Annotated in this window: 74 protein-coding genes and 1 riboswitch (2 of these 75 running past the window's edge); of the genes, 49 read left to right on the forward strand and 25 right to left on the reverse strand. The window is 43.5% G+C overall.

Going from position 1 to position 115,343, the window contains the following annotated elements:
- Positions 1-1,765, forward strand: partial view of a M16 family metallopeptidase gene (locus AHMF7605_RS18975; RefSeq protein ID WP_106931615.1) — the 3' portion only. The gene continues 302 nt to the left of window position 1, outside the view; only the last 1,765 of its 2,067 coding nucleotides appear in the window; its start codon lies off the left edge, out of view; its stop codon occupies positions 1,763-1,765.
- 133 nt (positions 1,766-1,898) lie between these two features.
- Here the strand turns inward: AHMF7605_RS18975 and AHMF7605_RS18980 are convergent, their stop codons facing one another.
- Complete coding sequence (locus tag AHMF7605_RS18980; protein ID WP_106931616.1) at positions 1,899-2,816, reverse strand: DUF72 domain-containing protein; 918 nt, start codon at positions 2,814-2,816, stop codon at positions 1,899-1,901.
- 313 nt (positions 2,817-3,129) lie between these two features.
- On the opposite strand from AHMF7605_RS18980, the gene AHMF7605_RS18985 reads away from it, so the two are divergent.
- From AHMF7605_RS18985 to metF, 5 genes are all read left to right on the forward strand, one after another.
- Positions 3,130-3,837, forward strand: a complete 708-nt coding sequence (locus tag AHMF7605_RS18985; protein ID WP_158267564.1) for a septal ring lytic transglycosylase RlpA family protein — start codon at positions 3,130-3,132, stop codon at positions 3,835-3,837.
- Positions 3,838-4,415: 578 nt separating this feature from the next.
- Positions 4,416-5,312 (forward strand): cation diffusion facilitator family transporter, encoded by an 897-nt coding sequence (locus AHMF7605_RS18990; protein WP_106931618.1) that lies wholly within the window; start codon positions 4,416-4,418, stop codon positions 5,310-5,312.
- A gap of 496 nt (positions 5,313-5,808) precedes the next feature.
- Complete coding sequence (locus AHMF7605_RS18995; protein ID WP_106931619.1) at positions 5,809-7,236, forward strand: T9SS type A sorting domain-containing protein; 1,428 nt, start codon at positions 5,809-5,811, stop codon at positions 7,234-7,236.
- 203 nt (positions 7,237-7,439) lie between these two features.
- Positions 7,440-7,549, forward strand: a riboswitch (SAM riboswitch).
- A 99-nt stretch (positions 7,550-7,648) separates the two neighbouring features.
- Positions 7,649-11,326 (forward strand): methionine synthase, encoded by a 3,678-nt coding sequence (metH, locus tag AHMF7605_RS19000; protein ID WP_106931620.1) that lies wholly within the window; start codon positions 7,649-7,651, stop codon positions 11,324-11,326.
- A 157-nt stretch (positions 11,327-11,483) separates the two neighbouring features.
- Positions 11,484-12,437, forward strand: a complete 954-nt coding sequence (gene metF, locus AHMF7605_RS19005) for a methylenetetrahydrofolate reductase [NAD(P)H] (protein ID WP_106931621.1) — start codon at positions 11,484-11,486, stop codon at positions 12,435-12,437.
- Between the two features lie 208 nt (positions 12,438-12,645).
- Here metF and AHMF7605_RS19010 read toward each other — a convergent pair whose 3' ends face one another.
- The 3 genes from AHMF7605_RS19010 to AHMF7605_RS19020 form a co-directional block, all read right to left on the reverse strand.
- The gene (locus AHMF7605_RS19010; RefSeq protein WP_106931622.1) at positions 12,646-13,095 is read right to left on the reverse strand and encodes a DMT family transporter; all 450 of its coding nucleotides are present in this window, start codon (positions 13,093-13,095) and stop codon (positions 12,646-12,648) included.
- Positions 13,096-13,168: 73 nt separating this feature from the next.
- Positions 13,169-13,510 (reverse strand): cupin domain-containing protein, encoded by a 342-nt coding sequence (locus tag AHMF7605_RS19015; protein WP_106931623.1) that lies wholly within the window; start codon positions 13,508-13,510, stop codon positions 13,169-13,171.
- Entirely contained in the window at positions 13,507-13,803 is a 297-nt protein-coding gene (locus tag AHMF7605_RS19020; protein ID WP_106931624.1) for an antibiotic biosynthesis monooxygenase family protein, read from the reverse strand. Before AHMF7605_RS19020 ends, AHMF7605_RS19015 begins: the two co-directional genes overlap by 4 nt.
- A 98-nt stretch (positions 13,804-13,901) precedes the next feature.
- Between AHMF7605_RS19020 and AHMF7605_RS19025 the strand changes: the two genes are divergently transcribed.
- On the forward strand, positions 13,902-14,180 hold the full coding sequence (locus AHMF7605_RS19025) for a hypothetical protein (RefSeq protein ID WP_146153622.1): 279 nt from the start codon (positions 13,902-13,904) through the stop codon (positions 14,178-14,180).
- A gap of 461 nt (positions 14,181-14,641) precedes the next feature.
- Here AHMF7605_RS19025 and AHMF7605_RS19030 read toward each other — a convergent pair whose 3' ends face one another.
- Complete coding sequence (locus AHMF7605_RS19030) at positions 14,642-16,360, reverse strand: M61 family metallopeptidase (RefSeq protein ID WP_106931626.1); 1,719 nt, start codon at positions 16,358-16,360, stop codon at positions 14,642-14,644.
- A 239-nt stretch (positions 16,361-16,599) separates the two neighbouring features.
- Between AHMF7605_RS19030 and rpmH the strand changes: the two genes are divergently transcribed.
- Genes rpmH through AHMF7605_RS19045 form a run of 3 tightly spaced genes read left to right on the forward strand, consistent with a single transcriptional unit; the run spans position 16,600 to position 18,919 of the window.
- Entirely contained in the window at positions 16,600-16,758 is a 159-nt protein-coding gene (gene rpmH, locus AHMF7605_RS19035; RefSeq protein WP_007659000.1) for a 50S ribosomal protein L34, read from the forward strand.
- A gap of 39 nt (positions 16,759-16,797) precedes the next feature.
- The gene (gene rnpA / locus AHMF7605_RS19040; protein ID WP_106931627.1) at positions 16,798-17,202 is read left to right on the forward strand and encodes a ribonuclease P protein component; all 405 of its coding nucleotides are present in this window, start codon (positions 16,798-16,800) and stop codon (positions 17,200-17,202) included.
- Between the two features lie 28 nt (positions 17,203-17,230).
- Positions 17,231-18,919, forward strand: coding sequence for a S41 family peptidase (locus AHMF7605_RS19045; RefSeq protein WP_106931628.1), 1,689 nt, complete (start codon positions 17,231-17,233; stop codon positions 18,917-18,919).
- A 193-nt stretch (positions 18,920-19,112) separates the two neighbouring features.
- Here AHMF7605_RS19045 and AHMF7605_RS19050 read toward each other — a convergent pair whose 3' ends face one another.
- Complete coding sequence (locus AHMF7605_RS19050; RefSeq protein WP_106931629.1) at positions 19,113-20,312, reverse strand: hypothetical protein; 1,200 nt, start codon at positions 20,310-20,312, stop codon at positions 19,113-19,115.
- Between the two features lie 211 nt (positions 20,313-20,523).
- Between AHMF7605_RS19050 and AHMF7605_RS19055 the strand changes: the two genes are divergently transcribed.
- The 3 genes from AHMF7605_RS19055 (at position 20,524) to AHMF7605_RS19065 (ending at position 25,188) form a co-directional block, all read left to right on the forward strand.
- Positions 20,524-20,799, forward strand: coding sequence for a hypothetical protein (locus AHMF7605_RS19055; protein WP_106931630.1), 276 nt, complete (start codon positions 20,524-20,526; stop codon positions 20,797-20,799).
- 414 nt (positions 20,800-21,213) lie between these two features.
- On the forward strand, positions 21,214-24,810 hold the full coding sequence (locus AHMF7605_RS19060) for a BamA/TamA family outer membrane protein (protein ID WP_106931631.1): 3,597 nt from the start codon (positions 21,214-21,216) through the stop codon (positions 24,808-24,810).
- A gap of 123 nt (positions 24,811-24,933) precedes the next feature.
- Positions 24,934-25,188, forward strand: a complete 255-nt coding sequence (locus tag AHMF7605_RS19065; RefSeq protein WP_106931632.1) for a hypothetical protein — start codon at positions 24,934-24,936, stop codon at positions 25,186-25,188.
- Positions 25,189-25,360: 172 nt separating this feature from the next.
- Here the strand turns inward: AHMF7605_RS19065 and AHMF7605_RS19070 are convergent, their stop codons facing one another.
- Complete coding sequence (locus tag AHMF7605_RS19070) at positions 25,361-25,621, reverse strand: hypothetical protein (protein WP_106931633.1); 261 nt, start codon at positions 25,619-25,621, stop codon at positions 25,361-25,363.
- A gap of 336 nt (positions 25,622-25,957) precedes the next feature.
- Positions 25,958-26,944 (reverse strand): hypothetical protein, encoded by a 987-nt coding sequence (locus AHMF7605_RS19075; protein WP_106931634.1) that lies wholly within the window; start codon positions 26,942-26,944, stop codon positions 25,958-25,960.
- 254 nt (positions 26,945-27,198) lie between these two features.
- Between AHMF7605_RS19075 and AHMF7605_RS19080 the strand changes: the two genes are divergently transcribed.
- The 12 genes from AHMF7605_RS19080 to AHMF7605_RS19140 all read left to right on the forward strand — a co-directional run bounded on the left by AHMF7605_RS19080 (position 27,199) and on the right by AHMF7605_RS19140 (position 47,633).
- A complete protein-coding gene (locus AHMF7605_RS19080) occupies positions 27,199-27,936 on the forward strand; it encodes an SIMPL domain-containing protein (RefSeq protein ID WP_106931635.1) in 738 nt (245 codons plus the stop codon).
- 254 nt (positions 27,937-28,190) lie between these two features.
- Positions 28,191-28,613, forward strand: coding sequence for a hypothetical protein (locus AHMF7605_RS19085; protein WP_106931636.1), 423 nt, complete (start codon positions 28,191-28,193; stop codon positions 28,611-28,613).
- Between the two features lie 309 nt (positions 28,614-28,922).
- A complete protein-coding gene (locus AHMF7605_RS19095) occupies positions 28,923-29,684 on the forward strand; it encodes an SDR family NAD(P)-dependent oxidoreductase (protein ID WP_106931638.1) in 762 nt (253 codons plus the stop codon).
- A 254-nt stretch (positions 29,685-29,938) separates the two neighbouring features.
- A complete protein-coding gene (locus AHMF7605_RS19100) occupies positions 29,939-30,949 on the forward strand; it encodes a sugar kinase (RefSeq protein ID WP_199200265.1) in 1,011 nt (336 codons plus the stop codon).
- 250 nt (positions 30,950-31,199) lie between these two features.
- Positions 31,200-31,832 carry a bifunctional 4-hydroxy-2-oxoglutarate aldolase/2-dehydro-3-deoxy-phosphogluconate aldolase gene (locus tag AHMF7605_RS19105; protein WP_233219187.1) on the forward strand — a complete coding sequence of 211 codons (633 nt, stop codon included), beginning with the start codon at positions 31,200-31,202 and terminating at the stop codon, positions 31,830-31,832.
- Positions 31,833-31,868: 36 nt separating this feature from the next.
- The gene (locus AHMF7605_RS19110) at positions 31,869-33,185 is read left to right on the forward strand and encodes an MFS transporter (RefSeq protein WP_106931640.1); all 1,317 of its coding nucleotides are present in this window, start codon (positions 31,869-31,871) and stop codon (positions 33,183-33,185) included.
- 576 nt (positions 33,186-33,761) lie between these two features.
- On the forward strand, positions 33,762-36,908 hold the full coding sequence (locus tag AHMF7605_RS19115) for a SusC/RagA family TonB-linked outer membrane protein (RefSeq protein ID WP_106931641.1): 3,147 nt from the start codon (positions 33,762-33,764) through the stop codon (positions 36,906-36,908).
- Positions 36,909-36,972: 64 nt separating this feature from the next.
- On the forward strand, positions 36,973-38,508 hold the full coding sequence (locus tag AHMF7605_RS19120; RefSeq protein ID WP_106931642.1) for a RagB/SusD family nutrient uptake outer membrane protein: 1,536 nt from the start codon (positions 36,973-36,975) through the stop codon (positions 38,506-38,508).
- Positions 38,509-38,622: 114 nt separating this feature from the next.
- On the forward strand, positions 38,623-41,955 hold the full coding sequence (locus tag AHMF7605_RS19125) for a VCBS repeat-containing protein (protein ID WP_106931643.1): 3,333 nt from the start codon (positions 38,623-38,625) through the stop codon (positions 41,953-41,955).
- Complete coding sequence (locus AHMF7605_RS19130; RefSeq protein WP_106931644.1) at positions 41,921-45,361, forward strand: VCBS repeat-containing protein; 3,441 nt, start codon at positions 41,921-41,923, stop codon at positions 45,359-45,361. The genes AHMF7605_RS19125 and AHMF7605_RS19130 overlap by 35 nt, the downstream gene beginning before the upstream one ends.
- Before the next feature lie 270 nt (positions 45,362-45,631).
- Positions 45,632-46,993 carry a vanadium-dependent haloperoxidase gene (locus AHMF7605_RS19135; RefSeq protein ID WP_106931645.1) on the forward strand — a complete coding sequence of 454 codons (1,362 nt, stop codon included), beginning with the start codon at positions 45,632-45,634 and terminating at the stop codon, positions 46,991-46,993.
- Positions 46,994-47,234: 241 nt separating this feature from the next.
- On the forward strand, positions 47,235-47,633 hold the full coding sequence (locus AHMF7605_RS19140; RefSeq protein WP_106931646.1) for a Dabb family protein: 399 nt from the start codon (positions 47,235-47,237) through the stop codon (positions 47,631-47,633).
- A gap of 62 nt (positions 47,634-47,695) precedes the next feature.
- Here the strand turns inward: AHMF7605_RS19140 and AHMF7605_RS19145 are convergent, their stop codons facing one another.
- Complete coding sequence (locus AHMF7605_RS19145; RefSeq protein WP_233219188.1) at positions 47,696-48,880, reverse strand: FG-GAP repeat domain-containing protein; 1,185 nt, start codon at positions 48,878-48,880, stop codon at positions 47,696-47,698.
- Between the two features lie 77 nt (positions 48,881-48,957).
- Positions 48,958-52,062, reverse strand: a complete 3,105-nt coding sequence (locus AHMF7605_RS19150; RefSeq protein ID WP_106931648.1) for a PVC-type heme-binding CxxCH protein — start codon at positions 52,060-52,062, stop codon at positions 48,958-48,960.
- 512 nt (positions 52,063-52,574) lie between these two features.
- Here AHMF7605_RS19150 and AHMF7605_RS19155 point away from each other — a divergent pair.
- A complete protein-coding gene (locus tag AHMF7605_RS19155; RefSeq protein WP_106931649.1) occupies positions 52,575-53,249 on the forward strand; it encodes a hypothetical protein in 675 nt (224 codons plus the stop codon).
- Between the two features lie 5 nt (positions 53,250-53,254).
- A complete protein-coding gene (locus AHMF7605_RS19160; RefSeq protein WP_106931650.1) occupies positions 53,255-53,524 on the forward strand; it encodes a hypothetical protein in 270 nt (89 codons plus the stop codon).
- Between the two features lie 215 nt (positions 53,525-53,739).
- Here the strand turns inward: AHMF7605_RS19160 and AHMF7605_RS19165 are convergent, their stop codons facing one another.
- Positions 53,740-70,080 carry a malectin domain-containing carbohydrate-binding protein gene (locus AHMF7605_RS19165; RefSeq protein WP_106931651.1) on the reverse strand — a complete coding sequence of 5,447 codons (16,341 nt, stop codon included), beginning with the start codon at positions 70,078-70,080 and terminating at the stop codon, positions 53,740-53,742.
- A 942-nt stretch (positions 70,081-71,022) separates the two neighbouring features.
- Between AHMF7605_RS19165 and AHMF7605_RS19170 the strand changes: the two genes are divergently transcribed.
- The 3 genes from AHMF7605_RS19170 (at position 71,023) to AHMF7605_RS19180 (ending at position 74,373) form a co-directional block, all read left to right on the forward strand.
- Positions 71,023-71,352, forward strand: coding sequence for a hypothetical protein (locus AHMF7605_RS19170; RefSeq protein WP_106931652.1), 330 nt, complete (start codon positions 71,023-71,025; stop codon positions 71,350-71,352).
- A gap of 82 nt (positions 71,353-71,434) precedes the next feature.
- The gene (locus AHMF7605_RS19175) at positions 71,435-73,810 is read left to right on the forward strand and encodes a prolyl oligopeptidase family serine peptidase (protein WP_106931653.1); all 2,376 of its coding nucleotides are present in this window, start codon (positions 71,435-71,437) and stop codon (positions 73,808-73,810) included.
- Between the two features lie 101 nt (positions 73,811-73,911).
- Positions 73,912-74,373: a GNAT family N-acetyltransferase gene (locus AHMF7605_RS19180; RefSeq protein WP_106931654.1), complete on the forward strand. Its 462-nt coding sequence runs from the start codon at positions 73,912-73,914 to the stop codon at positions 74,371-74,373.
- A gap of 17 nt (positions 74,374-74,390) precedes the next feature.
- Here the strand turns inward: AHMF7605_RS19180 and AHMF7605_RS19185 are convergent, their stop codons facing one another.
- From AHMF7605_RS19185 to AHMF7605_RS19200, 4 genes are all read right to left on the reverse strand, one after another.
- A complete protein-coding gene (locus AHMF7605_RS19185) occupies positions 74,391-75,200 on the reverse strand; it encodes a phosphatase PAP2 family protein (RefSeq protein ID WP_106931655.1) in 810 nt (269 codons plus the stop codon).
- 191 nt (positions 75,201-75,391) lie between these two features.
- Positions 75,392-76,498: an amidohydrolase family protein gene (locus tag AHMF7605_RS19190; protein WP_106931656.1), complete on the reverse strand. Its 1,107-nt coding sequence runs from the start codon at positions 76,496-76,498 to the stop codon at positions 75,392-75,394.
- A 310-nt stretch (positions 76,499-76,808) separates the two neighbouring features.
- Positions 76,809-77,486 carry a metallophosphoesterase family protein gene (locus AHMF7605_RS19195; RefSeq protein ID WP_106931657.1) on the reverse strand — a complete coding sequence of 226 codons (678 nt, stop codon included), beginning with the start codon at positions 77,484-77,486 and terminating at the stop codon, positions 76,809-76,811.
- 42 nt (positions 77,487-77,528) lie between these two features.
- Complete coding sequence (locus AHMF7605_RS19200; RefSeq protein ID WP_106931658.1) at positions 77,529-78,479, reverse strand: aldo/keto reductase; 951 nt, start codon at positions 78,477-78,479, stop codon at positions 77,529-77,531.
- 507 nt (positions 78,480-78,986) lie between these two features.
- On the opposite strand from AHMF7605_RS19200, the gene AHMF7605_RS19205 reads away from it, so the two are divergent.
- The 6 genes from AHMF7605_RS19205 to feoB all read left to right on the forward strand — a co-directional run bounded on the left by AHMF7605_RS19205 (position 78,987) and on the right by feoB (position 86,031).
- Entirely contained in the window at positions 78,987-80,411 is a 1,425-nt protein-coding gene (locus AHMF7605_RS19205; RefSeq protein ID WP_233219189.1) for an RtcB family protein, read from the forward strand.
- 289 nt (positions 80,412-80,700) lie between these two features.
- The gene (locus AHMF7605_RS19210) at positions 80,701-81,651 is read left to right on the forward strand and encodes a 1-phosphofructokinase family hexose kinase (protein WP_106931659.1); all 951 of its coding nucleotides are present in this window, start codon (positions 80,701-80,703) and stop codon (positions 81,649-81,651) included.
- 511 nt (positions 81,652-82,162) lie between these two features.
- The gene (locus AHMF7605_RS19215; protein WP_106931660.1) at positions 82,163-82,615 is read left to right on the forward strand and encodes a Panacea domain-containing protein; all 453 of its coding nucleotides are present in this window, start codon (positions 82,163-82,165) and stop codon (positions 82,613-82,615) included.
- Between the two features lie 17 nt (positions 82,616-82,632).
- Positions 82,633-82,962 (forward strand): hypothetical protein, encoded by a 330-nt coding sequence (locus AHMF7605_RS19220; RefSeq protein WP_106931661.1) that lies wholly within the window; start codon positions 82,633-82,635, stop codon positions 82,960-82,962.
- A 679-nt stretch (positions 82,963-83,641) separates the two neighbouring features.
- On the forward strand, positions 83,642-83,869 hold the full coding sequence (locus AHMF7605_RS19225; protein ID WP_106931662.1) for a FeoA family protein: 228 nt from the start codon (positions 83,642-83,644) through the stop codon (positions 83,867-83,869).
- An 8-nt stretch (positions 83,870-83,877) separates the two neighbouring features.
- The gene (feoB, locus tag AHMF7605_RS19230) at positions 83,878-86,031 is read left to right on the forward strand and encodes a ferrous iron transport protein B (RefSeq protein WP_106931663.1); all 2,154 of its coding nucleotides are present in this window, start codon (positions 83,878-83,880) and stop codon (positions 86,029-86,031) included.
- Between the two features lie 252 nt (positions 86,032-86,283).
- On the opposite strand, the gene AHMF7605_RS19235 is transcribed toward feoB, so the two are convergent.
- Together AHMF7605_RS19235 and AHMF7605_RS19240 are read right to left on the reverse strand one after the other, a co-directional pair.
- Positions 86,284-87,768 carry a DUF1501 domain-containing protein gene (locus tag AHMF7605_RS19235; RefSeq protein ID WP_106931664.1) on the reverse strand — a complete coding sequence of 495 codons (1,485 nt, stop codon included), beginning with the start codon at positions 87,766-87,768 and terminating at the stop codon, positions 86,284-86,286.
- Positions 87,769-87,773: 5 nt separating this feature from the next.
- Positions 87,774-91,037 carry a DUF1553 domain-containing protein gene (locus AHMF7605_RS19240; RefSeq protein WP_106931665.1) on the reverse strand — a complete coding sequence of 1,088 codons (3,264 nt, stop codon included), beginning with the start codon at positions 91,035-91,037 and terminating at the stop codon, positions 87,774-87,776.
- Positions 91,038-91,479: 442 nt separating this feature from the next.
- Here AHMF7605_RS19240 and AHMF7605_RS19245 point away from each other — a divergent pair, with 442 nt between their 5' ends.
- The 5 genes from AHMF7605_RS19245 to AHMF7605_RS19265 all read left to right on the forward strand — a co-directional run bounded on the left by AHMF7605_RS19245 (position 91,480) and on the right by AHMF7605_RS19265 (position 95,157).
- Complete coding sequence (locus AHMF7605_RS19245) at positions 91,480-92,403, forward strand: helix-turn-helix domain-containing protein (protein WP_233219190.1); 924 nt, start codon at positions 91,480-91,482, stop codon at positions 92,401-92,403.
- A 240-nt stretch (positions 92,404-92,643) separates the two neighbouring features.
- Positions 92,644-92,934, forward strand: a complete 291-nt coding sequence (locus AHMF7605_RS19250) for a YciI family protein (RefSeq protein ID WP_106931666.1) — start codon at positions 92,644-92,646, stop codon at positions 92,932-92,934.
- A gap of 129 nt (positions 92,935-93,063) precedes the next feature.
- Positions 93,064-93,513 carry a hypothetical protein gene (locus AHMF7605_RS19255; protein ID WP_106931667.1) on the forward strand — a complete coding sequence of 150 codons (450 nt, stop codon included), beginning with the start codon at positions 93,064-93,066 and terminating at the stop codon, positions 93,511-93,513.
- 364 nt (positions 93,514-93,877) lie between these two features.
- Positions 93,878-94,213 carry a transmembrane 220 family protein gene (locus AHMF7605_RS19260; protein WP_106931668.1) on the forward strand — a complete coding sequence of 112 codons (336 nt, stop codon included), beginning with the start codon at positions 93,878-93,880 and terminating at the stop codon, positions 94,211-94,213.
- Between the two features lie 137 nt (positions 94,214-94,350).
- Complete coding sequence (locus AHMF7605_RS19265) at positions 94,351-95,157, forward strand: transporter (RefSeq protein ID WP_106931669.1); 807 nt, start codon at positions 94,351-94,353, stop codon at positions 95,155-95,157.
- A gap of 128 nt (positions 95,158-95,285) precedes the next feature.
- On the opposite strand, the gene AHMF7605_RS19270 is transcribed toward AHMF7605_RS19265, so the two are convergent.
- From AHMF7605_RS19270 to AHMF7605_RS19280, 3 genes are all read right to left on the reverse strand, one after another.
- Positions 95,286-96,932 carry a M28 family peptidase gene (locus tag AHMF7605_RS19270; protein ID WP_106931670.1) on the reverse strand — a complete coding sequence of 549 codons (1,647 nt, stop codon included), beginning with the start codon at positions 96,930-96,932 and terminating at the stop codon, positions 95,286-95,288.
- A 315-nt stretch (positions 96,933-97,247) separates the two neighbouring features.
- Positions 97,248-97,727 carry a 2-C-methyl-D-erythritol 2,4-cyclodiphosphate synthase gene (ispF, locus tag AHMF7605_RS19275; protein WP_106931671.1) on the reverse strand — a complete coding sequence of 160 codons (480 nt, stop codon included), beginning with the start codon at positions 97,725-97,727 and terminating at the stop codon, positions 97,248-97,250.
- 206 nt (positions 97,728-97,933) lie between these two features.
- Positions 97,934-99,403 (reverse strand): nicotinate phosphoribosyltransferase, encoded by a 1,470-nt coding sequence (locus AHMF7605_RS19280; RefSeq protein WP_106931672.1) that lies wholly within the window; start codon positions 99,401-99,403, stop codon positions 97,934-97,936.
- Positions 99,404-99,611: 208 nt separating this feature from the next.
- Between AHMF7605_RS19280 and AHMF7605_RS19285 the strand changes: the two genes are divergently transcribed.
- Positions 99,612-100,259, forward strand: coding sequence for a 3-keto-disaccharide hydrolase (locus AHMF7605_RS19285; protein WP_158267565.1), 648 nt, complete (start codon positions 99,612-99,614; stop codon positions 100,257-100,259).
- A 59-nt stretch (positions 100,260-100,318) separates the two neighbouring features.
- On the opposite strand, the gene AHMF7605_RS19290 is transcribed toward AHMF7605_RS19285, so the two are convergent.
- The gene (locus tag AHMF7605_RS19290; protein WP_106931674.1) at positions 100,319-101,380 is read right to left on the reverse strand and encodes an LLM class flavin-dependent oxidoreductase; all 1,062 of its coding nucleotides are present in this window, start codon (positions 101,378-101,380) and stop codon (positions 100,319-100,321) included.
- Positions 101,381-101,992: 612 nt separating this feature from the next.
- On the opposite strand from AHMF7605_RS19290, the gene AHMF7605_RS19300 reads away from it, so the two are divergent.
- The 4 genes from AHMF7605_RS19300 (at position 101,993) to AHMF7605_RS19315 (ending at position 107,322) form a co-directional block, all read left to right on the forward strand.
- Complete coding sequence (locus AHMF7605_RS19300; RefSeq protein WP_106931676.1) at positions 101,993-102,580, forward strand: carboxymuconolactone decarboxylase family protein; 588 nt, start codon at positions 101,993-101,995, stop codon at positions 102,578-102,580.
- Positions 102,581-102,610: 30 nt separating this feature from the next.
- On the forward strand, positions 102,611-103,471 hold the full coding sequence (locus AHMF7605_RS19305) for a hypothetical protein (RefSeq protein ID WP_106931677.1): 861 nt from the start codon (positions 102,611-102,613) through the stop codon (positions 103,469-103,471).
- 5 nt (positions 103,472-103,476) lie between these two features.
- The gene (locus AHMF7605_RS19310; protein WP_106931678.1) at positions 103,477-103,836 is read left to right on the forward strand and encodes a response regulator; all 360 of its coding nucleotides are present in this window, start codon (positions 103,477-103,479) and stop codon (positions 103,834-103,836) included.
- A gap of 318 nt (positions 103,837-104,154) precedes the next feature.
- Complete coding sequence (locus AHMF7605_RS19315) at positions 104,155-107,322, forward strand: PQQ-dependent sugar dehydrogenase (RefSeq protein WP_106931679.1); 3,168 nt, start codon at positions 104,155-104,157, stop codon at positions 107,320-107,322.
- 83 nt (positions 107,323-107,405) lie between these two features.
- Here AHMF7605_RS19315 and AHMF7605_RS19320 read toward each other — a convergent pair whose 3' ends face one another.
- Positions 107,406-108,050 carry an NAD(P)-dependent oxidoreductase gene (locus tag AHMF7605_RS19320; RefSeq protein WP_106933537.1) on the reverse strand — a complete coding sequence of 215 codons (645 nt, stop codon included), beginning with the start codon at positions 108,048-108,050 and terminating at the stop codon, positions 107,406-107,408.
- Positions 108,051-108,419: 369 nt separating this feature from the next.
- Positions 108,420-109,265: a sugar phosphate isomerase/epimerase family protein gene (locus AHMF7605_RS19325; RefSeq protein ID WP_106931680.1), complete on the reverse strand. Its 846-nt coding sequence runs from the start codon at positions 109,263-109,265 to the stop codon at positions 108,420-108,422.
- 331 nt (positions 109,266-109,596) lie between these two features.
- Between AHMF7605_RS19325 and AHMF7605_RS19330 the strand changes: the two genes are divergently transcribed.
- The 3 genes from AHMF7605_RS19330 to AHMF7605_RS19340 all read left to right on the forward strand — a co-directional run bounded on the left by AHMF7605_RS19330 (position 109,597) and on the right by AHMF7605_RS19340 (position 113,933).
- Positions 109,597-110,637, forward strand: coding sequence for a formylglycine-generating enzyme family protein (locus AHMF7605_RS19330; RefSeq protein ID WP_106931681.1), 1,041 nt, complete (start codon positions 109,597-109,599; stop codon positions 110,635-110,637).
- 109 nt (positions 110,638-110,746) lie between these two features.
- Positions 110,747-112,096, forward strand: a complete 1,350-nt coding sequence (locus AHMF7605_RS19335; RefSeq protein ID WP_106931682.1) for a Gfo/Idh/MocA family protein — start codon at positions 110,747-110,749, stop codon at positions 112,094-112,096.
- Positions 112,097-112,316: 220 nt separating this feature from the next.
- Complete coding sequence (locus AHMF7605_RS19340) at positions 112,317-113,933, forward strand: Na+/H+ antiporter (protein ID WP_106931683.1); 1,617 nt, start codon at positions 112,317-112,319, stop codon at positions 113,931-113,933.
- Positions 113,934-113,983: 50 nt separating this feature from the next.
- On the opposite strand, the gene fabF is transcribed toward AHMF7605_RS19340, so the two are convergent.
- Both fabF and AHMF7605_RS19350 read right to left on the reverse strand, forming a co-directional pair.
- Positions 113,984-115,234, reverse strand: a complete 1,251-nt coding sequence (gene fabF, locus AHMF7605_RS19345) for a beta-ketoacyl-ACP synthase II (RefSeq protein WP_106931684.1) — start codon at positions 115,232-115,234, stop codon at positions 113,984-113,986.
- Position 115,235: 1 nt separating this feature from the next.
- Positions 115,236-115,343, reverse strand: partial view of a DUF2798 domain-containing protein gene (locus AHMF7605_RS19350; protein WP_106931685.1) — the final stretch only. Its footprint extends 126 nt past the window's final position; 108 of the gene's 234 nt are visible here — the last part of the coding sequence; its start codon lies beyond the right edge, outside the window; the stop codon is at positions 115,236-115,238.

The following is a 115,343-nucleotide window of genomic DNA, read 5'->3' on the forward strand; positions in this document are numbered from 1 at the left end:
CGAAGAAATTGATTACATTGGGGCTAGTTTAGTGCCTTCGGCTAGCGGTTTAACAGCTTCGTCCTTAAAAAAGCACCTGAACAAATTAATGGAATTAGCCTCCGATGTGGCGCTCAACCCTAACTTTAAACAAGAAGAACTGGATAAAATTAAAAAACAAACTTTATCCGGATTAGCATCTTCTAAAGATAACCCCAACGTTATTCAAGGCATAGTGCGTAGTTCTTTGCTTTACGGCAAAGATCATCCGTTCGGGGAAGTTCCTTCCGAGCAATCTATCAATAACGTTACTTTAGCGGATATTCAGGGCTATTACGATACCTTCTACAAACCCAATGTAGGTTACTTAGCTATTGTGGGTGACATCTCGGGGAAAGAAGCAAAATCGTTGGCGAAAAAGTACTTTGGCGCTTGGAAAAAAGGCGCTATTAATCGCAGTACTTTACCTACTCCCGCTCCAACTTCGGGCACCCGGGTAGCCATTGTGGACCGGCCGGCTGCCGTGCAAAGCGTTATTTCGGTAGCCAATGTAGCGGATTTAAAACCAGGTTCGGAAGATGCTATTACCGGCCGGGTTTTAAATACTCTTTTGGGCGGTAGCTTCTCGCGCCTTACGCAAAACCTGCGCGAAAAACACGGGTACACCTACGGCGCTTATTCGGATTTATCGGCGAGTAGATACATCGGCGAATTTTCGGCGAGTACCAACGTGCGTAATGCCGTAACGGATAGCGCCATAAACGAAATCTTGTTCGAGCTTAATCGCCTTCGGACCGAAAAAGCCACGGCGGATGAAGTACAAAAAATTAAAAATATTGTAACCGGCGAATTTGCCCGCTCCCTGGAAGACCCGAATACCGTTGCTTTATTTGCGATTAATACGGCCCGCTACAACTTACCGAAAGATTATTACCGCGATTATCTTAAGAAAGTAGCCGCCGTAACGCCCGAGGCCATTCAGCAGGTAGCCCAGAAATACATTACGCCCGATAAAGCCGTTATTTTGGTAGTCGGTAACGCTGATCAGATGGAAGACCGGGTGAAGCGTTTTGATAAAGATGGCACCCTGGAGTATTTTACTCCTTTGGGAGAAAAAGCCGAGCGCACTACCTTAGCCTTGCCCGCCGGAGCCACCGCCGATAAAGTGCTGGATGCTTACGTGCAAGCCTTAGGCGGCCGCGCCTCGCTGGACAAAGTAAAAGATATGATTATTAAAAGCACCATTACTTCTACGGGAGCGAACTTAACCTATACGCAGTACTTTAAAGGACCAGACAAAATGGTACAATCCATAAAGGTAGGCGACGTGGAAATTCAAAAAACGATTATTAACGGCAACAAAGGCAAAGTTATCAGCCAGAACGGAACGAAAACAATGAGCCCGGAAGAAGTACAGGAACAAAAAATACAATACGGCCTGAACAGCTTCTTGCGGTATAATGCCTTAGGCGTAAAGAAAAACTTATCTACCTTGGAGCGAATCAACGGTCGTCGGGCTTACCGGTTGGAGTTATCATTGCCCAGTGGTCAGCAACTGCTTCAGTACTATGATTTGGAAACCGGTTTAAAAATACGGGAAATAGTAGTTACCGCTACCGAACTCGGTAACGCCACCCAAGTAACCGAGGTAACGGATTACCGCGACGTAAGTGGCGTGAAATTTCCCTATTTAACTCAATTGCACGCGGGTAATCAACTTATCAGCACTACGGTGCAAAGCGTAGAGGTAAATAAAAACCTGAAAGACGATTTATTTAAATTATAACTGAAGGTAAATTCTAAAACAAAAAAGGAGTCGATAAGTAATCGACTCCTTTTTTGTTTTATTAAGGTTGCAGATTCAGTAAGGTTACTGGGTAATACAATTACTTACATTAAACCATTCTACTTTTTCTTATTCAATCAAAAAGAGAGCCTTGCACGGGTTGCGGAATGGGCATAGCTCCCTCTGGTGGTAAGCCACTTACAGTTGCCAGTTTCTCCAGCATATACCGGATTAATTTAGGTGAGTGAATAATTTCTTCGTAGTGCACAAAAAAGTACAACGTTTGTAAGCCTTGCTCCATCCAGGTGGTTAGCTGTTCCAGCCAAGCGTCGGCGCGGGCATAATCGGTAGTATTGTGTAAATACCCATTAAAACGGATAAAAGCGGTGGCCGTGGTAAGGCGTTGGTGCAATACATTCCGGCGACCGGCTACATCGGTAATAACGGTACTTACTTCGCAGGCTTCCAATACCGCACTTAACTCCTCAAATGCAATCGGATCTGAAAACCAGTCCGGATGCCGTAACTCTATCGCTAAAGGTATGGCACGCGGCAAGTCGGTTAAGAATTTTTCTAAAATATTTAATTGATTCGGCCCAAAACCAGGAGGTAGCTGTAAAAAGGATACTCCCAAATTTTCTTTAAAATGAAGTAAAGCCGTGCAAAAGGCGTCAGTGGCACTTTCTACATGCAGCAATTCCTGCTCGTGGCTAATTTGTTTCGGCCATTTAGGACAAAATTTAAACTCAGGGGTTACGGCGCCGCACCACTTAGCTACGGTAGTTTGGTCAGGAATGCGGTAATGCGTGGTATTTAACTCAATGGTATTAAACTGCTGGCTGTAATAATGCAGAAAATCTTTGGCCGGTAACCCAGCAGGGTAGTACGTTCCTAACCAATCTTTGTTCGCCCAGGTAGGGCAGCCCAAATAGATTTTCGGTTTCAGGTAAGTTGCAGAAGTTAAGCGCGTTAATACTAATTGAGTAGCGGGAGAAGCGGGAGGTAATTCAAAATTTATTTCCTCCGGGTGCCTTACTTTACCAAAATCCATGGGTTTTTAACTTAAAAGTAAGCGATACATTCTAGTATTTTTACCAGATAAGTACTTCATTTTTAAAGTTACTCAAATTTTTTAATGAATTTTAAGTAACGCGTTTAAAGCTATTTCTAGGGCCACAATAAAGCTAAAAAGGCCTTCCATTTGCTCTTATCCAATAAAAGGATTGCATTATAACCCTTACAACGCGTAATTTTTAAAATGCCGTATGTACCACAGCTATAGGCATAAAGTAGCGCTAAAGGGCTATAATGTAGTTTTTATAAATTTTTATTATATCTTTGTTTTTCCACCAATTAATGAAGACATGATGTTACACAAACTACCTTATGTATTCAGCCTTTTTACCATCGTTTTTTGCAGCCTGACAAGCGATGGATTTGCTCAAAAAAATGGCTCCTCCGTTACCGGCTCTGCCACCTGGTACGGCTCTCAACATCAAGGCAGAAAAACCAGCAGCGGTGAAATATTCAACAAAAATCAGATGACCGCAGCTCATAAAACGCTTCCCTTCGGCACCAAAGTAAAAGTTACCAACATAGCCACCGATGAAAGCGTGGTAGTCCGTATAAACGACCGGGGTGGTTTTTGGCGAAAAGGACATATCATTGATCTATCAGAAGCCGCCGCTCGCCGGATTAATGTAGACGGTTCAGCTAAAGTAAGGGTAGAGATATTAAATCATGATACTGCCAGCGATTTACTGTCTCTGGAAGATACCGAAAGCCAAAAGTTACTTACCCCCATTACCAGTCCCCTGCTCACCAATTATTACTTTGTTATTCAAACCGGTTCTTTTGCCGATCCCGATAAGGCGAAGGTACAATCCGACAAAATAAAAGCCTTTAATCAACAGTTACCTACTATAACCAACGAAGATACCATAAACGGTAAAAAAGTGCACCGGGTAGTAACCGGTAGATTTACGGATCGTACGGAGGCGGAAGAAATTAAAGCCCAACTGGAAAAGAATGGTATCTCGGGTATGGTTAAACAAATAAGTCCCGGCTCCTGATTTACCATTACATCATAAGGCTTTTTGGGGTTAAATACTGCCTGAAATTACCTTGCCGGGATTTTCTAATATTTGTGTTTCCGCTATATTGCCCAACTAAAAAACCTTATTTCTTATTTCCTTTTTGGCTGATCAGATAGTTTTTGAAGATAGCATTGCTATCTATCCTTCTGGCTTTCTCTGTTTGGGGTAGGGGAGGAGGTATTATCATTACTTCCTAACGTAATTTTAGCTTTTCCCAAATTAAATTCTTTATTCCGGTAAGTGACCACCAATTTATTTTCGGGTAGAATACCTTTTCTATAGAGGCTTTAAAAAGTATTTTTTGCACGCACTAACCCTAATTTTTATTTTCCGGTTAAGCTATTACTGAATTTCGTCTGCCTTGCTTCCGGTAGTTTTATAAAAGGCTGGTCTGCGACTTCTTTTCTTAAGCAAGGTTTAGTTAATTTTTATTTTGGGATCAGGAATATAAAAGGATTACTTTTTCATCTTATCAAATACCCAATCTTCCTGTTTGAGTAAAAATAAATAGATTACCTTTGTGCCCCCATTAGCTTTACTCAGAAATTAACACCATGATCCAACCGCGTACTTCTTCTGCTCATCCTGCCGAAAAAGGTTTACGATCTACCTTGCTGGGCATTGTAGCGAACATGGGTATGGTAGTCATAAAAGCGCTGGCCGGTTATTTTGGTAATTCGTACGCCCTGATTGCCGATGCTATTGAGTCGGCCTCGGATGTATTTACTTCTTTTATTGTTTGGATTGGTTTGCAAGCGGCTTCAAAAGAACCAGATTCGAACCATCCGTACGGGCACGGTAAGGCGGAACCTTTAGCGGCTATTGTAGTTGCCTTATCTTTAATTGCGGCGGCCATTTTTATTGCCATCCAAAGCGTGGAACATATTATTACGCCACACGTAACGCCGGCGCCGTTTACCCTGCTGGTTTTAATTATTATCGTGCTGGTAAAAGAAGGCATGTACCGCTATACCAACCGGGTAGGTTCCGAAATAGAAAGTGCGGCCGTTAAAGCCGATGCCTGGCACCACCGCTCGGATGCTATTACTTCTTTAACCGCGGCTGTTGGCATTGCCATTGCCTTAATTGGCGGCCCCGGCTACGAAACAGCCGATGACTGGGCCGCCCTGATTGCCGCCGCTATTATCGTTATAAATGCCTGTCGGATTTTTATGCCTGCTTTTACCGAGGTTATGGATGCGGCGCCTCCTTCCGAGTTTGCCAACGAAGTGCGGCTTATTGCGGCTAATGTGCCTCAGGTGCAAGGCTTAGATAAATGCTTAGTCCGCAAAATGGGCTTCGAGTATTTCGTGGATTTACACATTATTGTCGACGGTAATTTATCGGTACGCGAGGGCCATGCCATCGCGCACGCGGTAAAAGACGAGGTAATGCGCCAAAAACCTTCCGTATACGATGTACTTATTCACGTAGAACCTACCCGGGCGTAAATATTTCTGAAAAGCGTAGCATAATACTATAATTTTATCCGTTAGCTATTTAATAGCATGGGCTTCCTTATTTCTCCCCTATCTATCCAGGCAAAGTTTAGTAGCAATAGAATTTTTAAATAAACCAGCAGGAGTTTGTTCACGGTTCTGCCTTCAACCTAAAAGCAGAATGAATGAATAGAATCTTCGCTGAATAATAGATGAAATTAAGGTTTATTTTTAGCTTAAAAGTTGGTTATACAAGCTCTAACAAAGCAGAAAGTAACTCAAGAATAAAGCGGAAGGCTGTATAAGCTTCTTTGCTGAAATGGTAAGCGATAGATTTTGCTTTATTGCTAACCATTTTTTGCCCTTAATTTTTTATAATTTAATAATTACCCTACTTATTTAAACTCTTTCTGTAACTCTGGCTCTTGTGTCTGGCGTGGAAAAGAGCAGTTTAACTTTATTTAAAATCTATAAAAAAGGCATCCGTATCTCTAAACTCTACTAAATTATGGCTATGGCTCTTCGTAAACTATTCGGTTGTTTACTGTTGCTTTTTGTTTTCATTCAATCTGCTAATGCCACGCATATATTGAGCGGCGAAATAATTTATCAGGCTGATACAACGGATACTGCCAATCCGCTGCACTATTTTTATAAACTAATTATTTATCAAGATGGAAATTCCGTAGCGGATATGCCTTTCTCTACTTTATACTTTGGCGATGGAACATTCGCAACTTCTGCCCGGACGAGTAAAGTTTTAGTTAATAATTCCTGCGATTTAGTTTTTCGTAGCACCTACTATTTTGAAAATACTTTTACTGGTCCTGGCTCATTTACGACTATTTACCGGGAAGTAAATCGCTACTATAATCAAAATATGGATAATTCGATTGATCAGGCTTATGTTATTACTGCTCAAATCAACATTGATTTATTTGACGAAATTAATAGATCGCCACGTTTTATTCTACCTATTATGCCGTGCGCAATACAGCATCAACCTTACCATCATAGTCTGGCCACCACTGACCCGGATCATGATAGTTTAGTGTACGAGTTAATTACTCCTTTAACCAGTACCAACTCTAATGAAAACTTTTCTGTAAAAAATGTAACTGGTTACACTTTGCCGCAGCAGGTAAGCCTTAATGCCGGAAACGGCGAATTTATCTGGGATAAACCTACTCTGCTAGGCAGGTACAGCTTTGCCGTGCGGGTAAACGAATATCGTAATAAATACCTGGTAGGCACCGTTATGCGCGATTTTGTGATTAATGTAGTTCCAGGCCCAGATAATTTTACCCATTCCTTCACCGTTGAAAACCGTTCTGAATTATCGATTACCGACGAAAATCAAATATTCCTGACTGCTGGTCAACCCATTAAAATAAAAGTAAAATACCATACAACTGGCCAGTCAAAACAATTGTTTATTTTCTCTGAGTTGTTCTTTGGTTCCGAAACTATTCCTTTTGATACTATTGCCACAGAAGACGGTATTTTGGCTGAAATAACCTTAAACCCTGAGGAATCGTGGCGGCGCAGCCAACCTTATATTTTGGTTTTACGGGGTATTTCTGAAGTAAATGGCACCTTAGTGCAGCAAGATTTTACTCTTACCCTGTTGGCGAAACCTGAATTGGTAAGTGGCGGTATTGGGGAAGGTCCCGGCGAAGCAGACCCTGGTAAAGAAGGAGGATTTGTCGTCTATCCTAACCCAGCCCAGGAATTTGTTTGGGTGAAAAGTAAACGCGAGTTACCGCGGCTACATTACCGATTGTATAATGCCTTGCAACAAGTTATCCTCCAGACTAAGTTAAATTTAGGAACCACTCGCATTCCATTACCGCCGGTAGCTACCGGAATTTATTTTTACCAGATTTCCGCGGAAAATGGGAAAGTATTGCAAAGCGGTAAATTATACGTGAGATAAATTCTTCTGCCTTTTTTATAAAGGAGCTACCTTAATTTAATACTAATGCTTTTGGTAAAGTTGTATTCGGTAGTGCGAGAGGATTGGCAAATTTATAATTACAACCAAAATTTTAAATTTTTTACAAAAAACGCGACGAAACTATTATAATTATAAATACATCTGGTATTTGCACAATAAAAACCCGCGTATTATCTTTGCACTACTTATCAAGAAAGACGGAGGGACTTGGCCCGTTGATGTCTTAGCAACCCTGGCTGGCAGGGTGCTACTTCCAGCCCCAAACAGTGCACACTGTGGGGGAAGATGAGGGTAGAAAAGGCGTTTCGCCTGAAAAACTCAGCTCAAAACTCTTGATAAGCAAAAAATCACACCCTCCAGAAGGGTTATACTTTTTTTGCTTATAACACGAATGACACGCATAGAAGAAGAAGTAAAAAAACGCATCCTGGTGCTGGATGGCGCTATGGGTACGCAAATCCAAAGCTATAAGCTGACTGAGGCCGATTACCGCGGCGAGCGATTCCGGGATTTTCCGCACGATTTAAAAGGCAATAACGACTTATTATCCATTACCCGGCCCGATATTATCCGGGAAATCCACTGGAAATACTTTGAAGCCGGCGCGGACATTGCTGAAACGAATACTTTCAGTTCTACTACCGTGGGTATGGCCGATTACCACATGGAAGATTTGGTGTACGAACTCAATTACGAGTCGGCCCGGATTGCCCGCGAGGTAGCCGATGAATTTACGGCTGCCAATCCGGATAAACCGCGCTTTGTGGCTGGTTCCATTGGTCCTACCAACCGCACCGCTTCCATGTCGCCGGATGTGAATAACCCGGCCTTCCGAGCGATAACTTTCGATGAATTAGTAGAAGCCTATACCGGCCAGATAGAAGGTTTAGTAGATGGGGGCGTGGATGCCTTACTAGTAGAAACAATTTTTGATACGCTCAACGCAAAAGCCGCGCTGTTTGCCATCGACCAATATTCACAGCGTACGGGCAAACGAATTCCGATCATGGTATCCGGTACTATTACCGATGCCAGCGGCCGAACCTTATCCGGGCAAACCGTGGAAGCATTTTTATTTTCGATTTCGCATTTACCTTTATTAAGCGTAGGATTGAATTGTGCCTTAGGCGCTAAACAATTGCGGCCGCACTTGCAAACCCTGGCTAAAGAAGCTAAATTTTACGTAAGTGCGCACCCCAATGCGGGTTTACCTAATGCTTTTGGCGAATACGACGAAACGCCGGAGCAAATGGCTGCGCATATCCACGATTTTCTGGAAAATAACTTTGTGAATATTATTGGTGGTTGTTGTGGCACTTCACCGGAACACATAAAAGCCATTGCCCAGGAAGCCGCTAAATTCCCGCCCCGGGAAATTCCTCCATTACCCTCTTTACCCAAATTAAGTGGTTTAGAGCCCCTTACTATTTTTGAAGGTTCTACTTTTGTGAACATTGGGGAACGTACCAACGTAACCGGCTCCAAGAAATTTGCCCGCCTTATTTTAAACGAGCAGTACGAAGAAGCTCTAAGCATTGCCCGCGAACAAGTTGAAAACGGAGCTCAGATAATTGACGTGAACATGGACGAAGGCATGCTCGATTCCGAGAAAGCTATGGTTCATTTTTTGAATTTAATTGCCTCCGAACCGGATATTTCCCGGGTACCCATCATGATTGACTCTTCTAAATGGAGCGTGATTGAAGCTGGTTTAAAATGCGTGCAAGGAAAAAGCATTGTTAACTCCATTAGCTTAAAAGAAGGCGAAGAAAAATTTAAAGAAGTTGCCCGCAAAGTATTAAGCTACGGTGCGGCAGTAGTAGTAATGGCTTTCGACGAAGAAGGTCAGGCCGATTCTTACGAACGTCGCATTCAAATCTGTCAACGGGCATATAATATCCTTACCAAAGAAGTAGGATTTCCCGCCGAAGACATCATCTTCGACCCCAATATACTCACCGTGGCTACGGGTATGGAGGAGCATAACAATTATGCTATCGACTTTATCAATGCCACTCGCTGGATTAAAGAAAACTTACCGGGCGTAAGGGTAAGCGGTGGGGTAAGTAACGTATCCTTCTCTTTCCGGGGGAATGATTTGGTGCGCGAAGCCATTCACACGGTATTTTTATACCACGCCATTAAAGCTGGTCTGGATATGGGAATTGTAAATGCTGGCCAGATTGAGGTGTATGAAGAGATTCCGAAAGACCTGCTCCAGTTAGTAGAAGATGTATTGTTTAATCGCCGGCCCGATGCTACCGAGCGCCTGATTGAACACGCCGAGAAAATAAAGAATAAAGGCAAAGAAATAGTAAAAGACGAAATCTGGCGCAATGCACCCGTGCAGGAACGCCTGACACACTCGCTGGTAAAAGGCATAACCGATTACATTGATATTGATATTGAAGAAGCACGTCAGCAGTACGAACGACCACTGGAAGTGATTGAAGGCCCTTTAATGACCGGAATGAACGTAGTGGGTGATTTATTCGGGGCTGGTAAAATGTTTCTGCCGCAAGTAGTAAAAAGCGCTCGGGTAATGAAAAAAGCCGTGGCCTATTTGTTGCCATTTATCGAAGCCGCCAAACAACCCGGTGACGAAAGTAAGAATGCGGGTAAGGTTCTGCTAGCCACGGTAAAAGGGGACGTGCACGATATTGGTAAAAACATTGTGGGGGTAGTACTGGCCTGCAATAATTACGAGATTGTGGATTTAGGCGTAATGGTGCCTTCTGATAAGATTTTACAAACGGCTCAGGAAATAAACGCGGATATTATTGGTTTAAGCGGTTTGATTACTCCTTCGTTGGACGAAATGGTGCATGTAGCGAAAGAAATGGAGCGGCTACAATTTAAAATTCCTTTGTTGATTGGGGGAGCTACTACCTCACGGGCACATACCGCCGTAAAAATTGCCCAAAATTATAGTGGGCCAGTGGTACACGTATTAGATGCGTCGCGTTCTGTACCCGTAGTGGGTAGTTTGCTGCAGCCGGAACAAAAAGAAACCTACGCTAAAAACATTAAAGCCGAGTACGAAGTGCTCCGCGACAGCTACCTGAACCGTAAGCAAGACCGTCAGTTTATTTCCTTAGCCGAAGCCCGCGCAAATAAATTCCCGATTGAGTGGCGCGCCGAAGAGGTTTATACGCCCAAAGTATTGGGAACTCAGGTCTATAAAAATTACCCGCTCAGCGAAATCGTAAATTACATCGACTGGACACCGTTCTTTCAGGCTTGGGAACTGCACGGAAAATACCCTAAAATTCTCAGCGACGAAGTAGTAGGTACTGAAGCCGTCCGTTTGTTCGAAGATGCCCAAGTTTTACTCAAAAAAGTAGTGAAAGAAAAATTGCTGCAAGCCAATGCGGTAGTGGGAATCTACCCGGCTAACACCATCAACGACGACGATATTGAAGTATATACCGACGAAAGCCGGGAACTAAGCCAGGTAACGTTCCGCACGTTGCGGCAGCAAAGTAAGAAGGGACCAGGTGTAGCCAATTTAGCCCTTGCCGATTTTGTGGCTCCGCAAGAAAGTGGCCTGAATGATTATATTGGGGGATTTGCCGTAACCGCTGGCATTGGCATTGAAAAATTAATTCAGCAATACGAAGCCGACCACGACGATTATAACAGCATCATGATTAAAGCCTTGGCCGACCGATTGGCCGAAGCCTTTGCCGAATTGATGCACGAAAAGGTACGGAAGGAATTATGGGGTTACGCCCCCCACGAGCAACTCACCAACGACGAGTTAATTGCTGAAGCCTACCAAGGCATTCGGCCAGCGCCCGGTTACCCGGCTTGTCCCGAACATACCGAAAAGCTCACTTTATTTGAATTATTGCAAGCCGAAAAACACACGGGCATTACTTTAACCGAAAGTATGGCCATGTACCCCACGGCAGCAGTATCCGGAATGTATTTTTCGCACCCCAAATCCCGTTATTTTGGCTTAGGCAAAATTGATAAAGACCAGGCCGAAGATTACGCCCGTCGCAAAAACATGACCTTATCTGAAGTGGAACGCTGGCTCTCACCTAACTTAGGTTATAATGCTTGAATAAATGAGTGAATGAGTGCGTATGTGAATGAGTGAATGAAGAATAATCTAATGAAGAAATCAATTCATCTAAGTTTAAGCTTTTAAATTCTATCATTCAATTTACTAGTCCACCCATTCACTTATTCTCACATTTACTCATTCACTTATTGTCATAATGAAAGTAACCGAACATATAGCAAACGCGAAGAAGACGCTTTTTTCTTTTGAAATATTGCCGCCGGTAAAAGGCACTAGTATTCAATCCATTTATAACGGCATTGACCCGTTAATGGAATTTAATCCGCCGTTTATCAATGTTACCTACCACCGCGAAGAATACGTTTTTAAAGAACGGGGTAATGGTTTGCTCGAAAAAATCAGTATTCGGAAGCGGCCCGGTACGGTAGGAATTTGCTCGGCTATTATGCACAAGTACGAGGTAGATGCCGTGCCGCATATTATCTGCGGCGGTTTCAGCAAAGAAGAAACTGAAAATGCCTTAATGGACCTTAACTTTCTGGGCATCGATAATGTGCTGGTGCTACGGGGTGATTCCATTAAAACCGAAACCCAGTTCCGGCCGCACCCCGATGGTCACGCTTATGCGTCGGATTTACTAAAACAAATTTGCGATCTGAATAACGGCAACTATCTGGACGAAGACATTGCCAATCCGGTACCCACCAATTTTTGCGCGGGTGTAGCCGGTTACCCCGAAAAACACAGCGAAGCTCCTAACCTGGAAACGGACCTGAAATATTTAAAAATGAAAGTAGATATGGGGGCTCAATACATTATTACTCAAATGTTTTTTGATAACAAGAAGTATTTCGATTTTGTGAAAGCCTGCCGCGAGTACGGTATTAATGTTCCTATTATTCCGGGTATTAAGCCCCTGACAGCCAAGAACCAACTGCGCATGCTGCCTAATTTGTTTCACATAGATATACCTAACGACTTAGTACAAGCCATTGATAGTGCCCAAACACCACAAGCCGTGCGGCAGGCGGGTATCGAGTGGGCTATTCAGCAATGTAAAGAGCTAGTTGAGTTTGGCGTACCGTGTCTGCACTTCTATACCATGAGTAAGTCAGAAGCAACAGCTGCTATTGCCAAAGAAATTTTTTAAAATTTAATTCTACAAAATACCGAAAAAGGCAGGTGTCCGCTGGAACATCTGCCTTTTTCGGTATTTTGTAGAATTAATGGGCAGCGCGAGCACAGTTGAATAAGCCTGACAACTGTGCTCGCGCTGCCCATTGATTTCAGGACGATACATTTATTTAACCATTAATTTTCAATGTCTGGTGTCTAACATCCAGTGTCTAGAATCTAAATTAATATTTTTGAATAAGATAAATGCCCAGCAACAACAAGGTTACTCCTAAAACCCGCAAAGGGCTAACCGGGTGCACCTGAAAACCCAACCAACCGAAATGGTCAAACAAAACGGCGAATAATAACTGCCCCGCCATAACAAAGCCTAAGGTATTAGCCGCTCCAATCTTTGGCGCCGTAATAACTACCGACACAATATAAAAAGCCCCCATGAGCCCACCTAACCATTTCCACCACGTAATATGCGCCAGTACCTGTCCGGAAGGGAGCTCTTTGGAAGCAGTAGCCATTACTAAAATAATTAAGGTAACTGTGCCTACTAAAAAAGATAGTAGAGCGGTAATAAGAGGATTATTCACCAGCAGCCGTAGTTGGGCGTTGGCACCCGACTGCACCGCTATTCCTGAACCGGCAATAAAAGCAATGACGTAGTAAATTTCTTTCGGCATGTTTTGAGCTAAAGTAAGAGCAGCAAAACTACTAGCTTTTTGTAAGCTAAGCGGCTAAATTACAGGTATAAATTTATTCTGTTTCAAAGCGGTCACCGCGACTGGTGGGCTGCGATGTAACTGTAAAAAGTAAATCGGTATGGGTGCGGTTTAAAATTTGGTGGTGCTGACCTGGCAAAATGTGCAGGCCGTTTTGCTCCGGCACGATATACGTTTCACCATTTACGATAAAAGTTGCTGTGCCCGAGATAATGTAAAAAAATTGTTGCGCCACCCGGTGAAAATGCAACTTCTCCGCGGTACCGGCCGGCATCCGTTCCTGAATAATACTTAGTTCCGTAGTTTTTACCAAGTGCCAGCCTTCGCAGTTATCGCCCCAGATATAATGCTCGGCGTTTGCCAGATTTTTAATCATGCTACATTTACTTTTTGAAAATGTTCTACCGTTGGGAAGGGGTCGTAAAAAGGATGCAGTAATTTTTTCCACTCCTGGTATTCCTCAGACTGCCGAAAGCCAACGGTGTGATCTTCCAGGGTTTGCCATTGCACGAGTAAAACGTAACGGTTTTCTTTTTCCAGGCAACGTTGCAATTCGTGAGAAATATATCCGGCCATTTGGCTAATTATTTTTTGAGCTTGCATAAAAGCTTTTTCAAATGCGACGGTTTGGTTTGGTATAATATCCAGTAAGGCAACTTCCAGAATCATAAAATCAGATTTTAATGCGGCATAAATATACTTTTATGCGGGGCTTCCGTATATCCATATTCCAAATAATTACTCAGATTAAAAACAAGGAGGATAGCATGAAAGGTAAACAGAAATTAACGAATATACCAGATAACGTTTTTGACGATCCTAATAAGCAAATACTGAATAAGAGCGGCGAAATCATTGATGATAACGAAGATATGACCAAGAAGAGCGCTCTATCTAATGGCGATACTCAAGTTATGAACGCTGATCGGAACCAAGTTTCGCGGGAAGGAAACAAAAATCGGGATCACGTGCAGGGCGATAACGACGACCATCATAATCGGTTAAACCGCCCCCGCAGCAACCCAAGCGACAACCAAGGCAGATAACTGGTTGTTAGACGCTAGACACTAGATTTTAGATACTTACATCACAAATTAAAAACGGAGCTGGTAAACTGGCTCCGTTTTTAATTTTATGATCAGTCATTCAGATGACTACTATCTAATACCAAAATAAGTAAAAAGTGTTTTCTAGTTCTTCGTATTTCCCGGATCTAATTCCGCCACATGGTAGAACCACTACCTACTAGCAACTGATACCCGTTTGGCGGTGGAGGGCCTGCTAAGGTTCTGGTTCTGCGCAGCAGAATTCCAACGAAAGGAGGAAAGGAAGCTTACATCAGCCCGGAAGAGCCAAACGAGGTCAGCAGGTTACTCTTCAAACTAGATAGCACCAATGCCTGGAGACTTGAAAAGGCTCCAAAGACAACAGTTAATTCTATCTTAAACTACAAATTAATATATCTCATTCAGTCTAAAATCTAGATTTTAATACCTAGCATCGAAAATTAAAACTCTTGTTTCAACCATAATTTAAAATTTTGTTGCTGCTCTGACGTAGCATTCGGTAGTTTCTGAATACTGTATTTAGCTAAATGCTGTTCGTCATCGGCGGTAAGCGTAACAGTACGTAAAAATTTATTTCGGAAAAGGGTTACTTCGTAAGTAGGTTCATTCTGCAGCAGCACAGCTAGATTACCTTCTATCCGGCGGCCGTTTACCGCAACCAACTCATCATCCGTAGAAAGAACCTGTGCGGCTGGGCTATTTGGCTCAATGTAACCTACCAGTAAACTGGTGTTGTTTAAAGTAGTTTTAAAGCCAAAGCGACTTTCAGAAACGCCAACATTGGGTTCTTTTAGCAAAAAGCAACCTATGTAATTTAATGCTTCATTTAAAGGCTCGTGTACGGGTACGGTGCTGTAAATAATCTGATCAAAATAACTTTGAAGCGATTGCCCAGCCACTTCTTCGGTCAGGCGTTGGTAGTCTTGCTCGGTATAACCTATTTTAGGTTTGCCAAACTCTTGCCACAAACGCCGCATCACGTCATCCAGGGATTTTTGATTGTTGGTTAATTGCCGGATTTCTAAATCCAGAATAAGAGCAGCAATACAACCTTTATGGTAAATAGATACTTTCCGGTCGGGGATGCCGGGTTTGTATCCGTCCAGCCACAGTTCAAACGATGAATCGGCCACTGATAAGTGGTATTGCCCAAAATCATCGAAATGCTTGCGCAGTACTTCGTTTAGTTCGGCAAAATATTGCTCCGCCGAGAAAATACCGCAACGAGCCAGTAAATAATCGCCGTAATAAGTTGTTACTCCTTCGGCTATGTAACCCGTCCGGAAATAATTTTCGCGGGTATAATCGTAAGGCAGCATTTCGGCCGGCCGGATTTGTTTAATGTTCCAGGTATGAAACAACTCGTGGCAACTGACGCCCAATAGTTCTTTGTACAATTCCTGGCTCATCAGCAGCTCGCCAGGCCCTAAAGCAATGGTAGTAGAATTGCTGTGCTCTACGCCGTGGTAAAATCGATAAGGTAAAATCTCATATAAAAAATGGTATTCCTTTACCGGAAATTCGCTAAATATATTTAGTTGTTCTTCCGTAAACCGCTGAAAATCGAGAAGTATTCGGTTCCAATCCGGCTGGCATTCGCCCTGAAACCAAACATGGAACGGGATGTTTTGAGCCGTATATACCTGGTGCTGTAGATTAGCGCTGGCAATTAAGGGGCAATCTACAAGCTCGTCGTAAGTGATAGCTTCTAAAGTAGTTTTATTTATTTGTTTTAGGCCGCAGGCTACTTGCCAGTTTTCGGGTATCTCTATATGTAGCTGGCACGGTTCTGCCTCCTGGCCTATTACGCTCATTAAACAATTTATTGGGTTTACGTAAAGCTGGGTTTCGTCGAGCCAGGAACCGCCCGCGTCGAGTTGGTGCGCGTAAAAATTATACTGTACTACAATTTCAGATGCATTAACCAGCTGAAGGCGCCAGCGATCTTTGGTGATTTTGCTGTATTTTACCGGTTGCTGCTGCGTATCGGTTACTCTGAATTGCTGAATTTTCTGGGCAAAATTTTGCAGTTCGTAACGGCCCGGGCGCCAGGCGGGCAATTGCAAATCTATTTCGGCAGCATCCTGAACCGGAATGACCATCCGGATTTGCAGGAAAAAAGTAAGCGGATTAGAAAAAGAAATATAGTAGTGAATCATAGGAAAGCTATTGACAGCATTCGAAATACGGAAATTCTAAATAAAAAACTAAATAACTAGATTATCCAGAAGCAGTTGATAACAGCTTCACCCTTCTAACCTTTCACCTGTAACTTTTCAGCCTATAACCTGCAACGTATAACTTCTAACCTGTAAACCAGTAAATAAATAGCTGCTTTGTTTGATATTTAAAAAAAGCTTCCTAATTTTGCAGCCCATATAATAAGCTTTGGTTTAAGATGAAAAGAACATTCCAACCTTCTCAAAGAAAAAGAAGAAACAAGCATGGTTTCCGCTCCAGAATGGAAACGGCAAACGGTAGAAGAGTGCTTGCTAGCAGAAGAGCAAAAGGTCGTAAAAAACTGACTGTTTCAGACGAAAGAAGACACAAAGCTTAATTTTAGCGCACCGCTATTGGCTTGGGAGGGTATACGCGCATGAATGCAGCGTCTGAAAATCCCGCTGAAAATAAGAACATCCATAATTTTACGAAAGAAGAACGCTTACGTAGTACAAAGCTGATCGAGCAGCTTTTTCGGGAGGGTTCTTCTTTTAATTTATACCCTTTGCGGTTTGTTTATCTGAAGCCAACTTCGCCAATGGCTACTACTCCGCAGGTACTTATCTCTGTTTCTAAAAGAAACTTTAAGAAAGCGGTGGATCGAAACCGGCTTAAGCGGCAAATCCGGGAAGCGTATCGCCTGCACAAAGGTATTTTACTATCCACTGGTTCCAGTCCCCTTCAATTGCTTGGCATCCTGTATATTGCCAAAGAAAAAAAGCCTTTTAAAGTTATCCAAAAAAAACTAATTTCAGGTTTGGAACGTTTCTTAAACGAATAGGCGCATCCGTTTACAAATCTGGAAAGTTATGGTTAAAAAAATTACCGCCGGCCTGCTGGTATGTGCAGCAGTTGGTTTCCTGGCTTCTTTTAAATCTAATGATGATAATGGGCGATACTTCGAAATCGCCAAAAACTTAGATATTTTTGCTACTCTCTTTAAAGAGGTAAATACGTATTACGTAGACGAGGTAACGCCGACCAAAATGGTTAAGACGGGCATCGACGCCATGCTAAAATCGCTGGACCCTTATACGAATTACATTCCCGAAGATGACATTGAAGATTTTCGCACCATGACTACGGGCCAGTACGGTGGTATTGGCGCGAACGTAGGCAAACGCGATGGTAAAACAATTGTGCAACTGCCGTACGAAGGATATCCGGCTCAAAAAGCTGGTTTATTAGCGGGCGACGAGATTATAAAAATAGACGGCGTTAATATTGAAAAGAAAAACTCCTCGGACGTCAACAAGCTTTTAAAAGGGCAGGCTAATTCGGTAGTAGAACTGGAAGTAAAGCGTTTCGGAAGCGATAAACCTCTTACCCTAAAAATTACCCGCGCTAAAATCCAGATTGATAACGTGCCTTACTTTGGGATGGTAAGTAACGATATTGGTTATTTACAGTTATCGGGATTTACTATGGAGGCCAGCCGCGAAGTGCGGAATGCGGTAGTTAAATTAAAAGAACAAGGAGCGAAAAAACTTATTATCGACTTGCGCGATAATCCGGGGGGTTTATTAAACGAGGCGATTAATATTTCTAACTTATTTGTCGAACGTGGCCGCGATATTGTAAGTACCAAGGGCAAAGTAGTAGAATTTAACAAAATGTATAAGGCTTTAGATGAGCCTTTAGATACCCAAATTCCATTAGCGGTTATAACTAATTCGCGGAGCGCTTCGGCTTCGGAAATTGTTTCCGGCGTTTTGCAAGATTACGATCGGGCGGTATTGGTAGGAGAGCGTACCTTCGGCAAAGGCTTGGTTCAATCTACCCGGCCGTTAACGTACAATTCGCAGTTAAAAGTAACTACCGCCAAGTATTACATCCCGAGTGGCCGTTGCATTCAGGCCATTGATTATTCGCACCGCAATGACGATGGTAGTTTAGGAAAAATTCCGGATTCGTTGCGCGTGGCTTTTAAAACTACCAGTGGCCGGGTAGTATACGATGGGGGAGGTGTAAGCCCCGACGTTGAAGTAACCGAAAAAGAATATTCTCAGATTGCTAAAACTTTGGCAAACAAAGGTTACTTTTTCGATTTTGCTACTAAATACCGGGTGGAACATCCCACCCTGGCGAACGCAAAAGATTTTCATTTGACCGATGCTGATTATCAAAAATTCGTTTCTTTCCTGGGTAATAAAGATATTTCGTATTCTACTAGTGTGGAGAGAGCCATGGAGGACTTGATAAAGAAATCAAAAGACGATAAACATTTCGACGATATTAAAGCGGAAATTGAGGTAATTAAAAAGAAGATTTCCACGAACAAAGCCAATGACCTAACCCGTTTTAAACCGGAAATTAGTGAATTGCTGGAGCAGGAAATTGCTTCGCGGTATTATTTTCAGAGAGGTATGATTGAATCAACCTTCGATGATGATCAGGATATTATAGCCGCTATTAACTTGTTGAGCGATACACCCAAATACAACGCTTATTTGCGTCCTTCAGCCGGTAGCAATACCACTGTCCGGAAAGGTAAGTAAGAGGCTTAGTGTAATAGCAGTAGTTTTAAAAAAGAAAAGCAGGTTATTTGTAAATAGCCTGCTTTTCTTTTTTACTATAATTCTGATAATGTAAATAGAAAGGTAAATTGAAAGAAAACAGTGGCAGTAAAACCAAAGCATAATCTTTCAACAACGTTTCTATTCAATCTTTACAACTAAGCCATTCGTAAATTTAAAATTTAGACTGCCTTATTAATTGATAAAACTGCTGCGCTGCATCAGGTAATTGCTCCCGACGAGATTTTAGATTTTGCCTTATTTCTGCCCCGCTTATTTTTTGTACGCTTAGAGGAAGTTGCCGCACCGATTGATCGATTACCGTATCGGTTAAGGTTTGTTTTAATTCGGTAGCCGTTTGAATAAATTTTTCGGCGGGCATACTGGCTAATATCAGGGTATCTAAGTGGGCGGAGTTTATGGTTAAACGGGAAACATCGTCCAGTTTTGCCGTGAATTGTCCGAACTTAGGTAAGGCCCATTTACGGGTAGCTAACCAAGGTAATAATCCGTCGCGGTAATTACAGAAAGCCTGATCGCGATCTTTCGGAATGGGTACGTACCAGGTTTCTGGTCCCCGCGGGTAAGCGGCCCACATCCACTGCCCCGTATGCCGGTCCCAATCGCCGATTAAAAAATCGAATAAGCGGCATTTTAAATACATTTCTGCATCGATCTGTAAAGTTTTTTTGTCTAACTTTTGTAACAAAATAGGCGTGGGAAGGATAGCCGTAGCATTTTTTAATTCGGGGTATAGCTCGGGATTATTTTGATACTTTTCCTCCAGCAAAAATAATTTGCCGCCTGCCCGGGTAGCAGATTGGCCAAATAAAGGATCCTTCGGACGAACGTAACGCAATTGCGGATGGGCGTGCAAGATACCGGCCGCCTGCGCCAATACCGGCACTACTAAGGCTCCGTACGGGTTTGCCCCCGAAATTTGGTCGCGCACAAAATGGCCGGCACTGGTTTTTCGCCAGAACGGGGACAGAATCGATATGGGATCTTTATCTACGGATCGCAAGGCGTAAGTACGGCCAATGGAGTCGCGGAGGGTAAAACTTAAAGTTTGCATGCCGCCGCCAACTTCTACTATTTTTAAGCCGCCGAACGTTCTGTTTAAATACAAAACTTTTGCTTTAACGGGTACTGCCCAGATGGTCCGGTTGTGCTGGCCCAAGAAAAAAGTGCCGAATGCCGAGCGGGCGTAATGCGGGCCGGCACTTACTACTACACTATCGGGCAAACCATCGGGGTTGCGGTTCACTATTACCGCCCGCGGCCGGGTAGGTGGGGAATATTGCCGGAAAAAAAGCCAGTAACATACCAAGCCTAATGTCAGTACTATACAAACTAACCGTATCTGCTTAATCATGCTTTCTGGTTACCGGACGATTTTTTAACGAAAACAACGGAAAAGTTCTTTATTAAAGTAGAAATCACAAACAGGTATAAAATATCCGGAAGTTAATGGGTATGAAAATAACTTTGTTAGGAAAATAAAGGTGGCATATCTTCGGACGAAGTAAAATTAAAAAGTATAAATACTTACTATTATATCGTAAAACTTTAAAATTTAAATAACTATGGCCAATAGCGCGCAATACACCGGTATCGACGAATCGGTTTACAGCAATTTAAAACAAAAATTATCTGGTTTTGGCATCGACCTGGAAGGTAATTCCGGTAAAGTTTCGAAACAAGGAGTTTCTGCGCAGTATGCCTTTGATCCGGCTACGCAAACCTTAAATATTAATAACGTAAATGTGAGTTTTCCGGCTAGCATGATGTTCAGTCCGGATAAAATTATTGGAATGATATCGGAAGCGGTACAAGGCGCCGGTGGTTCCAAGGTAGCTTAATTAGGAAAAGCGCGGTACTTGTACGGCGCTTTTTGCTTTTAGAGTATTTTATTTAAATTTAAGTAACGGGATAAAATTAATTAGACCTGCCTTAGGTCGAGATTGTTGTAGTAAGGATTTAGGAATTAATTTAGTAGTTCCTAAAAAGCCTAGTATCTTATATCTTGATACCTGTGTCTCTTTACTTATTGGTAAAAATAGATTTGCATATAGTAGTATGAACCTACTAATTATGCTGGATGAATAATCTTTTTAACAGTTTCTAAAATGATATTCCATCCAGCATAGCCAACCCAAATAAAATATTTTCAGGCGTATCTCCTCGGAATGTTTCTTATAAAATTCAGGATCATTTTAGTTTATTTCGCTTACGCAACTGAATAAATTAAAATCTATGCGGAAATTAGCGGCGCTATGATCTCCATTGTTTCTAAGTTGTATTTAGTAATACTTACCACTTGTCTGGTTTTTTTGCTGTCATTAACCGGGTTCGCCCAAAGTCCGGGAACTGTGAGCGGCAAAGAGCAAGATAACCCGAAGGTGGTGCATACTATTTTTTTGGTAGGGAATACAGGTGCTCCGGCAGATACGGGTGCGGGACCTAAACTCCGTTTGCTTAAAACCCAGCTGCAAACGGCGGGTAAAGCCAGTAACCTGGTATTTATCGGGAATACCTTTTATCCCCGGCTTTTACCACTAAGTAATGATCCGCAACGGGCTTCAGTGGAGCAAGCTTTAAAAGCGCAGCTTAACATTTTAAAAGGATATACCGGCCAGGTTCATATCGTTCCCGGCGATCACGAATTAAAAAAGGATAAAAATAATGCGAACCGGCACGCCCGTAGTCAGGAACAATTTATTCGGGAGTACCTGCAGAATGAAGATATTTTTATGCCGGCAAGCGGATGTCCCGGACCAGAATCAATTGAAATTAACGACAATATCTTACTGGTTTTGTTGGATACCAAGTGGTTTTTGCCCCGTAGTCCTAAAATTGACGAAGATTTAGGTTGTTCGGTAAACAGCCCGGCGGCGGCCTTGGCCGAAGTAGATGATATTCTAAAAAGTAATCCGCAAAAACAGGTAGTGATAGCGGCCCATATTGCCCAAGACATTAAGCCTTTTATCTATCGAAGCTTTCAGAAAGGTTACGCCGAAATTTTCCGGCAGCACGCTGGTTTAATTTACACCGAAGATAGCAGCCCTGCCTTAGAGTATTCCTGGCAAGATAGCATTAATTACATCCGGACGGGACGTGGTTCGCTTACCCGGAAAATAAAGCAAAAAGTACCGCCGATATTTACCCAGCCGGGACATGGTTTTGCCAAAATTCTCTTCTACGAAAATGGAGAGGCTTGGCTTGAGTTCTGGACTGTTAATTCTGCTACTAATGTGACCGGAAAAATGGCGTACCGGCGCTTACTCATGAAAAAAGCTACTCTGGCCCAGTTAAACGCCCATATTAAACCTGTTCCGGCGCATAATTATAAAGATAGTGTGGTAACCACTAATGCCAGTAACTTATACCAGGTTGGCAAATTTAAAAGATGGCTGCTCGGTGAGAATTACCGACCCGAATGGGCAACTCCCGTAACGCTCCCGGTTTTTGACGTAAGCAAAGAAAAAGGTGGTTTAAAAGTAGTACAACGCGGCGGCGGTTTCCAAACCCGTTCGCTGCGGCTGGTAGATGCCAAAGGTAAAGAATACGTAGTACGCTCCGTCGAAAAATACCCCATCGAAGCTATCCCACGCGCCTTGCGGCGAACTATGGCGGCGGATATTGTAAAAGACCAGATTTCGGCCTCGCACCCCTACGCACCTTTGGTAGTTCCTACCTTGGCTCAGGTAGCTGGTGTTTACCACACTAATCCTAGCTATGTATTTATTCCGGATGATCCGCGATTGGGTAATTTTCGCACGGGCTTAGCCAATACCATTGCTTTGTTTGAAGAACGCCCGGACGATGACGAATCTGAGTCACCGCAATTTGGCCGCTCCAAAAAAGTGTACAGCACCGAAAAAGTGCTCGAAAAAATCCAGGAAGACAACGACGACCAGGTAGATCAGAAAGCCGTTTTACGGGCCCGTTTATTCGATTTTTTTATTGGCGACTGGGACCGGCACGAAGATCAGTGGCGCTGGGCCAGTTTTGAAAACGAAAACGGGAAAGGAAAGTATTACCAACCCATTCCCCGCGATCGCGACATGACCTTTTTCGTGAACCAAGGGATTATTCCGAAGATCGCCAGTCGCAAGTGGATTTTACCTAAAATTCAAGGTTTCGACGAAGCTATTCGTGATATAACTACCTTTAATTTTAACGCCCGTTATTTCGATCGTACTTTTTTAACTGCCCTTTCGCTGGGAGAATGGCAAACCGTAGCGGCCGATTTACAGCAGCGCCTCACCGACCAAACAATTACCGCCGCGCTTAAGCAATTACCCGCTCCTATTTATAACATCCGGGGGGAAACAGCCATAAATATCCTGAAAGCCCGGCGGGCGAGATTGGTGAAAGATGCCACGGATTATTATAAATTTTTAGCCCGGACGGTAGACGTAGTTGGGTCAGATAAAGCCGAACTTTTTGAAGTTACCCGCCAGGACGATGAACATACTTTGGTAAAAGTATTTAAAGTAAGCAAGAGCCGGCAAAAAGAGCAGGTAATTTACGAACGAATTTTTAAAACCTCGGAAACGCGCGAATTACGTTTGTACGGGCTCGGTGATAACGACCAGTTTATTTTAACGGGTTTGGTAAAAAGAGGAATTCTGGTGCGGATAATTGGTGGTGAAGGTGATGACAGCCTAACCGACAGTTCCCGCGTAAAAAGAGGGCCGAGAAAAACTATTATTTATGATACTGCCACCGGCAACCATTTGCCAATAGCCGCCGAAACTAAAAACGAAACTTCTGACCGCGACGAAGAAATCAATGCGTACGACCGCAAATCTTTTAAATATAATTACCTCGGCCCGCTAGCTTCTATTGAATATAATAAAGATGATGGTTTTTACCTGGGCGGCGGTTTTTCAGCCATGCAGCAAGGTTTTAGAAAAGAGCCCTTTGCCGCTTCGCACCGTTTTGTGGCAAACTACGCTTTGGCTACCCATTCGTTCTTGTTTAATTATGCCGGTTATTTTACCAAAGCTTTAGGCGTTTTTGATGTAGCATTAAACCTGGATGTGAAAACCCGGAACTTTAGCGATAACTTCTTCGGATTGTCGAACGAATCCATTTACAACCGGGAATTTGATATTGATTATTACCGTTACCGGTCGGAGCGTTACCATTTCAATGTTTTATTAGGTCGCCGATGGGGCAAATACCAGCAATTTTTATTTGGACCAGCTTACGAGTTTGTGCAAGTACAACATAAGACCGGCCGCCGACTGGAAGAATTTGATCCCAATATTTTAAGTCCCAATGATCCGTTTGCGAGCAAAAGTTACGCGGGTGTGTTGCTTTCGTACGTGTTGGATAGCCGTGATAATAAAACTTTGCCTAACCGGGGAGCTTATTTGCAGACGGATATGGTAAATTATTTAGGCACGAATAGCACTTCGGTTAATTATTCGCGTATTAATGCTCAAGCTGCTTTTTTTCAGGCGGTTTATTTACCGTTTAAAGTTATTCTGGCGGGTCGCGTGGGGGGTGGCACTACGCTCGGCGATTTTGAATTCTTTCAGGCCAATACCTTAGATGGATTGTACAATGTGCGGGGCTTCCGGCGGTCGCGTTATTCCGGCCGTACTAGTTTTTACAATAACCTGGAAGCTCGTATCCGGTTGTTTAGCTTTCAGACCTACTTATTCCCGGGCGAGGCAGGCATGATGGCTTTCCACGATAGCGGCCGGGTTTGGAACAGTCACGAAAAATCAAATAAATGGCACCGGGGTTACGGCGGTGGCTTTTGGTTTGCCCCGGTAAACTTAATTGTCATTACGGCGGGGTACATGATTTCGGACGAAAATCGACTTCCTTTAATCGGTGCCGGATTTTTATTTTAGAAAGTAGTGCCCGAATGGACACCAATTAAAGAGGTTTGCGTATAAAGTTTGCTAATGGCCGACCGGCCGAAGTAAAAAATTAAAAACAATAATAAAAATTACAAACATTAACGCATAAAACTCATGAAAGACCAACAATTAGAGCACTTGAAAATACAGCCGGAAGACTTATCAAAAACTTTTGAAAATGTAATGCACGTTTTTCAGCAAGGTAACCACGAGCGTTTACCCGATTTACTGCAGGATGCCGGTAATTTGTTAATGAAAGCAAGTCGGAAGTTAAGCACTACCCAGCTAGTTTTAGCGGTAGCCGCTCTGGCCGTGGGGGTTATTTTCGTAGCCAAACGCGTTGAAGCAGAACTCGAAGAAAACGACTAATAAAAAATTAGTAAGCGGATTAAAGCAAATTTTATAAACGAAAAAGGCTGCCTTTAGGGTAGCCTTTTTCGTTTATAATAGCAAGTGTTTCGTTGACTGTGAAATGATAAGTTGTTTACCTTTAAACAAACTGCCCTGCAATATGGTATTACTCTGGACTATCGACTAATTACTAGTTCAGATAAATAGAAAATAATTCAAACCGGTTTGAGGCAAAGCTCCAGTGTGAAGAAGAAGGATGAATTTCCTGACCATCGCGGTTTAAGATAGTAACCGCTACTCCTTCGCTTACATTCAAAGGTTCGGTAAAACATTTAACCGCATAAATCCGGCCCGCCTCAATCCACTCATCCGGCTCGAAGCTAGGTAAGGAATCATCGATGCAGTGGGCATACAAAGCCACGTATTTGGGAGGAATGTTTAAATTTACCATAAAGCTAAAACTATTAAAAATGCCTAAATGTTCCGTTGCAATTGGGCCATTAAAGTATACCTTTAGCGACGGTGCTTACATTGTAAGTTAACAAAAGATAAAAACAAATTTTTAGAATCAAAAATTTTCCCCCTATTTTTTTAAAAAAAATCTTGTTAATCTTTGTAGACTTTGCAAAATATAGAACAAATTAGCTTTGCAATTAAAAATTGTCATAGCAAAGATTATTACTCTTTAAATAGAAAGAATTAAGTTCTAGTACCGGTTTTATACTTCTATGTTCAAATTCCGGTTGTTTATACGAGAAACGCGGAGGGATGTATCAACGGAGATGCGTTATTTTACCTCTAACTGGAAATTGCCGGCTTCATCGAAGAGAAAACTAAGTGGCTGAGGGGGATTACGCAAAATTTCGGCGGAAGTAATACCCCAGCGCTTCAGCATTTCTTCGAACATGTGCGCGTAAGCCGTACTTGACCAAGGATTAAACACCGAGGCGGTAATATCGTCGATTAAAGTATCTAGTACCAAGGCCGAATCGCCGGGTTTTACCGTCCGGACAAAATACTCCGGAATCACATTTAACAAATATGCCGCGTAATATACCTGCGCCGAAAACTCTGCTGCCTGCTTGGCGGATAAGGCGTGTCCTTCTAACCGCTGCCATAATTGTCCGAGGGCTGCTTTAATAATGCCATTATCCAGTAAGCAGCAAATTAATAAGGTATCGCCCAGTTTTAAACTAATAACCATGCTGTGCAAATCGTCGCGAAATTCAAAAGGTAAATCGCCGGGCGCATCTGGTTGAAGCGGTACTCTAAAAATAGAACAGGGCATAAAGTCGGAGAACACCATGGGCACCCGGATAGATTGCAGCACCTTAAAAAACGATTGTACCTTGTCGAGCATGTACACATCTTCGGTAAGCAGGTACTGTGGCGTCATAAGCGGATTTTGCTCGGCTATGAGCTCGCGAACCAACAAGCCGTAAAAAATTTTGCCTAACCATTTAAATAATACCTGATCGTTCAGTTGCTGCCATCCGTTTAATCCTTGAGTAGCTGCAGCTTTTACTTGTTCCTCTAAAGGCGCCAGATATTGTTGGTGGCAAGTAGAGCAGCCGGGCAAGGTTAAATCAGCGTAGGTAATAATTTTTTTATCTAGTAGCAGAAGTTCCTGATGCGCAAAGTTATATTGGGCCATTAACCACTCCGGGAAAACCAGAATAGTATCCGTTGGAGTAACGGGTTGGCCGCATAAAAAACAATTATTTCCGGTAAAAGCCAGTTTAACGAAGGGGTTGTAAAGAGTTAGATTGGTCATTATTCAACTAAAATGTGGCGGCAAAGATACAAAATACCTGTTTGCCGAGAGGATCTTTGTTAATGGGTTTGTTCTAGAGAAGAAGAACCGTATTTTAACAAGTAATAAAAGCTTAACAATTTATTATTTTTCCACCTGCAACTATTTTGGGTTAATCGGAATCTATACTCTATTGCCAACTTGTAAATTCAGGCGCAGGCACGGTACTTGTAATTGTACATTTATATAATTTTTCAACCCACATTATAAAACTCATGAAATCTTCTCTTTTGAAACCTTCTCTTTTTTCGCTTTTTATTTTATTTTTTTTGTGCCAGGTAAGTTTTGGACAGGCGCTGCCTACCACGCCGGCATTGCCTCCTTTGGTAAACGTATCGGGCTACGCCGAAGTAAAAGTGCAGCCCAACGAAATTTACTTGCAAGTTGCCGTAGAAACCCGGGATAAGTCGTTAGATGAAGCTAAAAGACAAAACGATAAAAACGTAGCTTCTATTTTGGCGTACCTTAAAAAAAGCGGCGTAGATTCTAAAAACGTTCAAACTACCTACATGAGCGTGCAACCCATTTATTCGGGAAATTTCGGTCAGGCTACGCCGGATGTGTATACTGCCAATAAAACCATTAATGTGCTGGTAAAAAAGATTGATTCCTTTGATGAATTGCTATCCGGCGTTTATAAGGCGGGAGCTAATCGCGTAGATGGTATTGATTTCCGGACATCGGAGCTGCCAAAATACCGCGAACAAGCCCGCAAATTAGCCGTACAAGCTGCCCGCCAGAAAGCTAATGCCTTAACCGCCGAACTGGGAGCGAAAGTTGGCCGGGTGTACGCCATAAATGAAGGAGGAGGTAATTATCCGGGGCCTGTTGCTTACGGCCGGGCCGCCAATAAAATGATGGAAGCGGCCGCTTACGATGCCGGAGGGCCTACTATATCAGTAGGACAGATTCTGGTTACGGCCACCGTTGATGTGAGTTTTTTAATAGAGTAGTTAGAAGCCTTTTTAAATAAAAACGCCCGGTTCAGTTGCTACTGACCGGGCGTTTTTATTTAAAATTTGCTTAAAGTTAATTATCTATAAATCAACGGCTTTATGAAAACATTTTTTTTTAATCTTAGTTAATTTAAGTAACAAAAGCTACCCGGTAGAGCAGTGGAGAAAACTAATAAGAACTAGCGGAATAAAATGTTTAAGAAGAATTAAAATGAAAGAAAATATAAATAAAAGGTAGTATTCAATCGAATATGCGGTGTTTGTCAGAAAGCTTTTTACTTATCGATTGGGACGAGGAGTACGATATTATTTACCTGGAATGGCATTATTATCCGGGCAGTGAAAAGTACCGCGAAAGCTTGGAATTAGCTATAAATCTGGCTCGCCAGAAAAACATAAAATACGGTATTGCCAATGTGCAACAAATAACCAAGATCCAGCCGGATGACCTTTCCTGGCTAATTGATGCCTGGATTCCGGGATTACTGGCCTTACCTATAAAAAAAGTAGCCGTGATTTTACCCCCCGAAGATTTCGAAGAATTAGTTGCTGTTTACTTAAACAGGTTAAATATTTCTGTTTTGCCTTTTGAAGTTGAGTTTTTTGATCAGACCTACCAAGCCTACAATTGGGTAAAAAACGGCTTATACCCCGGTCCGAGTTTACACGCGTAAATTAATTTCTATTCTAAACCCTTGTGCTTAAAGATTAAATTGGGTAGTGGTTCTTATAATTTAAACATCCGGATAGATTCTTTAATTGTTTTTGCCAATCTTTTACGTTTATACATTTTATTTTTAATCTCTTCTTTACTGTCCACGAAGGTAACTGATAACGTTTGCGGTAACGTTACCGTGGTTCCGGTGTTTATATTCTTTCTGCCGGGCGGTACATTTATCTGAACCAGAAAGCTTTGGAAGGGCAAATTAATTTTTGGTATTAAGCAAAAATCCACATCTTTGGCAGCTTAACAGCAATTTAGCATGACACCATCTCCCTTTGATTTATCGGGTAAACTGGCTTTGATAACCGGCGGCGGTACGGGTTTAGGTTTAGGAATTGCCGAAGCCTTTATACAGGCCGGCGCCAAAGTAGTAATTACCGGCCGGCGCCAGGAAGTTTTACAAAATGCCTGTCAGCAATTAGGCCCCATGGCCAGTTGCCAGGTGAGCGATGTGGCAGATACGGCTACTATTCCGGATTTGGTGCAAACTGTTCAACAGCAATCCGGACCCATTGCTATCTTGGTAAATAATGCGGGCATCAATCTAAAAAAACATACCCTGGAAGTAACGGATGCCGAGTTTCAGGCAATTATTCAAACTAATTTGGTAGGTTTATTTGCCTTAACCCGCGAGGTAGCCAAAGGCATGGTAGAACGGCGAACCGGTTCTATTATTATGATTACTTCTATGGCGGCTATGTACGGTTTGCCTTTGGTAAGTGCTTACTCGGCTTCTAAGTCGGCGGTGCTGGGTATGACCCGGGTGCTCGCCAGCGACCTATCGCCGCATGGAGTCCGGGTAAACGCTATTGCGCCCGGTTTTATTCAATCGCCCATGCTTTTAAAAGCTCTGGAAACCGACCCGGAGCGGAAACAGAAAGTAATGGGGCGTACCCCGCTGGGCGGCTTTGGACAACCCTCCGACATTGGTAACGCGGCCGTATACCTGGCTTCAGAAGCTGCCCGATTTATAACGGGCATTAATTTGCCCGTGGATGGCGGTAATTCCATTGGATTTTAGGTAATAATTTACCATTTACCATTGGAATTATGGAGCAAATGGGAATGATTTAAAAGGCAATTTTATGGTTTACCTTATAATATCTATCTAGATAAAGTAATCTGTGTAATCCTATTAATCTCCGCAAATCTGCGTTTCAGAAAACAATTGACACCGTTGCCGGTAAGGTTACCGCAAAAAATATTTTTAATATAGCATTAAAGCTGTTGTTTTTACTTTAAATTTCCGGGTAAAATATCTTAAAAACTAACCTAGTGCAACACGTAGTTACTTTTGGTGAAATTATGATGCGGCTTTCCACGCCGGGTTTTGCTCGTTTTTCGCAGGCAACAAATTTAAATATTACCTATGGCGGCGGCGAAGCCAACGTAGCTATTTCGCTGGCTTGCTTCAATATACCTACCGCTCACGTAACCCGCTTTCCGGCTAACGATTTAGGCCAAGCCGCTACGGCGCTGTTACGGCAACACCAGGTAGTTACCGATCACATTATTTACGGCGGTGATCGCTTAGGATTGTATTTTCTGGAAACAGGCGCCGTAGCCCGGGCCAGTAAAGTAGTGTACGACCGCGCCAGCTCCGCTTTTGCGCAGTTAGAGCCCGGAATGCTTAACTGGGAAGAAATCCTGAAAAATGCCCGTTGGTTTCACTGGACGGGTATTACGCCTGCTATTTCGGCCGGAGCGGCCCAGAGTTGTTTGGAAGCAGTTCGGGTTGCGAATAGACTAAGAATTACGGTTTCAGCAGATATTAATTACCGCAAAAACTTATGGCAATACGGCAAAAAAGCCCACGAAGTAATGCCCGAGCTGGTAGCTGGCTGCGATATAATTGTTTCGAGCATTGGCGATGCCTCAGATATTCTGCAAATAAAACCTTTAAAAGAAGAAACGGAGCCATTTGTTTCGGTTTGCCGGCAAATACTGCGGCAATACCCACGCATCAAAAAAATTGTAAACACCAAACGGGGTTCCGTAAATGCCTCCCACAATACCTTGTCCGGAATGATGTGGAACGGCCAGGAATTGCTGCATACTCCTACGCACGATATGACGCACATTGTGGACCGGATTGGTGGCGGCGATGCGTTTATGGCTGGTTTAATTTATGGCTTACTTACTTACCAGGATGATCAGCAGGCCTTAGATTTCGCGGTGGCAGCTTCGGCTTTAAAACATACCATTGAAGGCGATGCCAACCTGGTAACCGTAGCCGAAGTAGAGCCCGTTATGCGCGGCGACAGTTCCGGGCGTTTGAAAAGATAGATTTTAGTTGCTAGTTGTTGGTTGTTAGTTATTGGTACAAAGTCAAATTAGATAGATTTAAGTAAAAGTTTAATAACTGAAAAGAAGATCAAGGTCCAGGCATTTAATTTTTACTTTCACTACTATTTCAAATTAAACCATCAATAACTTTCTCTTGTGGTTTTGTAAACCACCTACTAACAACCAGCAACCAACAACGAATAACTAAAATAGCATGGCTCGTTTCACCCGTATACAGACTTACCTTAAAATGTCAGAAACCGGCTTGGTGCCGGTATTTTACCATCCTGATTTAGAAGTGTGCCAGCAAGTAGTAGCCGCCTCTTACCGCGCCGGGATCCGCGTGTTTGAATTCACCAACCGTGGTGATTTTGCGCACGAAATTTTTGGCGCACTTACCAAATACACCGCCGAACATTGCCCCGAAATGATAATGGGAGCCGGTACCATTTTCGATGCGGGTACCGCGGCTTTGTATATGCAGTTGGGCGCTAATTTTATTGTTTCGCCGGTTTTAAAAAGCGATGTAGCTATTGCCTGCAACCGCCGGAAAGTGGGTTGGATTCCGGGTTGTGCCACCATGAACGAAATTTCGCTGGCCGAAGAACTGGGCGCGGAAGTGGTAAAAGTTTTCCCGGGGGATGTAGTAGGCCCGGCTTTTGTAAAAAGTTTGCTGGCTCCTATGCCCTGGTCAACCATAATGGTGACGGGCGGGGTGAAGCCCGAAGCGGAAAGCTTGAAATCCTGGTTCCAGGCCGGAGTAACCTGCGTAGGAATTGGCGGGCAACTTATTTCCCCGCAAGCCTTACAAAACCAGGATTTTGCCGCCATTGAAAGTAAGATTAAAAAAGCCTTGGATTTGGTGCAGCAAGTAAAAGGCTAAAAGAATACCTTATAAGCGTTTCTTACCCGTTAGCCTATGCAAACCGTAACTAAACCTGTTATTATCGGGGTTGGCAAATACCGCTGGACCATTTGTTCGCTCGTTTTTTTTGCTACCACTATTAATTACCTGGACCGGGCGGTTATTAGTTTGCTTAAGTCTAATCTAGAAGCGGAATTCAGGTGGACGGAAACCGATTACTCGAACATTGTCATTGCCTTTCAGTTGTCGTATGCGCTGGGTATGATTGGCGTAGGGCGGTTGATAGACAAACTAGGTACTAAATTAGGGTATGCGCTTTCCATTACTTTGTGGAGTGTGGCGGCAATCGGGCATGCGCTGGTAAAAAGTACGTTTGGTTTTGTCATTGCCCGTTCGGCTTTAGGTATTACGGAAGCGGGTAATTTTCCGGCAGCTATAAAAACGGTGGCCGAATGGTTTCCTAAAAGAGAGCGGGCCCTGGCAACGGGTATTTTTAATTCGGGAACCAATGTGGGAGCTATTATTGCCCCTTTAACCGTGCCTTTTATCGCGGTGCAGTGGGGTTGGCAGTGGGCATTTATCCTTACCGGTTTGATTGGATTTGTTTGGTTGATACTATGGTTTGTTATCTACGAAGTGCCCGCCAAGCACGCCAAGCTCTCTAAAACAGAGTTTGATTTTATTCACAGCGATATCGACACAGCCATTGATACGGAAAACGCTGGGAAGTCTGCTTCTTGGATAAGTTTATTAGGTTTCCGGCAAACGTGGGCATTTGCTTTAGGCAAGTTTTTAACGGATCCGGTTTGGTGGTTTTATTTATTCTGGTTACCTGCTTTTTTAAAGGCGGAATATGGGGTAGAAGGTACGGCCATGGCTCTGCCGGTTGCTTTGGTTTATACCTTATCTACTTTTGGCAGTATAGGCGGTGGTTGGTTGCCTTTAAAGTTCATTAAAAATGGGATGCCGGTATTTAAAGCACGCAAAACCTCTATGCTAATTTATGCTTTTTGTGCCCTTCCGGTGTTGTTTTCGCAATATCTAGGTACTTTTAACATGTGGCTAGCCGTGTTTATTATTGGTTTTGCCGCTTCGGCGCACCAGGCCTGGAGTGCGAATATCTTTACCACCGTTTCCGATATGTTTCCCAAAAAAGCTATTGGCTCTATCACCGGTATTGGCGGCATGTTCGGGGGCTTGGGCGGTATGTTAATTGCTAAATTAGCCGGACTTTTATTTGACCATTACAAAGCATTGGGTACTATTGAAATCGGGTATTACATTATGTTTTTTATCTGCGGTAGCGCTTACCTGCTGGCCTGGGGGATAATGCACGTATTAGCGCCCAAAATGAAACAAGTAGTTTTATAAGTTTTCTCTGTAACCTTGCTCTAAGTATTCACCGAATAAGGGGGGGCTGGGGTACAACACTTTTGGTCAGCTTGAATGTTTTGCCTACCTGTTAAGGTAAAATTAGGTTGTTACCAAGTCTATTTCCGTGAAAAGTTAATAGAATCGCTTCTAGCTGGTTCATGAAAAAATCTGTCATTAAAAATAATACTTACTTTTTCTTAAAGATTTGTACTTGTTCCTGTATTTGTAACGGTTGTAGCTTTGTTAATCGGTATTAAACATGTAAAAAGTACAATAACGAGAGCTATAAGTCTAGTATTTATTTATCAAAACCTAATGCTTATTTAACAGTGATAACGTTCCCGAAAATTAGTTAGCAGGAACTATTTAGCAGTGTTAGTAAAAATATTGAAAAATAGACTGTAAAAAATAAAATCTAAATCCATTTTTAATGAAATATTTTTAAGTAATCAATAATATTAATTAAATTTTAATATTTTATTTAAAAAATGAAGAAATGCGCTAACATCTACAATACAATCCTTGTATATTTATAAATAAGTTGTTCTTCTTAACAAAAACAAACATGAGTCTATGAAAAACGTTACCCACCGTTGGCAACGGAACAGTTGCTTACTTTTATTATTAGCCGCACTAAGTAGTCCGGGTTACGCTAGCCCACTTTTAAAACCAACCCGTTTTTATGTTTCACCCATTGACTGGCAAATAACGGGCAAAGTTACAGATGCTACGGGCGGACCGGTACCAGGCGCTACGGTAGTGTTAAAAGGCTCGGCTTCGGTGGGTACTACCACGGGAGCCGACGGAAGCTTTAACTTATCCGTTCCCGAGCAAGCCGGGACTTTAGTGGTTTCTTTTATTGGCTACACTACCCAGGAAAAAGCTTTTACCGGACCGGGAGCAATCAATATTACTATTTCGGAAGATACGAAAGCTTTGGAAGAAGTAGTAGTTGTGGGTTACGGGGTGCAGAAGAAAGCCGACGTAACCGGAGCTACGGCCACCGTTAATGCCAAAGATTTAAACGCCGGCGTAATCAACAACCCTCTCCAGTCGGTGCAAGGAAAAGTAGCGGGTTTAAATATTGTAGCCGGTGGTGGCGACCCTACCAGCAACCGGCCGGCTATTCGTTTACGGGGTACTTCTTCTTTGAGCGCGAACAGCGAACCTTTAATTGTGATTGATGGGGTGGCCGGCGCCGATTTAAACTCCGTGGCCCCCGAAGACATTGAAGCAGTGGACGTATTAAAAGATGCTTCGGCGGCGGCTATTTACGGTTCCCGGGCGGCAAACGGCGTTATTCAGATTACCACGAAACGCGGAAAAGCCGGTAAAACCACCGTAGAGGTAAATAGTTACGTAGGCATGGAGCAAGTATCGAATATGCTGGACTTTCTCAAACCTAATCAGTATGTGGATAAATTACGTGAGCTTAATTTAGATGTGGCCGCTAACGATTATGGCGGTCGTACCGATTGGTTCGACGAAATTACCCGTACTGCGATTAGTCATAACCAAAGTTTAGCCGTTTCCGGCGGTTCCGAGAAATTTACTTACCGTGGTTCGGTAGTATATCTAAATCAACCCGGTATTGCCTTAAATTCCGGCTTTGATCGTTTAAATTCCCGCCTGAACTTAACCCAAAAGGCCCTCGATGATAAATTAGAAATTCAGCTATTATTATCGCAGCAAAGAAGTAAGAAAAATTACGTGGATTATTTCTCGTATCTGTTGGCGGGCCGCATTAATCCAACCATTCCGGTTTATAACGATAACGGTACGTACATGCAGCCCGGCGCCGAAGGATACGATTTGTTTAATGGCAAACGGATTCCCGGTGGTTTTGAAATTGAAAACCCGGTTGCCCGGATGCAGCAGCGCACCAACGAATCAAACGAAAAACAAACCCTGGCTAATTTAAAAGTTTTCTTAACGCCGGTAGAAGGTTTGCGTTTGGGAGTGAATACTTCTATAAATAATTTTAATACCAGCTATAGCTTCTTCCGGCCTAGCACTTGGCGGGGTAGTGGCAACAATTTAGCTTTTGGTAGCCGTTCGCAACGGGAAGTACTCGACCGCTTAACCGAGCTTACTGCTAATTATAGCCGTACCACTGGCCGGCATAACTACAGTGCTTTAGTAGGATATACTTACCAAAAATTAAGCAACGAAGGTTTTGGCGCAGAAAACAGCAGTTTCCCCGATATCTTTAATTCAAACAACTTAGAAGCCGGTAATCCGGGGTCAGATGGTTCTACTAACCGCGTAGTAAGATCCTATAAATCAGAAGCCATTCTGATTGGTTTCATTGGCCGTTTAACTTATTCTTATAACGATAAGTATCTGTTTACCGGTAACATTCGCCGGGATGGTTCTTCCCGTTTTGGTCAGAATAACCGTTGGGGTTGGTTCCCGGCATTCTCCGTGGGCTGGCGCTTAAAACAAGAGAACTTTATGCAAGGAGTTGGTTTTCTGGATGATTTAAAATTACGCTTTGGCTACGGTGTTACCGGTAACCAAGAAGGTATTTACGATTACGGTTCGCAGTTACTGTTTGGTCCATCCAGTACCTATTTTACCAACGGTGGCTTCCAAACGGCTTATCAGTATAGCCAAAATGCTAACCCGGATTTAAAGTGGGAAACTTCGGCCATGACCAATTTCGGGTTAGACTTTGCCCTCTTAAATAACCGCCTGACTGGTTCGATAGAAGTTTACAATAAAGACACTCGGGATCTATTGTTTGATTATCCTATTGCTATTGGTACCCGCTACGGTAGCGAGCAACTTACCGCGGTAACCGGCAGCCTGTTGGCTAACGTGGGGGAGATTAATAATAAAGGGATAGAATTAGCTTTAGATTATGTAGCCATTGATAACGGTGATTTCAAGTGGCGCACCAACGTGAACCTGGCACATAATAAAAATAAGATTGTTTCTTTAAGTTCGGGTATCTTCCAATACAATGCCGCTAGTCCCAGAACGTACGGTACTTTTGGTAGTGGACAGGGAGGTATTGCCCAGCCAGTAGTATTGCAGGAAGGGCGTCCTGTTGGCCAGTTTTACGGTCCGGTTTTCCAAGGTTTTACCCAAAACAGCGATGGTTCTTTCTCCTATAAATTCCAGGATATTGATGGTGATGGAGCCGTGGATCCCTTCGGTAAAGACCGGACGTATTTAGGCGATGCCAACCCGGATGTAGTATTTGCCTGGGGGAATACGTTTACCTATAAGAATTTTGATTTAAGCTTCTTATTACGTGGGGCCGTTGGCCACCAAATTGTAAATGGTCCTTATATTTACTCCGCTAACCCTAACCGCTTTCCCGGTAATAACGTTATTTCCGATGCCTTTTCTACGGGTATTCCGGCCGGTTTGTCGCCTGCTTTTTCCAGTCTGTGGGTAGAAGACGGGGATTTCGTGCGCTTGGATAACTTCCGTTTCTCTTACCGTTTGCCTAACTTCTGGAAGTATTTAACCAATGCCTCGGTATTCGTGGCGGGTAATAATACCTTCGTTATTACCAAATACCGCGGTATTGATCCGGAACCAAGATTAGGCGCTTCGCGGGATGTGTACGGGGGCTTAAATACTAACGTGGGAGGTACTACTATATCGGCAGCAGACGCCAATGCTTTGAATCTTTCTCCGGGTATTGAACCCGTTACCTATTATCCAAAAACCCGTTCTTTCTCTATGGGCGTATCATTAACTTTTTAAAAATGATGCTACCCATTTATTTACCTTTTACACTTTCTAATAAGTGCTTTAATTTAAATATAACATGAAAATACATCCTTATAAAAAAATTATAGCTGCTGCCTCCCTTACTTCTTTGCTTTTGGGAGCGCCGGCCTGTACCGATTTAGATACGGAAATTTTTGACCGGGCCGATGCAAGCGAGTTTCCTACTAACGTAAATGAGCTGCGATCCGTTATTGGAGCTACCTACGCGGAGTTGCGCGGTTTTTACGACCCGGTAAGTGTTTTAAACGAAGCTACTTCCGACGAAATGGTGGTACCTACCCGCGGACCGGACTGGTACGATAATGCTTCGTGGCAGCAAATGGCCAAACACGAATGGACTCCGGTATCGCCGGGTCAGATAAATGGCTCCTGGGAATGGGCTTACCGCGTAATTGCCAAATCGAACATTAACCTGGTAGCCTTAAATACTACCGAGTTGGTGATACCAGAAGCCGATAAAGCAGTACTTACTGCCGAATTAAGAGTAGCTCGGGCTTATGCTTATTTCTGGCTAATGGACATGTTTGGCAACGTGCCTATTATTACCGAAGATACCCCGCCGGGTAACCCAAGTGCCAATACCCGGGTGGAGGTATTTAATTATGTAGAAAAAGAGTTAAAAGAAGCCTTGCCTAGCTTGGCCGAAGGGAAAAGCGCTAACCTCTACGGACGATTTACCAAAGGTGCCGCTAATTCCTTGCTAGCTAAAGTATATCTGAACGCTGAAGTGTACACCGGTACTCCGCGGTGGCAAGATGCCTTAGCGGCTACCGATGCTGTAATTAGTTCCTCGGCGGGTTATGCCTTGAACCCGGATTTCTTATCCAACTTTGCCGTTAATAATGCCGCTAACCCGGCTACGTACAACGAGAATATCTTTACCATTCCGTACGATAAAATTCTGGCAACTGGTATGAACTGGCAAATGCGCACGCTGCACTACGCGCAGGGAGGTGTTTATGGTACCAATGGTAACCCCTGGAATGGTTTTGCTACCCGCGCCGAATTCTATAATACCTTCTCGGATAATGACCAGCGGAAAGGGATTTGGTTAGTAGGACCGCAAAAAGATAATACCGGCAATGTAATCCGGTTTACCGATGCAGTAGATAACGTGAGCAAAGAATTAGTATTTACGCCTACAATTTCTTCGCTCGAGAAAGCTTTTGGTAACGAAGGCGTTCGTAACGTAAAGTACGAAGTGCAGAAAAATAATACCCGTAACGACCAGGACAACGACTTTGTAGTCTTCCGGTATGCCGATGTGCTTTTAATGAAAGCCGAAGCCTTAATTCGGTTAGGCCGTAGCGCCGATGCGGTAGAATTCGTAAATCAAGTGCGCCGCCGGGCGGGTATCGCCGATTTAAGTGCCGTTACTTTAGATGAACTTTTAGCTGAGCGTGGCCGTGAATTGACTTGGGAAGGCTGGAGAAGAAACGATTTAATTCGTTTTGGCAAATGGGAAAGTGCCTGGCAGTTTAAATCAAACAGCGACGTTAATAAAAGATTATTCCCCATTCCATCACAACAGCTTTCCAGTAACCCGAACTTAAAACAAAACCCAGGTTACTAATAAGTAAGCTTATTCGGGCACTAGTAAATACTAACCAACAAAAAAGCAAGTTGCTACAACTTGCTTTTTTTATTATATTAGAGAAGCTGTTAAAGCGCTTTTTGTAGTTTACCGATGATATCTAAATTAATCCGCGCCTTAACGGCCGTTATTATTTGTTGCACCTGTTTTGCCTGCCAGAAAAAAGCGCCTATTGCAGATACTTTATTTGAAGAATTACCCGCTACTTATACTAATATTACTTTTGTTAACAAAGTAGAGGTAACCCCCGAGATGAACATTTTTAGTTACCGCAACTTCTACAACGGGGGTGGGGTAGCCATTGGCGATGTAAACAACGATAATCTGCCGGATATTTACTTTTCGGCCAATACCGCTAAAAACCAGCTCTATCTAAATAAAGGTAATCTGCAATTCCAGGATATTACCACCCAGGCGGGAGTGGCTAGTAAACAGGCCTGGAGTACCGGCGTAACCATGGCCGACGTAAACGGGGATAACTTACTGGATATTTACGTGTGCAACGCCGGCGATGTAACCGGTGATAATCGTAAAAACGAGCTGTTTATCAATAACGGTAATAACGCCCAAGGCATTCCTGTTTTCACGGAAAAAGCGGCCGAATACGGCTTAGATGATGAAGGATATTCGACGCACGCGGCTTTCTTCGATTACGACCGCGACGGCGACCTGGACGTTTACCTGCTAAATAACAGTTCGTACCCGGTAAGTCGCCTAGGATTTAATAATATTCGCAATCAACGGGATAAACTGGGGGGCCAGAAATTATTCCGGAACGATAATCAGAAATTTATTGATGTTAGCGAAACCGCCGGTATTTACGGCAGTTTAATTGGCTTTGGCTTAGGCATTACCATTGGCGATGTAAATAACGATAATTGGCTGGATATTTTTATTTCCAACGACTTCTACGAGCGCGATTACCTGTACCTCAATAACCAGAACGGTACTTTTACCGAAGCTTCTAAAAACTGGATGCGGCACGAAAGTTTATCTTCCATGGGAGCGGACATTGCCGACATCAACAACGATGGTTATCTGGATATTTTTGTAACGGATATGCTGCCGGGCAACGATACGCGGCTAAAAAGAACTTCCCAGTTTGAGAGCTACGATTTAGAGCAACTAAAACTTTCCCGCGATTTTCATTACCAGTACATGCAAAACATGCTGCACCTGAACAACGGCAATCATTCGTTTAGCGAAGTAGCCCGGTTAGCCGGCGTACAAGCCACCGACTGGAGTTGGGGCGCTTTGCTCTTTGATATGGATAACGACGGTTTGAAAGATATTTTTGTAGCCAACGGTATTTACAATGATTTAACTGATCAGGATTTTGTTAATTTTTTAGGCAACGAAGAAACCATGCGCCGGGCAATAGAAGGCGGCGGCTATAATTACAACCAAGAACTGATCGCCAAAATGACTTCTACGCCTATTTCGAACTATGCTTTTCAGAATACCGGTAACCTGCAATTTGTAAATAAAGCGGAAAGTTGGGGTTTAGGCAAACCTAACTTTTCGAATGGAGCCGCTTACGGCGACCTAGATAACGACGGCGATTTAGATTTAGTAGTAAATAATGAAAATACCCCCGTTTCGGTTTATAAAAATAAAGCTTCGGAAAAACTCAAAAATAATTTCTTGCGGGTAAAACTGCAAGGCACCGCCAAAAACCGGGCTGGCATTGGCACTAAAGTGTACGTGCATCAACCCAACCGAACTTTATACCTGCAGCAAATGCCTAACCGGGGGTTTGAATCATCCGTGGATTTAACTTTGGTTTTTGGTTTAGGGAAAGAAGCCCGCATTGATTCGGTAAGTGTTGTTTGGCCCGATGATAAAATGCAGGTAGTAAAACCAGTAAAAGTTAATCAGCAGTTAGTTTTAAATTACCAGAACGCAAGCAAAACGTTTAAACCAGAAAAAGTTAAAAATAACGGCCCATTTTACGATGCTACCCAACAAGTAAAGTTAAATTATATTCACCGCGAAAGTAACTTCGTGGATTATAACCGCGATGGCCTTCTAAAGCAAATGCTTTCTACCCAAGGTCCCGCTTTAGCCACCGGCGATGTGAACGGCGATAGCCGGGAAGATGTCTACGTGGGAGGGGCGGCGGGTAACCCTAAAAAGCTTTTTCTACAGCAAGCCAATGGTACCTTTGCGGAAACAACCTCAAAAATGTTCCAGGATGGCCTTGGATCGGAAGACGTAGATGCCGTATTTTTTGATGCCGATAAAGACCAGGATTTAGATTTGTACGTGGTTACCGGTAGCAACGAATTTCTGCCAAATGCCCCGGAACTGCTGGACCGCTTTTACTTAAACGACGGTAAAGGAAATTTCACCCGCGATAACCGTTTGCCGAACCTGGCCGAGAATGGTTCCTGCGTGGCCGCCGCCGATTTCGACCAAGATGGCGACGTGGATCTGTTTATTGGCAGCCGCATGGTATCCGGTAGTTATGGCTACGACCCACCCAGTTACTTGTACATCAACGATGGCACGGGTAATTTTAAAAATTACACCAAGCGTTATTTGCCCAAAAATGAGTTAGGCATGATCACCGATGCCGTTTGGGCCGATATAAACCAGGATAATTTTCCAGAATTAATTATAGTAGGCGATTGGATGCCGGTAATGGTATTTAAAAATAACCAAGGCCGTCAACTTGTGAGCAGCGCTCCAGCCGGTATCCCTAACTCGGCTGGCTGGTGGAATACGATAAAACCCGCTGACGTGGACGGAGATGGTGATCTAGATTTTATTTTAGGTAATTTAGGTAAAAACACGCGTATTGTAGCGAGTACGCAGCAGCCCGCTGAGTTATATACCGCTGATTTTGACGGCAACGGTACCGTAGAACAAATTATCTCCTGTTATACCGAAGATGGTAAAGCTTATCCGATGGTGCTAAAGCAAGATTTGCAGAAACAGGTACCCAGCATTAAGAAAAAATTTGTCAAATATACTGATTACGCCGGTAAACAAATTCAGGATATTTTTCCGGCGGAAGTTTTAAAAACGGCTGTTATAAAAAAAGTAAGCAATCCCAATACATCGCTTCTGATAAATCAGAGTAATTTTACATTTGCTTTGCAAGCCTTGCCGCTCGAAGCACAGTTTTCGCCGGTATTTGGCATTAATACTTTGGATTATAATCAGGATGGCCAACTGGATATTTTATTAACCGGTAATTTCTTTGATGTATTGCCGGAAATTGGACGTTACGATGCCAATTATGGCTTACTTTTGCGGGGGATGGGCAAAGGTAAGTTTACCGCTGTTACATCTCAGGAATCAGGCCTGCAAGTACAGGGGCAGGTGCGCAAAACCCAGCAAATTATTGGTTCTGCTAACCAGCCGCTACTTATTTTAGCTAAAAACAATGACACTTTACAAGTTCTCCGTTATAAAAAATAAACTATTCTTAAAAGTTAGTCCGTTCTTCTTGCTTTTGGCGCTGGCGGCCGCCTGCACCGGTAAAAAGCCGACTACGGTTGTTCAGAATCCGCTTTTTGAGTTAGTAGATACTACTAAAACCAACATTACCTTCGCGAATAAGCTGCAGGATACCAAAGATTTTAATATTTTAAGTTACCTGTATTACTATAATGGCGCCGGCGTGGCCGCCGGCGATGTAAACCAGGATGGCTTAACCGATTTATTTTTTGTCTCGAATCAGGGTAAAAACAAGCTCTACTTAAATAAAGGTAATTTTAAATTTCAGGATATTTCGGAAGCAGCGGGCATAGAGGGCTTTGCCGATTGGAAAACCGGGGTAACGATGGCCGATGTAAACGGGGATGGTTTATTGGATATTTACGTGTGCGCCGTCGGTAATTACAAAGGCTTGGAAGGTGCCAACGAATTGTACATCAATCATGGGGTTGGCTCCGATGGTCAGGTAAGTTTTACCGAAAAAGCGGCTGATTATGGGTTAGATTTTTCGGGTTTTGCTACCCAGGCGGCTTTCTTTGATTACGACCGAGACGGCGACCTGGATGTATATTTATTGAACCACGCGGTGCATACCGCCCGCAGCTATGACCGGGTGACCGCCCGCAATTTGCGTGATAATGAAGCCGGCGATTATTTTTTCGAAAATCAATTAATTACCAAAAACGGCTCGGCGCCGAAAAACACTCCGGTAAAATTTAAAAATGTGAGTCAGGAAGCCGGCATTTACGGGGCCGCTATGGGCTACGGTTTAGGCATAGCCGTAGCCGATTTTAATAATGATGGTTGGGACGATATTTACGTTTCGAACGATTTTCACGAAGACGATTATTATTACTTGAACAACGGCAATGGCACCTTTACCGAAAGCGTGAAAGGCCATTTTCGCCATTTAAGCCGTTTTTCCATGGGCAGCGATGCCGCCGACATGAATAACGATGGCTATCCGGATTTAATGACGCTGGACATGTACCCGGAAGACGAAAAAATTGAAAAAGAATCGATGGGTGAAGACCCCATGGATATTTACTTGTACAAATTGCAGTTCGGTTACTTTAATCAATACAGCCGCAATTGTTTGCAACTGAATTTAGGTGGCCAAAAGTTTTCGGATATTGGTTTAATGGCCGGGGTAGCCGCCACCGACTGGAGCTGGAGTACCTTACTGGCCGACTACGACAATGATGGCCGCAAAGATATTTTCATTACCAACGGCATCGTGCGCCGGCCAAATAATCTGGATTATATAAAATTTGCTTCGGCCGATTCGATGCAGTACTCTGCCAATATCTCGGAGACTTTAGACCAAAAAGCGATTAGTATGATGCCGGAGGGCAAGGTGCATAATTACATGTACCGGGGTACGAGCCGTTTGCGCTTTCAAGATGAGTCTACTAACTGGGGGTTTGCCGAACCAAATATCTCCAATGGCGCCGCTTACGCCGATTTAGATAACGACGGCGATTTGGATTTAATTACTAACAATATCAATGCTGCTGCGGGCATCTACCAAAATCAAAGTAATAAATTAATCAAGCACCATTATCTAAAGGTGAAGCTACAAGGGGAGAAGCTGAATACCTATGGACTCGGGGCAAAGGTGTTTGTAAAACAGGCCGGTCAACTGCAATTTCAGCAACTCATGCCCACCCGCGGTTTCTTATCAGCCGTAGAGCCAATTTTAAATTTTGGCTTAGGCAAAGCTACGCAGGCCGATACGTTACTAGTTATTTGGCCCAACCAGAAAGTACAGGTAAAAACCAATATCGCAGCTAATAGCACGGTAATATTAAAACAAGCCGATGCCCAGGAAGAGGCGAAGACGTATTATGCCCAATTATTTCCAAAAGAGCAGCCTCTATTCGAAGAAATTACTAAAACCACCGGCATAGATTTCAAGCACCAGGAAAATAATTACCTCGATTTTTACCGCGAAAGTTTAATGCCGTTTCAGGTTTCTACCGAAGGTCCGAAACTGGCCTTAGGTGATGTTAACAACGATGGGTTAGATGATTTTTACGTGGGTGGCGCCAAATGGCAAGCCGGCAAATTATTCGTGCAGCAGAAAAACGGGAAATTCTCTCCAACGAACCAGGCACTTTTCCAGGCCGATTCTACTTACGAAGATGTGGATGCCGCCTTGTTTGATGCCGATAAAGACGGGGATTTAGATTTATACGTGGTAAGCGGCGGCAACGAGTTTTACGGCAAAATGCCCGAACAATTCGACCGTCTGTACCTGAACGATGGCCAGGGGACCTTTACCAAAAGCACCAACCTGCCGCCCATGTACGATAATAAAAGCTGCGTTAAAGTAGCGGATTATGACAAAGATGGCGATTTAGACCTTTTTGTTGGTGGCCACGTTTTAGGATATCAGTACGGTAACTCGCCGCGTTCTTATTTGCTCATTAACAACGGGCAAGGAAAATACAGTGACCAAACCGCGCAACTAGCCCCAACCCTCCGGCAAGCGGGAATGGTGACCGATGCTTCCTGGGCCGACTACGACCAAGACGGGGACTTAGATTTAATGGTAGTAGGTGATTGGATGCCCATCCGGATTTTCGAAAATCAAAAAAATAAGTTAGTAGAAACTACCCAGCCAAATGGTTTAGCTTCTTCGGCGGGCTTATGGCAAACCATTCAGGCTGCGGATTTTGATAATGACGGTGACTTGGATTTTGTGGTAGGTAATCTGGGAACTAACACCAAGTTCCGGAAACGGCCAGATACCAAACTGCGGCTGTACGTGAAAGATATCGATGGCAACCAAACCCTCGACCATATTTTAGCTTATAGTCTCGGCGATAAATGGTACCCGGTAGCCACCAAAGATGAGCTAGGCAAACAGATGCCGCTCATCAATAAAAAGTTTACCAATTACAAAGAATTTCCGGGCAAAACCATCGAAGAAATCTTCGACAAAGACGAGTTAAAAGAGGCTAAAATGCTGGAAGTAAATTGCTTCGAATCAATTTATTTAGAAAATAACGGTAAAAAGCAATTCAAGCTGCGGCCTTTGCCTATGGAGGCGCAGGTTTCTAAAATTTTTACTTTTTATCCCACCGATGTTAATCAGGATGGGAATTTAGATATTTTGCTGGGTGGTAATTTTTACGGCGTGAGCATGTACCAAGGTCGCTACGATGCCAGTTACGGGTTATTACTGCAAGGCAATGGTAGGGGAGGCTTCCAATCAGTGCTGCCAACCTCCAGTGGCTTTTTACTTGAAGGCGAAATCCGGGACATTAAACCGGTAAAAACCGTTGCTGGTCTGATTTACCTGGTTGCCCGTAATAATGCGCCTTTACAGGTATTTCGGCCGAAGAAGCAGGGTGCTTCGGCTACCGCTTTCGTTACTAAATAAATGTGTGTTTTAGGTTATAAATGTTTCATTTGTAATAAGTTAATTATCAGTGTTCGAATTTATTATTGATTTAGAAAATTATAAGCATATAAACCTGAAATGGCACGGATCAGAAACGAGGGTTGTTCTTTGAAAGAAAGAGGAGCAAGTCGGTATCTATTTCAGCAGCTTTAGGCTTTACTTTTTAATTGTTATCTTTATAAGTACAATAGACCGATGATGTTGATTTGGTTTGTTAGATAATTACTCGTGAAATACGTTGCTTTCTATATGAAGTGTAAATTTACTTCTCTCCTCATTGCTGTTCTCTTGCTAATAGAGGTGAGTTGTCAGAATAAAAAGGCAGATGAGACTACTCTGGCCAATCCGGATGTGATGCATACTTCCGTTCGGAAATTAACTGATGTAATGGTGCACGATATTTTCTCGCCACCGGTTGCCAGTCGCGTATACGCTTACGCCAATATTGCAGCCTACGAAGCTTTAGTGCCGGGTTACCCACAGTATCAAACTTTAACGGGACAACTAACCGGTTTAAAAGAATTGCCCAAACCTACCGCGGGGCAAGAATATTGCTATCCGTTGGCAAGTTTACGGGCGTTTTTAACCGTAGGCCGTACGCTTACTTTTTCCGGTGATATGGTAGATGAGTTTGAACCCCAGGTTTACCAGAAGTACAAAGAAGCTGGCTTAGACGAAGAAGTATATAACCGCTCCATGGCTTACGGCGAGGCCGTTGGTAAAAAAATACTGGAGTGGGCCAACCAAGATGGTTACCGCGAAACCCGCGGCCGTCGTTACACGGTAGTAATGGCACCCGGAAAATGGCAACCTACACCACCGGCTTACATGGATGCCGTGGAACCGTATTGGTTTAAAATCCGACCTTTTGCCTTAGATTCGTGCAGCCAGTTTAAGCCCGCTGTGCCCAGCAAGTTTGACATAAGTAAGAGTAGCGATTTTTATAAAGAAGTGCTGCAGGTATACGAAACCGGTAAATCTCTTACAACGGAGCAAAAAGCTATCGCCTCTTTCTGGGATTGTAACCCCTTTGTCATGCATAATACCGGGCACGTGATGTACGCTACCAAAAAAATAAGTCCGGGAGGGCATTGGATAAATATTGCGGCCGTAGCCTCTAAAAAAGCCAAAGCCGATTTCATGAAAACGGTAGAAACCTACGCCTTAGTTTCTATTGCTTTAGCCGATGGCTTTATTTCTTGTTGGGATGAAAAATACCGCAGTGCCCGCATCCGGCCCGAAACCGTAATTAATACTTACATGGATAAAGACTGGGTACCTTTGCTGCAAACGCCCCCTTTTCCGGAGTATCCGAGTGGTCATAGTGTTATTTCTAACGCGGCGGCGGTTACGCTTACTTCTTTGTACGGCGAAAACTTTGCTTATACTGATTCTACTGAAGTAGTATTTGGCTTATCGCCCCGCAAATTTAGCTCCTTTAATCAGGCCGCCGAAGAAGCGGCTATAAGTCGCTTGTACGGCGGCATACATTACCTGCCGGCTATTACCAACGGACAAACAGAAGGTCGTTTGGTAGGAGAGTTTGTATTAGGCAAAATAAAAACCCGAAAAGCAGGTAACAAAGCGAAGCAAATGGCTAAAGCAGAATAGCATAAGCATTATAATTTAAACTTTCAGACGGGCAGAGTACGCGTTAAGGGAAAAATCTGGTTTCTAATCCAAAACAATTCTGAATTGTACGGGCGTCAATTCAACTACAATTCCTAGAAGCTAGCCATACAAATTTTCGAATTATTCAATAGGTAAGAAATAAATACTTCTTTGTGTTTCTTTTTACCGGCTACTTGCTAGTTTTACGGGTTAATTACGAAATCCTTAACTACCTTTAAATATGAATAAAGTAATCCGCGCCAGTTTGGCTCTTATAGCGTTTAGTACGCTGTTCTTCGTTTCCGCAGCGCTCATTGCTAAAAAAGAGCAGGTGCGCCACGTGGTAATTTTTAAGTTTAAACCCACTGCAACCCCGGAACAAATTGCCCAGGTAACGCAAGAACTCGGAGCTTTAAAAAGTAAAATACCGGGTATTGTAGCTTTTGAACACGGGATTAATGATAGTCCGGAAAAGAAAAACCTGGGTTTTACGCACGTTTATCTACTCACGTTTGAAAATGCCGCTGCTCGCGATACGTATTTACCGCATCCGGAACATAAAAAGTTTGGCCAGTTGCTCGGGAAGTTGGGAATTATGGAAGACGTGTTTGTGGTAGATTATGCCCCAGAAGCTAAATAGAATTTAAAGTTATAATTATTTAAAAAAAGAGCCTGCCTACGTAAATAGGCAGGCTCTTTTTATTACTTCCGTTCTTGTTTAAAAACAAAAACGCCTTTTTTATTAGCAACAATTATGTCTGTTAGTTTATCCTGAGTTATATCCTGGGTTACTACGTGTACCCCTACTCCGGAACTGTCATCTATCAAATGAGGAATCCAGGTCGGGTTTTTCCCCGGCTTTAGTTCAAACCAATAAAGTACAGGCGGCTCATACTCTCCAGGGTCCTTACCCATGTGCGCAAAATAGCGTTTGCCGGTTACCAGATCAGGGTACCCATCGGAGTTGATATCGGTAAAAGATAAACCGTGGGTTTGGGTAAATTTGTCGGAGATTAGGTGGGTGTTCCATTGCGGAGCGCCTTGTTCGTTGCGTACTTGCTCGTGCCACCAAATACCTAAAGCATGCGCCGAAGCAGAAACTACATCCTGGTCGCCGTCTTTATCAAAATCATAAGCATACATCTGGGAACAAGCGTCGCCTAAATTGGCCAAGTGGAAGGTCCAATCGGGTTGCAGCGGATTGGCGGGGGCCTCCCACCAACCTTCTTTTATCAGCACATCCGGACGGCCATCCTGGTTCATATCACCCAATCCTAAACCGTGGGAGAAGGGCTCCGAGCCAGGACTTTTTTCTTTACTAATAGCTGTTTGCTGCCAGGTAACATTTGCCGCAGAAACCGGAGGTTTAAACCAGGTCATCTGCCCGGTAGCGGAATTACCGCCTAATAAATCTAATTTACCATCGCCATCTACGTCAAAAAATCCAGCCGATTCGTTCCCTACCGTAGCATGAATCGTATGGGCCGTCCAATGTCCGGCTTTTTGTTTTGGGTTTTCGAACCAAACGGCCTCTTTGCCCGGGAAACCAATACGCACAAAATCCAGCCAGCCATCCAGGTTTACATCCATCGTTTGGCTCACAAAAGCATTGCTGTACCCTTTGTCGTAAAAGAATTTTTCGGGTTGCGTTATTTCGTGTTTTTGCCATTTAGGAGCTTCAAACCAGTAGGCGCCCGCTAAAACATCTACTTTCCCGTCTTTGTTTACATCGCCCACTGCCACTCCTTCAGCAATAAACTCCTCTGTAAGTACTTGTTTGGTGAAAGATATAGCACCAGTTTTTTTAGTTTTATTGGCTTTTTGAGCAAGTAAATTTACCGGTAAGAGCCAGCCAACCGTTAAAATCAGTAAACCAAGCCTATACATACTTAAGTTTGAGAAGAATGATTTTCTTAAAATCTGATTTAAGGTACTTGCCAAGGGATGTTTCATAAAGCATAAGGCTATTTTTTGTTATTTAACAAATATACCAGCAGCGCATCAAATTCTTCTTTGGGGATGGTGCTGTTAAAATGGTCGGGCATAAGGGTATAGGGCGAAGCTGTTTTTTCCTGAATGTCTTGCTGCGCAATAGTAAATTCTTGCCCGCTCCGGTCGGCTAATACCAGTAATTGCCCTTCGTCGCGCCGGTAAAGTCCCGATACGGTTTTCCCATTTTTTAAAGTAATAGTATACGTCCGGAAAGCTTCGGAAATATTCCGGTTCGGGTCTAATATTTTTGTGGCTAATGCTTCTTTTCCCCAATTACCTACCCCATCAAGCTGCGGACCAATTAAGCCGCCTTTCTTATCAATCTGGTGGCACATACTGCAATTTTTGGTAAAGACCGCATTTCCCATCGATACCGTTTTTCCTTTTGAACTAAAGGTGGCTAATCTTTCCTGAATTAGCTTTTGCCGCTCTTCGCTTACCGGTAAAATGCCGGCCGTCAGTTCTTCGTAATCCTGATGTTGTTTAGGTTCTATATTTGCCAGCAAAGCTTCTTCTACCGTTCGGGCTTTCAGCAAACGTGCCGGAGCGTAGCCCTGCCGGATTAATTTTATGAGTTGCGATTTTCCTGCCTTATCTTTAACTAAAAGGGAAGCAATAGTTTCCTGCACTTCGTACGGGGCGCCCCGCAAGCCTTCGCCCAACAAGGCTCTTACCGGAGGTAAAGCGGATTGCCCCAAAGCCTGGGCGAATTTTTGCCGCATACCCATTGATTCTTCGCCGCTGGTGAGCACTTTAAAAATACTAGGGGCGTTTTGGGCAGGTGCCAAATTTATTAATGCTCCGGCGGCAACTCCCCGGGTTTCTTCGTCCGCAGTTCGTAAAGCTACTATATTTTTAAGATAAGGCTCCAAAGAAGATACTTTATACTTACCCGCTATATCGGCGGCATACAGTTGCTGCGCTTGCACCTGCTTATTCCAAGTTGTAGGGGCGTTTTGAAGAATAGTAGTAGCAAGTTTTATATTCCATTCCTGGTACAAAGTATTCTCTTGCGCGCCACGTTGCTCTATTCCAGAATTTAATGCTTTGGCTAGCTGGTACTGCTGTTCCAGGTTGTGGGGGTTTTTACTCTGCAAAAAACGAACTACCTGATTTAACTCGGCATCCGGAATATTACGGGCAATGGATTGGGTGTAAATAAGCTGACGCTCGGGCGTTGGTGCGTGCGTTTGAAAATACTGAAAAAGAAACTGTCCGGCAGCTGCTGAATGAACATCCGCGGTTACCATCGCTAAAATGTCGGCTTCTTTTTCATTCCATTTTTCGGTGGCTACCCGTTGCATAATGTCTGTTTGCGCCAGGTGATTTTTAAGGCTCATTAATACCGTGTACCGCAAATGGGTATCATAATCGGGAATAGCCTGCACCAACGTTATGAGCCTCCGGTAACTTTGCGGACTCGGATGCCGGCTCAGCAGTTCGGCTGCCGCCCGTTGCACGTGCGGATTTGAATTAACCAGACTCTTTAAGGCAATAGTTCGTTGTTCTTCAGATAGGGTTTTAAAATTAGCCAGTACTTTTAAGGCATGCACCTGCACCCGCGCATCTTTATGGTTAATAGCATCAAATAATGCTTTATCGGGCAGCGCATGTAACCGGTATAAAGCCCATATAGCCTGAATAAGCTGTTCGGGGCTAGTTCTTTTCCTACGAACCACTTTCTTTAAAGCAGGAAGAGCTTTAACACCATAACGGTCCACCAATTCATCGGTAGCGCGCATGCGGGTAGCCAGCACATTGTGATTAAGGGCAGCCACTAATTTAGATAAACTTACTTTAGACCAATCTATTACCGGATTTTCTTTATTGCCCTTGTAGGTAATCTTCCAGATGCGGCCGCTAACCCGGTCCCGGCCCGGATGATTAATAGGTACTTCGTAGTGACCAATTATCCGGTTATAAAAATCGGCAATGTACAAGGCCCCATCCGGACCTACTTTTAAATCTACCGGCCGGAACCAAGGGTCCCGGCTCACCAAAAAATCTTCTTTGCGGGTAGCTTTAGGGGTAGAACCATGAAAGGTCATTACATTCCGGCTAATACGGCACGTTACCACATCGCCGGAGTAAAAGCTATTCCGGTATTCTTCCGGAAACTGGGTATCGGTATAATAAACCAAGCCGGCTAAAGCAGTAGAATTTAAGTCATAATCCATCATAGTAGGAGCAAAGCCCATGCTTCGTTCTTTCTTTCCCCACTGGGTATAGTCACCGCCCCAGATTAATTGGTAAATAGGCAGCGTATGGCAATCGGCGGAATACTGGTAGCCCATTTCGTCGTAAGCCGAGCCGAAAGGATTGATGCGACCATCAGTAGTTTTCTCAACGCGGCGGCCGTCCGGCGTAAACCGGAACGTATTGCCCGAAAACATAGTAATAGAGTCCTGGTCTTTACCGGCAATTTTAGAAGTATTCGCGTACCCGTGCGAGGCGTGTATCCAGCCATCAAATCCCCGGATTAAATTATTTACCATGCCGTGCGTATCCTTGTGCCCGAATTTGCCCAATAATACTTCGCGTTTATCGGCCTTATCATCACCATCTGAATCAATAAAATGGTAAACGTTAGGAATGCTGTACGCAATTGCCCCGCCTTTTACCGGCATAATACCAATCGGAATATTTAAATCATTCGCGAATTCAATTATTTTATCGGCCCGGCCATCGTGGTTGGTATCTTCCAGAATGCTAATCCGGTCTTTCCCTTGGCCGGGGCCAGCCGCTACCGGGTATTCCGAAGATTGCGTTACCCACAACCGGCCTTTTTCATCGAAAGCCATGTTAATGGGTTTGGTTATATCCGGCTCCGAAGCAAAGAGGGTAGCTTCAAATCCCGGGGGCAATACAAAACTTAAACGTTCTTCGGCGGGAGTTTTAAAAGCTGTAGTGCGCACATGTTCCGCGTAAATATCGGTAGCGGTATCCATCGGAGTTTTTGTTTGCTCTGATGCCGACTGCGTAAGCAATTGTTTACCTGTTTTACCCGGCTTTAAACAGCCTTGCGCGAGTAGGACTAAGGCAATCAGAAAAATGAGATCTTTCCTGTTTTTATTCATCTGGCTGCTATTTTATTCATAAATTTTCCTGATTAGGGGACCTGATAAATCCAATGCATCAAAAAAATTATTGTAAACTAAAAATAAAAGTTTGTCTGAACTATACTTCGTATGATTGAAGAAAGATAATCGAAAGTTGTGAAAAATGAAGTAAATCATTGATCAAGAAATGCCGCATGAAGGTATTTATTTTAAATAAGTTATTAATTTTAATTAGCTAGCTACTACTCGTTTTTATATACTAAGGCATGCGTTCACGGGTACGGGTATATTCAACGATGCAGTATTTGCCTGGGTAAATAAAAGATTCCTCCCCGGAGAAAGTAGGGCCTTAACTTAAACAATGGTACTTATGCTGAAAACTCAGCTTTCTACGGGCATCAGGTAAGTAATTCAAAGCTGGATTTGACTTTTAAGGTTAGTAAGTATATGAAATAATTAGCTTTATGTTATTCTCACCGGAGTGATCATCCAAATTATCTGAATTTAAAAAGTAAAAGCATTAAATAATAATGGATAAATTAGTATCAGTGGGTAAGGGTTGGCGTTGCGGCGAAATAATTACGCAGAGAACCATGGCAGCGCATTTTAAAAAGCACTTGGCGCAACTAGAAAAAGAGCAATCCGCGACTGGGCAGTCTGCCTTCCATTTGTATGTAAAAGCGGCCGAAATGTTTTTGCACATATTGGTAAAAGGCAGTGCTACATTTAAAACATTAGATACTTTTTTGCGAGCTATCTGGTTGGAATGCGGCGGTCACTTGAGTGAGTGTACGCAGCAAAACGCCAAAATAAGTTTTACTAAGAGATTAGAACAGGTGTTAACACCAAAAATGAAATTAGAGCACGACTATGATTTTGGTAGTACTACCACCGTCAGCATTCAGGTGATGGGTGCTTACCAGCTAATTATGCCAGAAAAAATCGTATTGCTATCGAGGAACGAGCTCCTACCCATTATGTGTTCGTCGTGCAATAAGCAAGCAGCTACGTCTATCTGCATCATCCACATAGAAGAAGGAGAAGGCTTTTATTGTGAGGATTGCGCGGCGGCCCACGCCGAAGAGTGCGAAGATTTTGCAGATTACGCAAACATGCCGGTAGTTAATTCGCCTGTAATGGGCGTTTGTGGTTACGTGGGAGGTACCATTGATACCGAAAGAGATGGTGTGTATCGGGCAAGATAACACGCATGGAATTATCTAAACAAGACAAAAAAGCGGAGCGTCTTATTATTGAAAATAGAATTATTGAAAATGGGTTACAGCAAGAATTTACCCAAGGATTAGCGGAGATAGAGACTATTTTACAGACCTGGAAAACCAAGGGGATGAATAATCGGGAAGCCTACCATTTGATATATCAAAAAATTACCAGTTGCGACAAACACACTGCTACTTCCTACGACCTCATGACAGGGGGTAGTTACTTCTTTAATTATGGCGATGCAGTTAAGTTATAAGCCTAAGCGATCTAGAAACACTTTCTCCGGCTGTTCGCGAAAAGTTGCAGACTTACCTTAATTTTAAAATTGATTTTTAGACAAGCTTTGTGAAATTACTAAACAGATAGTAGCCTTTATCAGACATCCATTTAGATTCATTTACATTATTTTCTAACAAAAAGAGCTGCCATTTGGCAGCTCTTTTTGTTAGAAAATAAATTAGTTAGGTTATTCTATCGAACTATTAAGCGGGTAGTAGCTTTAGTAGTTTTAGAACTTACCACGATCATGTATACTCCCGGACTTAATCTATTCGTAAAGGCCAGGTTGGTATGGATGGTACCGTTGGTATCCGTAACAGCTAATTTAGATTGAATAACACTTCCCTGTACATCGTATACCTGAATAGTTACTTCTTCGTTCGCTTTGAATTGACTTGCTTCCAGATTTACCTGATCACCAGGGTTTGGATTCGGATAAACTGTAAGAGCAATTTTAACCTCTTCGGTAACACTATTTTTACTCAAAGTGCCAACATTGATTCTAGCGGCTGTAGCTGTTTGCGGCAGCACTTCAATCGCTGATACTGACGGCATATCCGCAGCCCCGGAAGTGAAGTTGATAGTCAGCACACCATCAGTTACCGTTACTGGAATAGTTTCCTGAACTAAACGCATGGCACCTCCCGCTCTAGCAAAGACATCATAGTTGGTCAGTTTGCGGCTGCCTTCCACATCTACGTTGAACTGGCGGCGACCAGTAGCAGTGTGATAAACCTCAACAAAATGTAGCACAACATTGAAGGTTCCATTTGTTACCGGAATGCTGTAGTTAAACGAAGCGGCTGAACGTTCATTCCGATACATCACATCATCCGTGGTATTCAAGATATCACCAGTGGCAATTGAGTAGGTCCGGTTCGTTCCTCCGAAGTATTGGTCAGCGCTGAACGGCCGGTTACCCGAAGCTAAGAAGGCTGTACCACCCGCATTGAGGCGGATTGCGTTTGCCGTTACCACATTGTTCACGGTTACGGTAATCTGCTCGTCATCGGTCATTACCGGCGTACCATTATCGGTTACTCGCACCGTGAAGGTGTAAGTTCCGGCCGTGGTTGGTGTCCAGGTGAATACGCCGGTAGAAGCGTTGATAGTGGCGCCAGTTGGTTGTCCTACTAAAGAGTAAGCTTTCGTTTGGTTGGTGTTGGCATCGGTAGCCGTAGCCGTGAAAGTTAAGGCTTGGTTCACGGTTACCGTTTTGTTGCCAATGGCTGCCAATACTGGCGCTACGTTGGTCGGTGTTACTGGCAGTACTTCAATGGCCGAGATGGTAGGCTGGTTGGCTGTTCCCGTGGTAAAGTTGATGTTCAACACACCATCAGTTACCGTTACCGGAATAGTTTCCAACACTGGCCGCAGGGCACCACCGGCTCTAGCGAAGATGTCGTAGTTGGTCAGCTTGCGGCTGCCTTCTACATCGACGTTAAACATCCGGCGACCAGTACCCGCTAGGCCACGACCCGTCTCACCCGTAAACCAGATTTCGGCAAAGTGCAGCACAACGTTTACTTGCCCATTCTGCACGGGTATGCTGTAGGTAAACGAAGCGGCTGAACGTTCGTTCCGATACAGCTCATCATCGGTCGTGTTCAGAATATCACCGCTGGCGATAGACGAAGTACCGGCTGTTCCTCCGAAGTATTGGTCGGCGCTGAACGGCCGGTTACCCGAAGCTAAGAAGGCTGTGCCACCCGCATTGAGGCGGATTGCGTTTGCCGTTACCACATTGTTCACGGTTACGGTAATCTGCTCGTCATCGGTCATTACCGGCGTACCATTATCGGTTACTCGCACCGTGAAGGTGTAAGTTCCGGCCGTGGTTGGTGTCCAGGTGAATACGCCGGTAGAAGCGTTGATAGTGGCGCCAGTTGGTTGTCCTACTAAAGAGTAAGCTTTCGTTTGGTTGGTGTTGGCATCGGTAGCCGTAGCCGTGAAAGTTAAGGCTTGGTTCACGGTTACCGTTTTGTTGCCAATGGCTGCCAATACTGGCGCTACGTTGGTCGGTGTTACTGGCAGTACTTCAATGGCCGAGATGGTAGGCTGGTTGGCTGTTCCCGTGGTAAAGTTGATGTTCAACACACCATCAGTTACCGTTACCGGAATAGTTTCCAACACTGGCCGCAGGGCACCACCGGCTCTAGCGAAGATGTCGTAGTTGGTCAGCTTGCGGCTGCCTTCTACATCGACGTTAAACATCCGGCGACCAGTACCCGCTAGGCCACGACCCGTCTCACCCGTAAACCAGATTTCGGCAAAGTGCAGCACAACGTTTACTTGCCCATTCTGCACGGGTATGCTGTAGGTAAACGAAGCGGCTGAACGTTCGTTCCGATACAGCTCATCATCGGTCGTGTTCAGAATATCACCGCTGGCGATAGACGAAGTACCGGCTGTTCCTCCGAAGTATTGGTCGGCGCTGAACGGCCGGTTACCCGAAGCTAAGAAGGCTGTGCCACCCGCATTGAGGCGAATTCCGCTTACTACAGGACAATTCTGTTCACGGGTTACGGTTACCTGTTGCGTTTTGCTGCAACCTGAGGCATCTAACACTGTTACGGTATACACACCCGGCTGAAGGTTAGTAGCAGTAGCACCGGTTTGTACGGGAGTAGTACTCCAAGTAATCGTGTAATTACCTGTGCCACCGGTTATATTACTCACTGTAGCTGTACCAGATGTTGCGGCACACGTCATAACAGGAGCAGTAACCGTAAAGGCTAAGTTATTGCGTTCTGGGATGGTAAACACCTGAGCGGTTTCGCAGCCACCGGTTACATTTTCTTTTACATAGAAAGTATAAGAACCTGAGGCAAGATTAGCAAATACCGGCGAAGTTTGGTAGCTACCATTTGGTCCCATTTTGTACAAGTAAGAACCAGCCGTAGAGTTAGTTACACCAAAGGTGATAGAACCATTCGTTAAACCACATTCTGCCCCTACTACTGCTTGTTGCGTTAGAGTAACCGCGTTCGGGTTGGCAGAGGCAGCGAAGATTTCCATACCGGCTAATGCTACGCGGTTTGCAGTTGGATTAAATCTCACATCCAGTTTCCCATCAGTTATGCTCACCGCGAAATCTTTTACCAGAGCGGCTTTATAGCCAACTTCCCGGAAGATATCGAAGTTTGATTGACGGTTTTGGTTTTCCAGGTTAATACTAAATACCCGGGAACCTTCGGTAGTAAAGAAATTCTCTACAAAGTGCATCCGCACCATATAATTGCCATTTGCTACGGGCACTGAATAGCGTGTTTCGGCTAAATCAGCGGCCGCTGACAAGTAAGTCTGGTACAAGGCATCTTCATCGGTACCCGCAATTGGGGTAGCAGCAGGCTTGTCTAATTGTACAGATCCCAGGCGGTAAGCTTTATCTGCTTCCCATACCTTACCGTTAATGGTAACATTGGCATCTGCGCCACCTTTTATGCGTTTCACAGCGGTAATCACGTTGCAATTATCATCGGCAATGCCGTACAGCGGAATCCGGAGCGGCGATAAGCCATTGTTGTAATGCACCAGTAAAGCGGCATTCTTAATTCCTTGGCTGTTCGACCGGAAAGCTACGGAAAGGTTAAGGGTTCCCTGAGGAGCAATGGTAGTTGCAACTGGTGCGGCAACGGTAAACTCATTCAGGTTAGTGCCCACTATTTCCAGGCTCTTGATGGTAATGTCCGGATCAGTAGTGCCATTGGCATACGTTTGTCCCAGATTCTTCAGTTCAATGGTGCGGTTGATAGTTGCCCCAATTTGCCGGGAGCCAAAATCAACTGCCGAAGGAGCAGCAACTAACTCCGAGTAGTTTAAAGAACCAGCTTCTGGTTTAATGTTACTCACGTAGAAAACATTGTCCTGATAGTCGTAGTTGGTTACATCCGGGTTACCAATGTAATCGTGGCCAATTATATAAGCATTCGGAATAATGTTACCGTTGGCATCTACGGCTTTCCAAACACGCATACCAATCTTGCCTTCGGAGTTGCGGGTGCGGTCAGAATAAGAGCCACTCACTTTAAATCCAAAGCTACCAGTCGGGTTAAAAGTGCCATCTGCTAAAGTTCCGGCTGTGCCATTTCTTAACGGTAGCAAAGATTGTCCATCTAACGGATGATGCGTAAACACGGTAGCGTTGCTGGTAGAACCTTTCACGTAATACTGGAAGGATTCAGTTGCGGCGCAGCAGCCATGATAAGCTCCCATTTGCACGACATACACCGGTTTACTGGCATCTGCTCGGGTAAAGAAAGAAGAAAGGATTTCGTCGGAATTTAAAACCAGACTATTACCTGTATTGGTACCATCGTTGGTGTTAAAACCTACTTTCGTTTTAAAGCCGAATGCCTGAATGATTTCTTGTGCATGCGGTTCGTTACTACCTTCTCCTTTGGCTTGCCACATACCGTGCAATACAATTTTCTTTTTCGGATTCAGGTCATCGTTCGAAGCAATTTGCAGGGTATCATTTAGAATTCTGATCCGGCCGGAAGTAAATTGGGCGATAAACTGAACGCTAACTTCTACGGAGCTGCCGGCGTTAACCGAAATAGGAGCAGCAGTAGTGGCATCGTAGTCTACATTATTTACCTTGGTTACTTTCCAGCCGCTTGGGTTAGATAAGGTTAAACCGTTTATGGTAAGTGCGCCGGTGCCTTTGTTGCTAATTCGCATTCTAACCACATCATGATTCCGGTTGTAAGGCGTAAATGTACCATCTTCGTTGGTTCTCCGCCAAGGTGTCTGAATCAGAGATGCTACCAGATGATCGTTAGCCGGGAATTTATCCAAGTTCTCCACTATCATGTTGGCGTTACTTAACTCTGGCTGAACAATGGTAAATAAAACGGGATTCGTAGTAATCTCATTTTTATTGCCATCGATAGCTTTCGCTCGCAAAGTGTAAGTTCCCGCCGTATTTACTAAAACTGGTGCGTAGTACTCCTTAAACGGTTCGTTATTGAGGCTATATAATACTTGCGCTAAATTAGAACCTCCGGCATCCGAAGCAGTAACAGTAGCAATTACCTGGTTCCGGTATACACCTGGTGTTTGTAAAGTACCTTTTAATTGTACGGAAGCAACAGGTGGTAAGAAATCGCCTTCAGCCGTTGCCGGATCTACAATCACAAAGGTAATTTTGGTGTTGGTACCACCCGTAGCATCAATAGTAAGTTTACCATCCGTTACGTTCACAGTAGTGGTAACTATTTGGTGATGTACTTGAGCAGTAGGTACGAAATTATTGATAGCTGTTACTCCTTCCACATTAATGCGGTGGTTACTGTCAATAAAATCGTTATCACCGGCTCCAACTGTTACATTGTACTGGCCATTCGCCACCTTTAATTCCCAGGTACCCGGGGTTTGCGGGGCGGAGCCTTGCATTAAGGCTAAGGTTTTCAGGCGAACATCCGCATTGGCAGAGGTACGTTCGCGCATGCTTTCCGTATGATCTTTTGGCTCTTTCGTAGTTGGATTTACCCAACCAAACCCGCGGGTGTCATTGTAAGGTAAACCTGTATCGGCGGTATAGCCGGCAGGAGTAGCAGAGGTAGCTAACTGGAAGTTTACTTTAACGGCGTTGGCGCTAACATCTGTTAAACGTAAGTTAATCGTCATAACGGCGTTAGTAAAGCCAGGAGCTGTTGCTGTAACTGTCGCGGTGTATACGCCGGCGGTTAGGCCGTTGGTATTTACCCCGAAGGTCAAGTTTCCTAAAGCTGGATTTGGCATTATTAACCAGTTGCTGTTAGCTGATTTAGTTAAGTTAATGCTAGTTGGCGTACCATTGTTAGCGGCTAAGCTCGCGGTTTTCGCGGCAACAGTACCACCTACCGGAGCAATAAAATCCACACTCGCCGAGTTGAAAGCCAATGTTTTACGAGTTCCGGCAGCTACTACATTTTTCAGAACGAACATGTAATCCTGGTAGTCGCCGTTAGAGGCATCTTCGAAGCAGACCAGGTAACTGTTAGGTACCAGTTCGCCCTGACGGTTTTTCAAAGGATAAGTACGTACTGCGTGTACGGCCGGACCACTGGCATTCAGCTGATCTTCGGTGTAAGAAAGGCGGTTTTCTAAACCAACTACGTAAATACCAAAGGCAGCAGTTGCTGGATTGAACTGATCGGAGCCAGCCACAATCTGTGGGTATAAAGCATTATGTTGCCCAAATACACCGGATAGGGTGCCTACAGATGAACGTACCGGAGTATTGTTATTTTTAGTGTAATACCCGAACGGTAATTCTTGATTGGGCGAATAACGGGCTACCGGAGTAATCGTTACCTGACCTTCACCGGCTTTTTCGAATAGCTGTACAGCAACCTCTTCTCCCTTCAGGGTAGTTTGAATGCCGCCGGCTAAAGTATTCCAGCCCACGTTAATGTTATATCCTAAGGTATTTACTACCGTTTGTAAAGGGGGTTCGTTATTGCCTTCGTAACCATTCAACGACATGGCATATAAACCAACGTTAAGGGCTGGTGCGTTAACGGCATTGCTGTTAATTGTTAAGGCCGCATTAAAAGTACTCACTACACTTAAGTTGCCGGGAGCAAATGCTACTTGCAAAGTCTTCGTTTCATCCGGGGCCAGGGAGTTGCCGGTTGGCTCGTTTTCCATGGTCAAGGTCTGCACGGCAAAATTGCTCGCATTTACCCCGCCAATAGTAATAGTACCCAAGTTAAGGGTGCTGGTACCGGTATTGGTAATAGTCAGGCGTTTGGTTACTGTGGTATTTTTAAGCGCATCGAACACCAGTTCTGCATTGCTTACCGCAATTGTAGCCGATGCGACTGGGCTATTTACCTGTAAAGTTACCGGGAGAGTGGCACTGTTATAACCGTCAGCGGATACCGTAACTGTAGCATTGTAGGTGCCAGGGAGTAATCCGGCTTCGTTGATACCAAAAGTTAAGGAACCAAGAGCAGCAGTTGGTAAAGTTAACCAAGAGCTGTTTGCTGATTTAGTTATAGTTAAAGCTGGCGTGCCGCTGCTGGCAGAAAGAGTTACTGTCTGCGGCGCAGTAGTAGTACCTGGCGTATAATTGAACGCTAAGGATTGGCTGGAGAAGGAAAGTTCTTTTGCCACAACTTGTCCAAAAGGTTTCACGTTGCGCACAATTACTACCACATCCTGGTAGTCAAAGCCGCTTACATGCTCTTCGGTAGCTATCACGTACGCATTCTCAATTACTGTTCCTTCGGCATCTTTCAGCGGATACACGCGAACATGATGCGGTACAGCACCCGTAAAGTTATTCAAAGCATCTTCGCTGTACAAGTGGCGGTTAGCAAAGAACGGCCAGCGGGAATAGAAACCAAACGAGGCAACACCCGGGTCAAAAGAAAGTGATCCGTTTGTTTGTACGTCTACAGTTTGATAGTTATTGTTATCTACCGTGAATAGTTCATTCTTCGCGTTGGCATCACCGGTAGTATACCAGCCAAAACCTGCTACAATACCACCCGCATCCTGCGGTCCGAATACAGACAAAGGCTCAATAGTTACAAGGCCGTCTGTTGCCCGTTGGAAAGCCTGAATAGCTACTTCTTCCCCTAACAAAGGTGCTTTGAAGTTGGTACTGTGAATAATGTTAGTAGACTTATTATCGTCTCCTACGTTTACTTTTATACCATGTACATCCAGCACTGCTTGTAAAGATGGTTCGTTGGTGCCAGATAAACCGACCGTTCCTAAACCGCTTATCTTCACTTCTTTCACCGGGTTATTAGTGCTGTTTACTAATAAGCTGGCGGTCTTAACTCCGGTGGTGGTTGGGTTAAATGCCACATTAAAGGTTATAGCGCTACCGCGGGAAATGGTAACCGGAGCATTTACACTTGGAGTAGGAGCGCCTACTAATTGGAACTGACCTTTGTCTACCCCATCGAGAGTAATGCCCGTTACAGTTAAGTTGCTGTTCCCGGTGTTTGCAATGGTAATGGTATGGTTTTTACCGGCAGCCCCGCCTACCACATCATTATCCACTATTTCACTTGGGCTTACGTTGGCGATACCAACTTGCGCCGAAGGAGCAGTAGCTTTTAGTAATACAATTTGGGCGGTTTTACCGCTGATATTGTTCCAGTTATACTCAATTAGGTATAAATTACCGGTTTCCACATCTTCGGTTATATCCAGCGGATTGGTAAATCCGGATAGGCCTGTGATGCCGTCGGTACCGGAACCTGTTTGCGCTCCGATAATGTCGTATATTTTATCATCGCTATCGGCGGAATTAACAGATGGGTCTTTCGCCATAGAACCTGGTTCCAACACGATAATATCACTGCCGCCGCTGAACCGACACACTAATAATCTGCCTTTTAAAGCGCCACCGAATGCGTTGCTCTTGTATTCAATGGCTCCGTTAGGCGATTTGTTCAACTCAAAGTTGTAAGCTGCTCCGCGGTAATTAACGTCTGGACCTTGAGTAGTGGCATATTTCGGATTATCCAGATAGCCCCGGTTAGCTACATACTCGCCCCGAAGTGGGTTAGGATGGCCATAGAAACCTACTGGTTTCAGCGGATTAATACGGAATAACCAGTCGTTCTGCACTTTAATTCCGGTAGTGGCCGGTACAACTGGTCCATTATAGAAGGTTCCATTTGGCCGGCGCGTACCCGCTACGGAAGCAGGAGAGTTTCCACCAGCGGCCGAACCGTTGGCTGGTACATACAACTGACCATTAGAATGCCACACCAGGTCAACTGCATTGCGAACGCCTGAAGCATAAATTGTTAAAGGCGAATTAGTAGCATAAGGGTTATAAGTACCATCGGAGAAACGAATATTATCCGCAGGCGCGTTATTGATTAAAGCTTGATTAGCCGTTGTCCGTACATCCAAAGGCAACGTCAGGCCAGTTAACTTATTTAAATCTAAACGCAATACCGTAGCTGACAATAAACTTTCATCCCGTTGCCAGGTGCCATCGTAGCTTCCCATGGAGCTCAAGCTACCCTGGTTGAAATACAAGGCGCCATCTGGGCCAAAAGCAATACTATTTACCAGGTGATCCGCTTTAGAACGTGGCAATTTGGTTAAAATTAATTCTTCGGTTCCTAAATCCGGACCACTCAGGCGGGAAATGTTACCATCAAATTCCGGCGCGTTGGTAAGACCCGCACTACAATGTGACACGTAAGCAATTAGGTTAGTAGCCGTTGCATTAGGCGCAAAAGTTAAACCTACCGAAGAACGTAAGCCGTACTTGTTGGTTAACGATTTAATTTCTACCACTCCCGACAGCATGCCGGTTGTATGATCTACGGTAAAGCGCTCAATAACCCCGTCTAAACGCAAAGCATAGAATTTACCATCTGGACCAAACGTTAAGCAGGTATATTTTTTACCTACTGTTCCCGGAATAACCTGTTTTGGAGCAAATTCTGCCGCCACTGGGTTCGGAGTTCCGGTGGTGGTACCACCCGTTGTAAAGTTTGCTTCGTAAGGCAGGAACGCCGCGCCGCTGTGCGATTTAACCTGATTAGTAACTACAAACCGGTACTTGGTATTTGGCTCTAAGGCAAAGGCTGGGGAGAAGCTGATGGCATCACCGCCACCCGTGCCTTGTACCACCCCTTGAATTTCGGTGGTAGTAGTGCCGCTCACTTTTAACAGCTTAACCGTATTTACCGTTAACGTAGAATTGTCTACCCCACCTTTAAAACCAGCTACTTCTGGTACATACAAACTATTGGCAGCAATGCTGGCGGTATTTACACTAACATTAACGGCTCCATTAGCCGGCGTAGAAGAAATAACGTAAGGCTGATTGCTGCCAGGAGCTAAAACAGTAACCTGAATCATCGTGCTAGCGCTGGTATACCCAGAGGTAGCTGCCGTAATAGTAGCCGTATAGGTGCCTACCGCGAGCGATTTAGCGGCGGTATAATCAAAGGTTACGTTCGGTTCGCTGCTGTTATGGGTAGCATCGAAGCTTAACCAATTGGTGGCTCCCGCTCCATAAGTAGCTGTTAAAGAAATAGGCAGATTGTCCAGATCGGCAGAGTTGCCTAAATCCAACGAGAAGGTTTTGTTAGTCTCAGTGGTTCCTCTTTCAATAACTAAGCTATGATCACTTGCCGACCAGATCAAATAAGGAGCTACACTAATCGGAGTAATTAAAGCAGAGTTGATTTTGGTGTTGATACCGCCATCGGCATTAATAGTTAAGAGGCCATCGGCTACCGTTACCCGTACTTTTGCTGATTTAAAGCGAGTAGCTGTTCCGGATGTTCCGGTAGGAACAAAGTTAGAGAAAGCATTAAAACCCTCTACGTTCAAGGTATGACTTTCTGGTACGGTTCCCGGGTCAGAATCACCGGCCGAGACCGTAACATCATACGTACCATTCGGAACTTTAATTTCCCAATAACCTTCAGTCTTGGTACCGTTAAAGGTGCCTTCAATCGTGTTGGCCTGCATGTGCATTAACGTAGCTTGCAGCACATCGGCAGGAGTGGTACGTTTACGACCATTTCCTGGCGTAGTTCCGCCTACTGATAAATCCAGCGGAGTGCCATCGGCGCGTTTTTTCCAGCCGTACTCTAGGTTGGTACCTTGATTAGCGCCTGTTCTTAAGCCAAAAGGCTGACCGTAATCTTTTACCCAGCCGGTAGGTGGTACCGTGGCCGGATCCTGGAAGTTTACTTTGATTTCCTGCGCTACAACAGGAGCATTAATCGTTAAATTAATCAATAGAGTAGCGGGCTGATATCCTTCGGCGGTTGCTGTTACAGTGGCCTCGTAGATACCAGGAGCCAGAGTAGAACTAAAATTATTAGCTCCAAAAGCAATATTACCTAAACTAGCAGTGGGCAAGGTTAACCAGCTAGCCGGGGTGCTACTGAAAGTAACTGCCGGAGTGCCTTCACTCGCGGATAAAACTGTTAGTTTAGAGGCAACAGCTTGTCCTTGAGTAGCGGTAAAATCTAGTGCATTTGGCGCAAAAGCTAATACCTTACCAGCAGAATTATCGGAAGTTAAAGAGAAATTCTCGAAGGTAAAGGTAACTGGCGTGGTGGCATTACGATGCGTAGCATAAATACCGGCATACGTTACTTTTCCGGCCAAAGCCAAATTAGCAATATCAATAGCTGCAGTAGCATAACGTGCTCCTACATTCAGGTAAGTAATGCCATCGGTAGAGTAGAATCCTTCTAATCTGTTATTAACTAAATCTACTACCAAACGCAAACGCAAAGTTTGGTTGTTCAGTCCGGTAACAGCATTTAGTAATATACGCTGATCAGGGTTGTTCAGGCCATTATTTACGGCATCGGTAGAAGAAATATCGTTTAATTCCTTCCGCATTTCTACTTTATTGCCCGATACGGCCAGTTTTACGAAGGTTTTATCGTTCAAACCTAACCACAAGCCAGCTTGTTCTGATAAAGTGCCGTTGTAAGGATTAATGATGGTTGTTTCGAGAGTGATTTTTCCGGTAGCCAGAACTCCCACCCCTAAAGTATTTACCTGATTATTATTAGCCAGGAAGGAAATGCCTTTATTGGTTTGGATGCTTAATCTGCCATTAGCTACTGTTAACTTAGATGGTTCAAAACCTGTTACTGCGGTAGATGATGTGCCATCTGCTGTCAGGCGAGTACCCGTGTGAGCATCTACCATTGTAAAGCCAGTTGCTACATTATTCTTATCAGTTAAACCACCTTCGGTGCCGTCAAAGTTAAGGACAAATGGCACAGGTACATTAATCTGTTCGCAAGGCAAGGTGCTGATAGGCGAGCAAGGTACTACAACGGGAGCATCTTCTACGTTAATAGTAAATGATACACTTATTGCGGCAAGCGCTTTATCGGTAGCGGTCAGGCGAATAGCAACACTAGTAGCAGTGGCCGGAGCAGTGCCGCTAAAAGTTTGCGTATTGGCATTAAACTGTAGCCAGCTTGGTAAGGCACTGCCATTTGCTAAAGAAGCAGTATAGCTAAGCACATCTCCAACGTTTGGATCGGAGAAAGATCCAGTTATGAAAGAGAAGATCTGACCAGCCGTAATGGTTTGAGTTTCCGGCGCAGATACTACTATTGGTGCGGCATTAACGGTATTTACGGTAAGAGTAAACTCTGTACTGGTGGTTGCCTGTCCATCGCTCGCGCTTACTTTAATGGGGTAAACTGCGGCGCTTATGGGGGTACCACTAAACGTTTTAGTTGCAGCATTAAAAGTTAACCAGGCTGGTAAGGCACTGCCATCCGTTAAGGTAGCAGTCAGCGTTAGGCCATCGCCATCGGCGTCGGTAAAAGTAGTGGCTGGTACAGCGAAGGAGAAACTGCTTCCTACCGGAGTGTTTCTATTTTCAATAACTGTGGCTACTACTGGAGCTTGGTTAACTGGAGTGGTTTGCGGCTTGATCGAGAAATTATCAAAAGTATAAGTAACTGAACTAGCTCCATTCCGATGAGTACCAAAAATTCCAGCGTAAACATTGCTGCCCGTTAAGCCCATGCCTTCAATGCTTAAGCTTTTTACCGGGTATCCATCGCCCACGTTAACGTAGGTGGTTCCATTAACAGAATAATACGCTTCTACGGTGTTGGCGATTGGATCAACCACCATCCGTAGATGTACGGTTTGTCTGTCTAAGCCACTAATTACACTAGTGTTGCGGCGGCTTGGATCCGTCAGGTCCGAAGTGATAGGAGATTGATCGTTGAATTCCTTACGTAATACTACCCGGTTGTTATTAATAGCTAACCGGACAAAGGTTTTATCATTTAATCCGTACCACAAGCCAGCTTGTTCATCGTTACTGCCCCGGAAAGGATTAACCATTGTAGTTTCCAGAATAAACCGGCCGGCACTAGCATTAAATGCTACACCTAAGCTATTTAGCTGGTTATTGTTGCCTACAATAGCAATACCTTTATTCGTTACAAGAGCAAGTTTGTCGTTTGCTACGGTTAACTGGGCCGGCTCATATCCTCTGATGGCAGAAGAGGCAGTTCCATCGGTGTTTACCCGGGTGCCGGTATAAGCATCGGCCATAGTAAAGCCGGTTCCTTTGCCGCTTTTGTCAACTAATCCGCCTTCGTTGCCGTTGAAAGTTAAATTAAAAGGCAAAGTAGCGGCAATTTGGTTGCATGGTAAAGTACTATTAGGCGGGCAGCCTACTACCGGAGCCGCTTCAACGGCTATATTAAATTCAGTACTTACAGTAGCTTTACTATCACTTGCTGTTAACTTAATCACATAACTGGACGCACTAACCGGTGTTCCGGTAAACGTTTTAGCTGTTGTGCTAAAAGTTAACCAAGAAGGGAGAACATTGCCATTTGCGAGAGTAGCCGTTAAAGTGAGTGGGTCATTATCCGCATCGGAGAAAGTGGTAGCGGGCACTTCAAAAGAGAAAGCAGTACCCACGGTTGCCGTTTTATTGCTGATAGTATTAGCCACAACCGGAGCCACGTTGGCTGGTACCACATCGTTTACGGTAATGGTTACCGGAACCGTAGTAGATTGTACGGGCGAACCATTATCCGTTGCCTGCACCGTTAAGGTGTAAGCTGGAGTAATAGCAAAATCTAATCCGCCGGCCAAAGTAATAATTCCGGAAGAGGGGTTAATAGCAAACTTACCGGCTTCGTTGCCGGCAGTAATGCTGTAGGTTAACGCATGATTGTCCGCATCCGTAGCCGATACTGTTCCTACTTCGGTGCCAACGCTGGCGTTCTCATCTTTATTGAAGGAATAACTAGAACTGGCAAATACCGGGGCTTGATTAACGGGCGTTACTGCTTCTACAGATAAATTAAACTCGGTACTAACAGATACTTGACCATCGTTGGCAGTTACTTTAATCGAATAAGTAGTTGCGGTTTCGGGAGTACCGTTAAATACACTACCGTTAAAGCTTAACCAAGTAGGTAAAGCGTTGCCATCAGCTAAAGTAGCGGTTAGCATTAAGGCATCATTATCAGTGTCTGTAAAAGTATTTGCAGGAACTTCCAGTGAGAAGGCAGTACCTACGGTAGCGTTTTTATTGCCAATAGCATTCGCCACTGTGGGAGCAGCGTTTCCGGGTACTTCCTCGTTTATGGTAATAGTTACCTGGGTAGTAGCAGACAGTGCGGGCGAACCATTATCGGTGGCTTGCACCGTTAACGTGTAGGCTGGAGCAGAAACATCCATCAAACTGGCAGCTAATTTTATTTCACCACTAACTGCATCAATGGCAAATTTAGCCGCGTCATTCCCGGCTGTAATGCTATAAGAAACGGTTTGTTCCGGAGCATCAATAGCTTTTACGGTGCCTATAAGGGCATTAACGGGCGTGCTTCTAACCTGATTAAATGAATAGGCGGCACTTGCAAATACGGGTGCCTGGTTTACCGGAGCCGCTGCTTCTACAGATAAGCTAAATTCAGTGCTAACCGAAGCTTTGCCGTCGCTGGCACTTAATTTTAGGGTATAATCTGCCGCACTTTCTGGGGTGCCACTAAACAAACTACCGTTAAAAGTTAACCAAGAGGGTAGCGCATCGCCATTTGCGAGAGTAGCCGTTAAAGTGAGTGGGTCATTATCCGCATCGGAGAAAGTGGCAGCGGGCACTTCAAAAGAGAAAGCAGTACCCACGGTTGCCGTTTTATTGCTGATAGTATTAGCCACAACCGGAGCCACGTTGGCTGGTACCACATCGTTTACGGTAATGGTTACCGGAATCGTAGTAGATTGTACGGGCGAACCATTATCCGTTGCCTGCACCGTTAAGGTGTAAGCTGGAGTAATAGCAAAATCTAATCCGCCGGCCAAAGTAATAATTCCGGAAGAGGGGTTAATAGCAAATTTACCGGCTTCGTTGCCGGCAGTAATGCTGTAGGTTAACGCATGATTGTCCGCATCCGTAGCCGATACTGTTCCTACTTCGGTGCCAACGCTGGCGTTCTCATCTTTATTGAAGGAATAACTAGAACTGGCAAATACCGGCGGCGTGTTTACTGCGGCAGGTAAAATTTCAATTGCATTAATGATGGCTTTATCTTTAGACGCAGCGAAATCTATGTTTAGCGCATCATCGGTTACGTCTACATCAAAAGTACGGGTAACAATTACTTTGTTTTTATTGCCGCCGGCAACGTATAAATCTAAATCATCTATAACATTGTTTCCTTCAATGGCAACATCAAACACTCTATTGTTAGCAGCAGTATGAAAATTTTCTACCATGTGTAATTTCACGGTGTATTTACCAGCAGCTATCGGAATTTTATAGCCTAGATTAACGCCAAAACGCCGCTCATGATATAAATCAGGAACGGGAACACCCGTCATGCCGAAGCTTACTGCACTAACTTCTCCGGGAATAAGGGCATAGTAGGTGTCAGCATTAAAAACATCCGCACCCACAGTCCGCTGAATACCGCCGGCATTGATTTGGTAGGGAGCAGTTACCAATGGAAGTTGAATTGCCTCTCTGCTAACCGAGAAATTATCGAAAGTATAAGTAGGCGGAACAGCAGGAGAAGTAAAGGTGGCGTTCCGGTAAGTACTATAAACCCCGCCATAAGTTGCTTTGCCGGAGAATTCCATGCTGGCAATGTTTATGTACGAGGGGTTAGTAGTAGTGGTATAACGCGCTCCCGCGTTCAGGTAAGTAATACCATCCGTAGAATAAAATCCTTCTAGCTTACCATTTAGTAAATCTACCACCATCCGTAACCGTACGGTTTGCGCGTTTAATCCGGATATAACAGTAGTTACCCGCAAATCCGGGTTTGTTAAATCGCTAGAAGCCGTAGTGTTAGAGACATCTGCCGCTTCCCGGCGCATTTCTATTTTGTTACCGGTAACAGACAGTTTAAAGTAATTCTTGTCGTTTATTCCAAACCACAAACCTCCTTGTTCTGAGTTTGGCCCGTTGTAAGGGTTGATCAGGGTTGTTTCTAAAGTAAGCTTACCCATTGAAGGAATGGCTACTCCTAGAGCGTTGATTTGGTTATTGTTGGTGTTAAACGCAATACCTTTATTGGCAACAATACTCAACTTGCCATTGGTTACCGTTAATTTAGAAGGCTCATAACTTGGCCGGTTAGCATCGCTTGGAGTGCCATCTGCTGAGCTACGGGTACCCGAATAAGGATCTACCATTGTAAAACCAGTACCAGCAGTTCCGGTCTTATCGGCTAAACCTCCTTCGGTGCCATCAAATGTCAGGTTAAAGGGCAAAGCCACCTCATCCGCCACAGCGGCTTCTTCGGTGTATAAAGGAATTAAATTGTTTTTATCGCTCCTTTTGCGAACAGGGTTTACCTTAAGCTTAGAATCCTTTTCGGCCTGCTTCAGGGCAGTAGGCAAAAGCTCTACAGGTGAGGTTAAAGTAAATAGATCGCTCTTTAAGAGATCTTTCCTTAGCCAGGTAAAAAGGCCGGCATCCTGCATATAGCTGAAAGCATACGTTTGTAGACTTACTACTAGACCTATTAGAATTAAAATAGGCCACGAACGTGCTAGTAAGCTACCTTGCCAATAAGGGGAGTTGTATTTCTTCTCCATTTTTGATTTTTTAGTGGTAGATGTTAATCGGTTGTTTTAGATTGATGTTATTGTTTTTTATTAGTTGTTTGCCTCATCTTTAATGGAATCCATTAGAGATGTAAGCCGGATTTTAATGGTGATTTTGAAATATTAGGGCAAAAGAATCTTAGGTAAGTACCAAAAGTGTTTGGCTTACTGCTTAATTAGTCGGAAAGATGTTAGCGTTTTAGCTAGCTAGAGAATTGCTTTAGTTGAATAGTATAAATTTTTATTTTTAGGTTGATATATTAGTTAGTATTTAGCAATAGAATTTCTGTCGCCTTTAAAAAAGGCGTTAACAATCAACCAGTAGATATTTTTAACGAGCGGGTTTATCTAAATAAGAATACCTATGTGTTAGATATTCTAAGGTGAAGCCTTTTATGAAAGCTTTTTAATGGAATATTTCCATTTAATGGAAGTATGGATTTATTCTTTGTTCAAATACTACACTTGTTCCGTAAATGGGTTTAAATTAAACTGTTTATTAGTTATATTCTATCTATACACAAACATAATGCCTTTTCAATATATAAAGCAAATAATATATATAAATATTTGATAATATTTTTTGATTTAAAATAGACTAGATAAAAAATGCCCCTGCTTGGCTTAAAATAAGATTTATGAAAATTAATGTTTTGTGTATAAATTAAGTAGGAGATATTTTTAGTGAAGTAAATTAGGAAGTAACAGAATTGCCTGGAATTACCGTTTATATACCTGAATAATATACGGCTTTGTAGCAATTGTTTTTCTGGAATGGCAATAGGGCACAATCGACTGCTTTCAACTATCTTCGTTGTGTTGATTTAGAGTAAGGTGGGAGTTCTGGTGCCAGAATAAAATAGATACGTACACAACCATCAGCAAGAAAGTAATTTTGTGAGCTGGTGCCTTATTACTTACATTTATAATGCTATGCTACTGCTCCTGATACTAGTAATTTCTTTTGTTTTACAGTTTTTTTTACCCTGGTGGATTGTTGCTCCGGTAAGTTTTGGTTTGGCGGCTTGGCGCGGCCGAACGAACAGCAACGCTTTCTGGGCCGGTTTTGCGGGTATTGGTGGGGGTTGGCTATTATTAAGTACTTTCATTCATATCAACACCGAAGGTATTTTATCTGATAAGATAATTAAGCTTTTCAGTTTGCCGCATCCAACCTTATTACTTCTTATCACTGCTTTAGTCGGAGGCTTAGTAGGAGGAGTATCCGCCTGGGCCGGGTACTGTTGCCGCCAATTAGTATAACGTACTTATTTTTACCTGGCCAGCATCCGCAAACCATTTTATCATTGATAATAAATTTATCCTTTCCAATTACTTGCACCAAATGCTTTTCCTGAATAACACTGCTGTTTTACAAAAAATAAAACAATTTTTTTTTCTGATTGTGCTTTTTGCTGGCTCTATCAACAGCTTTGCTCAAGATGCCAAGGTTCAGCTTACCATCGATAAAATTATGCAAGGTACCGGTTTTACCGGCACATCGCCGAGCACTATTTCGTGGTCGGAAGATGGAAGCCACCTTTACTTTAACTGGAATCCGGAAAAAGCCAGGAAAGATTCGCTGTATGTAGCAGCCGCATCGGGTAAAGAAATTCGTAAGGTAAACCGTCAGGAAAGAGAAAATCTACCAACCCAGAATGGTACCTATAATCGGGCCTTTACCCGAAAAGTGTACGAGAAAGAAGGCGATATTTACTTGTACGAAAGTAAAACGGGTAACAGCCGGCAACTTACTAAAACGCTGGAACAAGAAACTAATCCTGTTTTCAGCGGCGATGAACAACTAGTAATTTTTACCCAAAACTCTAATTTGTTTGCCCTGCATTTAATTACGAGCCAGCTTGAACAGATAACCAATTTTATAAAAGGCACTAAAAAATCTGAAGATAAAAACAAGCAAGAAGCATGGCTGGAGCAACAACAATTAGCTTTATTTGATATTGTTAAAAAACGTACCGAAGAGAAAAAAATACAAGAGCAGGAAAAACTAAAAAAACAGCGCCAGAAACCAAAAGAAATATTTACCGGCGAAAAATGGGTGGATAATGCTGTCCTTAGCCCGGACGGAAAATTTGTCACGTATAATTTAATACTGCGGCCAACTAATGCAGAAAAAACGATTGTGCCTAATTACGTTACGGCATCCGGTTTTACCGAGGATATTCCTTCCCGCACCAAAGTAGGTGCCCCTTTGGCTGCTTCCGAGATGGGCTTGTACGATATAAAAAAAGATACTACCTACCAGATTTATTTTAAAGATATAAAAGGTATAACCGATCAGCCCGCTTTTCTTAAAAAAACAAAGCAGCCTCAAACTCCCCGGCCGGTAGTATTTTACGGCCCATTTTGGTCCGATAACGGGAAAAATGCTGTGTTGGTACTTCGGTCACAGGATAACAAAGACCGTTGGTTAGTACAATTTAACCCCGTAACCCGTAACCTGAAAGTAATAGAACGCCAGCACGATGAAGCTTGGATTGACGGACCCGGTATCGACTCCGAAGCCGGCGATTTAGGTTGGTTACCGGATAATGAAACTATCTGGTTTCAGTCGGAAGAAACAGGTTACTCGCATTTATATACGATTAATACCCGGACCAACCAGAAAAAAGCTTTAACTAAAGGCAAATACGAAGTATCGGCGGTTCGGCTCGCCAGAGATAAAAAGTACTGGTATTTCCAGGCCAATAAAGTGCATCCGGGCGAATTGCATTTCTACCGTTTACCCTTAAATGGCGGGGAACCGGAGCAGCTTACTTCCGGTGCGGGTAACCACGAAGTAATTCTTTCACCGGACGAAAAAACACTGGCTATTCGCTATTCTTACACGAATAAACCCTGGGAATTATATGTGATGGCAAACCGTAAAGGGGCGAAACCTTTTCAGGTAACACACTCCTTAACCGAAGAATTTAAAGCATATCCGTGGCGCGACCCGGAAGTAATTAGTTTTAAAGCCCGCGACGGGGCTGAGGTATTTGCCCGTATTTACCGTCCGGCAGCAGCTATTCCCAATAGCCCAGCCGTAATATTTGTACATGGCGCCGGCTACCTGCAAAATGCGCATAAATGGTGGAGTTACTATTTCCGGGAGTACATGTTTCATAACTTTTTGGTAGATCAGGGCTATACCGTAATGGACATTGATTACCGCGGCAGTGCCGGTTACGGCCGCGACGTACGCACCGGCATTTACCAGTTTATGGGGGGCAAAGATCTCACCGACCAAGTGGATGGAGCTAGTTATTTGGTGCAGAAATACGGCGTGAACCCCAAGAAAATCGGAATTTACGGCGGATCGTACGGCGGTTTTATTACGCTTATGGCCTTATTTACGCAACCCGATGTATTTGCGGCTGGGGCGGCTCTCCGTTCTGTTACGGATTGGGCGCATTATAACCACGAGTATACTTCTAATATTTTAAATGAACCCTTTACCGATTCCACGGCTTACATAAAAAGTTCGCCAATTTACCACGCGGCCGGTTTAAAAGGTGCTTTACTCATGTGCCATGGCTTAGCAGATACCAACGTGCATTTTCAGGATATTATCCGCCTGACCCAGCGATTAATCGAACTTAAAAAAGAAAATTGGGAATTAGCCGTTTACCCCGTCGAAGACCATGCTTTTACCGAACCTAGTAGTTGGGCCGATGAGTATAAACGCATCTTTAAACTTTTTGAGAAAAATCTAAAGTAAGTTTTCTATTCTATAAGCGCGCTGTTTTAGCTTCTAATAAATATTTTTACTAAGAAGAATCTTGAATTTAAAAGACAAAGTCAATTCAATTAAACCTTAAAATGTACGACGAATACACCCAAGGTGACTACACTATTTCTACTAATCCTGCAAAATTAAATCTGGACATTATCCATCGTTATTTAACCGAAGAGTCTTATTGGGCGCAGAACATTTCGCGCGCACTCGTGGAAAAATCTATCCGGCATTCCTTTAATTTTGGCGTATACCACCAGCAAGAACTGGTAGGTTTTGCCCGGGTAGTAACCGATTACGCTACTTTTGCTTTATTGTGCGATGTATTTATTCTGTTGCCTTACCGAGGTCAAGGTTTATCAAAATGGTTAGTGAGCGTAATTGTGGCGCATCCGGAACTACAAGGATTGCGCCGCTTTGCTTTATACACCAAAGATGCCCATTCTCTATACGCGGCTTACGGTTTTCAGCAAATTGCCGATCCTTCCCGGGCTATGGAAATTAAAAATCCTAATCCATACCGAAATCTGGCGACCCACAACTACTAACTGCCTTTAGTACAAGCTTATTTAAACGTATACGATACGGCTACTCCGTTTCCTGCGATGGGATCGTAGGTTGGCGTAATAGAAAGGCCTAGATTATTGTTTTTCTTGTGCAGGTGAGGCACTAATATGCCTACAGTAGCTCCAATGCCATAACCCAAAATTACGTCACTTAAAAAATGTTTACCGGCTTCCAGTCGCAGGTAACCAACCGAAGCGGGTAAAGCGGCCGCAACTCCCCAAACTACCGGGCGTAAACGGGAATCCGGGTTAAAATCGTTGAAGACTTTTGCCGCGAAAAAAGTAGCACTAGCGGTAGCCGCCACGTGGCCGGCAAAAAAAGAATTACTCGCATTTTTGGTGGTTCGGGTGCGTATAGGTGCTTCCGTACCGTAAACTAACGGGCGTTTCCGGTAAACCAGGCCGGCTGTCATGGCATAAATAGAACCGGTAATAGCCATTGTTTCGGTGTATAATAAAAATATTTGCGGTCCCGACTGAAACGCTTTTTTATCAATTATTAAAGCAAGAGGTAAAGCAAAAGAAGTATAAAGGGGAATATCACTTAAATTGTTGGCGCTTTCGGAATAATTTCCGGCCGTAAACCGATCAAAACCATTTACATCCGATTTAGTTAAGCCAGCTACCTCCTCCGGCTTTAAACCGTGTTTGTTACTAATCAGGTACAAGCCTAAACCACTTACCGCCACTCCGCCACCCACAATGGGCGCATCTATTTTAAATGAAGTTTTATACGGCGATTGACTCTGACCAAAACCAGCTAAAGAAATTTGAAAGAATACAAATACAAGTACAAATTGATTTTTCATCCTTAGTTTATACCCTCGTTTAGTCTTTCCGCACTCTACTTTTAAGCATGCTTTTCAAACGCTAAAACTCAGTAAAAGTTATTTTAGCGGTTATACAACATTATTGCCTGGCTTAAAGCTCTTAGCATAGTTTAGTATAGCATTGCTTTGCCCGGTAAATCTGAATTTCCATAATTATTATTTAGCACTACTTACTTCGGGAAGCCGGTAGCATCCAGGCGGGGAATAATCTTTAGCGCATTTTTATAGTAAAGCTTCTTTAGAACTTCGTCGGGTAAATTTAAACCGTACATTTTCCAGAAGGCGTGGCGTTTGCGGTAATAATTAAAGTATTCGTCGTCGGTTTCGAGTACCCGGAAATAAGTATGGTATTCGGTAGGTTCGTAAGCGTCTTTGCCAAATAAAACCCGGTCTTGGTATTTAATGAACCATTCGCGGGCAAAATGCGGCTGCCGGCCCAATTCTGCTAGTACGGCCCCAATTTCGGTGTACATATTGGGCATTTTATCCATCAATTTTCCCAAGGTAGCTAAGTCACCCCCTAACCAACCCAGGTGGGCATTAATAAAAATGGTTTTGGGATGTTTCGCGAATAAATTATGCTGCTCCTGCATTACTTGCTGCCAACTCGGGTATTCGCTGCTGGGGCGGGCCCGGTTCGGAAACTGAGTTAACTCCAGCCAGCGTTCGTTGTATTTATCTATCGGGTCGAAGAAAGAACGGGGTTCGCCGGTATGAATGAGAACGGGTATTTTTAACTCGGCGCATTTCTGCCAGATAGGATTGAGCCGCGGGTCGTCGGTAGGTACGCGTTTGCCGTTTTTATCTTTTACGGTCATACCCAAATTTTTAAATATTTTCAAGCCCTGGGCGCCATTTCTTACGTCTTGTTCCAGTTGCGCCGCCGCTTTCTCGCCAAAGTTTGGGTCATCCATCTTGCTGAAATCGACATTGGCAAACACCACAAAACGATTGGGATAATTGTTTTTTAAATTAGCTACTCCGCTCTTAAGTTCACTGCCGCTGCCCCCGCTTAAGTTTATCATGGTGCGCATGTTCAGAGCATCCATTTCTTTAACCAGTTTGTTTAGCGCTTCTTTGCTCATGCTGGAATTTTGGTGATTATGCACGTCAATAAACGGGTATTTGGCTTTGGTTACCGGATGTTGGGGCACCACCAACGTAGATTTAGGCTCGTATTCTTCAATCGTCATGGTTTGCTGCGCACGGGCAGCAGGCAAAATAATAGGCAGAAAGGTGCTAGCGAGGAGTAGAAAAAGTTGGGTGGTTCGGGTCATACAATTAACGATGGAGTAGGAGCTAAATATAAGAAAGAGTGACAAATTTTTTGTTTTTGCAAGGGGCTTCTACACCCGAGTCTTCTTGGCATCGCTCTCAGAAGCAATTACAATCGATAGACATATATTTATAGACACTATTGCCTCGTAGCTTAAGAGGCTCACGCAGCCACAAAGCAATGCATTAGCCAGTCTTTATTATAGAAATAAGATAAGCATGGTTTTACAATGCAGTCCAGAACCCAGGATTATAATGGTCTTTTTCAGTGCTATTCAAATCAACAGTTTTTAAATGTATACCCGCTATTCCCTAAACCTCATCGCGATTATCTTCCATAGTTAGTCCCATGGTATCCAGATTTAGCGCTACGAGTTTGCCTAAGCCGGGTGGCCAACTATACACGCAGCCCCCATCGATGTTAATAACCGGGGAAATGGGTCGGGTAATGCTATTTAGAATGAGGTTAACTCCCGTAGGGGTATGCCCGTGCACAATGCGGCGACCGTTGGTAAATTTACTGTTTAATTTAAAATTCCGAATCCAGACCATTGCTTCGTATTCCGTAAATGGGTTTGAAGATTGAAAATCAAAACCGGCGTGTACCAGTAAATAATCATTTAGCGGTTTATAATATTCCAGTTGTTTCATAAAGTTGAGGTAAGTAACCGGAATATCCGTTACCTGCTGCACCTTAAAACTGGCTAAGGTAGCCTGACCACCATTGCGCAGCCAGGTAGTTAAATACTTGTCGCTTTTTAAAGATTCCAACAGCATTAACTCATGGTTGCCCATTAAAGTAGTAATGGCAAACCCTTGCGCCCGCAATTCCAGAATAAAATCAATTACTCCTTTTGAGTCCGGGCCCCGGTCAATGTAATCACCGAGCAGGAAAAGCTGGTCGGTAGGTTGGAGCTTAAGGCTTTCTTCCACCAGGCAGCGAAAAGTTTTAGCACAACCGTGCACGTCAGAAATAGCGTATCGGCTCAATTTTTAAAGTTTAGTTTATTTTTAAAGTACGAAAAGTAGAGTTTAGATAAGTTTCTCTATGTATTGTTCCATGCGTTTGCGGGTTGCCGCATCGGGCAAACGGCCATAACCCGCGCCCATGTTGTCGGTAAGATGCTTAATTTTTGAAGTAGCCGGAATAACGCAGGTAATAGCCGGATGTGCCAAAATATATTTAAGAAAAAACTGTCCCCAACTAGCGCAGTCAAACTCGCGGGCCCACTCCGGTAAGGGTTTGTCTTTTACTGCGCTAAATAAACTCCCACTCTCAAAAGGCCGGTTTACAATTACGGCAATATTCTTATCTTGCGCCAAGGGCAACAACCGGTTAGCCGCCTCACGGGTAGTAATATTATAGTTTAGTTGCACAAAATCGATGGATTCCGAACGCATAATTTTTTCTAAGTTATCAAAAGCACTTACCAGATAGTGGGTAATACCAATGTAGCGAATCCGGCCGACGGCTTTCCATTGGCGTAAAGTGGCTAAATGCGTTTGCCAGTCTACCAGGTTATGAATCTGCATCAAGTCTAAAGGATTACGGCGCATTTCGCGCATAGATGTTTCCATTTGGGTAATGCCTTGCTGCCGCCCTTGCGTCCAGACTTTGGTGGCCATAAATAATTTTTTAATTACTTTCAGCTCATCTGCCAAATCACCCACTACAACTTCCGACTCGCCGTACATCGGCGACGAATCAATTAATTTACCGCCCATTGCCACGAACTGCCGCAGCACTTCTTTTAAGGGAGCCCGTACCGTGGGCGACGGACTTACGTCAAAAGTTTGCCAGGTGCCCAATCCAACAACCGGTAGTGGCTCGTTGGTGGACGGTATTTTACGGACCAGCATGTTGGCCGGTGCTCCCAGACTATCAATAGGCGTATTTAAAAAGGCCGAAGCGCCGGCTGCCGCAATAAGCTTGGTGGCATCGCGGCGGGAGTAGCTTTGAGGTTTATGCGGGTAGTCTTCCATTGTTTTTACAAAAATAAAATTACTCGGATGTTGCTACCCATGTACGTAGATTTTAGCTAGTCAGGTTGATTTACCTTTACTCGAAATATGGGTAATAGTCGTAAAGTATGGGTACTATAAATAACAAGCAGGTGCTTTTTACTTGCCAATAATGCTTTCATGCAGAATAAATCCTTATTCCAAATAAATAGCCGTTTTCAAATAGCGGGTAAAAAAATAACTTGTTTATTCAAAATAATAGGTAAATTTAAGGGAGTGCCTTTAAAAATAATCAAGGATAATCTTGTTTTATTTTGAAATTAGAAAATAAGGTTTATATTTGTTGCAAGTATTTCAATCAAGAAGAAATGATTTATTCAACCGTCCTGCCTATTGTTAACCAAAATTGGAAGCTAGACCAACTGGTTCGGGGCGTGTGTTGATATTTTTATACCCAGCATAACAGAAAACCCGAACCGTAAACGTTCGGGTTTTTTATTTAGTAGTAGTTTGTAATTTAATCGTATAATGAGTACGGAAGTTTATGCGCCCAACATGGCCAGTAAAAAGTTAACGGGACATGACCTGATGGAGTTAGGTTTTCCCGCCGGCAGAAGTATTAGCTTAGCCATTAGCTTAATGCAGAAACACTATGCCCATCTGTCGCCCGCAGCACAGTTAGATTTACTCAAGCAAGTGCTGCTGGCACCGGATAAGTTTGTTACCCACACGGTACTAGGCGAAATTCTGGCGGCGCTAACAAAACAAAATAATTCTACCGGAGCCATACACCTGCACGAGCAGCCCAAGCCATACGCCATTTTTGGCGATAATTTGATTGAAACCGATGCCAAAGAGCAGATGGATTTAGCTATGCGCTTGCCGGTAACGGTAAACGGCGCCCTGATGCCCGATACACACAAAGGCCACGGTTTACCTATCGGCGGTGTTCTCGCCACAGATGGGGCAGTTATTCCGTACGCGGTAGGAATGGATATTGCCTGCCGGATGCACTTTACTTTATACAATGTGCCGGCTACTATACTGGAAAAACAAAAGTACCAACTAAAACAAGTTTTACAGGACCAGACCCGGTTTGGCGTAAATACGGGTTTTGAAAAACCGCAGGCGCACGAGGTGTTTGACCGGCCGGAGTTTAATCAGATAAAAGTATTGCAGCAACTAAAAACCCGGGCAGCATACCAGTTAGGCAGCTCGGGTACAGGTAACCACTTCGTAGAGTTTGGGGCGGTAACATTGGATACCAACGACAACGCTTTTAACTTACCCGCCGGGGAGTACGTGGGAATCTTATCGCATTCGGGAGCCCGCAGTTTAGGCAAAAACATTGCGGCGCATTACACCCAAATTGCTATGGATACTTGTCGGCTGCCGGTAGAAGCAAAATACTTAGCCTGGTTAAATCTGCAAACTCAGGCGGGTCAGGAATACTGGCAGGCCATGCAAGTAGCTAACGACTACGCCTTAGCTTGCCATGAGCGCATTCACGAACGCTTAAGTGTCAGTTTCGGGGAAGAGCCGGTAGCTCGTTTTGATAACCCGCATAATTTTGCCTGGAAAGAGCAATGCCAGGGGCAAGAAGTAATTGTGCACCGCAAAGGAGCGGCCCGGGCAACTGCTGATAACTTTAATGTTATTCCGGGTTCCATGACGCAGCCCGGCTACCTGGTACGGGGATTAGGGAACGTAGCAGCTCTTTATTCATCATCGCACGGCGCCGGACGGGCCATGTCCGCGAAAAAGGCCGCGCAGGTTTTATATCAAACCGAAATGAATGGCTTAATTAAGGCATTCGGCATAGAACTAATTGGCGGCAGTTTGCAGGAATCGCCGGTGGCGTATAAAAACATGCATTACGTGATGGAAAGCCAGCAGCAGCAAGTAGAAATTTTAGGCAAGTTTACTCCAAAATTAGTTCGGATGGACCGGTAGTAACGGACTTGGTTAAATTATATTTGCAAAAACCTTCTTTTAAGAACCTGCAAAAGAGAAAAAGTAGTTAGGAAATTAGCAAATTTAGGCTCCAGATAGATTGCGGAATTGATAAATTTCAAAATTTTAAGCAAAACAATAAATTTTATCCAGATAAGTAGCAGATAATTTAATTTTTTACTTAAAATTGAATTTCATTGTATAACTTGGTAGTTACGATACCGTTGTATAATAAATAGTGTAGATTAATAGAATTAATGGGCGGAGGCATATAGCTGCTGTTTAAAATATGAAAATTGTTACCTTAACTATAAACCCAGCTTTAGATAAAAGCACCCAGGTAGAAAAGCTTGAGCCGGAGCATAAATTACGGTGTAACGCACCCGTATTTGAGCCAGGTGGGGGAGGAATAAATGTGTCGCGGGGCATCCGAAATCTGGGCGGCGATTCTTTAGCGTATTACTTATCGGGGGGTGCCACCGGTCAGGTATTACAACAATTGCTCGACGATGAAGGCATCACGCACATGCCTATTCCCTCGGTAAAATGGACCCGCGAAAATTTCTCCGTAATTGAAACTTCCACTGATAAGCAATACCGGTTTGGTATGCCAGGTTCTATTATTCCGGAGTACGAGTGGCAATACAGTTTAATTAAATTAGAGAAAACTTTTCCGAAACCCGAGTATATTGTAGCCAGTGGCTCTTTACCGCGCGGCGTTCCCAACGATTTTTACGCCCGCGTAGCTACTATCGCTAAAAAAATTGGCGCAAAATTAATTCTGGATACTTCCGGCGAAGCCTTAAAACAAGCTGCGGGTATTGGGGTGTATCTTTTAAAACCGAATTTGAGCGAATTGGCCATGCTGGCGGGTAAGACTGATATTCAAGACTCCGAAATAGAACAATTTGGGAAACAACTGCTCGCCAACGGCATGTGCGAAGTAATGGTCGTTTCTATGGGGAGTCAAGGTGCGATGCTAATTACGAAAGATCAGGTAGAGCAAATTCCGGCACCTACCGTAAAAGCCCGCAGTACCGTTGGCGCCGGCGATAGTATGGTGGCCGGTTTGGTTTACAAAATGTCCTTAGGTTGGTCGCTGAGCGATTCGGTAAAATATGGGGTAGCCGCAGGAGCCGCCGCGGTTATGTCGCCGGGTTCTGAGTTATGCAAGCGCGACGACGTGGAAGAATTGTTTAAATGGATTAAAGCCCAGCAATTAGTAGAAACCAACGAATAACAAGAACTTATCTTTAAACGGAAATAAACAAACGGCCGGATGTTATTATCCGGTCGTTTTTATTTTCAATTGATTCAAACTCTTCTTGCCAATTTTCTTCTTACCAAAGCTTCAATATTCCTTTTTGCGTACCTTCTGGTAATTAAAGCAGATAAGATTGTATATCTTTTTAGAATTAGCTGAACCATACTTGTTTCTTTTTAAATAGCTCGGTCAAAGCATTTCCGGTGTTGACTTTTTATTAAAATTAAGTTTTTAAGCATTTAACTGTGTAAAAGAAAAACTCACGTACCCAAAAAACGGTACATCTATTTATTCGGAGCCAAAATGCCCTTTTCTATTCTGGATAGCGCCTAAAACTACTCATTTGATTTATTTTCGTAAAAAAGAAATTAGATGATAGACGTTGCAAAATAAGATCATGGGAAAGTTATCTTATTGCTTAACAGTTATTTAGGTAAGTTGTAAGTTGCCTTCATTTTATGTATATTTGGACTAATAACAGGTGATTATGGGTAATTACGACAGTGTAACGGTAGCGAATTATTTGTTGGCCTTGGCTTATAAAAAAGGCATTGTGCTAAATGTTACCAAGGTGCAAAAACTGCTCTTTATTGCCTATGGTTATTTCCTGGCTAAGTACAACCAACACTTGCTGAACGAGCCGCCTCGCGCCTGGCCTTTTGGTCCTGTATTTCCGAAAACCCGCAAACAGGTAGATTACAGTAAAATTATTGGGGTAGAAGATGCTTCTTTACAGGAAATAGCGGCGGACCCAATAGTAACAGATACGCTAAGCCGCATTATTGATAGATATTCTAAATTCAGTGCTAGCCAGTTGTCTGATTGGTCGCATATGCCGGGTAGCCCTTGGGATAAAACTACGAAAGAAGCTTCTTTTACCTGGGATTATCCTATTCCTGACGAGTACATTAAAGAGTACTTCTCGGGCATTGAAATTTAAAGGCTAAAAAATTTAACTTGCAGAGTTTAGAAGAAATTATTCAGTCGCGCGCAACCCCTATTGGCAGAGATACCGATATTGACGCCGATGACTTAACGGCCCAACGTCGGCGCTTCGAAAATCAACGTTATAAAGAAGATACCTCTCACCGGAAATGGCTTGCCGTCTGGACGGCCATTGTGGTAACGTGTTGGCTAGGAGCCGTGTTGTACATCTTAATTATGAACGAACGCTTTATTTGTTTAAGCGACACGGTGCTTACTTCTTTACTGGCTACAACTACCTTAAATGTATTAGGTTTATCATTTATTGTGCTTCGGGGGCATTTTCTGTTGCCGGGTAAATAACCCGAAATTTTACAGATTTCGGTGGTAAGAACTTCTACCAGAATCAAGATGCCAATGAATTTACTAATTTTTCATTCGCGTGAGTCCGTTCAACTTGGTCATAAAAAAAAGAGCTGCTCATTAAGCAGCTCTTTTTCAATTATTACAGGTAAATCTTTTAATCTTTCTTAACGCAATTCGGTACTTTTTTACCGGCTTTATCCTTCATGCCTTCTTTCTCATAACCATTCCAGCACGGATCTTTCTTTTCGGCAGCTTTCTTTTTCGTTGGCATTTAATTATTTCCTTGGTTTGTGGGGTTTACGCAATCACTTAAAAATAAGTTGGTTGATATAAAAAAGTTGCAATAGAAATATTTTATAATACTATCTTACGCCATTGGTGAACGTTCTAAATCTTTTTGTTGATTCTGTTTTTAAGGCTTATGTCCATTGAACTTTTATCCTTTAGTCTTTGAGATAACTGTATCTTGTTTGGTACTGCTACTTAACTGCTTTAGCGGGTTATTTTAAACGACCTTTTATTTTAAACGACCTTTGGTGGTTTGGTGAAATTATTTGTAAGACAAAGGCATTGAAGTAGGAGAAAGTCAAACGGATCAGCTAACTTATTTGGAATAACCCGGAACACATTGTATCTTGCAACTGTTTATAATAAGTCTAAATAAGGATAAAACCAGGTGCAGAAACGCAAAAGTGTTCGGGATTTGAAAGTTGGTGAGAGCGGCACAATTTGCTGCCTCAACGATCCGGAAATGTCTTTAAAACTCCTGGAAATGGGTTGTATTCCGGGTACACCAGTAAAACTAAACAGCAAAGCTCCACTTGGCGACCCTATTACCATAATTGTAAACGATTATACCCTCTCCTTACGTTTAGACGAAGCAGGCACCATCCTGCTAAAATAATATCGTCTATGGCAGAATTGATTCATCCGGAAGAAAAAATAGAGATAAAAGCAGCGGTTACTAAACCGATTACCAAGATTGCTTTAATTGGTAATCCTAATTCCGGAAAATCATCGTTATTTAATCAATTAACCGGTCTAAATCAGAAAGTAGGTAATTTCCCCGGCGTTACCGTTGATAAAAAAACCGGTATTTGCCAGCTGGCGCCGCAACAAAAAGCCCGCATTATTGACTTACCGGGAACGTACAGCCTTTATCCGAAATCGCTCGACGAAAAGGTAATTATTGATTTGCTCTATAATCAGCAATCGGATCTTTACCCGGATTTGGTTATCGTTACCGCGGATGCCTCTAATTTAAAACGCAACTTGTTGCTATTTACCCAACTCGTAGATCTGCAAATTCCGGCCGTTCTGGCGCTTAATATGATGGACGTTGCCGAAAAAGACGGCGTCAAAATTAATATGGAGCAATTGCAGCAGGATTTAGGCGTGCCCATTATTCCAGTTAATGCCCGCACCGGAAGCGGAATCGCGGCCTTAAAGATTGTTATTTCCCAGCAGTTGCCGGTGCCAAATCGTGCCTTTTTTCAGATTCCGGAAGAATTTTCCGGGTTAATAAAGCCAATCCGGCAGTATTTTAATTTACAGACCGATTACCTGGCTTGGCATTTTGCGCATCAATACAAAAATTTAACTTTTTTATCTGAAACCGATAAGAGATTTCTCTCGGATTTATTAGGGCAGTATTCCTTTAATTCCAATACCTTACAGGCTAGCGAAACCATAAATCGTTATACGCTCATCAACGAATTACTGCTTGATTCGGTTCGCGTAGAAAAAGCAGATACGAACGAAAAATTCAGTAATCGTCTGGATCAAATTCTAACCCATAAAATATGGGGGTATTTAATCTTTTTTGGGGTATTGTTCATGATGTTTCAGGCAATTTTTGCCTGGGCCACTTACCCCATGGACTTGATTGACGAAGGAATAACGGCTATTAATAATTTTATTCAAGCTCGTTTTGATGGCCCGCTCATTAATTTACTCACCGAAGGGGTCATTGCCGGTTTGGGTGGAATTTTAATTTTTATTCCGCAGATAGCGCTTTTATTTGCCTTTATCGCCATTCTGGAAGAAACCGGCTATATGGCCCGGGTTACTTTTATGATGGATAAGATTATGCGCAAGTTTGGGTTAAACGGGAAAAGTATTGTGCCGCTTATCTCGGGGGTGGCGTGCGCGGTGCCGGCCGTAATGGCCGCCCGTAACATTGATAATTGGAAAGATCGCATGATCACCATTTTTGTTACCCCGCTCATGAGTTGCTCCGCCCGTATTCCGGTATATACCGTATTAATTGCCTTGGTGGTGCCCGAAAAATATTACCTCGGCTTTTTGAATTTACAAGGCATGGTGCTGATGGGCTTGTATTTGCTGGGTTTTACCGCGGCGGTTTTATCGGCGTGGGTAATGAAATTAATCTTAAAAGCCCGGGAACGCAGCTACTTTATTATGGAGTTTCCGGTGTACAAAATGCCGCGCTGGAAAAATGTAGGCCTTACTATTATCGAAAAAGTAAAAGCCTTTGTATTTGAAGCCGGTAAAGTAATTATTGCTATTTCTATTATTCTGTGGGTAATGGCCTCTTATGGCCCGGGTAATCGTGTGGCTCAGGCCGAACAAACCGTGCAACAACAAGCGCAGCAATACAACTGGACTCCCGCAGAAACCAGTCTTCATCTTTCTACCCAAAAGCTGGAAGCCTCCTACGCCGGAGTATTGGGCCGGGCCATGGAGCCGGTTATCCGGCCATTGGGTTTTGATTGGAAAATTGGTATTGCCTTGCTGACTTCTTTTGCGGCCCGTGAAGTTTTTGTGGGTACTATTTCTACCATTTACAGCGTGGGCGACGAAGAAAACATTAAAACCATTAAAGAAAAGCTGCTCTCGGAAAAAGATGAAGCCGGACAAATTTTCTTCACCCCGGCCCGGGCTTTCTCCTTGCTTATTTTTTACGTATTTGCTATGCAGTGCATGAGTACCTTAGCCGTAGTATACCGCGAAACCAAATCCTGGAAATGGCCGATTATGCAATTATTTTACATGAGCGGATTAGCCTACGTTTGCTCGTTTATTGTGTATCAGATTTTTAAGTAAGCTGTAAAAAGCGTAAAAAATCCAGGCTGGCTATCAGCGAAGAAGTTTAAATAAGCTCGTCATATTTCGCTAAATGGCGTTCTTTACGGCTTAATGGAGAATCTTTATAGACGCTTTCTTTATTAGTCTGAATACTTATAAAAGCTAGGGAGGAGCTGGAGCCGAAGGGAAGGGTAGTTAAGTCCTCTAGTATGAACAGTAACATTATCTCTTATTATCTTACCATTTAGGAACGAGCCGAAGAATCAGTAATTACGCTAAAATTGCCTTCACAACTTTGCCTTCTACATCTGTTAACCGGAAACGGCGGCCCTGGTATTTATAGGTTAATTGTTCATGATCTACGCCCATTAAATGCAGCAAAGTCGCCTGGAAATCATGCACGTGCACCGGGTCTTTCACAATGTTATAACTGAAATCGTCGGTTTGGCCGTAGGAAAATCCGGCTTTTACCCCCGCGCCGGCCATCCACATGGTAAAACACCGCGGGTGATGGTCGCGACCATAATCGTTGGCAGTAAGTTTTCCCTGAGAATATACGGTTCGGCCAAATTCTCCTCCCCAAACTACCAGGGTGTCCTCCAGCAGCCCCCGGCGTTTGAGATCTACAATTAGCCCGGCCGTGGCCCGGTCAATTTGTTTGCATTGTTTGTCCATACCTTTCGGGAGGGAACCGTGATGATCCCAGCCTTGGTGATACAACTGCACAAACCGCACGTCTTTTTCTAACAGTTTTCGGGCTAGCAAACAATTGGCGGCGTAAGTACCTTTATCGCGGCTTTCCGGGCCATACAGCTCAAATACTTCGTCGGGTTCGTGCGAGGTGTCCATTACCTCTGGTACCGACGTTTGCATTCGGAAGGCCATCTCGTACTGCGCCATCCGGGCATTTACTTCCGGGTCGCCCCAACTTTCGTTCTGCAATTTATTCAATTGGGTAAGATAGTCGAGCATTTCTTTACGGTCAGTACCTTCGTAGCCTTCGGGATTATTCAGAAACAGAACCGGATCTTTCCCGGAACGAAACTGTACTCCCTGGTACTCCGACGGCAAAAAGCCATTACCCCACAGCCGGGCATAAAGCGGTTGATCTTTCGCAGCATCCTTCGATACCAAAACAATAAAGGCCGGCAAATTCTGGTTTTCCGATCCTAAACCATAGCTTACCCAAGCACCAATGGATGGACGACCGGGCAACTGGTGTCCCGTCTGAAAGAAGGTAATGGCCGGATCGTGGTTAATTTGCTCGGTATACAACGATTTAATAAGGCACAATTCGTCTATTACTTTGGCCGTATAAGGTAATAATTCGCTTACCCAAGTTTGATTTCTGCCGTGTTGCCCAAATTTATACAGCGAAGGAGCAACGGGTAAGATCGCCTGATTGGCACTCATGCCGGTGAGTCGTTGCCCTTTCCGCACGGAATCTGGCAAACCTTTGCCCAGCATATTTTGTAGTTGGGGTTTGTAATCGAAGGTTTCCAGTTGCGAAGGTCCGCCCGCCATAAACAGATAAACTATTCTTTTCGCTTTTGGCGCTACTCGTTGGCGAATGGCTTCCAGTTCCTGTTGACGCGGAGCGGCTCCCAGCGCCCAGTTACCCAGCAATCCGCCTAAAGCCACGGCCCCCAGACCGGAGGCCGTGCGCATCAGAAAATCGCGCCGGTCGAGTTTGCGGTTTAACTCCGCAAATTCGGGCGTTTGCAAACGGAACGGTTCGTCGTGGTGCGGTTTCATAGGGCTTAACGTTTAGTTAAAGTAGCATCGGAATTTAAAATAGTACTGGCTACTACCGCATTAGCGGCAACCTGGGCGGGATCTAATTTCTTACTAATAGCGTACAGCCCAGCTTTTAGCCAACCTTGAGTTTTACTTTCCTTATTTTTAAATTTTTTATATTGATTCTCTTGCAGACTCAGCAGCAAGGTTATTTCCGGCTCCTGTGGCGTTCGGCCCGTTAAGCTTCGATACGTTTGGATAATGGCTTGCCGGGAATTGGCTTCTTTGCTCATGCGCTCGCCCAGAACTTTGGCGGCTTCCAAAAAAGTAGGGTCGTTGAGAGTAACCAGGGCTTGCAAAGGAGTGTTGGTACGCTGCCGCCGCACCATGCAACTGCTTCGGGTGGGAGCATCGAAAGTGGCTAGTGTGGGATTCGGCACGGATCGTTTCACTACTACGTAAAGGCTCCGGCGATATACCTCCGCCGTTGAATCGGGTTGATAAGTCATGCTGTTGATTTCCCACAATCCTTCGGGTTGATAGGGTTTTATACTCTTGCCGCCAATTTTTGTATTTAACAACCCGCTAGCCACTAAGGCGTTGTCGCGCATCATTTCGGCGGAAAGACGGGCAGCCGGCCCACGGGCCAATAACCGGTTCTCGGGGTCTCGTTCCCGTAGTTCCGGACGGGTATGCGAATCTTGCCGGTACGTCGCCGATAGCACCATTAATTTAACCAATTGCTTCACATCCCACTTATAATCCTGCTGAAAAGTCACCGCCAGCCAGTCGAGTAATGCCGGGTGACTCGGCATTTCGCCTTGGTTGCCAAAATCTTCGGCAGTCTTTACCAGCCCTACCCCAAAGAAGTTCTGCCAGTAACGGTTCACGGCTACCCGGGCCGTTAGCGGGTGATTTTTATCGGTGAGCCACTGGGCTAAACCCAGCCGGTTTTTAGGCCGCTTCGCTCCAAACGGCAAAATAGCATTGGGAGTATTCGGGAACACTTCCGGGCCGGGATTATCGTATTGGCCACGTTGTAAAAGATACGTTTTTTTAGGCTTGGGCATTTCCTGCATCACCATAATCTCGGGTATCCGACGAGTAGAATCACTTAAGATTTTACGTTGTTTTTGTAATATTAACCGGCTGGCTTTTACGCCGGCATCTTCCGTAGCTAAATAATACGCTTGTAAAATTTCTTTATCGGTTGGCGTAAGTTCGGCTGGGGTTTTGTTGGCCAGAGTTGCCCAATTTGCCTGTTTAGCTAGTATTTTTATTTCAAAAGGTGTTAAGGTCCGGTTATACACTACCACATCATCTACTTTGCCGCCTTTAAAGCCCAGCCCCCGCCACCAGCCCCCAATTTGTAAGGCAGGTTCATTGTCTTGGTAAAATATAATATCTTTATACAATTGGTCGATGCTAGTTTCCAGGGTCAGTTCGGCACCATCGAGGTAAAGTTTAAAGCCATTGGCTTTGGAAGAGCCATCGTAGGTTAGGGTAAGCTGCACCCATTTTTCGCGTGGTATTGGTTGTAAACTCTGCCTGGTAATAGCATTAGACGGCGCTGTATGGGCCATGTTAATTTCCAGCCGGTTGTTTTTTAGCATCAAGTGATAGCCTTTAAAGTTGTACAACCGCTCGGCGTTACTTTTATGAAAAATAACCCCTTCTTTTAAGCTTTTGGGAATCCAGGCCCAGATTCCAATTGAAAACGGGTCGGACTGCCGGAAAACTCCTACGTGCTTTAAATCGGCGTAGGAATCACCGTTAAGTAGTAACACGTGTCCCCGGTTGTCTTGCGTAAAAACAGCTTTGTCGGGTTCACCCGCATCGCGCTTCATCTCGCCTTTTTGTTTAGAATTTAAGCTGTTTACCAACGATTGCTCGAACGAGTAAAGGCCCTGCAAACCCATTTGCGGTATTACTTGATTTTCCAGTTTCCGGTAAGCGCCCGCTGCCAGCCATTGGTTAACGGCTTTCTTCGCCACCTCTTCGGCTTTAATTACCTTTGCTTCTTGTGCTGCTATTAAGGCTTTCATGTACCGAATCAGTTCCTCTTGTTTTTCGGTAGGAAGCATCAGGGTGGGGGTGGGTAAATCGTCGTTCCAGGAAATTTGGCCGGCCTCCCGCACATTGTTAAAAAAGCCGTATAACTCGTAATAATTTTTCTGAGAAATAGGGTCGAACTTATGGTCGTGGCAACGCGCACAGCCTACCGAAACTGCCATAAAAGCATCGCCTAAAGTATTAGTCCGATCTATCACGTATTCGTTCTGAAACTCTTCTTCTACTATGCCGCCTTCCATATTTTGCGGATGCAGTCGGTTAAAGGCAGTAGCAATGAGCCTATCGCGCGTGGGTGAGCTGTTTTTTGGTCCTTTCATTAAGTCGCCCGCTAATTGCTGATGAATAAAAGTACTATAGGGCATGTTCTGGTTAAACGCCCGAATTACCCAATCGTGGTACGGCGACATATCCCGCAATCGATCGACGGTATAGCCGTGCGAATCGGCAAAGCGGGCCACATCGAGCCAGTCGGTAGCCATTTTTTCGCCGTAATGCGGTGATGCCAACAGCCGGTCCACTTGCTTTTCGTAAGCGTTGGCGCTCTTATCGGCAATAAATGCGTCCAGTTCAGCCAAAGTCGGGGGCAATCCTGTTAAATCAAGCGACAACCGGCGGAGTAGTAATTCTTTGGACGCTTCCGGAGCGGGTTTTAAGTTTTCCTGTTCTAACCGGCTTAAAACAAAGTTATCAATAAGGTTACCACGCGAAAATTTCTGTAATTGCTTCAGTTGCGGGATGGGTTTCTTTTCTGGTTTCACAAAGGCCCAATGCGGTTTATAAACAGCTCCTTCTTTAATCCATTTTAATAATACCGCTTTTTCTGCCGCTGCCAGCGTTAAGTGCGATTCGGGAGCCGGCATCTGGTATTCGGGGTCACTGGACAAAATACGGGAGACTACTTCGCTTTTTCGCCAATTGCCGGGTTTTATGGCTACTTTACCCGGACTTTCGGGCAAAGAACCGTAAGCCGATTGAACTAAATCCAGCCGTAAGCCGGCTTTTTGTTTGGATTTATCGGGGCCGTGGCAGGCAAAACACTTATCGGAAAGAATGGGCTTTACGTGCTGGTTGTAATCCAGTTGGTCGGGCAGTTTCTCGTAAGCCGTGACTACTTCGGCCGGCAGTTCTACGCTATTATTCGACTGGCATCGCGAAAGCCCCAACAGCCCACTTACACTAACCCAAAATAAAAACCAATAACGTAACGGTAACATACCTAAACAGTAAAGTTTACTTTGCTTTATTCCTTTCCGGTCGCGCTTTTAGCAGTACCCGTATCCTGGTTCCGGATTAAAATTAAATTTTCCTCACAGATTGGTGTGCGCCTGCCAACTTATATTCATCATTCATCCGTTTAGCACCTTAACTGGAGAGTTTATACCAACATCCGCTTACCTAAAATTAGGCCCAGTAACAAGCTTTTCTTAAAGCTACGTTCCTACTTTATAAAACCGACAATATTCCGAAAAAAGATGTACTAAATTTAATTCCTTTGGGCTATTCTAAAAATAGAGAGAATTGTTCTATTTTTAGATAAATCCGACTTTTAATTCGTAAATAGTCAGTTGCTATCTATTTTTCAAGCCATTCGCTCACTTACATAAAGCCGGATACCTTTAGGTAGGGAAATTGCCTGCTTTTGCCAACGAAATTGTTATGCTCGATTCTTTCTTAAAACTGAAAATGAGCCTTTTACATATTGGTCATATTACTTTAGGCACCGAGTGGCAGTTTGAAGGAGTTATTAGCCCTTTCAGCCGACTTTATCTTATTACCAAAGGAGAAGCCTGGGTGTGGCACCACCAGCAAAAGTTTTATCTCCAACCAGGAAATCTTTATCTGATTCCGAGCTTCACCTTGAGCCGTTATTATTGTAATAGCTTAATGACGCAGTACTATATTTCTTTTCTGGAAGAAACGGAGAATGGCTCTTCTGTTTTTGATTTACTGCCTTTTTACTACGAAGTGCCGGCCTTGAATTTAGATAAAAAGCTGTTCAAGCGGTTACTGGAAATTAATCCGGGGCGAAGTTTGCCGAATATCGACCCGAAAGTATACGATAACCAATCGAACCTGCTCAGCTTTAATCGAACTTCCCAGGACCAACCTATTGCACAATTGATGGAAACTCAGGGTATTTTATTACAACTGCTTTCCCGGTTTCTGCAAAACGCAACCGAGGCAACATCCCGTCAGGCTCAAGGGCATATTCAATTACGCCCGGTTTTAAATTACATTCACGCGCATTTGCACGAGAAAATTACGGTAGAACAACTGGCAGCTCTTCAGCGGCTGAACGTGGATTATTTTTCGCGGCAATTTCAGAACCAATTAGGCATCCGGCCTATTCATTATATCACCAACAAGCGGCTGGAGCGGGCCCAGTTGTTAATTACTACTTCCTCGCTCTCGTTACAAGAAATTGCTGAACGGGTAGGGATTGCCGACATTTATTATTTCTCCCGGCTTTTAAACGCCGTTTTGGTATACCACCGGCCCGGTACCGAAAAGCGAATGGGCAGTATCATTAATTTATCGTCGGTATTTTCTGAACGGTTAATACAAGAGTCAGCAAGCTAAAGTATTTCCCTCTTAAACTCCTTACTTACTCTTTAACATTAAGGCAGAATTGCCTATTTTAAAATTAGTAAGTTTTAAAATTTATTGCCGCTAAACGATAACTTAAAAAGGTCGCTATCGCTCAATAAATACTATACTTAGAGCTTATTACCTTCCAATTTCGTTCTTACTTTAACTATCTTCGCCAAGGCTTTTATACTTTCTGCCGCCATTTAAAGAACTAACCAAACCACTTATAAAATGCAACAATACCTCATTACTGCCTACGATTTTACCGATGCCGAAGCTCTAAACCGCCGGATGGCCGTACGCCCGACACACCTGGAAGGCGTTCGTAAACTGAAACAAACGGGTAATTTTCTTATTGGCGGGGCCATTCTCAATTCGGCTAGTCAAATGATGGGTTCTTCGCTGATTGTGGCCTTTGCCACTCCCGAAGAATTAGAAGCTTATCTAAAATCGGAGCCTTACATAACCGGAAAAGTTTGGGATAAAGTAGAAATTAAACCCTTCCGGGTAGCGGATGTATAAGTTCCTGGGTTCTTTTTAAGTGTTATACCTTTTATATTATATGTCTAAAAGCAAGCATTGCTTACTAAAGTAGATATACAGGTAATAAGGACAGAGACAAACTAGTTGGGCAACATTTAAAAGACGGAAATGAAATTTAATAAAACAATAAGAACAATATTCCCACCAATAGTTGGCTACTTAACATACCTACTTTTTGATGGACTGTTTGAAAAAATATTTTCACTTGAACCTGTTGAAGAGTCTTGGGTGCCAGGAACGGTTGTTATATTAGAGAACCTTGGTGCTTTGGCATGTATTGGATTATGTTTTGCTTTTCAATACAAAGTAATTGTTCCAAAGACAACCAATTCTACAATAGCAATAACCATTAGAGCAACATTTCTTGGGCTTATACTTGGGTTGTTTTTTTCTTTTATAGATTCATTTTATAGAACTAGTATAAAAGTTATATTAATAGAGTTTTCAAGATTTCTGGTAGATTATGAAAGCTTTGTAATAGGAAACTTAGCCCTTCTAACAATCTTCAACTTAATTGAAAACAAGAAAATGTTAAAGGAGGTAAGAAACAAAACTTAAATCACACCAAGGCCCGCCATAGCCCATTATGCCTAATTAAAAAATGAAAAAGCTTCTGCCAATTTTTATGCTTTCAATAGTTTTTTAGCATGTGGAGAAACAAAAGTTAAGCCCCAAGTTAAAGAAGCTTCACCTTTAACAACCGGAGATTACTACTTAGGCATACACAACCTAAAAAGCATTGAAAAACTTTTTAGCAAAGATGTTAAGAACCATTGAACTAAAGCTATAACTTAAAATTCGTTTAAAATTTAGGAAGGCGATGCTCTAAATCAGCTTTAATTACCATAACAATAAATATATTTAACGTTTAAATAGAAAACATTCCTACGTTATGAGCCCTTTAAGAATCTTTTGTTTAGTAATGACAGTAGCCTTCTTGTACGCTACGGCGGTTCAGTACAACGATCCGGATCCTTATTATTGGATGCCGATTTATCTTATTCCCGCAACTATATCGATGTTAATTTTCTTTGGACGAGGTAATAGCCTCAAACCCATACTTTTAATTTTAGCCCTGATATATCTGGCAGGAACGTATTACATGTGGCCGGCCCATTGGGAAGGGGTGGCTTTACAACACGGCATGAAAACGATAAACATTGAAGAAGGCCGTGAATCGTTGGGTTTGGCAATTGTGGGTTTTACCCTGATAGTTTATTTTCTGGCCTTAAACCGGCACAAGCGTATTATCACGTAATTCTATTAATTTAAAAAGCCGGTAATCACCGGCTTTTTTATGAAGAGCAATTGGTAAAAAACTCTAATCGGCTCCCTAACATCTTTATTGTTTTTTATTCGTACGCGTAGGCGGCCGTTCATCCATCCTATTTACTTATGAAGCATACTTTACTAGTAACTTTTTTGTCAGTAGTGTTACCCTGCATTTGTTTCGCGCAAACCACTGAAGAAGCGCCGGAGCTGGAATCGGATCGGCCTACTTTTACCCAAGGCGCTACTGTGGTGCCATCCAAAACCATTCAGATAGAAACCGGACTGGAATACCGGAAAGATCAAACGGAGGAACAGCAGGAGAAAGATTTCATTTATCCTACAACTTTAATCCGGATGGGAATTCTAAAAAAAGTAGAATTACGGGTAAATGTAGATTTTGAAAAACAAAAACATCACTATGCGGCAAGTTCCAGTTTACCGGGACCACAAACCAAACTGCAAGGTTTTGATAATGTGCGGGTAGGTACGAAAATAGAATTAGTAAAAGGCGAGGGTGCCCTGCCCACTATAGGAATTTTAGGTAATGTAACGTTACCAGTCGGCAATAAAGATTTGCGGCCGCCGCACACGGCACCGGAAGGCCGGTTGCTTTTTAAAAACGAATTATCCGAAAAGCTGAATTTACAATACAATTTTGGTTACCATAAGCATAAAGAAGAAGAAGAATATCGGGGCGAAATGATTTACACGGTTAATGCTAATTTTAAAGTTGCCGATACCTTCCAGGCCTTTGCCGAATACGAAGCCACGAAAGCGGTCCATCAATCCGTTGATAGCAGTATAAATGGTGGTTTTATGTTTAAAATATTACCTAACCTGCAAGTAGATGTATTTGGGGGAACCAGCGTATCCGAAGCTGCACCTGATTTTTACACGGGAGCCGGTGTTACCTGGCGCATACCTCGTTAATATCCGCTTTTTTAGTTGAAGCAAGTAGCTTAATCTGTGTTAGTAGGATATATTATAAAAACAGTATTCTTATAAAAAGTCCGAATTTCTAAAACTTAGAAATTCGGACTTTTTATAAGAATACTGTTTTACTTTTTATTACTATCTACTTTAATTCGGTCGTCGCGGTTGGCTAGTTCCCAGGCGGTATAAAAAACCAGCCGGCCGATTTTTTCAATTTTATCGAATAAAATTTTGTCTACTTCGTCGGTTTCCTGGTGGTAATCGTCGTGCACGCCGTTAAAGAAAAAAGCGACCGGAATGTTATTTTTAGCAAAATTATAATGGTCGGAGCGGTAGTAAAATCGGTTCGGATCTTCGGGATCGTTGAAACGGTAATCCAACTTTAATTGCGTGTATTGCTTATTGGCAGCTTCATTAATGGCGTGCAACTCCGACGATAATTTGTCGGAACCAATCACGTACACGTAGTTTTTGTCGTTGTCGTGCTCTTTATCCAGACGCCCAATCATATCAATATTTAAATCTACTACGGTGTTTTCCAAAGGTAATACCGGATGGTCGGTGTAATACTCCGAACCCAATAAACCTTTTTCTTCCCCGGTTACGGTCATAAACAACATGCTACGCCGCGGCCCGAAACCGTCTTTTTTAGCTTGCGCAAAAGCTTGGGCCAATTCCATTACGGTTACGGTGCCGGAACCATCGTCGTCGGCCCCATTGTACACTTTTCCGTTTTGCACGCCTACGTGGTCGTAATGCGCGGTTACTACTACAATTTCGTCTTTTTTATCGGTGCCTTCTACCAAGCCCAGTACGTTTTCGGTGGGCAATAATTCGCGCTTACGGGCTAGTTTTACCTGAATGGTTTTAATAGGTTTAAACGGAGAAGTAATAGCTTGACCAGCTTTGCTAACCTGACCATGATAGTTTACCAAATTACGCGAGGTAGCATTCAATAGGCGGCCACCCATTTCCGGACCAATAAAAATGCCGGGAACTTCGGGCGTTTCGGCCTTTTCTTTCGGGAACTTCACCGAAGCACGTTCGGCAACCGCTTTAATCCGGGCCACGTACTGATCAAATTCGTCCTGGCTGGTCCGGCTGCCAATTAAAATAATGGCTACTGCCCCCTTCTGAGCGGCTACCGTACTTTTTCTTTTCCAGTCAGTGGACCACGCGGAGGGTTTACTGGTTTGGGTAATAATAGATTTGCCTTGCCGGTTAGTAGGTTCACCGACAAACATTACCGCTACTTTCCCGGTAACATCTACATTGTTATAATCGGTGTAAGCGGAGTCTTCAATACCGTAACCTACAAATACTGTTTCCAGATTTTGCTCCGTAGTAAAAGTCGGATCGCCCTGCACGTAAAAATCGGTTAGAAAGATAAAACGTTTGCCATCGATGGTTACGTAGCCCTCGTCCCAGGAGGTTTTTTCGAGGTTAAAGGTTTGATAATAGGGGTTATTGCCTTCTTTTACCGGGCCGGTCAGGCCATCGGCCTTAAACTGATTCGAGATATACTCGGCTGCCATTTTCTGGCCTTTTTCACCGGTTTCCCGGCCTTCGTATGCATCCGAAGCAATGGTAGTTAAATGTTTGGTTAAGTCGGCTACGGTAATGGTGGAAGCATAGGTAGGAGCAGCCGCGCGTAATTTGGTAACATCCGTTAAAACTTCCGTTTTAGGAATAACAGTAGAGGTTTTTTGCCGGGTGCAGCTTCCGGCGAGTATAATTGTTGCTAAAGCTATGGCATACAGGTTTTTATTCATGGAGTTAGGTGCTGGTGGAAAATATAATAGGTAATACGTTCTGAATCAGGTGTTATGTTTTAAGCTATACGATTTAAGCTTCTCGGAGGAAAAATAATAGCTTTAACTATAACTATTTATTTAAAAAACAATCAGGAGAGATTTTACAAATTACGGGCATTTACATGGCAAACTTTCGTTGTTCTACTTCTTAAGTAGTTCCTGCTTTTATTTATCCTTTTAGCTATGCTGGCTTTCCTGCTATTATTTTACTGTTAAAGACTGTTAGTCAAGTAGTTTATTTGCATAAACGTTAAATAGTGGGCGGTAATTATATCACGATTTATAAATTAATACCGTGGCATAAGCGGCCACCCCTTCTTTTTTGCCCACAAAGCCCAATTTTTCGGTGGTAGTTGCTTTAATCGAAATATCTTCCTCGGGTAGTTGCATTACTTCGGCCAGGCAGGTTTTCATGGCCGGAATGTGCGGGTTTACTTTGGGTTCCTGGAGGCAAACGGTAGAATCAATATTACTAACCTCGAAGCCGGCGTTCCGGATTAATTTTAAAACTTCCCGGAGTAAAATTTTACTGTCGATGCCTTTGTACTGCGGATCAGTATCGGCAAAATGGTAGCCAATATCGCGCATATTAGCTGCACCCAGTAAAGCATCGCAGATCACGTGAATGAGTACATCCGCATCGGAATGGCCTAAAGCGCCGTGCGTATGCGGAATTTTAATGCCGCCCAACCAAAAGTCGAGACCTTCCCGTAATTGGTGAACATCGTAGCCGAAACCAGTTCTTATTTTCATAAAGAACAATTAATAGTTTATATAATTGCCGGCAAAAATAAGGATTGTTAAACGGATGCCCGTATAAATTTTGTAATTCTTCGCTTGCCGGAAATTTTGTTCGCTACCAGTACTATAATCCAGAGCTTAAACTAACCTTATTGTTTCAAGGGTAAACAATGTAGGTACCTAATTTAGAAATGAAATTACCACCTAGAGAATTTTGCTTACGCTTTTTCAGCTTGCCGTAATTTTAAAATAATATCTATTTTCTGATTATATAAATTTTCTTCCAGGCCTACCGGATACACGTGCGGATTTAAAAAACGGCGGATAGTTTCGTGTAATTGCTGTACTTGCTGTTGCGCGTGCTGTTGAATAGTGCGTAAATCCGGGGTTTGGTAAATAAGCTGACCTTGCCGGAAAATTGGAACGAGTAAGTCCTGGCATTGAATGCTGGATGCCATAGTTTTACGGCGGGTAGCATCATTCGGGTCGATGAGCGTGGAAGTAGGCGCGGTTTCTTCTGAATAAATCATATCGGCCAGAAAGCCTTGTTCGTTAAAAAAGCGACGTACCTGCTGAATACCCGGGGTAGATATTTTGGCCAATTGCTCTGACAGTTTTAATTTGTATTCCCACTCGCCGGTAACTGGGTGGCGGAGCGCTCCTAACTTATACACGCCGCCCAAGGCCGGTTGATCGTAAGCGGTTACTAATTTGGTACCAATTCCCCAGGTATCAATGCGGGCACCCTGTCGTTTTAAGCTCTCGATCAAATACTCGTCTAAGTCGTTGCTGGCCACAATGGATACCGCCGGGAAACCAGCCTCATCGAAAAGGCGACGACCTTCCTTACTTAAATAAGCTAAATCACCGGAGTCCAGCCGGACACCTTGTAATTCATGCCCGCGAGCCCGCAGATCTTTCGCAACTGTCACGGCTTTTTTAATTCCGGCTAGGGTATTATAGGTATCTACCAGAAATACCGAATCATCCGGAAATACCTCGGCGTAAGCGGTAAAGGCAGCTTGTTCTTCCGTAAAACTCATTACCCAACTGTGCGCGTGCGTGCCTTTTACCGGAATAGTAAATAATCGCCCAGCCAGCAGGTTAGAAGTAGCTCCTATTCCGCCGATAAAGGCCGCTCGGGTAGCAGATAAGGCCCCATCCGGTCCCTGCGCCCGGCGCATACCAAACTCAATCACCCGATCACCTTGGGCTGCTTCCACAATGCGCGCGGCTTTGGTAGCTACCAGCGTCTGGAAATTAATGATGGTGAGTAAAGGAGTCTCGACGAGCTGACATTGTAAAATAGGGCCGGAGATACGCAATAAAGGTTCATTTGGAAATACCACCGTACCTTCGGGCACCGCGGCTACATCGCAGGTAAAACGCATTTGCAGCAAGTAATCCAGAAAGCCTTGTTCGAATAAAGGTTGATTTTTACTGCCGCGTAAGCTGCCTAAATAAGCGGTATCTTCCGGCGTAAATTGCAGGTGCTGTAACAAATCTATGGCATCCGCCAGACCAGCCATTACGGTATAACCTCCTTTAAATGGGTTCTTCCGGAAGTATAAATGAAAAACAGCTTCCTGTTCGGCCATTCCTTTTTTCCAATATCCTTGAGCCATCGTTAATTGGTACAAATCGGTTAGTAATGCCAAGGAGGTTTGGAAGCGATCGGATATATTCATTTTAGCTTTTGATTAAGGAGAATGCTGGTTCCTACGATAGTTACTATAGTTGGTTTATAAGGGTTAGCTAAAGGTTAGCATTAAGGCTACTCATCTAAATAAAGGAATAAATAATAAGCGTATACTGGCTTGATTTAGCGTCTTACTTATTTTAACTTTCCATCCATAAATACTCGTCTGATTAATGTTTCTTTATGCTGATTTATTCATGAAATATTTTAGATTTTTAAAATATATTATTTGGTTTTCACTCATTAGTTTGTTTCCAGGGCGAACAGTTTACGCCCAAAATCCGCATGGGGATAAAGATAAACAAACGTTTAAAAGCCTTTTTAATGGTCTTACTTTAGACGGCTGGCATATTATTCCGGGTGGCAATTGGCAGGTAATAAACGGAGCTATTGTTGGAACCAGTAGCAAAGAAGAAAAACGCCACGGTTTGCTGGTAAGCGATAAAGTATACAAAGATTTTACCGTAAAATTAAAATTTCGACCCATTACAGGTAATAGCGGCTTTTACTTCCGCTGCGAAGAAACCAACGACGAGGTGGGCGTGCACGGCTTTCAAGCGGAGATAGATCCCGAGAAAGATTCCGGGGGCTTGTACGAAACGGGTAGCCGCGAATGGGTAGTTCAACCCAAGCCGGAAGACGTTAAAAGATGGTTGAAGCCCGGTCTCTGGAACGACATGACGGTTATTGCCCGGGGCGGGAACATTGTGGTTTTTATTAACGGCTACAAAACGGCCGCCCTGAGCAATGATGCCGGCCGCCCGGAAGGCCATTTAGCGCTGCAACTACACGGTGGCATGGATATGAACGTGCTTTTTAAAGATATTCAAATTTCCGAAGAGTAAATATTTTATACCTTATCGGCTAAATACGTAGGAGATAGAAAAGCTCAATAAACCTGTTATCACGCGTAAAATCCTGGTTCCGGTTTCCAGTTCAGTGAAGAACTGGGGCTCTTTAATTCAAAGGCCTGCGCCAATAATTCGTAGCTGCGCAGCCGGTCGGCAAAATCATAAGTAATGGTTACAATTACGAGCTCGTCTATGTCGTAGTCCGTAGCCATTTGGGTTAGTTTTTCTTTTACCTGCTCGGGTGTACCGGCTACCATTCTTTGGCGGTTATATTGAATACGGGCTAGTTCTGATTCAGTATATTCCTGGGCATTGGCATCTTCGTAAGGGGGTACACCCGCCCGGATACCTTTCTCAATCCGAAGCATAAGTAAGTCCATTACGGCTTGTAGTTCTTGTGCCTTTTTTTCGGTTTCGGCGCATAAAACAAAAACACTGGCATTGGCTACCGGAGCGGGTAAGTTTTCGGAGGCTTGAAAATGAGTACGGTATGATTTTACCATTTCCGGACCACCGTTTGGATTGATGAAATGAGCAAATGAAAAACCAAAACCAAAATGAGCCGCGAAAACGCCACTCTGCCCGCTGGAACTAAGCAACCAGACCGGCGGTACGGTTTCGGCACTGGGAATAGCCTTAATGCGGGCTAAGTCGGTGCCGGGTTCAAAGGTATCGTTCAGGTAGTGGCCTAAATCGGTGAGTTGCTGAAAAAAGTCTTGTTCACTGAAGGTATTATACGGATTTAAGGCTTGAGCCGTCAGTCGGTCGGAACCGGGCGCCCGGCCAATTCCTAAATCAATCCGGCCCGGGAAAAGAGTTTCGAGCATCCGGAAATTTTCTGCCACTTTTAAAGCGCTGTAGTGCGGGAGCATCACGCCACCCGACCCTACCCGGATATACTGCGTTTTATTAGCTAAATGCGCCATTAATACCTCGGGGGTGGAGCCGGCTAAGCCTCGGGTGTTATGGTGTTCCGATACCCAAAAACGGGTATAGCCTAACTTATCGGCCATCTTAGCGAGTTGTACGGTTTCCTGCAGGGCTTGGCGAGCAGTGCCGCTCTTCCGAATCGGCGATTGATCGAGTACACTTAGCCGAATTGATTTTACACTCATGATCCGCTAACTTATTTATAAGACCTGGATTTTAGCCCGGTGATAGTTCTTGCCGCTGGCTTTCAGAAGCAATATAAATAGCCTAACGTTTCAATGTATGCTGTAGCATATTTTCCATTTAAGTTTCAATATTATTTTTTAAATGAAACCCGGATTAAAAACTTTTTTTCTGAAAAGATGCAAATGCAATTATTTTTTGCCTCACGTAAAGTTGCTCCGGTGAATTGTTTTTTTCTTACGAATAGTAAAAACGGCTCATTAAAAGATACTTTCTGATGTAAGTCTTTTAATGAAATACTTTACTGTTTTTTTACTAATTATTCATCGTGCTCGTATTAATCTTATGTGATTCTAAGAATAATGATATATGTTTCTAATTTGTATTATTCTATTAGAATTTAATAAAATAATCTAAATTTTTAGGCGTTATTTTTGACTTGTATTGAACAAAATGCATTGATACTTTGTAATTAGTAAAACTGAAATTGATAGATATAATTTGATTTGCATTTTTTATTTATTTGATTTTTTGGATTAAATTAATTTGTGTTTACGTATTGTCTAAACTCTTTTATATAACAAAAATAATAATTTCAATTAATTTAAAATTACATGCAAACCTTTACCACCTTACGTACTCCCCGTTTTAAAACAGTTCCTTACAGCGATGCTACTCCCGAGGTACAAGCTATTTACAACGAAACCATGCAGGTTTTGCAGTTGCCTTTTGTACTAAACTGGTTTAAGTGCCAGGGCAGCAACGATGTGTTGCTTCGCGGCAATTGGACGAAGTTGAAATCTACTCTCATCGAAGGGCAAGTGCCTAATATCCTGAAGCAACTAATTATCTATAATGTGTCGAAGATTCGGGGTTGTGAGTACTGTGCCAAAGCCCACGGTATTTTTGCTGATAGCATGAGCCAATTAATCAGCGATGAAGAAAATTTTAAAGTTACCGAAAATATGGATTCGGCGGCGTTACCTAATAGCTACAAAGCGGCAATCCGGTTAGTTACGAAAGCGGCGCTGCAAACGGAAACCGTTACTAACGAGGATTTTGAAGAATTAGCAAAGGAAGGCTTTAACGACGAAGAAATTCAGGAGTTAATGGCCCAAGCCGATTTAGTAAACATGCTGAATACAATTGCTACTATCTCCGGCATAAAAGTAGATAATGAGTTACTGGAAGCCGAATTTTAATTTTTGATTCAACCATAAGCTGCTACCTGCTTGATCGCCGCCGAGAACCAGATTTTCCGGATAACGTACGAGGCTTTTTCCAAGTTCTCGAATAACTTAAGTAAATGTCGCTCGCTGGACGATGTAGCGGCTTGCTTTAAAATAAATTTAAAATACCTTTTTAATTTTCACGTTTTCCGGGCCAGTTACCAGCGGGGCAACCGATACATACATTTAATGGTAACCGCCGAAGACTGCAGTATTGTACTGCAGTCTACCAGCGGTTATTTCGCTTATGAAACAGTACTCTTAGAAAAAGGTATACCGTTGCACTACAATCTGGACATAGATACTATCCCTCTGCCCGAAGTATATCGCTCCTTGACAATAGCTGAACCCGAACTTTGGGGTTGGAATTTTAAACAAGCCCAAGACCGGCAAATTATTGTTTCCTTATTATCGGGTAAAAGCCAGGTTTTCACCAAAAAAGATATCTCGTTTTTGAAAATGGTAGCAGAGAGTTTGGAATCAAAACTGCTGGAAGTATGTCTGTTTCTGGAATTAGACGCTAAAAATCAGGAACTAGGAAACGCAGTTACGACTATCCATGAAAAAAACGGGGTAATTACCTCTATTATGGAGCACCAGAAAGAAATCATTGAACAAAGAACTCAGGAAATCGCAACTAAAAATGCTCGCTTACTCGAAATTTCGGTTTTAAACGCGCATCACGTTCGCGAGCCTCTCAGCCGTATATTAGGCCTTATTTCGGTATTTGATTATTACGACTCTTTAGCTGACATTCAAAGGGAAGTTTTACCAAAGTTAAAAATTTCTTCGGCTGATTTAGACTCTGCTTTACAAGATGTTATAAACAAAGCTACCTCTGATTTAATTGAACTAAAAGCTTAAATAATATGAAAAAGATTGTGTTGGTTGATGACATGGATATTTTCAATTTCATCATGAAGAAAGTAATATCCAATGTTGATCCTGTTCATCAGGTGCACGATTTTACGAATGGTCAGCAGGCTCTGGATCAGTTAGAAGACCTGGAGCCAAACCTAATTTTTCTGGATTTAAATATGCCGGAAGTGAATGGGTGGGATTTTCTGGAAACTATGCGGGCTCGAAATTTACCACACAAAGTGTATATTCTTACCTCGTCTACCAGCGAACTGGATCGACAGCGTTCGGAAAAGTATCAGAACGTGGTTAATTTTTTAACTAAACCAGTGGCCCAGGATAAGGTTGCCGAGATTTTAAAAGAAGTTTAGGCGCTTGCGTACTATACAGATAATAAGAATTAAGCTATTTGTTTACGGAAACATACATTTCCATTCGAAAATCAGGATAGGATAAAAAGGCTGCTAATAAGGCAGCCTTTCTTGTTTTTAGTGAGTTCGGTATTCTGGAAATAAAATCTTATTAAGCAAGCGCACTAAATTTAGATTTTACTGTTGTTTTAACAATATAGTGCTCTCCTTGGTCTATTTTGTTAAATAATCTGCCTAAATTACAACCAATTTCATAATACTTTAATCAAACTGCATTGTGCTTGATTTCCGCGTTTTTATTTGTTAATTACTTGTTCCATGTCCTTCAAAACCTCTTTACGCAAACATTTTTTTACCACAATTTACGGGAGCTTGTTGTTCCTGGCTACGTATGCGTGTACCAATATTGGGCACGAAAAAAAAGTTTTAGTATTTACTCCGGCTAAAACGAATCCCGAAACGACTGCTGCTGGGGTGGCTGCTTTACAAGAATTAGGAGCAGAACATAAATTTAAGGTAGACACGGCTTTTACTGCTGCGCGCCTCACTGAAGACTCCCTGAAAAAATATGCGGCGGTGGTATTATTAAATACTGCTCCGGATGAATTAGGCCATAGTCAGCAGGTAGATCTGCAGCGGTTTGAGCAGGCAGGTGGAAAAATTATTAAACCTGAACCGGTAACTAGCCCCGAAAAATTTAAAGATGCCTCTTACCAGAGACAGTTAGGCAGCAATATCGAAACGGAAGTTGCTAAAGCTAGTAAGCTTGATTATAGTAAAGCTACTATTGCGCGTGTACCCGAAGAAAGCCGTTTTGTGCAAATGGTACTCGACCAAAACCTGGATGAGCCCATGCAAATGACCATTCTGGAACAAGGTAAAGTATTATTTATTGAGCGCCGGGGTAACGTAAAACTTTATGACCCGGCTAAAAGAGCAACCCGCGTTATTTCTAAATTTAACGTGCACACCGAAGGGAACTACGAAGATGGTCTATTGGGAGTAACCAAAGATCCTAAGTTTTCGGAGAACCATTGGGTGTATTTTTATTACTCGCCGGAAGTAAAAGAATCGAAACAAAATCTTTCGCGCTTTACCATGATCGGCGATAGCCTGGATATGAAGTCGGAAACGCTGATTATGGAAGTGCCGGTGCAACGCGAAACTTGCTGCCACTCGGCTGGTGGTTTAGTGTTTGGTCCGGAAGGTTATTTGTACATTTCTACCGGCGATAATACCAGTTCCAAAGAATCAGATGGCTTTTCGCCGCTGGATGAGCGGCCGGGTCGTGGTCCTTTCGATTCCCAAAAATCATCGGGTAATACCAACGATTTACGCGGTAAAATTCTGCGGATTATTCCCAAACCGGAAGGTGGCTACGATATTCCGGAAGGCAACTTATTCCCGAAAGGAACTCCTAAAACCCGCCCTGAAATTTACGTAATGGGTACCCGCAATGCCTTCCGGTTCTCGATAGATGCGAAAACCAAATATTTGTACTGGGGCGATGTTGGTCCGGATGGGGGTAGCGATGGCCCGCAAGGCCCGCGCAGTTACGATGAGTTTAACCAAGCTCGTCAGGCGGGTAACCATGGTTGGCCGTATTTTGTGGCGGATAACAAAGCTTATTCTGACTGGGACTTTGCCACGAACAAGCCCGGCCCTTTATTCGATCCAAACCGGCCGGTAAACAAATCGCCGAATAATACCGGTTTAGAAGTACTGCCACCCGCGCAAAAACCTTTAATGTGGTACCCTTACGATGTGTCCAAAGAGTTTCCGTTTTTGGGGAAAGGTTCCCGCAGTGCCATGGCTGGTCCGGTGTATTATTCCGAAATGTACGGCGATAGCAAAAAGAAATTCCCGGCGTATTATGATGGCAAATTATTCATTTACGAGTGGGCCCGCAGCTGGGTAAAGGTAGTAAGCTTCCACCCTGATGGTTCATTAAACAAAGTAGAGCCTTTCCTGCCGAGTATGGAAGTATTTAAACCGATTGATATGCAATTTGGTCCGGACGGCGCCATGTATTTGCTGCAATACGGCGAAAATTACTTTGCCCGTAACCCTGATGCTCGTTTGGTGCGCATCGAATACACCGAGGGCAACCGGGCACCAGTTGCGACTATTACCGCTGATAAACAAGTAGGCGCTGCTCCTTTACAAGTAAAAGTTTCGGCCAAAGAATCTTACGACTACGATAAAACCGATAAATTAACCTATGAGTGGCGTTTAACCTCGGGAGGAGAAGTAATATCCCGGGAAGCAGAAACCACTTTAAATTTTGATAAGCCGGGCGTTTACAAACCTGAACTTACCGTGAAAGATGATAAAGGCGAAGTTACGACTACGCAAACCGAAATTAAAGTAGGTAACGAGCCGCCGCAAGTAGCCATTGATATTACCGGTAACCGTTCGTTTTTCTTTGATAACAATACTTTTAATTATAAAGTGAGTGTGTCTGATAAAGAAGAAGGAACCGTAGGACAAGGAATAGATCCTAGCCAGGTAATGCTTGCCTTTGATTATTTACCCCAAGGCAAAGACTACGCGCTTATTTCGGCGGCTTCCAAATCGGGTAACGTAGCTACTAAATTTTTAAAAGGTAAATCTTTGATTGATGGCAGCGATTGTAAGTCGTGTCACGATTTAGAAAAGAAATCCATCGGACCAAGCTACAAAATGGTAGCCGAACGTTATGCGGCGGCCGGCGAGAATTCGGTGGGTTTCTTAGCGGAAAAAATTATTAAAGGTGGTAATGGCAATTGGGGGCATAGCTTAATGGCCGCGCACCCGCAGCACAGCAAAGCCGAAACATCCGAAATGGTGCGTTATATTTTATCGCTGTCGGCTACGAATAACGCGGGTGGCAGCATGCCGCTGCAAGGTAAATTTACCACCAAAGAGCACCTTGGTACCGGCGAAGAAGGTTCGTATATTATTACTGTAAGCTACCGCGATAAAGGCAACGCATTTACCGGGCCACTTACCGATCGTAAAACCTTGGTTCTGCGTCATCCCAAAGTGCAAGCGGAAGATTACGATGGCTACCAGCAAATTAATACGCAACGTCCGCCCAATTCCGGTGGTTTAGGTTACGTTGATAATATCCGGAACGGTTCCTGGATATCTTTCAAAAATATTGATTTAACTGGTATAGAAACTTTAACCTTCCGGGTAAATGCGAATGGTAACAGATATCCGGGTGGTACCATTGAAGTACGCAGCGGTTCGGTAAGCGGCCCGGTTGTAGCCACGGCTACCGTGAAAACAACTAATATCGAAGGTAAAGGTCAACTAATGTCTAACGACCCGCGCTGGTCAGAAGTAACTGCCTCCGTAACGAATGCCGTTACTAAGCCGCAGGATTTATACCTAGTGTTCCAGAATAATCAAAGCCCAAACCGCAATTTGTTCCTGCTCGACTGGATTAACTTTGGTAACTTTAGTAAAAAATCCTGGGTCGTAATTAAAAATAATTGCTAAATAGGAAAAAGCCGCTGCCCGAATCAGGCAGCGGCTTTTTGCTTTAATTAAATTGTGAGACAATGAAGGCTATCACCTAAAACTTAATCATTAGCTAAAAAAGGAGCTTGCCTTACATAGGTATTTGAATCCAACTGCTCGATCAAAAAATACGCTAAGTCGGTAGCGCAAATCTTCTCACCCGGGCAATCTTCCAGGCTCACGTGTATTCCTCTTCTTTCGTCCGTTTGCTCAATTAGGGGCAATCTAACCAAAGTCCAATCAATTTTACTGTCAGATAAAATCTCGTACTCTAATTGTTTATCCTGGGTACTTTTTGGAAAATGCGTGTGCATCCAATCCGTAGCAAACTGGGTTTTGGTACCTTTTTTATCAAGGGGAGTGTTTACATTCAAACCGGTTATCAATAGGTACCGCGAAATTTGATGCGCTTGCATGGCCCGTAAAATATGAGTGGTAGCTTGGCTGAACAAGGTAGGTTCGCTGGGTGGCTGACCTAAGCCTAAAGTGCTGATTACGGTTTGGCAACCTTCTAGTAAAGTATGTATACTTTTGTAATCCCGGGCATCACCAAGCACAACTTCTATTAAAGGGTTCACTATTTTAAATTTTTCCGGGTTCCGGACAAGAATTTTAAAAGGCAGGCTTTGCTTTAGGAGTTGCTCAACCAGGTATTTCCCGGCTTTACCGGTACCGCCCAACAGGGCTGTTTTTATTTTTGATTTCATGGCTACTTTATAAAATAGTAAATACAAAATTGTTCGAACTTTTTATGATAAGTCCGAAGGCCCCAGAACCTTGGTGGTTGCTGGATGATAAGTACTATTTTATAAGGCAGTTTTAATGGAACAAATCTATACTTTTATCCCATCCAAGCAAATACAATCAGGTAAAAGTCTCCATAAATAAAACAGCCAACTCTCGCATAATGGAAAGCTGGCTGTTTTATTTATGGAGACTTGTTAATCTTTACTTAATAAATATTTCAGTGAATCAATCTATTTGATAGAATTGAAATTAGCACAATTACAATAGCAAGAAATAACTAAACAGAAATAAATCTTGTGTCTAACATCTGGATACTTATGCCTCATTAATTATGCTTTTAACTTCTGTAAGTAATTAAAATTATGTTTTACACTTTCTATGGGGTCACCGGAATATTCTTCCTGCTCCACAAAATAATATTTTAAACCTGATTTATCGGCGTTCTGGAAAAGCTTGGCAATATCCAGACCGCCCTTCCCAAATTCGGTGCTTACCGGCTCGTTTTTCTTCATGTCTTTTAAATGCCACAACGGAAAGCGACGGGGATAACGGGTAAAATAATCAATTGGATCGTGGCCCGTAGCTACTACCCAGCCTAAATCTAATTCCCAAGCTACCAGTTTCGGATCGGTTTCGGCCAAAAGCAAATCATACAGTACTTTGCCTTCTGCTTTTTCAAATTCGTATTCGTGGTTATGATAGCCAAATTGCAAACCTGCTTTTTTACATTCTTCGCCGGCTTTATTAAATTGTTCAGCCACTTTTTGATAATTACTAATAGTTTGCCCTTCGGTGGGCAGCGAGGAACAAATTAGGTATGTCTGACCGGTTTCAGCGGCATCAGCGACGGTTTTTTGCCAATCTTTATCCAGGTGCACATGGCCACTGCGCAGGTTCATGCCTAAATCCTGAATAACTTTTTTAAATTCTTTCGGAGCAAAGCCATAGTAATTACCTTTGGCACTGCGCGCTGATTCCAGTTCTTTGTAGCCAATAGTAGCCAGTTTTTTCAAAGTGCCTTTTACATCCGCTTCTAGTTCTTTCCGGACAGTATATAATTGAATACCGGCGCTTTTAGGTTTAGCCAGGGAACCGGCTTGGGCTAATAAGGGGAGGGCAGCTGCTCCTAAAGTAAGGGAGCCGGCTTGTTTCAAAAAATCCCGACGATTAATCATATGTAACAATTAAAAGTAAATTTATGGTTTAGGAATATATACAATTCTTAAAGGTACAATAACTAGCGAATTGCGCTAAACTTATTTTAAGGTAAATTTTCGCCGGTAAAGATGAAGAGTCTCTTGTAGAAAATGGATAGATGGTTAGTAAAAATATTTATAACAAAATAGGAAAATGATTGATAATCCTGTAAGGAAAATTTACGCTTATTAAAAATTTAAAAAATATTAAAAGTTTAAGCCTACTTACTGTTTAAATTACAATAAAAAAGGATTAACTTCGGTTGATTTTGTCAGCAACTGACAGGCTATCAATGCCTTTTATTACAAGATGAATTTACACAAATTTATAACATCCGGAGCAGTAACCGTAATTTTGCTGGTAGCTGCCGGGTTTACAAACAAGCAACCTCTTCCTAATTCTGTTGCCAACTCTTTTCAAGAAGATAAATTTGATCCTTATCGCGAAACCATTCCGGGTACTAAAGTATCCTTTGAACTAGTACCTATAAAAGGGGGGGAATTTAGGATGGGTAGCCCGGCTACCGAAGCAAAACGTAAACCCGACGAAGGCCCCCAACACAAAGTTAAAATTGAGCCGTTCTGGATGGGAAAATACGAAGTAACCTGGGATGAGTTTGAAATTTTTGTGTACAAAGAAATTGAAAAACAATCCATGAACGCTTCCTCTATGGCGGCAACGGGCCCTTCTGATGCGGTTTCGCGGCCTAGCCCCCCGTACCTGGATATGACTTTTGGGATGGGCAAAAGCGGCTTTCCGGCCATAAACATGACCCAGTTTGGAGCACTTACTTATTGTAAATGGTTAACTGCTAAAACCGGGCATTTTTACCGTTTGCCCACCGAAGCAGAATGGGAGTATGCCTGCCGGGCCGGTGCAACAACGGCTTATTCTTTCGGTGATGATCCCACTGGACTGGACGAATACAGCTGGAATTTTAACAACAGCAACGCCGGCACTAAAAAAGTAGGGAGTAAAAAACCAAATGCCTGGGGATTATACGACATGCACGGTAACGTAGCCGAATGGACTTTAGACCAGTACGATCCTAATTTTTACGCTCAGTTTGCCAAAGCAACTGCTACTAATCCTTGGTTAAAGCCAACAAAATTGTACGCGCATACGCTACGGGGTGGTTCCTGGGACGATGATCCGGATGCTTTACGCAGTGCGGCCCGTCAGTTCTCGAAACCCGTATGGAAGCAACGTGATCCGCAAATTCCTAAGAGCCAGTGGTGGTTTACCGATGCCTCTTTTGTGGGTTTCCGGGTAGTACGCCCGCTTAAACAGCCCTCCGCCGAAGAAATTGCTAAATATTGGTCAGAGCCCATTAAAGATTATGGCTCTTGAGCAAATGGTTAAACTACTAAAAGAATCTGTTCATTAAACCTGAATACATTTATTAAAAATATTTTCAAACTTGTAAATCATTCTAAAATCTAAAATAGCTACTACTACCATGAGCGAAGAAAAAGACCTCCAAAACACGTTTCCCCATCTATCGCGGCGGGGTTTCTTTAAAGGATCAGCGGCCCTTTTAGGAGGGGCACTCATTAGCCAACTTCCGTTCGAAACCAATGCCTATGCCCGCTACGGTGCCGACGATACCATTAAAGTAGCCTTAATTGGCTGCGGTGGCCGGGGTACCGGCGCTGCCATTCAGGCGTTGAGCACCCAAGGCAAAGTGAAATTAGTAGCTATGGCCGATGCTTTCCGCGACCGGCTCGACGAAAGTTTTACCGCCGTTTCTACTAAGTTTCCGGATAAAAGCCGGGTTGATGTACCGGAAAAAAATAAGTTTGTTGGCTTCGATGCTTACAAAAAAGCTATTCCTTTAGCTGATGTAGTTATCTTAGCAACGCCTCCTGGTTTCCGACCTATTCATTTTGAAGAAGCGGTGAATGCGGGCAAGCACATTTTTATGGAAAAACCCGTTGCTACCGATGGCCCTGGGGTTCGTAGAGTATTAGCTGCCGCTGAAATAGCCAAAAAGAAAAATTTAAATGTGGTGGTTGGGTTACAGCGTCGTTACCAGAATGCTTACCTCGAAACTATTAAGCGCATTAACGATGGCGCCATTGGCGATATAACCAGTGCGCAGGCGTATTGGCACAATGCCGGAGTATGGGTACGTCCCCGGAAAGAAGGCCAAACCGAAATGGAATACCAAATGCGGAATTGGTACTACTTTAACTGGCTTTGCGGCGACCATATTTTAGAGCAGCACATTCATAATATCGACGTGGTAAACTGGGTGAAAAATGATTATCCGGTATCGGCCCAAGGAATGGGTGGCCGCCAGGTGCGGAACGGAAAAGACCACGGGGAGATTTTTGACCACCACTACGTTGAATTTACTTACGCCGATGGTACAATATTTAACAGCCAATGCCGCCACCAGCCGGGCACTATGAACCGCGTTGAAGAAGTGTTTGTAGGAACAAAAGGTCGCGCTACGCTCTCTGGCGACGGAAAAGGTATTGTTACCGACTTAAAAGGCGGCTCTATTTATAACCACCGTTCTAAAAACGATCCGGATCCGTATCAGACCGAGCACGATAAATTGTTCGCGGCTATCCGGAGCGGCAGCGTTATTAATAACGCCGAATACGGCGCAAAAAGCACCATGACTGCCATTTTAGGTCGTAATGCTACTTATTCCGGACAAGTAATTAAATGGGACGATGCTTTAAATACCCAAATAAGCATTATGCCGGAAAAATTTGCCTGGGATGCTCCTACACCTACTAAACCCGATGCCAACGGAAACTATCCTATCCCGACTCCCGGCGTTACCCGTGTTATTTAAATTTTATATTTATAGTTTATTTAGAAAAGCCTTCTCTCATCCGGAAGGTTTTTTTATGTCAAATATTTTAGCTTGTTCTTGGGTTATTACCTTAGCGGGAGACCGGAGGTTAATAGCATTGTTGAACAAGATTCGTTTAAATCAGGAATAAAACTCATCCGGAAACATACTGTATCTAATTTTTAAGTAACATTAAGGCAGGTACTGATTTGTCTTTCTTATGCAAAATACCCTCTTCTTTTACCTTGCGCTACTCCTGGTAATTCTGTTTTTGGTAATGCTGGCCCGTCGGCTCAAAATCTCGTACCCGATTATTCTGGTTTTGGGCGGATTGCTATTGAGCTTTATTCCCGGTCTGCCGGTGCTCCACGTAGAGCCTGAACTGATATTCTTGCTTTTTCTACCGCCATTACTGTACGAAGCGGCCTGGTACACTTCCTGGAAAGAATTCTGGAAGTGGCGCCGGGTAATTGGTTCGTTTGCTTTTTTAATTGTCATTCTTACGGCCAGCGTTATTGCTTTTATTTCGCAGGCCCTCATTCCGGGTTTTACTTTGGCTTTAGGTTTCTTATTGGGGGCTATAATTTCTCCACCCGATGCGGTTTCGGCTACGTCTATTTTAAAAGATATATCGGTGCCTAAACGGATTGTTTCTATTCTGGAAGGAGAGAGTTTACTTAATGATGCGTCCAGCTTAATAGTTTTCCGGTTTGCTTTAACCGCAGTGGTATCCGGCGGTTTTGTTTTTCACGAAGCGATTACCAGTTTTTTTGTGGTGATTATAATGGGAACGCTTGTCGGTTTAAGTGTGGCTGTTGTGTTTTACGCTATTCACCGGTGGTTGCCTACTACGCCCAGCATGGATACGGTTCTTACTTTTATAGCGCCCTACATGATGTACATCACCGCCGAAAAATTCCATTTTTCGGGAGTTTTAGCGGTGGTTAGCGGCGGCTTATTTCTGTCGCATCACAGTCACACTATGCTCAGTCACCTGAGCCGGATACGTGGCGCAAACGTGTGGGCTACCGTAGGATTTGCGCTCAACGGCTTTATTTTTATGTTAATTGGGTTACAGTTGCCGGTTATTGTGCAACAGTTAGGAGACCATATTTCCCTGAGTGAAGCCATTATTTATGGTTTGCTTATTTCATTGGTAGTAATAATTACCCGGTTACTATGTGTAATGGGCGCGTCGATTTTTACCAAATTTATTAGCCGCTACATTACGACGGCCGATAGCAACCCTGGTTGGCGAGGACCTATTATTGTGGGTTGGGCCGGTATGCGCGGCGTAGTTTCTTTAGCTTCCGCTTTATCTATTCCATTGGTATTGAGCAACGGCGAAGCTTTCCCGCAGCGAAACCTTATTTTGTTTATCACTTTCACGGTTATCTTGGTTACGTTGGTGTTTCAGGGTTTAACCTTGCCTTACCTAATCCGCTGGGTAAACGTACAAGAAACCGATTATCCCTTATCTTTAGCCGAACAAGATTTTTTAATACGGCGAAAGTTAAAAAGAGAAGCTTTAAAATTTATCGAGGAAAAGTATCCCAGCGCAGGCGATACCAACGAATTAATAAAAAGTTTGAAGTTGCGCTTACAAAGCGATATTACCTTTTTAGATTATTTTCATCAACCCGACGTAGAAGAAAAATGGGAGAGTGAAAACATTTTGAGTTACCGGGAAATTATGACGAATTTGTTTACTCAAGAACGGCAACTATTACATACCATCAATAAGAAAGCCGAAGTAGACGAAGATGTTGTGCGCAAACACCTGACTCTGCTAGACTTGGAAGAAGAAAAGCTGCGGCAGCAGTTTGAGAATGATTAACCCGCCGGGCTACCAGGCTTGCTTTTCTTCTTCCGCAAAACCTTGTTTATTTAATCCGTATATTTTTTAAAAATAGCCGTAGCAGTATGGCCCCCAAATCCGAAAGTATTGTTCATGACGTAGTTTACCGGCTGCGCAACTGCTTCTCCCAGAATAAGGTTTAACCCTGCGGGCACTTCCGGGTCTACGTTTTCTACGTTAATAGTAGGCGGAATAATATTGTTATAGACGGCCAATACGCTAATAATACTTTCTACGGCCCCGGCAGCGCCTAATAGATGGCCGGTCATGGATTTAGTGGCGCTTATGGCTACCGGCAAATCCTGGAATATACTTTTTATAGCCTTCAATTCACTTAAATCGCCCATTCCGGTAGAAGTAGCGTGCGCATTTACGTAATCAATCTGCTCCGGACCAATTTGCGCATCCGCTAAGGCGCTTTTCATGCCTAGAGCGGCTCCTAAACCTTCCGGCGAAGTTCCGGTTAAATGATAAGCATCCCCGGCCATACCACCGCCAATTAATTCGGCATAAATCCGGGCCCCGCGTTTTACGGCGTGCTCCCGTTCTTCTAATATTAATGCGCCGGCGCCTTCTCCCATTATAAATCCATCCCGGTCCTGGTCGAACGGCCGCGAAGCTTTCTCAGGTTCTTCATTGCGTTTAGATAAAGCCTGGGCGGCGCTAAAACCACCTACTGCCCCTTCGGTAATAGCCGCCTCCGAACCTCCGGCTACCATTATAGTAGCTTTGCCTAACCGAATAGTGTCAAAAGCATTAATAATAGCGGTATTGGAAGAAGCGCAGGCCGAAACGGTGCAATAGTTTGGCCCGTACAGTTTATGCCGGATAGAAATAACCCCGGCGGCAATATCCACAATCATTTTCGGGATGAAATACGGGTTAAATCGCGGGGTTCCGTCGCCGGCATGATACTCCCGTAACTGCTCTTCAAAAGTACCAATGCCGCCGTTGCCGGAGCCCCAGATTACTCCTACTTCGTACCGTTCCGTTTCCGATATTTGTTTGAAATCCAAGCCGGCATCCAGGATAGCCTGGTCACAGGCTGCAATGGCATATTGGGTAAATAAATCGTATTTTTTCAGTTCTTTCTTGTCTAGGTAATCTTCCGCCCGAAACGCCTTTACCTCGCAGCCAAACCTGGTTTTAAATTTACTTGCATCAAATTTGGTAAGCGGGGCGGCTCCGCTTTTACCGGCCACAATATTCTGCCAGAATTCAGCCACGGTATTTCCTAGAGGGGTAATGGCTCCTAAACCCGTTATAACTACTCTTTTCATATTAATCACTCTTCTCCCAAGAGTTTTCTTTAAATAAATATTGCACAAATAACTGCACTTTAGGACCAATAAACAAAATAGCCGGAATAACTACCGCGTAGCCCATCAG

Source organism: Adhaeribacter arboris, from assembly GCF_003023845.1.
GTDB classification, from domain to species: Bacteria; Bacteroidota; Bacteroidia; order Cytophagales; family Hymenobacteraceae; genus Adhaeribacter; species Adhaeribacter arboris.

Coding starts and splice junctions, on each gene's coding strand:
- AHMF7605_RS19075 (WP_106931634.1), bottom strand. CDS start 26,944: ATGACCAATCTAACTCTTTACAACCCCTTCGTTAAACTGGCTTTTACC.
- AHMF7605_RS19065 (WP_106931632.1), top strand. CDS start 24,934: ATGAAAGACCAACAATTAGAGCACTTGAAAATACAGCCGGAAGACTTA.
- AHMF7605_RS19015 (WP_106931623.1), bottom strand. CDS start 13,510: ATGATTAAAAATCTGGCAAACGCCGAGCATTATATCTGGGGCGATAAC.
- AHMF7605_RS19240 (WP_106931665.1), bottom strand. CDS start 91,037: ATGTTACCGTTACGTTATTGGTTTTTATTTTGGGTTAGTGTAAGTGGG.
- AHMF7605_RS19265 (WP_106931669.1), top strand. CDS start 94,351: ATGAAGCATACTTTACTAGTAACTTTTTTGTCAGTAGTGTTACCCTGC.
- AHMF7605_RS19080 (WP_106931635.1), top strand. CDS start 27,199: ATGAAATCTTCTCTTTTGAAACCTTCTCTTTTTTCGCTTTTTATTTTA.
- AHMF7605_RS19245 (WP_233219190.1), top strand. CDS start 91,480: ATGCTCGATTCTTTCTTAAAACTGAAAATGAGCCTTTTACATATTGGT.
- AHMF7605_RS19140 (WP_106931646.1), top strand. CDS start 47,235: ATGAATAAAGTAATCCGCGCCAGTTTGGCTCTTATAGCGTTTAGTACG.
- AHMF7605_RS19300 (WP_106931676.1), top strand. CDS start 101,993: ATGCAAACCTTTACCACCTTACGTACTCCCCGTTTTAAAACAGTTCCT.
- AHMF7605_RS19320 (WP_106933537.1), bottom strand. CDS start 108,050: ATGAAATCAAAAATAAAAACAGCCCTGTTGGGCGGTACCGGTAAAGCC.
- AHMF7605_RS18980 (WP_106931616.1), bottom strand. CDS start 2,816: ATGGATTTTGGTAAAGTAAGGCACCCGGAGGAAATAAATTTTGAATTA.
- feoB (WP_106931663.1), top strand. CDS start 83,878: ATGGCAGAATTGATTCATCCGGAAGAAAAAATAGAGATAAAAGCAGCG.
- AHMF7605_RS19255 (WP_106931667.1), top strand. CDS start 93,064: ATGAAATTTAATAAAACAATAAGAACAATATTCCCACCAATAGTTGGC.
- AHMF7605_RS19190 (WP_106931656.1), bottom strand. CDS start 76,498: ATGACCCGAACCACCCAACTTTTTCTACTCCTCGCTAGCACCTTTCTG.
- AHMF7605_RS19205 (WP_233219189.1), top strand. CDS start 78,987: ATGAGTACGGAAGTTTATGCGCCCAACATGGCCAGTAAAAAGTTAACG.
- AHMF7605_RS19175 (WP_106931653.1), top strand. CDS start 71,435: ATGCTTTTCCTGAATAACACTGCTGTTTTACAAAAAATAAAACAATTT.
- AHMF7605_RS19170 (WP_106931652.1), top strand. CDS start 71,023: ATGCTACTGCTCCTGATACTAGTAATTTCTTTTGTTTTACAGTTTTTT.
- rpmH (WP_007659000.1), top strand. CDS start 16,600: ATGAAAAGAACATTCCAACCTTCTCAAAGAAAAAGAAGAAACAAGCAT.
- AHMF7605_RS19070 (WP_106931633.1), bottom strand. CDS start 25,621: ATGGTAAATTTAAACATTCCTCCCAAATACGTGGCTTTGTATGCCCAC.
- AHMF7605_RS19150 (WP_106931648.1), bottom strand. CDS start 52,062: ATGAATAAAAACAGGAAAGATCTCATTTTTCTGATTGCCTTAGTCCTA.
- AHMF7605_RS19025 (WP_146153622.1), top strand. CDS start 13,902: ATGAAAGGTAAACAGAAATTAACGAATATACCAGATAACGTTTTTGAC.
- AHMF7605_RS19180 (WP_106931654.1), top strand. CDS start 73,912: ATGTACGACGAATACACCCAAGGTGACTACACTATTTCTACTAATCCT.
- AHMF7605_RS19200 (WP_106931658.1), bottom strand. CDS start 78,479: ATGGAAGACTACCCGCATAAACCTCAAAGCTACTCCCGCCGCGATGCC.
- AHMF7605_RS19135 (WP_106931645.1), top strand. CDS start 45,632: ATGAAGTGTAAATTTACTTCTCTCCTCATTGCTGTTCTCTTGCTAATA.
- AHMF7605_RS19145 (WP_233219188.1), bottom strand. CDS start 48,880: ATGTATAGGCTTGGTTTACTGATTTTAACGGTTGGCTGGCTCTTACCG.
- AHMF7605_RS19290 (WP_106931674.1), bottom strand. CDS start 101,380: ATGAGTGTAAAATCAATTCGGCTAAGTGTACTCGATCAATCGCCGATT.
- AHMF7605_RS19160 (WP_106931650.1), top strand. CDS start 53,255: ATGGAATTATCTAAACAAGACAAAAAAGCGGAGCGTCTTATTATTGAA.
- AHMF7605_RS19120 (WP_106931642.1), top strand. CDS start 36,973: ATGAAAATACATCCTTATAAAAAAATTATAGCTGCTGCCTCCCTTACT.
- AHMF7605_RS19165 (WP_106931651.1), bottom strand. CDS start 70,080: ATGGAGAAGAAATACAACTCCCCTTATTGGCAAGGTAGCTTACTAGCA.
- AHMF7605_RS19020 (WP_106931624.1), bottom strand. CDS start 13,803: ATGATTCTGGAAGTTGCCTTACTGGATATTATACCAAACCAAACCGTC.
- AHMF7605_RS19045 (WP_106931628.1), top strand. CDS start 17,231: ATGGTTAAAAAAATTACCGCCGGCCTGCTGGTATGTGCAGCAGTTGGT.
- AHMF7605_RS19060 (WP_106931631.1), top strand. CDS start 21,214: ATGATCTCCATTGTTTCTAAGTTGTATTTAGTAATACTTACCACTTGT.
- AHMF7605_RS19185 (WP_106931655.1), bottom strand. CDS start 75,200: ATGAAAAATCAATTTGTACTTGTATTTGTATTCTTTCAAATTTCTTTA.
- AHMF7605_RS19285 (WP_158267565.1), top strand. CDS start 99,612: ATGAAATATTTTAGATTTTTAAAATATATTATTTGGTTTTCACTCATT.
- AHMF7605_RS19315 (WP_106931679.1), top strand. CDS start 104,155: ATGTCCTTCAAAACCTCTTTACGCAAACATTTTTTTACCACAATTTAC.
- AHMF7605_RS19085 (WP_106931636.1), top strand. CDS start 28,191: ATGCGGTGTTTGTCAGAAAGCTTTTTACTTATCGATTGGGACGAGGAG.
- AHMF7605_RS19095 (WP_106931638.1), top strand. CDS start 28,923: ATGACACCATCTCCCTTTGATTTATCGGGTAAACTGGCTTTGATAACC.
- AHMF7605_RS19325 (WP_106931680.1), bottom strand. CDS start 109,265: ATGATTAATCGTCGGGATTTTTTGAAACAAGCCGGCTCCCTTACTTTA.
- AHMF7605_RS19130 (WP_106931644.1), top strand. CDS start 41,921: ATGACACTTTACAAGTTCTCCGTTATAAAAAATAAACTATTCTTAAAA.
- rnpA (WP_106931627.1), top strand. CDS start 16,798: ATGAATGCAGCGTCTGAAAATCCCGCTGAAAATAAGAACATCCATAAT.
- AHMF7605_RS19250 (WP_106931666.1), top strand. CDS start 92,644: ATGCAACAATACCTCATTACTGCCTACGATTTTACCGATGCCGAAGCT.
- AHMF7605_RS19105 (WP_233219187.1), top strand. CDS start 31,200: ATGTCAGAAACCGGCTTGGTGCCGGTATTTTACCATCCTGATTTAGAA.
- AHMF7605_RS19235 (WP_106931664.1), bottom strand. CDS start 87,768: ATGAAACCGCACCACGACGAACCGTTCCGTTTGCAAACGCCCGAATTT.
- fabF (WP_106931684.1), bottom strand. CDS start 115,234: ATGAAAAGAGTAGTTATAACGGGTTTAGGAGCCATTACCCCTCTAGGA.
- AHMF7605_RS19260 (WP_106931668.1), top strand. CDS start 93,878: ATGACAGTAGCCTTCTTGTACGCTACGGCGGTTCAGTACAACGATCCG.
- AHMF7605_RS19215 (WP_106931660.1), top strand. CDS start 82,163: ATGGGTAATTACGACAGTGTAACGGTAGCGAATTATTTGTTGGCCTTG.
- AHMF7605_RS19280 (WP_106931672.1), bottom strand. CDS start 99,403: ATGAATATATCCGATCGCTTCCAAACCTCCTTGGCATTACTAACCGAT.
- AHMF7605_RS19330 (WP_106931681.1), top strand. CDS start 109,597: ATGAATTTACACAAATTTATAACATCCGGAGCAGTAACCGTAATTTTG.
- AHMF7605_RS19340 (WP_106931683.1), top strand. CDS start 112,317: ATGCAAAATACCCTCTTCTTTTACCTTGCGCTACTCCTGGTAATTCTG.
- ispF (WP_106931671.1), bottom strand. CDS start 97,727: ATGAAAATAAGAACTGGTTTCGGCTACGATGTTCACCAATTACGGGAA.
- AHMF7605_RS18995 (WP_106931619.1), top strand. CDS start 5,809: ATGGCTATGGCTCTTCGTAAACTATTCGGTTGTTTACTGTTGCTTTTT.
- AHMF7605_RS19270 (WP_106931670.1), bottom strand. CDS start 96,932: ATGAATAAAAACCTGTATGCCATAGCTTTAGCAACAATTATACTCGCC.
- AHMF7605_RS18985 (WP_158267564.1), top strand. CDS start 3,130: ATGATGTTACACAAACTACCTTATGTATTCAGCCTTTTTACCATCGTT.
- AHMF7605_RS19310 (WP_106931678.1), top strand. CDS start 103,477: ATGAAAAAGATTGTGTTGGTTGATGACATGGATATTTTCAATTTCATC.
- AHMF7605_RS19210 (WP_106931659.1), top strand. CDS start 80,701: ATGAAAATTGTTACCTTAACTATAAACCCAGCTTTAGATAAAAGCACC.
- AHMF7605_RS19055 (WP_106931630.1), top strand. CDS start 20,524: ATGGCCAATAGCGCGCAATACACCGGTATCGACGAATCGGTTTACAGC.
- AHMF7605_RS19110 (WP_106931640.1), top strand. CDS start 31,869: ATGCAAACCGTAACTAAACCTGTTATTATCGGGGTTGGCAAATACCGC.
- metH (WP_106931620.1), top strand. CDS start 7,649: ATGACACGCATAGAAGAAGAAGTAAAAAAACGCATCCTGGTGCTGGAT.
- AHMF7605_RS19125 (WP_106931643.1), top strand. CDS start 38,623: ATGATATCTAAATTAATCCGCGCCTTAACGGCCGTTATTATTTGTTGC.
- AHMF7605_RS19115 (WP_106931641.1), top strand. CDS start 33,762: ATGAAAAACGTTACCCACCGTTGGCAACGGAACAGTTGCTTACTTTTA.
- AHMF7605_RS18990 (WP_106931618.1), top strand. CDS start 4,416: ATGATCCAACCGCGTACTTCTTCTGCTCATCCTGCCGAAAAAGGTTTA.
- AHMF7605_RS19155 (WP_106931649.1), top strand. CDS start 52,575: ATGGATAAATTAGTATCAGTGGGTAAGGGTTGGCGTTGCGGCGAAATA.
- AHMF7605_RS19030 (WP_106931626.1), bottom strand. CDS start 16,360: ATGATTCACTACTATATTTCTTTTTCTAATCCGCTTACTTTTTTCCTG.
- AHMF7605_RS19010 (WP_106931622.1), bottom strand. CDS start 13,095: ATGCCGAAAGAAATTTACTACGTCATTGCTTTTATTGCCGGTTCAGGA.
- metF (WP_106931621.1), top strand. CDS start 11,484: ATGAAAGTAACCGAACATATAGCAAACGCGAAGAAGACGCTTTTTTCT.
- AHMF7605_RS19050 (WP_106931629.1), bottom strand. CDS start 20,312: ATGATTAAGCAGATACGGTTAGTTTGTATAGTACTGACATTAGGCTTG.
- AHMF7605_RS19335 (WP_106931682.1), top strand. CDS start 110,747: ATGAGCGAAGAAAAAGACCTCCAAAACACGTTTCCCCATCTATCGCGG.